This is a genomic window from Emcibacter sp., from assembly GCF_048269205.1.
In the GTDB taxonomy this organism is placed as follows: domain Bacteria; phylum Pseudomonadota; class Alphaproteobacteria; order Sphingomonadales; family Emcibacteraceae; genus Emcibacter.
In genome coordinates this window covers 1,085,046-1,197,667 of record NZ_JBLXJC010000001.1, presented here as the reverse complement: position 1 = coordinate 1,197,667, position 112,622 = coordinate 1,085,046, and the positions used below count along the sequence as shown (strand labels likewise).

General features: G+C 54.1%; 113 protein-coding genes and 6 tRNA genes (2 of these 119 cut by a window edge). 36 read left to right on the top strand and 83 right to left on the bottom strand.

The annotated features are described in order from the left end of the window. The 3 genes from ACN0YD_RS05620 to ACN0YD_RS05610 all read right to left on the bottom strand — a co-directional run. On the bottom strand, window positions 1-816 hold the 5' portion of the coding sequence (locus ACN0YD_RS05620) for a phosphotransferase (RefSeq protein WP_417317671.1). It extends 228 nt beyond the left edge of the window; only the first 816 of its 1,044 coding nucleotides appear in the window; its start codon is at window positions 814-816; its stop codon lies beyond the left edge, outside the window. Further along, window positions 816-2,033, bottom strand: a complete 1,218-nt coding sequence (locus ACN0YD_RS05615; RefSeq protein ID WP_417317669.1) for an acyl-CoA dehydrogenase family protein — start codon at window positions 2,031-2,033, stop codon at window positions 816-818. The genes ACN0YD_RS05620 and ACN0YD_RS05615 overlap by 1 nt, the downstream gene beginning before the upstream one ends. A gap of 176 nt (window positions 2,034-2,209) precedes the next feature. Beyond that, window positions 2,210-3,469 (bottom strand): hypothetical protein, encoded by a 1,260-nt coding sequence (locus ACN0YD_RS05610; RefSeq protein WP_417317667.1) that lies wholly within the window; start codon window positions 3,467-3,469, stop codon window positions 2,210-2,212. A 215-nt stretch (window positions 3,470-3,684) separates the two neighbouring features. On the opposite strand from ACN0YD_RS05610, the gene ACN0YD_RS05605 reads away from it, so the two are divergent. The 3 genes from ACN0YD_RS05605 (at window position 3,685) to ACN0YD_RS05595 (ending at window position 6,833) form a co-directional block, all read left to right on the top strand. Next, complete coding sequence (locus ACN0YD_RS05605; RefSeq protein ID WP_417317665.1) at window positions 3,685-4,062, top strand: hypothetical protein; 378 nt, start codon at window positions 3,685-3,687, stop codon at window positions 4,060-4,062. Between the two features lie 81 nt (window positions 4,063-4,143). Next, window positions 4,144-5,901, top strand: a complete 1,758-nt coding sequence (locus ACN0YD_RS05600) for an N-acyl-D-amino-acid deacylase family protein (RefSeq protein ID WP_417317663.1) — start codon at window positions 4,144-4,146, stop codon at window positions 5,899-5,901. Window positions 5,902-6,158: 257 nt separating this feature from the next. Further along, on the top strand, window positions 6,159-6,833 hold the full coding sequence (locus tag ACN0YD_RS05595) for a DNRLRE domain-containing protein (RefSeq protein ID WP_417317661.1): 675 nt from the start codon (window positions 6,159-6,161) through the stop codon (window positions 6,831-6,833). Between the two features lie 262 nt (window positions 6,834-7,095). Here ACN0YD_RS05595 and ACN0YD_RS05590 read toward each other — a convergent pair. From ACN0YD_RS05590 to ACN0YD_RS05560, 7 genes are all read right to left on the bottom strand, one after another. Then, window positions 7,096-7,172: transfer RNA gene (locus tag ACN0YD_RS05590), tRNA-Pro, on the bottom strand. Window positions 7,173-7,249: 77 nt separating this feature from the next. Further along, window positions 7,250-7,696: a MerR family transcriptional regulator gene (locus ACN0YD_RS05585; protein WP_417317660.1), complete on the bottom strand. Its 447-nt coding sequence runs from the start codon at window positions 7,694-7,696 to the stop codon at window positions 7,250-7,252. Between the two features lie 89 nt (window positions 7,697-7,785). Beyond that, on the bottom strand, window positions 7,786-8,088 hold the full coding sequence (locus ACN0YD_RS05580; RefSeq protein WP_417317658.1) for an integration host factor subunit alpha: 303 nt from the start codon (window positions 8,086-8,088) through the stop codon (window positions 7,786-7,788). A gap of 144 nt (window positions 8,089-8,232) precedes the next feature. Further along, entirely contained in the window at window positions 8,233-9,210 is a 978-nt protein-coding gene (locus ACN0YD_RS05575; RefSeq protein WP_417317657.1) for a beta-ketoacyl-ACP synthase III, read from the bottom strand. Next, window positions 9,207-10,268 carry a phosphate acyltransferase PlsX gene (gene plsX, locus ACN0YD_RS05570; protein WP_417317656.1) on the bottom strand — a complete coding sequence of 354 codons (1,062 nt, stop codon included), beginning with the start codon at window positions 10,266-10,268 and terminating at the stop codon, window positions 9,207-9,209. Before plsX ends, ACN0YD_RS05575 begins: the two co-directional genes overlap by 4 nt. 129 nt (window positions 10,269-10,397) lie before the next feature. After that, entirely contained in the window at window positions 10,398-10,976 is a 579-nt protein-coding gene (locus ACN0YD_RS05565) for a YceD family protein (protein WP_417317655.1), read from the bottom strand. Window positions 10,977-10,986: 10 nt separating this feature from the next. Further along, window positions 10,987-11,520, bottom strand: a complete 534-nt coding sequence (locus ACN0YD_RS05560; protein WP_417317654.1) for a ubiquinol-cytochrome C chaperone family protein — start codon at window positions 11,518-11,520, stop codon at window positions 10,987-10,989. Between the two features lie 182 nt (window positions 11,521-11,702). On the opposite strand from ACN0YD_RS05560, the gene ACN0YD_RS05555 reads away from it, so the two are divergent. Beyond that, the gene (locus tag ACN0YD_RS05555) at window positions 11,703-12,167 is read left to right on the top strand and encodes an outer membrane protein assembly factor BamE (protein WP_417317653.1); all 465 of its coding nucleotides are present in this window, start codon (window positions 11,703-11,705) and stop codon (window positions 12,165-12,167) included. A 16-nt stretch (window positions 12,168-12,183) separates the two neighbouring features. Here ACN0YD_RS05555 and ACN0YD_RS05550 read toward each other — a convergent pair whose 3' ends face one another. The 13 genes from ACN0YD_RS05550 to ACN0YD_RS05490 all read right to left on the bottom strand — a co-directional run bounded on the left by ACN0YD_RS05550 (window position 12,184) and on the right by ACN0YD_RS05490 (window position 22,210). Continuing rightward, complete coding sequence (locus ACN0YD_RS05550) at window positions 12,184-12,705, bottom strand: hypothetical protein (protein ID WP_417317652.1); 522 nt, start codon at window positions 12,703-12,705, stop codon at window positions 12,184-12,186. A 25-nt stretch (window positions 12,706-12,730) separates the two neighbouring features. Further along, entirely contained in the window at window positions 12,731-13,726 is a 996-nt protein-coding gene (thiL, locus tag ACN0YD_RS05545) for a thiamine-phosphate kinase (RefSeq protein WP_417317651.1), read from the bottom strand. Window positions 13,727-13,793: 67 nt separating this feature from the next. Then, window positions 13,794-14,252: a transcription antitermination factor NusB gene (gene nusB, locus ACN0YD_RS05540; RefSeq protein ID WP_417317650.1), complete on the bottom strand. Its 459-nt coding sequence runs from the start codon at window positions 14,250-14,252 to the stop codon at window positions 13,794-13,796. Next, window positions 14,252-14,692, bottom strand: a complete 441-nt coding sequence (gene ribH / locus ACN0YD_RS05535) for a 6,7-dimethyl-8-ribityllumazine synthase (protein ID WP_417317649.1) — start codon at window positions 14,690-14,692, stop codon at window positions 14,252-14,254. Before ribH ends, nusB begins: the two co-directional genes overlap by 1 nt. A 20-nt stretch (window positions 14,693-14,712) precedes the next feature. Continuing rightward, window positions 14,713-15,837 carry a 3,4-dihydroxy-2-butanone-4-phosphate synthase gene (gene ribB, locus ACN0YD_RS05530; RefSeq protein WP_417317648.1) on the bottom strand — a complete coding sequence of 375 codons (1,125 nt, stop codon included), beginning with the start codon at window positions 15,835-15,837 and terminating at the stop codon, window positions 14,713-14,715. A gap of 43 nt (window positions 15,838-15,880) precedes the next feature. Next, window positions 15,881-16,483, bottom strand: coding sequence for a riboflavin synthase (locus ACN0YD_RS05525; protein WP_417317647.1), 603 nt, complete (start codon window positions 16,481-16,483; stop codon window positions 15,881-15,883). 1 nt (window position 16,484) lies between these two features. Next, complete coding sequence (gene ribD, locus ACN0YD_RS05520) at window positions 16,485-17,597, bottom strand: bifunctional diaminohydroxyphosphoribosylaminopyrimidine deaminase/5-amino-6-(5-phosphoribosylamino)uracil reductase RibD (RefSeq protein WP_417317646.1); 1,113 nt, start codon at window positions 17,595-17,597, stop codon at window positions 16,485-16,487. Between the two features lie 20 nt (window positions 17,598-17,617). Next, window positions 17,618-18,079: a transcriptional regulator NrdR gene (gene nrdR, locus ACN0YD_RS05515; RefSeq protein ID WP_417317645.1), complete on the bottom strand. Its 462-nt coding sequence runs from the start codon at window positions 18,077-18,079 to the stop codon at window positions 17,618-17,620. Between the two features lie 40 nt (window positions 18,080-18,119). Continuing rightward, window positions 18,120-19,400 (bottom strand): serine hydroxymethyltransferase, encoded by a 1,281-nt coding sequence (glyA, locus tag ACN0YD_RS05510; protein ID WP_417317644.1) that lies wholly within the window; start codon window positions 19,398-19,400, stop codon window positions 18,120-18,122. Between the two features lie 44 nt (window positions 19,401-19,444). Continuing rightward, window positions 19,445-19,879: a ribose 5-phosphate isomerase B gene (gene rpiB / locus ACN0YD_RS05505; protein ID WP_417317643.1), complete on the bottom strand. Its 435-nt coding sequence runs from the start codon at window positions 19,877-19,879 to the stop codon at window positions 19,445-19,447. Between the two features lie 198 nt (window positions 19,880-20,077). Then, window positions 20,078-20,263 carry a DUF6898 family protein gene (locus tag ACN0YD_RS05500; RefSeq protein WP_417317642.1) on the bottom strand — a complete coding sequence of 62 codons (186 nt, stop codon included), beginning with the start codon at window positions 20,261-20,263 and terminating at the stop codon, window positions 20,078-20,080. Window positions 20,264-20,273: 10 nt separating this feature from the next. Then, window positions 20,274-21,494 (bottom strand): 5-aminolevulinate synthase, encoded by a 1,221-nt coding sequence (gene hemA, locus ACN0YD_RS05495; protein WP_417317641.1) that lies wholly within the window; start codon window positions 21,492-21,494, stop codon window positions 20,274-20,276. 200 nt (window positions 21,495-21,694) lie between these two features. Further along, the gene (locus ACN0YD_RS05490; RefSeq protein WP_417317640.1) at window positions 21,695-22,210 is read right to left on the bottom strand and encodes a MarR family winged helix-turn-helix transcriptional regulator; all 516 of its coding nucleotides are present in this window, start codon (window positions 22,208-22,210) and stop codon (window positions 21,695-21,697) included. Between the two features lie 204 nt (window positions 22,211-22,414). Between ACN0YD_RS05490 and hemB the strand changes: the two genes are divergently transcribed. Further along, window positions 22,415-23,428 (top strand): porphobilinogen synthase, encoded by a 1,014-nt coding sequence (gene hemB, locus ACN0YD_RS05485; protein WP_417317639.1) that lies wholly within the window; start codon window positions 22,415-22,417, stop codon window positions 23,426-23,428. A gap of 2 nt (window positions 23,429-23,430) precedes the next feature. On the opposite strand, the gene motA is transcribed toward hemB, so the two are convergent. The 3 genes from motA to ACN0YD_RS05470 all read right to left on the bottom strand — a co-directional run bounded on the left by motA (window position 23,431) and on the right by ACN0YD_RS05470 (window position 26,214). Continuing rightward, window positions 23,431-24,306 (bottom strand): flagellar motor stator protein MotA, encoded by an 876-nt coding sequence (motA, locus tag ACN0YD_RS05480; RefSeq protein WP_417317638.1) that lies wholly within the window; start codon window positions 24,304-24,306, stop codon window positions 23,431-23,433. A gap of 118 nt (window positions 24,307-24,424) precedes the next feature. Next, complete coding sequence (locus ACN0YD_RS05475) at window positions 24,425-25,027, bottom strand: hypothetical protein (RefSeq protein ID WP_417317637.1); 603 nt, start codon at window positions 25,025-25,027, stop codon at window positions 24,425-24,427. A gap of 203 nt (window positions 25,028-25,230) precedes the next feature. Continuing rightward, complete coding sequence (locus ACN0YD_RS05470; RefSeq protein WP_417317636.1) at window positions 25,231-26,214, bottom strand: lipid II:glycine glycyltransferase FemX; 984 nt, start codon at window positions 26,212-26,214, stop codon at window positions 25,231-25,233. A 77-nt stretch (window positions 26,215-26,291) separates the two neighbouring features. On the opposite strand from ACN0YD_RS05470, the gene ACN0YD_RS05465 reads away from it, so the two are divergent. From ACN0YD_RS05465 to ACN0YD_RS05425, 9 genes are all read left to right on the top strand, one after another. Then, window positions 26,292-26,492: a hypothetical protein gene (locus ACN0YD_RS05465; protein ID WP_417317635.1), complete on the top strand. Its 201-nt coding sequence runs from the start codon at window positions 26,292-26,294 to the stop codon at window positions 26,490-26,492. A gap of 144 nt (window positions 26,493-26,636) precedes the next feature. Continuing rightward, complete coding sequence (locus ACN0YD_RS05460) at window positions 26,637-27,881, top strand: threonine ammonia-lyase (RefSeq protein WP_417317634.1); 1,245 nt, start codon at window positions 26,637-26,639, stop codon at window positions 27,879-27,881. Between the two features lie 114 nt (window positions 27,882-27,995). After that, window positions 27,996-28,889, top strand: a complete 894-nt coding sequence (motB, locus tag ACN0YD_RS05455) for a flagellar motor protein MotB (protein WP_417317633.1) — start codon at window positions 27,996-27,998, stop codon at window positions 28,887-28,889. A gap of 208 nt (window positions 28,890-29,097) precedes the next feature. After that, window positions 29,098-30,957, top strand: a complete 1,860-nt coding sequence (locus tag ACN0YD_RS05450) for an SLC13 family permease (RefSeq protein WP_417317632.1) — start codon at window positions 29,098-29,100, stop codon at window positions 30,955-30,957. Window positions 30,958-31,026: 69 nt separating this feature from the next. Then, entirely contained in the window at window positions 31,027-31,767 is a 741-nt protein-coding gene (locus tag ACN0YD_RS05445; RefSeq protein WP_417317631.1) for an arginyltransferase, read from the top strand. A gap of 99 nt (window positions 31,768-31,866) precedes the next feature. Beyond that, the gene (locus ACN0YD_RS05440) at window positions 31,867-32,970 is read left to right on the top strand and encodes a TRAP transporter substrate-binding protein (protein WP_417317630.1); all 1,104 of its coding nucleotides are present in this window, start codon (window positions 31,867-31,869) and stop codon (window positions 32,968-32,970) included. 23 nt (window positions 32,971-32,993) lie between these two features. Then, window positions 32,994-33,524, top strand: a complete 531-nt coding sequence (locus ACN0YD_RS05435) for a TRAP transporter small permease subunit (RefSeq protein WP_417317629.1) — start codon at window positions 32,994-32,996, stop codon at window positions 33,522-33,524. Next, the gene (locus tag ACN0YD_RS05430; protein ID WP_417317628.1) at window positions 33,524-35,095 is read left to right on the top strand and encodes a TRAP transporter large permease; all 1,572 of its coding nucleotides are present in this window, start codon (window positions 33,524-33,526) and stop codon (window positions 35,093-35,095) included. Before ACN0YD_RS05435 ends, ACN0YD_RS05430 begins: the two co-directional genes overlap by 1 nt. Before the next feature lie 14 nt (window positions 35,096-35,109). Continuing rightward, complete coding sequence (locus tag ACN0YD_RS05425; RefSeq protein ID WP_417317627.1) at window positions 35,110-35,547, top strand: hypothetical protein; 438 nt, start codon at window positions 35,110-35,112, stop codon at window positions 35,545-35,547. Here ACN0YD_RS05425 and ACN0YD_RS05420 read toward each other — a convergent pair. The 3 genes from ACN0YD_RS05420 to recO all read right to left on the bottom strand — a co-directional run bounded on the left by ACN0YD_RS05420 (window position 35,544) and on the right by recO (window position 39,145). Beyond that, window positions 35,544-36,095, bottom strand: a complete 552-nt coding sequence (locus tag ACN0YD_RS05420; protein ID WP_417317626.1) for a GNAT family N-acetyltransferase — start codon at window positions 36,093-36,095, stop codon at window positions 35,544-35,546. The two genes, ACN0YD_RS05425 and ACN0YD_RS05420, sit on opposite strands and share 4 nt — an antisense overlap. Window positions 36,096-36,114: 19 nt before the next feature. Further along, window positions 36,115-38,346: a DNA topoisomerase IV subunit A gene (gene parC / locus ACN0YD_RS05415; protein WP_417317625.1), complete on the bottom strand. Its 2,232-nt coding sequence runs from the start codon at window positions 38,344-38,346 to the stop codon at window positions 36,115-36,117. Between the two features lie 70 nt (window positions 38,347-38,416). Further along, window positions 38,417-39,145, bottom strand: coding sequence for a DNA repair protein RecO (gene recO, locus ACN0YD_RS05410; RefSeq protein WP_417317624.1), 729 nt, complete (start codon window positions 39,143-39,145; stop codon window positions 38,417-38,419). Between the two features lie 106 nt (window positions 39,146-39,251). Between recO and ACN0YD_RS05405 the strand changes: the two genes are divergently transcribed. Then, window positions 39,252-40,616 carry an aminotransferase gene (locus tag ACN0YD_RS05405; RefSeq protein ID WP_417317623.1) on the top strand — a complete coding sequence of 455 codons (1,365 nt, stop codon included), beginning with the start codon at window positions 39,252-39,254 and terminating at the stop codon, window positions 40,614-40,616. Between the two features lie 2 nt (window positions 40,617-40,618). Here the strand turns inward: ACN0YD_RS05405 and ACN0YD_RS05400 are convergent, their stop codons facing one another. The 5 genes from ACN0YD_RS05400 to ACN0YD_RS05380 form a co-directional block, all read right to left on the bottom strand. After that, entirely contained in the window at window positions 40,619-41,380 is a 762-nt protein-coding gene (locus ACN0YD_RS05400; protein WP_417317622.1) for a hypothetical protein, read from the bottom strand. A 144-nt stretch (window positions 41,381-41,524) separates the two neighbouring features. Then, window positions 41,525-44,206, bottom strand: a complete 2,682-nt coding sequence (locus tag ACN0YD_RS05395) for a valine--tRNA ligase (protein WP_417317621.1) — start codon at window positions 44,204-44,206, stop codon at window positions 41,525-41,527. Between the two features lie 148 nt (window positions 44,207-44,354). Continuing rightward, a complete protein-coding gene (locus ACN0YD_RS05390) occupies window positions 44,355-44,975 on the bottom strand; it encodes a DUF2497 domain-containing protein (RefSeq protein WP_417317620.1) in 621 nt (206 codons plus the stop codon). A gap of 204 nt (window positions 44,976-45,179) precedes the next feature. After that, window positions 45,180-46,541, bottom strand: a complete 1,362-nt coding sequence (locus tag ACN0YD_RS05385) for a TolC family outer membrane protein (RefSeq protein ID WP_417317619.1) — start codon at window positions 46,539-46,541, stop codon at window positions 45,180-45,182. Window positions 46,542-46,663: 122 nt separating this feature from the next. After that, the gene (locus ACN0YD_RS05380) at window positions 46,664-47,317 is read right to left on the bottom strand and encodes a protein-L-isoaspartate O-methyltransferase family protein (protein ID WP_417317618.1); all 654 of its coding nucleotides are present in this window, start codon (window positions 47,315-47,317) and stop codon (window positions 46,664-46,666) included. 239 nt (window positions 47,318-47,556) lie between these two features. Between ACN0YD_RS05380 and ACN0YD_RS05375 the strand changes: the two genes are divergently transcribed. Beyond that, window positions 47,557-47,630, top strand: a tRNA-Cys gene (locus tag ACN0YD_RS05375). A 38-nt stretch (window positions 47,631-47,668) separates the two neighbouring features. On the opposite strand, the gene ACN0YD_RS05370 is transcribed toward ACN0YD_RS05375, so the two are convergent. Then, entirely contained in the window at window positions 47,669-48,091 is a 423-nt protein-coding gene (locus ACN0YD_RS05370) for a hypothetical protein (RefSeq protein WP_417317617.1), read from the bottom strand. Between the two features lie 415 nt (window positions 48,092-48,506). On the opposite strand from ACN0YD_RS05370, the gene ACN0YD_RS05365 reads away from it, so the two are divergent. Together ACN0YD_RS05365 and ACN0YD_RS05360 are read left to right on the top strand one after the other, a co-directional pair. After that, window positions 48,507-48,582: transfer RNA gene (locus ACN0YD_RS05365), tRNA-Asn, on the top strand. A 111-nt stretch (window positions 48,583-48,693) separates the two neighbouring features. Further along, window positions 48,694-48,879: a DUF4169 family protein gene (locus tag ACN0YD_RS05360; protein WP_417317616.1), complete on the top strand. Its 186-nt coding sequence runs from the start codon at window positions 48,694-48,696 to the stop codon at window positions 48,877-48,879. A gap of 3 nt (window positions 48,880-48,882) precedes the next feature. Here the strand turns inward: ACN0YD_RS05360 and ACN0YD_RS05355 are convergent, their stop codons facing one another. Further along, complete coding sequence (locus ACN0YD_RS05355) at window positions 48,883-49,449, bottom strand: DUF2889 domain-containing protein (RefSeq protein ID WP_417317615.1); 567 nt, start codon at window positions 49,447-49,449, stop codon at window positions 48,883-48,885. A 160-nt stretch (window positions 49,450-49,609) separates the two neighbouring features. On the opposite strand from ACN0YD_RS05355, the gene queC reads away from it, so the two are divergent. Continuing rightward, window positions 49,610-50,317, top strand: a complete 708-nt coding sequence (queC, locus tag ACN0YD_RS05350; RefSeq protein WP_417317614.1) for a 7-cyano-7-deazaguanine synthase QueC — start codon at window positions 49,610-49,612, stop codon at window positions 50,315-50,317. Between the two features lie 8 nt (window positions 50,318-50,325). After that, window positions 50,326-50,985, top strand: a complete 660-nt coding sequence (queE, locus tag ACN0YD_RS05345; protein WP_417317613.1) for a 7-carboxy-7-deazaguanine synthase — start codon at window positions 50,326-50,328, stop codon at window positions 50,983-50,985. 6 nt (window positions 50,986-50,991) lie between these two features. Here queE and ACN0YD_RS05340 read toward each other — a convergent pair whose 3' ends face one another. Next, window positions 50,992-51,453, bottom strand: coding sequence for a MarR family winged helix-turn-helix transcriptional regulator (locus tag ACN0YD_RS05340; RefSeq protein ID WP_417317612.1), 462 nt, complete (start codon window positions 51,451-51,453; stop codon window positions 50,992-50,994). A gap of 121 nt (window positions 51,454-51,574) precedes the next feature. Continuing rightward, entirely contained in the window at window positions 51,575-52,039 is a 465-nt protein-coding gene (gene queF / locus ACN0YD_RS05335; protein ID WP_417317611.1) for a preQ(1) synthase, read from the bottom strand. Between the two features lie 219 nt (window positions 52,040-52,258). Here queF and ACN0YD_RS05330 point away from each other — a divergent pair, with 219 nt between their 5' ends. The 4 genes from ACN0YD_RS05330 (at window position 52,259) to ACN0YD_RS05315 (ending at window position 55,690) form a co-directional block, all read left to right on the top strand. Next, complete coding sequence (locus ACN0YD_RS05330; protein ID WP_417317610.1) at window positions 52,259-52,552, top strand: hypothetical protein; 294 nt, start codon at window positions 52,259-52,261, stop codon at window positions 52,550-52,552. 65 nt (window positions 52,553-52,617) lie between these two features. After that, the gene (locus ACN0YD_RS05325) at window positions 52,618-53,616 is read left to right on the top strand and encodes a cysteine synthase A (RefSeq protein WP_417317609.1); all 999 of its coding nucleotides are present in this window, start codon (window positions 52,618-52,620) and stop codon (window positions 53,614-53,616) included. A gap of 37 nt (window positions 53,617-53,653) precedes the next feature. Further along, entirely contained in the window at window positions 53,654-54,502 is an 849-nt protein-coding gene (sseA, locus tag ACN0YD_RS05320; protein WP_417317608.1) for a 3-mercaptopyruvate sulfurtransferase, read from the top strand. Window positions 54,503-54,520: 18 nt separating this feature from the next. After that, entirely contained in the window at window positions 54,521-55,690 is a 1,170-nt protein-coding gene (locus ACN0YD_RS05315; protein ID WP_417317607.1) for a cystathionine beta-lyase, read from the top strand. Window positions 55,691-55,703: 13 nt separating this feature from the next. Here the strand turns inward: ACN0YD_RS05315 and ACN0YD_RS05310 are convergent, their stop codons facing one another. The 3 genes from ACN0YD_RS05310 to ACN0YD_RS05300 are packed head-to-tail and all read right to left on the bottom strand — an operon-like array spanning window position 55,704 to window position 57,729. Next, window positions 55,704-56,495, bottom strand: coding sequence for an iron chelate uptake ABC transporter family permease subunit (locus tag ACN0YD_RS05310; RefSeq protein ID WP_417317606.1), 792 nt, complete (start codon window positions 56,493-56,495; stop codon window positions 55,704-55,706). Beyond that, window positions 56,488-57,249 carry a zinc ABC transporter ATP-binding protein ZnuC gene (znuC, locus tag ACN0YD_RS05305; protein WP_417317605.1) on the bottom strand — a complete coding sequence of 254 codons (762 nt, stop codon included), beginning with the start codon at window positions 57,247-57,249 and terminating at the stop codon, window positions 56,488-56,490. Before znuC ends, ACN0YD_RS05310 begins: the two co-directional genes overlap by 8 nt. A 12-nt stretch (window positions 57,250-57,261) precedes the next feature. Continuing rightward, a complete protein-coding gene (locus ACN0YD_RS05300; protein ID WP_417317604.1) occupies window positions 57,262-57,729 on the bottom strand; it encodes a Fur family transcriptional regulator in 468 nt (155 codons plus the stop codon). A gap of 135 nt (window positions 57,730-57,864) precedes the next feature. On the opposite strand from ACN0YD_RS05300, the gene hisI reads away from it, so the two are divergent. After that, window positions 57,865-58,281, top strand: a complete 417-nt coding sequence (gene hisI, locus ACN0YD_RS05295) for a phosphoribosyl-AMP cyclohydrolase (protein ID WP_417317603.1) — start codon at window positions 57,865-57,867, stop codon at window positions 58,279-58,281. 6 nt (window positions 58,282-58,287) lie between these two features. On the opposite strand, the gene ACN0YD_RS05290 is transcribed toward hisI, so the two are convergent. The 8 genes from ACN0YD_RS05290 to nhaB all read right to left on the bottom strand — a co-directional run bounded on the left by ACN0YD_RS05290 (window position 58,288) and on the right by nhaB (window position 64,907). Beyond that, the gene (locus ACN0YD_RS05290) at window positions 58,288-60,543 is read right to left on the bottom strand and encodes a molybdopterin cofactor-binding domain-containing protein (RefSeq protein WP_417317602.1); all 2,256 of its coding nucleotides are present in this window, start codon (window positions 60,541-60,543) and stop codon (window positions 58,288-58,290) included. Beyond that, on the bottom strand, window positions 60,540-60,998 hold the full coding sequence (locus ACN0YD_RS05285; RefSeq protein ID WP_417317601.1) for a (2Fe-2S)-binding protein: 459 nt from the start codon (window positions 60,996-60,998) through the stop codon (window positions 60,540-60,542). Before ACN0YD_RS05285 ends, ACN0YD_RS05290 begins: the two co-directional genes overlap by 4 nt. A gap of 148 nt (window positions 60,999-61,146) precedes the next feature. After that, window positions 61,147-61,223, bottom strand: a tRNA-Arg gene (locus tag ACN0YD_RS05280). Between the two features lie 14 nt (window positions 61,224-61,237). Then, window positions 61,238-61,525, bottom strand: a complete 288-nt coding sequence (locus ACN0YD_RS05275; protein WP_417318851.1) for an ETC complex I subunit — start codon at window positions 61,523-61,525, stop codon at window positions 61,238-61,240. Between the two features lie 135 nt (window positions 61,526-61,660). Continuing rightward, window positions 61,661-61,737 (bottom strand) — tRNA-Pro (locus ACN0YD_RS05270). Between the two features lie 134 nt (window positions 61,738-61,871). Continuing rightward, entirely contained in the window at window positions 61,872-62,246 is a 375-nt protein-coding gene (locus tag ACN0YD_RS05265) for a DUF192 domain-containing protein (protein ID WP_417317600.1), read from the bottom strand. A 237-nt stretch (window positions 62,247-62,483) separates the two neighbouring features. Continuing rightward, window positions 62,484-63,098: a cold-shock protein gene (locus ACN0YD_RS05260; protein WP_417317599.1), complete on the bottom strand. Its 615-nt coding sequence runs from the start codon at window positions 63,096-63,098 to the stop codon at window positions 62,484-62,486. Between the two features lie 210 nt (window positions 63,099-63,308). Further along, window positions 63,309-64,907, bottom strand: coding sequence for a sodium/proton antiporter NhaB (gene nhaB / locus ACN0YD_RS05255; RefSeq protein ID WP_417317598.1), 1,599 nt, complete (start codon window positions 64,905-64,907; stop codon window positions 63,309-63,311). A 183-nt stretch (window positions 64,908-65,090) separates the two neighbouring features. Between nhaB and ACN0YD_RS05250 the strand changes: the two genes are divergently transcribed. Continuing rightward, complete coding sequence (locus ACN0YD_RS05250; RefSeq protein ID WP_417317597.1) at window positions 65,091-65,534, top strand: iron-sulfur cluster assembly scaffold protein; 444 nt, start codon at window positions 65,091-65,093, stop codon at window positions 65,532-65,534. On the opposite strand, the gene ACN0YD_RS05245 is transcribed toward ACN0YD_RS05250, so the two are convergent. The 7 genes from ACN0YD_RS05245 to ACN0YD_RS05215 form a co-directional block, all read right to left on the bottom strand. Continuing rightward, complete coding sequence (locus tag ACN0YD_RS05245; protein WP_417317596.1) at window positions 65,531-66,046, bottom strand: DoxX family protein; 516 nt, start codon at window positions 66,044-66,046, stop codon at window positions 65,531-65,533. The genes ACN0YD_RS05250 and ACN0YD_RS05245 overlap by 4 nt on opposite strands. Next, entirely contained in the window at window positions 66,046-66,825 is a 780-nt protein-coding gene (locus tag ACN0YD_RS05240) for a putative DNA-binding domain-containing protein (protein WP_417317595.1), read from the bottom strand. Before ACN0YD_RS05240 ends, ACN0YD_RS05245 begins: the two co-directional genes overlap by 1 nt. After that, the gene (locus ACN0YD_RS05235) at window positions 66,822-67,691 is read right to left on the bottom strand and encodes a DUF692 domain-containing protein (protein WP_417317594.1); all 870 of its coding nucleotides are present in this window, start codon (window positions 67,689-67,691) and stop codon (window positions 66,822-66,824) included. Before ACN0YD_RS05235 ends, ACN0YD_RS05240 begins: the two co-directional genes overlap by 4 nt. A 44-nt stretch (window positions 67,692-67,735) precedes the next feature. Next, a complete protein-coding gene (locus ACN0YD_RS05230) occupies window positions 67,736-68,029 on the bottom strand; it encodes a DUF2282 domain-containing protein (RefSeq protein WP_417317593.1) in 294 nt (97 codons plus the stop codon). Window positions 68,030-68,177: 148 nt separating this feature from the next. Continuing rightward, entirely contained in the window at window positions 68,178-68,978 is an 801-nt protein-coding gene (locus ACN0YD_RS05225) for a DNA-binding domain-containing protein (protein WP_417317592.1), read from the bottom strand. Then, the gene (locus tag ACN0YD_RS05220) at window positions 68,975-69,811 is read right to left on the bottom strand and encodes a DUF692 domain-containing protein (protein ID WP_417317591.1); all 837 of its coding nucleotides are present in this window, start codon (window positions 69,809-69,811) and stop codon (window positions 68,975-68,977) included. The genes ACN0YD_RS05225 and ACN0YD_RS05220 overlap by 4 nt, the downstream gene beginning before the upstream one ends. 66 nt (window positions 69,812-69,877) lie before the next feature. After that, window positions 69,878-70,135 (bottom strand): hypothetical protein, encoded by a 258-nt coding sequence (locus tag ACN0YD_RS05215; protein ID WP_417317590.1) that lies wholly within the window; start codon window positions 70,133-70,135, stop codon window positions 69,878-69,880. A 506-nt stretch (window positions 70,136-70,641) separates the two neighbouring features. On the opposite strand from ACN0YD_RS05215, the gene ACN0YD_RS05210 reads away from it, so the two are divergent. The 5 genes from ACN0YD_RS05210 (at window position 70,642) to ACN0YD_RS05190 (ending at window position 77,805) form a co-directional block, all read left to right on the top strand. Then, window positions 70,642-71,499 (top strand): mechanosensitive ion channel family protein, encoded by an 858-nt coding sequence (locus ACN0YD_RS05210; protein WP_417317589.1) that lies wholly within the window; start codon window positions 70,642-70,644, stop codon window positions 71,497-71,499. Window positions 71,500-71,643: 144 nt separating this feature from the next. Further along, complete coding sequence (locus tag ACN0YD_RS05205) at window positions 71,644-74,763, top strand: efflux RND transporter permease subunit (protein WP_417317588.1); 3,120 nt, start codon at window positions 71,644-71,646, stop codon at window positions 74,761-74,763. Beyond that, the gene (locus ACN0YD_RS05200) at window positions 74,760-75,860 is read left to right on the top strand and encodes an efflux RND transporter periplasmic adaptor subunit (protein ID WP_417317587.1); all 1,101 of its coding nucleotides are present in this window, start codon (window positions 74,760-74,762) and stop codon (window positions 75,858-75,860) included. The genes ACN0YD_RS05205 and ACN0YD_RS05200 overlap by 4 nt, the downstream gene beginning before the upstream one ends. Before the next feature lie 29 nt (window positions 75,861-75,889). Next, window positions 75,890-76,999: a sensor histidine kinase gene (locus tag ACN0YD_RS05195; protein ID WP_417317586.1), complete on the top strand. Its 1,110-nt coding sequence runs from the start codon at window positions 75,890-75,892 to the stop codon at window positions 76,997-76,999. After that, the gene (locus ACN0YD_RS05190) at window positions 76,996-77,805 is read left to right on the top strand and encodes a LytR/AlgR family response regulator transcription factor (RefSeq protein WP_417317585.1); all 810 of its coding nucleotides are present in this window, start codon (window positions 76,996-76,998) and stop codon (window positions 77,803-77,805) included. The genes ACN0YD_RS05195 and ACN0YD_RS05190 overlap by 4 nt, the downstream gene beginning before the upstream one ends. Before the next feature lie 5 nt (window positions 77,806-77,810). On the opposite strand, the gene ACN0YD_RS05185 is transcribed toward ACN0YD_RS05190, so the two are convergent. Genes ACN0YD_RS05185 through ACN0YD_RS05170 form a run of 4 tightly spaced genes read right to left on the bottom strand, consistent with a single transcriptional unit; the run spans window position 77,811 to window position 83,655 of the window. Further along, the gene (locus tag ACN0YD_RS05185; protein ID WP_417317584.1) at window positions 77,811-78,230 is read right to left on the bottom strand and encodes a hypothetical protein; all 420 of its coding nucleotides are present in this window, start codon (window positions 78,228-78,230) and stop codon (window positions 77,811-77,813) included. Window positions 78,231-78,249: 19 nt separating this feature from the next. After that, complete coding sequence (locus ACN0YD_RS05180) at window positions 78,250-80,736, bottom strand: penicillin acylase family protein (protein WP_417317583.1); 2,487 nt, start codon at window positions 80,734-80,736, stop codon at window positions 78,250-78,252. Between the two features lie 24 nt (window positions 80,737-80,760). After that, window positions 80,761-82,422, bottom strand: coding sequence for a Na/Pi cotransporter family protein (locus tag ACN0YD_RS05175; protein WP_417317582.1), 1,662 nt, complete (start codon window positions 82,420-82,422; stop codon window positions 80,761-80,763). A gap of 3 nt (window positions 82,423-82,425) precedes the next feature. Next, window positions 82,426-83,655 (bottom strand): mechanosensitive ion channel family protein, encoded by a 1,230-nt coding sequence (locus ACN0YD_RS05170; RefSeq protein WP_417317581.1) that lies wholly within the window; start codon window positions 83,653-83,655, stop codon window positions 82,426-82,428. Between the two features lie 149 nt (window positions 83,656-83,804). Between ACN0YD_RS05170 and ACN0YD_RS05165 the strand changes: the two genes are divergently transcribed. The 3 genes from ACN0YD_RS05165 to ACN0YD_RS05155 all read left to right on the top strand — a co-directional run bounded on the left by ACN0YD_RS05165 (window position 83,805) and on the right by ACN0YD_RS05155 (window position 87,934). Beyond that, window positions 83,805-86,513, top strand: coding sequence for a cation-transporting P-type ATPase (locus ACN0YD_RS05165; RefSeq protein WP_417317580.1), 2,709 nt, complete (start codon window positions 83,805-83,807; stop codon window positions 86,511-86,513). A gap of 149 nt (window positions 86,514-86,662) precedes the next feature. Next, complete coding sequence (locus tag ACN0YD_RS05160) at window positions 86,663-86,896, top strand: LapA family protein (protein WP_417317579.1); 234 nt, start codon at window positions 86,663-86,665, stop codon at window positions 86,894-86,896. A 6-nt stretch (window positions 86,897-86,902) separates the two neighbouring features. Further along, window positions 86,903-87,934, top strand: a complete 1,032-nt coding sequence (locus tag ACN0YD_RS05155) for a TIGR00341 family protein (protein WP_417317578.1) — start codon at window positions 86,903-86,905, stop codon at window positions 87,932-87,934. Window positions 87,935-87,955: 21 nt separating this feature from the next. On the opposite strand, the gene ACN0YD_RS05150 is transcribed toward ACN0YD_RS05155, so the two are convergent. The 16 genes from ACN0YD_RS05150 to ACN0YD_RS05075 form a co-directional block, all read right to left on the bottom strand. Further along, the gene (locus ACN0YD_RS05150) at window positions 87,956-88,462 is read right to left on the bottom strand and encodes a hypothetical protein (protein ID WP_417317577.1); all 507 of its coding nucleotides are present in this window, start codon (window positions 88,460-88,462) and stop codon (window positions 87,956-87,958) included. Next, window positions 88,459-89,190: a type II secretion system protein N gene (gene gspN, locus ACN0YD_RS05145; RefSeq protein WP_417317576.1), complete on the bottom strand. Its 732-nt coding sequence runs from the start codon at window positions 89,188-89,190 to the stop codon at window positions 88,459-88,461. The genes ACN0YD_RS05150 and gspN overlap by 4 nt, the downstream gene beginning before the upstream one ends. Then, entirely contained in the window at window positions 89,187-89,657 is a 471-nt protein-coding gene (gene gspM, locus ACN0YD_RS05140) for a type II secretion system protein GspM (protein WP_417317575.1), read from the bottom strand. The genes gspN and gspM overlap by 4 nt, the downstream gene beginning before the upstream one ends. 8 nt (window positions 89,658-89,665) lie before the next feature. Next, window positions 89,666-90,799: a type II secretion system protein GspL gene (gene gspL, locus ACN0YD_RS05135; RefSeq protein WP_417317574.1), complete on the bottom strand. Its 1,134-nt coding sequence runs from the start codon at window positions 90,797-90,799 to the stop codon at window positions 89,666-89,668. Next, window positions 90,796-91,797 carry a type II secretion system minor pseudopilin GspK gene (gene gspK / locus ACN0YD_RS05130; RefSeq protein ID WP_417317573.1) on the bottom strand — a complete coding sequence of 334 codons (1,002 nt, stop codon included), beginning with the start codon at window positions 91,795-91,797 and terminating at the stop codon, window positions 90,796-90,798. Before gspK ends, gspL begins: the two co-directional genes overlap by 4 nt. After that, window positions 91,794-92,411: a type II secretion system minor pseudopilin GspJ gene (gene gspJ / locus ACN0YD_RS05125; RefSeq protein ID WP_417317572.1), complete on the bottom strand. Its 618-nt coding sequence runs from the start codon at window positions 92,409-92,411 to the stop codon at window positions 91,794-91,796. The genes gspK and gspJ overlap by 4 nt, the downstream gene beginning before the upstream one ends. Then, window positions 92,408-92,803: a type II secretion system minor pseudopilin GspI gene (gene gspI, locus ACN0YD_RS05120; RefSeq protein ID WP_417317571.1), complete on the bottom strand. Its 396-nt coding sequence runs from the start codon at window positions 92,801-92,803 to the stop codon at window positions 92,408-92,410. Before gspI ends, gspJ begins: the two co-directional genes overlap by 4 nt. Further along, window positions 92,772-93,251, bottom strand: a complete 480-nt coding sequence (gspH, locus tag ACN0YD_RS05115) for a type II secretion system minor pseudopilin GspH (protein ID WP_417317570.1) — start codon at window positions 93,249-93,251, stop codon at window positions 92,772-92,774. The genes gspI and gspH overlap by 32 nt, the downstream gene beginning before the upstream one ends. A 1-nt stretch (window position 93,252) precedes the next feature. Beyond that, entirely contained in the window at window positions 93,253-93,711 is a 459-nt protein-coding gene (gene gspG / locus ACN0YD_RS05110) for a type II secretion system major pseudopilin GspG (RefSeq protein ID WP_417317569.1), read from the bottom strand. Between the two features lie 16 nt (window positions 93,712-93,727). Next, entirely contained in the window at window positions 93,728-94,948 is a 1,221-nt protein-coding gene (gene gspF, locus ACN0YD_RS05105) for a type II secretion system inner membrane protein GspF (protein ID WP_417317568.1), read from the bottom strand. Beyond that, a complete protein-coding gene (gene gspE, locus ACN0YD_RS05100; protein ID WP_417317567.1) occupies window positions 94,935-96,446 on the bottom strand; it encodes a type II secretion system ATPase GspE in 1,512 nt (503 codons plus the stop codon). The genes gspF and gspE overlap by 14 nt, the downstream gene beginning before the upstream one ends. Before the next feature lies 1 nt (window position 96,447). Further along, window positions 96,448-98,406, bottom strand: coding sequence for a type II secretion system secretin GspD (gspD, locus tag ACN0YD_RS05095; protein ID WP_417317566.1), 1,959 nt, complete (start codon window positions 98,404-98,406; stop codon window positions 96,448-96,450). A gap of 28 nt (window positions 98,407-98,434) precedes the next feature. Next, complete coding sequence (locus tag ACN0YD_RS05090; protein WP_417317565.1) at window positions 98,435-99,055, bottom strand: type II secretion system protein N; 621 nt, start codon at window positions 99,053-99,055, stop codon at window positions 98,435-98,437. Between the two features lie 133 nt (window positions 99,056-99,188). After that, window positions 99,189-101,768 carry a TonB-dependent receptor domain-containing protein gene (locus tag ACN0YD_RS05085; protein ID WP_417317564.1) on the bottom strand — a complete coding sequence of 860 codons (2,580 nt, stop codon included), beginning with the start codon at window positions 101,766-101,768 and terminating at the stop codon, window positions 99,189-99,191. A gap of 82 nt (window positions 101,769-101,850) precedes the next feature. Further along, entirely contained in the window at window positions 101,851-104,592 is a 2,742-nt protein-coding gene (locus ACN0YD_RS05080; RefSeq protein ID WP_417317563.1) for a hypothetical protein, read from the bottom strand. Window positions 104,593-104,930: 338 nt separating this feature from the next. After that, complete coding sequence (locus tag ACN0YD_RS05075) at window positions 104,931-105,437, bottom strand: prepilin peptidase (RefSeq protein ID WP_417317562.1); 507 nt, start codon at window positions 105,435-105,437, stop codon at window positions 104,931-104,933. A 285-nt stretch (window positions 105,438-105,722) separates the two neighbouring features. Here ACN0YD_RS05075 and ACN0YD_RS05070 point away from each other — a divergent pair, with 285 nt between their 5' ends. Beyond that, window positions 105,723-106,853, top strand: coding sequence for a tetratricopeptide repeat protein (locus tag ACN0YD_RS05070; RefSeq protein ID WP_417317561.1), 1,131 nt, complete (start codon window positions 105,723-105,725; stop codon window positions 106,851-106,853). 72 nt (window positions 106,854-106,925) lie between these two features. Here ACN0YD_RS05070 and ACN0YD_RS05065 read toward each other — a convergent pair. The 7 genes from ACN0YD_RS05065 to ACN0YD_RS05035 form a co-directional block, all read right to left on the bottom strand. Further along, window positions 106,926-107,015, bottom strand: a tRNA-Ser gene (locus ACN0YD_RS05065). Window positions 107,016-107,176: 161 nt separating this feature from the next. After that, on the bottom strand, window positions 107,177-107,449 hold the full coding sequence (locus ACN0YD_RS05060) for a hypothetical protein (RefSeq protein WP_417317560.1): 273 nt from the start codon (window positions 107,447-107,449) through the stop codon (window positions 107,177-107,179). 243 nt (window positions 107,450-107,692) lie between these two features. Beyond that, window positions 107,693-108,013, bottom strand: a complete 321-nt coding sequence (locus ACN0YD_RS05055) for a hypothetical protein (RefSeq protein WP_417317559.1) — start codon at window positions 108,011-108,013, stop codon at window positions 107,693-107,695. 152 nt (window positions 108,014-108,165) lie between these two features. Next, the gene (gene gatB / locus ACN0YD_RS05050; RefSeq protein WP_417317558.1) at window positions 108,166-109,650 is read right to left on the bottom strand and encodes an Asp-tRNA(Asn)/Glu-tRNA(Gln) amidotransferase subunit GatB; all 1,485 of its coding nucleotides are present in this window, start codon (window positions 109,648-109,650) and stop codon (window positions 108,166-108,168) included. Continuing rightward, window positions 109,647-111,131 carry an Asp-tRNA(Asn)/Glu-tRNA(Gln) amidotransferase subunit GatA gene (gene gatA / locus ACN0YD_RS05045; protein ID WP_417318849.1) on the bottom strand — a complete coding sequence of 495 codons (1,485 nt, stop codon included), beginning with the start codon at window positions 111,129-111,131 and terminating at the stop codon, window positions 109,647-109,649. Before gatA ends, gatB begins: the two co-directional genes overlap by 4 nt. An 11-nt stretch (window positions 111,132-111,142) precedes the next feature. Continuing rightward, entirely contained in the window at window positions 111,143-111,430 is a 288-nt protein-coding gene (gatC, locus tag ACN0YD_RS05040) for an Asp-tRNA(Asn)/Glu-tRNA(Gln) amidotransferase subunit GatC (protein WP_417317557.1), read from the bottom strand. A 138-nt stretch (window positions 111,431-111,568) separates the two neighbouring features. Then, window positions 111,569-112,036, bottom strand: coding sequence for an Lrp/AsnC family transcriptional regulator (locus ACN0YD_RS05035; RefSeq protein ID WP_417317556.1), 468 nt, complete (start codon window positions 112,034-112,036; stop codon window positions 111,569-111,571). 208 nt (window positions 112,037-112,244) lie between these two features. On the opposite strand from ACN0YD_RS05035, the gene rocF reads away from it, so the two are divergent. After that, window positions 112,245-112,622, top strand: the 5' portion of a protein-coding gene (gene rocF / locus ACN0YD_RS05030) for an arginase (protein WP_417317555.1). The gene runs 555 nt beyond the window's last position; only the first 378 of its 933 coding nucleotides appear in the window; the start codon lies at window positions 112,245-112,247; its stop codon lies beyond the right edge, outside the window.

The following is a 112,622-nucleotide window of genomic DNA, read 5'->3' as shown; positions in this document are numbered from 1 at the left end:
CGCCTCGGTGGGCAGGCCGATCTCGGCCCGCTTGAGCTCGCCCAGTCCGCGAATACCAGGGGATTCCCGGGGCAATCGCCACTGCATGCACTGATAGGACAGGTCTGCCAGCGGATGGCCGAGTGTCGACAGCTCCCAGTCGACCACGGCAATGATTTCCGGCTTGTCCTTGTGGAAAATCAGATTATCGAGCCGGTAATCGCCATGGATCAGGCTGATGCTGCCGTCGTCCGTGGGTATATTTTCCGGAAGCCAAGTCATCAGATGCTCCATGGCCTCGAACTTGTCAGTCCGACTCGCCTCATATTGCTTTGACCAGCGCCCGGTCTGACGCTCGAAATAATTGCCCGGCGCGCCATAGTCTGTGAGCCCGGTCTTTTCCAGGTCCACCTCGTGGATCGCCACCATAACCCGGTTCATTTCATCGAAATAGTCCCAACGATCCTCTTGTTTGATCTCCGGCAGGCTCGGGTCCCAGAAGATACGCCCGTCTTCAAAGCTCATGATATAGAACCAGCTGCCGATCACCTCATCATCCTGACACAGGTGATAGGGGGTCGCCACCGGCACATCGGTGCCCTGGAGGGCGGAAATGACCCGGAATTCCCGGTCCACCGCATGGGCCGATTTCAGCAACACGCCCGGCGGCTTGCGGCGCAGCACATATGTGCCGCTTTCAGCCTCGATTTTAAACGTGGGGTTGGACTGGCCATCGGAAAATTTGGAAGCCTTCAGCGGCCCCATGAAGCCGGGCATCTGCTGCTCCAGGTATCCAGCAAGCTTTTCCTCGTCCAGTTCACTGACCCCTCGGGACATCAGCCTTCTCCCCCGCGGTATTTACGCAACAACTGTTTGGACAGCGACATCATATGCACCTGGTCCGGCCCGTCAGCCAGACGCAAGGTGCGGGCATAGGCAAAAGCACGGGCGAGGAAGAAATCCTGGCTGACCCCGCCGCCGCCGTGAATCTGGATGGCCCGGTCAATCACCGTCTGGGCCATCTGCGGCGCCACCACCTTGATCATGGCGATCAGGTCGCGGGCTTCCTTGTTGCCGTAGCGGTCCATGCGGTCGGCAGCTTTCAGAGTCAGGAGCCTCGCCTGTTCGATCTCGCATTCGCTGCGGGCAATGTCCTCGCGCACAGACCCTTGCGCGCTCAGCGGCTTACCGAAGGCCACCCGGCTATCGGCCCGGTTGCACATCATTTCCAGCGCCCGCTGAGCCACACCGATCAGGCGCATGCAATGATGAATGCGGCCCGGGCCGAGCCTGCCCTGCGCGATTTCAAAGCCCCGTCCCTCACCCAGCAGCAGATTGCTGGCCGGCACCCGGACATTTTCAAACAGCATTTCCGCATGGCCGTGCGGCGCATCGTCATCGCCAAAGACTCTCAACGGGCGCACCCGGGTTACCCCCGGGGTATCCATCGGCACCAGGATCATGGACTGCTGATGATGAATATCCGCATTGGGATCGGTCTTGCCCATGACAATCAGGATCTTGCAGCGGGGATCCATGGCGCCGCTGGTCCACCATTTGCGGCCATTGATCACATAGTCGTCGCCATCGCGCTCAATCCGGCACTGAATATTGGTGGCGTCACTTGAGGCCACCTCCGGCTCGGTCATGGCAAAACCGGAACGGATGGTGCCGTCCAGCAAGGGCTCAAGCCATTGTTTCTGATGATCAGCGTTACCATAACGCACGATCACTTCCATATTGCCGGTATCGGGCGCCTGGCAGTTGAAGGCCTCGGGCCCGATCAGGCTCCGGCCCATAATTTCCGCCAGCGGCGCATATTCCAGGTTTGTAAGCCCGGCGCCGTAATCGCTCTCGGGCAGGAACAGATTCCACAGCCCTTCGGCTTTGGCCTTGTCCTTCAACTCCTCCATAATGGGTGGAATGGTCCAGCGGGTAGCCTCGGGCTCGATATGGGAAAAATAGGCCGCCTCCGCCGGATAGACATGGGCCTCCATGAAGGCAGTCAGTCTCTCGCGAAGTTCCTGCACCCTGGCGGAATATTCAAAATCCATGTCGGTTCCCTTTTCCCTATATAAGCTGCATAAAGAATATCACTCCGGCGGATTATTTTCAAACGATCGTTCGAAGTAATAATATCTATCAGATATATTGATCCTGCAAGAGAGAACGAATCAAAAAGGCGGGAACCTCCCGCCTTTTATCCACCGCCTCGATCTGCTGTTGTCGGTCAGTTACCAAACAGCGGTTTGCTTTGTTTGGCCTGCAGCGCCGCCATATAATCCTTCAGCGCGGCGACAAGCGGCATGCCCGCCGGTTTATTATAGCGCTCGATATTCCGGGCGCATCTCTGCAATTTCTGAATAAAACTCTGCCAGTTTGACTTAACCAGCCCGTTTTCAATATCCGTGCGCAGATTGTCCGTCTGGGTGGCCACACAAATTTCCCGGTTATAATTTATGCCGCTGTAACTTTCTTCAAGACCGGCCATCAATATCAGCGACTGCTGTGTCGCCTTGACCATATATTTTTTATAGGCCTCAATCTCGTCAGGTACAAACTGATAGGGCTGGCCCGGCAAAGCAGGCAGTTCATTCACATTGGCGGCCTGTACCTTTGCCTCATGTTCCATTAGTTTTTTGTAATAGTTCCGGGCGAGTTCGTTGATATCAGCATCATATTTGCGACCGGATACCTGCAAAAGTCCGTTTGCACATTGCCCAAGCCAGAGTGTAATCATCCTATAGAGCATGGAAGCGCTTCTCTCCGTCTGGACAATCTTCCGGCATTCTTCAAGCTTGTCGCTCTGGCGAGCCATCGGGTCATATTTCTGCATCATGCCTTTCACATGCGCTCGAATCTGCTCTATTTCGCTCCAGTTGAAGGACCAGGGTTCTTTTGGCAGAGGATAGGCCTGTTCGTCCAGCGATATCCTGACCGGTTTTTTCTCGCCAGTGTCCGCCGTTTTTGCCTTGCCATTTGTCAGATCGGCATACCGCTCATCAATACTGGCGTCTAGGGCCTCTTGCACAGTCTTCCGTTCTTCGCGGTCCGTGCCTGCGGGATACCGCAGAAGCGGCGTCATCCTCTGCTGCCAGAGCGACATGGTCGGATAGTCGGCATTGAAATAGGGGGCTATTTTGCCCGCCGCCATCCGGCAGTTCCGGCCGGCGATATTATAGGTCAGGACAGCAAGGGGCGTGTAAGTGGCCGCGTTGGTTGCCTCGGCAAAGGCTTTCATCTGGTCCTGGCAGGCGATCAGCGCCTTGACAGTCATCGCATTGCCCATTTTGAATTTGGTATAGGGGGTAATCTCCGGAAGAGCCTGCGCCTCCACGCGCGTTTCTTCCAGGCGTTCATCAATATAATCCGCGAGTCCGGCAACAAAACCGCGGATCCGTTCAAATTCTTCCGGGTTTTCGGTGATATATTTGCCCAGCGGCGACGCGCTAAAATCTTCCGCTGCCTGAGCGGGAAGAACGGATGACAAGACCAACGCCGAAGAGAGAACTAAAAAAAATGCAGAAATAAATCGTTGTAAATACATAAAATTTTCCCCTGAATTATTCGTATGACAATACATTTAAATTTAGAAATATGTCAAAATAAAGTACACAGTTCTGCGAAGGATAATCTTTAGCCCGGGACTTGAAACTTGTCCTGAACAGGGTAAAAGGAAGAGAACAACGCAAGGAACCATCCCCCATGTTCGGCCTGACCAAATCCCAGATGACCGTGATCGGTTTTATACTCTTCTTCCTCGCCGTCACTTTCGGCGGGGAGCTGTATAACAACTGGCTTTATGACAAGGAGCAGCATCTGCCCCGCCTGGTGATGCGGCTGGAGCAGGCCGACGGCGAGGAATATATCCTCAGTATTTCCCAGAAGGACTATAAGGCCGGCATGACCGAACTCACGGCGCTGGTCGAGGAGTTGTACCCGGACCGCGAGGGGCTGGTGATGTCGGAAACCATCGACTGCCTGGAATTCCGCACTCGCCTCAAGGAAACCATGTCGGTCGCTGGAAAAGAAGAGTTGCGGACAAGCTGGGAATATGAGGCCTGCTATCCGGAGCGGAAGTGAGGGGATAACTCTAATAATCTCACTAAACTCATGCTATCCTGTGCGCAATCATAAACCCGCAACCCAACCGGGAGGATAAACATGGCGCAGGGATATCGCCGCAGACCGCTTCGCACATTCTTTATTTTCATTACCGTCCTCACCCTCGCCGCCTGTGGCAAGGAAGAACCCGCGGCCCCGGACTATGACATCCTGATCACGGGCGGCATGATCTATGACGGCACCGGCGGCAAACCTTACGCCGGGGAAGTGGCGATCACAGGCGACCGCATCGCCTATGTGGGGCCGGATGCCCCCGGTACCGCCGTGGACGTGGTGAATGCGAAAGGCAAGGCGGTCTCCCCCGGCTTTATCAATATGCTGAGCTGGGCTGTGGACAGTCTTCTGATTGACGGGCGGGGATTAAGCGACCTCAAGCAGGGCGTGACCCTGGAGCTGTTTGGCGAGGGCCGCAGCATGGGCCCCCTCACCCCTGAGATGAAAGAAGCCATGATTCGCCGCCAGGGCGATCTCAAATTTCCGGTGGAATGGACCACGCTGGATGAGTATCTGTCCCATATGACCGGGCGCGGCGTGTCCCCCAATGTGGCCTCGCTGATCGGGGCGGCCAGCGTACGGGTGCATGAGCTCGGCGAAAATAATGTGGCGCCCACCCCGGAACAGCTCAAAAGAATGAAACAGGTTGTTGTCCGGGCCATGGAGGACGGCGCCATGGGCGTGGGCTCTTCCCTGATCTATGCGCCGGGCAATTTCGCCTCTACCCAGGAACTGATTGCCCTGGTCGGGGAAGCGGGCCGCTGCGGCGGCATCTATACCACCCATATGCGCAACGAGGGAGACCGGATTTTCGACGCGCTGGAGGAAACCTTCGACATTGCCCAGGCTACCGGCACCCCGACGGAAATCTACCACCTGAAACTTTCCGGCCGGCAGAACTGGCACAAAGTGGATGAGCTCATCAAGCGGATCGAGGACGCCCGGGCCGGCGGCCTTGAGATCAGCGCCGACATGTATACTTATCCGGCGAGCTCCACCGGTCTTGACGCCTATATGCCGCTCTGGGTGCAGGAAGGCGGTATCGAGAAATGGATCGCCCGCCTGAAAGCCCCCAAAACCCGCAAGAAACTGCTCAACGACATGCAGAACCCCAACGCCAGGGGGGAAAATATGGGACGGCGCACCCCGGCGGACAAGGTTCTGCTGGTCGGTTTTAAAAATGACGACATGAAACAATATACCGGCAAGACCCTGGCCGATATGGCAAAGCTGTGGAAGCTCACACCTGAGGAAGCGGCCATGGAGCTGGTGATCCGGGATGGCAGCCGGGTGCAGGTGATCTATTTCGTCATGTCGGAAGACAATGTGAAAAAACAGCTCGCCCAGCCCTGGGTCAGCCTCGGCTCGGACGGGGACGCCGAACCGGCGGAGGGTATCTTCCTCAAATCCATGACCCATCCCCGGAGCTACGGCAACTTTGCCCGGCTGTTCGCCAAATATGTGCGCGAGGATAAAATCATGTCCGTCGAGGAAGCGGTCCGGCGGGTGACCGGCCAGCCAGCGGCGCTATTGCAGCTTAAGGACAGGGGCCTGCTGCTGGAGGGCTACCATGCCGATGTGGTGATCTTTGATCCCGCCACCATCCGGGATAACGCCACCTTTGAAAAACCGCACCAATATGCCAGCGGTGTGGACCATGTCTTTGTCAACGGCGTGCACACGATCCGGGACGGCGAACATACCGGCGCGCTGGCGGGGCAAGTGGTCCGGGGGCGCGGCTGGAAAGGCTGGCCTGACGGCGGCTGCCGCAAAAAAAGCAGCGACTGGAAGGATTTACCCTGATCAATACAGGCTGAAAACAAAAAAAGACCCGGAATATTCCGGGTCTTTTCTTTTGGTCGGAATGGCCGGCATCAATTCAAGAGTCCCCTATCCCGTTGTTCCCAAAACTGTAAAGAACATCATAATATGTCAGCTTTCTTTACAGTATTAATTGCCACTCAATATTATTCATTGCTTACATTCAATGGTTTCCCACTATTTTTGCGATTTGGCGCGAATTTTGCTTATTCATTGATTTTAGGTCAAAGGGGATTCCCATGAGAAAACTGTTATTTTCAATATTCTTATTTATTGTTGGCTTTTCATTTCCAGCCTCAGCTTCGGTTATTATCCTTCAACCCAATTCAGTAGATGGAAAAGATGCCAATATTTCCAATGGAGATGCGGCCAATTTAAATCTTGGTGACAACGATAGCGTAGTTATTAACTGGGGATATGACACTCGGTCAATTGGGTTAATCGAGTTTGATCTTAGCGCCATCCCAGAAGGAGCCAATATCAATTCTGCAACATTAGAAATGTATCACGGAGCCAATTCTTGTTATGGCTGTGAGTATGAATTATATAGAGTTACTTCAGCTTGGTCTGAACAATCTGTTACATTTAATACTGCCCCCAGTTACGACCCTCTTGTCGAGGCAACACTATTAATTGAAGACACCATGTTTGGTGGTATATATCGTTCATGGGATATTACTTCATTGGTAACTGGATGGCACTCTAACAGTTATGATAATTATGGTATGTGGGTTGAAGGAAATTTTGATCTTCAAAATGCAGTTGCATATTTCAGGTCTTCTGATTCATCAGCTAGTTTCCGTCCAAAACTCACTATAAATTTCAGTACTAATAGTATACCTGAACCCGCTCCACTAGCGCTCGTCGGTCTTGGACTTATTGGCCTTGGTATTGTAAGAAAACGTCGCGGTTAAAAGTTTTAGCTGTTCTAGTAAATTGAATATTATAAAGACGGCTTCCAGTTTTGGAGGCCGTTTTTTACTTTAGTAATGCTTTAGACTCTCATTAACGATGAACTGATTAACTTCCCTTTCCTACAATGTCCTGAATGATTAAATTCCACCAAATAATTTTGCAGGTGCAGGCAGTGACAAACTTACCCAGCCTGTCCTGCACTGTATTACCCCCCAATCAGCACAAAAAAACCCGCCGTCCTTTCGGTCAGCGGGTTTCTTTTGGTCGGAATGGCCGGATTTGAACCGACGACCCCTTCACCCCCAGTGAAGTGCGCTACCAGGCTGCGCTACATTCCGATATAAAAATCTCTGGTAGAAATCCGGAAAATTCGAGGTGAATCACCCGGAAGTGGGCGCACTATAGCGCCGGTTTTTCAGGAGAGCAACTGGCCTTTGAGCTTTTTTCGTACATTTTCCAGACGTCCGCGGATTTCCGTCAGTCCCTCCAGCCGGGATGCCGTCTCTCCTGTCGGTTCGGTCTCAGCCTGCGCACTGACGACGGACGCCACCACCGGAGCACTGTCCGGCTCGTCACTGTCATTGGCATATTGCTGGACGATGGTTTTGACCCCCTGCTCGCGCAGGAGCTTCTGGGCGCCCTTGATGGTATAGCCGTCTTCATGAAGAAGCGCACGGATGGCCTGGATGATTTCCACATCCTCGGGCCGGTAGTAGCGGCGGCCGCCACCCCTTTTCATGGGCTTGATCTGGCTGAATTTTCCTTCCCAGAAGCGCAGTACATGCTGGGGAACATCCATGGCATCGGCGACCTCACTGATGGTCCGGTATGCGTTGGGTGATTTGGCCTGACGTTTCGCCATCGGCAAAAGTACCTTTCATTTCGGGAGGCGAAGGCTCCACCTGCCGGATAAGACTACCCGGCAGCCACTGTCCCCCCTGTCATCCGGGATTAACTTTTATTAAGTCCGCTCACGCGATCCTTGAGAACCTGGGACGGACGGAAAACCAGAACGCGCCGCGGTTCGATGGGAACCTCCTCGCCGGTTTTCGGATTGCGTCCAATCCGGCCGCCTTTGTCGCGCACTACAAAACTTCCGAATGAGGAAATTTTCACATTGTCGCCGGTGATAAGATTTTCAGCGATTTCGTCCAGTACAGTTTCTACCAGTTCTGCGGATTCGTTCCGTGAAAGGCCTACTTCCTGGTATACAGCCTCGCTCAGATCAGCTCGTGTAATTGTTTTACTGCTCATGTGTTTTAACCCTTGTTTTCAGCCCATAGCGTACTTTAGCCAAAATAGTCCGTCAATATCAAAGGGATGTCAGGCTTTCCTAAAGGACTGCATAATTTGATTTAACAGAGAGAATCTAGGGCAAAGCGGTTAAAAAAATGGTAATTACCACCGTAGAAGACAGGCTCCCCAAGTGAAACCACCCCCCATGGCCTCGAGAATCACGATATCACCCTTATCGATTCGCCCTGATTTCACTGCCTCGTCCAGCGCCAGCGGGATGGATGCCGCGGAGGTATTTGCATGTTTATGCACGGTCACGACAATCTTGTCCGGGTCAATACCCAGCTTTTTGGCCGTACCATCCAGAATGCGCTTATTGGCCTGATGCGGCACCACAAGATCCACATCCTCCGACTTGAGGCCCGTCGCCTCCAGGGACTCACCCACCACGTCGGCAAGGTTCTTGACGGCATGGCGGAAGACTTCCCGCCCCTTCATGCGCAGATAGCCTGTGGAACGGGTGGAGGACGGACCGCCGTCCACATAAAGAAGCTTGTTATAGCGACCGTCCGAATGCAGATGACTGGTCAATATTCCCCGGTCCGTATTCTCTCCTGTACCTTCTATGGCGGACAGAACCACGGCCCCGGCACCATCGCCAAACAGAACACAGGTCGTGCGGTCCTCCCAATCCAGAATGCGGGAGAAGGTCTCGGCCCCGATCACCAGAACATTTTTGGCCTGACCGGTGCGGATAAAATTGTCAGCTGTGGTCAGGGCATAAATAAAGCCGGAACAAACCGCCTGCACATCGAAGGCCGCGCCGTGGGTCATGCCCAGGGCCGCCTGAACCTTTGTGGCCGTGGCCGGAAAGGTCTGGTCCGGTGTTGCCGTGGCCAGAACAATCAGGTCAATATCCGCCGCCGTCATGCCGGCATCTTCCAGCGCCCGTTCGGCCGCTTTCAACGCCAGGTCAGAGGTCATCTCCCCTTCCGCCGCGATATGACGCTGGCGAATCCCGGTGCGCTCGATAATCCATTCATCGCTGGTATCGACTTTTTCCTGGAGTTCAAGGTTTGTGACAACCTTTTCGGGAAGATAGGAACCGCAGCCGGCGACTGCAGAACGGATAACACTCATGAAACTTTTTCCTCGGCGACGACGGCTTCTTCGACCTTGTTGTGCCCTTCGAAATTCTTAAGATCTTCAGTAATCTTGCCGGCCAGGTCGTTGGCCGCCATGTCCACAGCGACACCAATAGCGCTGGCAAAACCTGACGCTGATGCACTGCCGTGACTTTTGATCACCAAACCATTCAACCCCATAAATACGGCGCCATTGTGGTTGTTGGGATCAAGATGGTCCTTCAGCCCCTGAAGGGCGGAACGGGCAAACAGATAACCGATTTTTGAAAAGATGGAGTTTTTCAGGGCTGCAGACAGCAGGCCGGAGATCATCTTGGCGGTTCCCTCGGCCATTTTCAGAGCTACGTTCCCGGTAAAGCCGTCCGTGACGATCACGTCCACCTCCCCGTTGGCCAGCCCGTGACCCTCGGAAAAGCCGACATAGTTGATGGGCAGATCCGCTTCCCTGAGAATCTTGTCCGCATTCTTGATTACTTCGTTGCCCTTGAGCTCCTCCACACCCACATTAAGCAGGGCGACGGAAGGACGGTTCAATCCCAGCACCGTGCGGGCAAAGGCGGCCCCCATGATGGCGAACTGAACAAGGTTGTTCTCATCACATTCCACGTTGGCGCCGAGATCCAGCATGATGCTTTCCCCCCTGGACGTGGGCAACAGAGAGCCAAGCGCCGGCCGGTCGATCCCCGGCATGGTGCGCAGCATAAATTTGGCCATGGCCATAAGGGCGCCGGTGTTGCCGGCGGAAACCGCCGCACAGGACTCTCCCTGGCGGACGGATTCAATGGCAAGTCCCATGGTTGAATCACGGCCGCGGCGCAGGGCCTGGCTCGGTTTTTCCTCAGCGGAAACAACCTTTTCCGTATGACGGATTTCACAGTTATCCTTGAGCAAGGGGAATTTGGTCACCAGCGGCACGACTTCCGTCTCGTCACCAAAAAGGATAAATTTCACATTGGGATAACGTTCCCGGGCTATTGCAGCCCCTTCCACCACGATTTCCGGCGCATCGTCGCCGCCCATCGCGTCAAGAGATATGATCAGTTCCCGTTCCAATATAAACCTGTTTCCTGATTCTGCTTGCCGCCGGCATTGGTCATCCGGCAAAGTCCCATCGAATCAATTATGTCGCACATATGTTTTTTTATTACTAACGGCACGACAATAATGAAATATCCCTGATCTTCAAGACTTATGTTTAAGTGTTTTCAGTACTTCGAAAGGATTTTTCTTTTCTGCAACAAGAGTTTCGTCATCCTCCTGCAGAATTTCATACCCCAGTTCGTCACCCTTCGCTCCCTGCTTGCGGGGATAGGGGTTCATGGAAAGGGAAAGATGTTGGGCCAACTGCTCCCCCAAATCGATCACCTGGCCGATCAGGGGCTCGATATCCTCTTCATCATAGGCAAATTCAATTTCCTGCCGTTCCACCAGCTCATCAAAATCCTCGTCAACGAAATAAACAGTGAAGCTGCCGGCCACATCTTCCGGTACCGGCTCCAGGGTCACAGAACAGGCTTGCACAACACGGGCGCTGAAGGAAGCGTCCAGCTGGAAGCGAACCGCCTTCTGGCCGCGCACCGGCTTCAGGACACATTCCGACTTTAAGTTCTCGACGGCAATGACACCGAAGCGTTCAGCCAGGGCTGCTTCTTCCTCCGGCGTGGCTTCTATTTTAAATCCCCGGCCGCTTTGCGGCAGAGTAGCGATATCTATCGGTCTCGAGAATTCCGACTGAAGGGGCGATGTGGTTTCTTCGTTCATGAGCGTCTTTTCAAAGAGGATACCGGTTGAAAACCTGCTGTCCCGAATAAATATGGCTGATATCGTGCTTTTCAAGGGCAGAGACCTGATCGGTTACATACTGTACAATGGTTTTCAGCCGCTCTTCCTCTACCTCCTGGCCCCGGTAGATATTCCGGACCAGCGCTTCGCCAAACTCTCCCGGCTCTTCCAGAAATTGTTCATAGGCCTGCTGACGGCCATAATAGGCCTCGGCCATGGCCTTGACCTTTTTGCCGACGCTCAAGTCCCCTACCCCCATTTCCCTGAGCGACAGATCCATATTCTCAAACATGACTTCCTTCAGATAGCGTCGCAGCTGTCCGCTTTCATCCGTTTCCTCCTGCTGCAGCCTGTGCAGCAGAATGAACATATGCAGGCAGATCATGTCAAAGCGGCCATCCAGGCTGTCCTCTACGCCCAGCTTTTCATAAAAGACGGGCAGACGGGCCTGTTCCACCACCTGGCCAAACAGCGCATAGGCGGTATCTTTCAATTTCTTCTTTCGGGAAAAAAAGCCAAACATTATATGCTTTCCGACGACAACATTATTCAGCCACAGTCTTTGTCAATGATACATCTGCAAAACAATTGACTAGCAGGGCGACAAATGCCATTTTGATGCAAATTTGCGCATGAGGTATCATGCCGACAGAAAATGTGCAATTAAAACTGTAAATAGATTTGGACCGGGTCTGGCTGCTTATTATGAAGAATTCACTGAAAACTCTGATTGCCCTTGTTGCGACTGTCATTCTTGTCAGTGCCTGCTCTCCCAGAAAAGAAGTGCGGGGCTACATGGCGGATGAAAAGCTCATTTCGGCAATCCGTCCCAATGTGGATACCCGGAATTCGGTGAAGTCCATGCTAGGCAGTCCGACAACCGTCGCCACCTTCGATAACCTGAACTGGTATTATTACAGCAAGAAATCAGACCAGATCGCCTTTTTCAAGGAAGATATCACCGAGCTGGATATTCTCGCCATACGTTTCAATGAAGACGGTTACGTTACCGCTGTAGACAGATATAATCTTGCTGATTTCAAAGAAGTCAACCCTGTGGGCGACAAGACCAAGACCTATGGCCGGGAGCTAAGCTTCTTCCAGGAGCTGTTTGCCAACATCGGTCGCTTCGGCACCTCCGGCCCGCAGACACCGCAGGCCGGAAACTAGAGAAGCGAGGCCTGGATCAATAGCCCCGGGCCTCAATCACAAGCGTCTTTAGAATAAGCCTCTCCCCCATGATCTCGTTACCGATTTTGGTCACTCGCTTGGTGAAGCCTTCAAAATCAATCACATTGGGGTTGTTCGGGTTGGCTATGGTATGTTCTGAAACCTCTCGCAACAGGGCGTCACGAATGATTGGCAAGGCCTGCACCACCAAAAGCTTCTGGTCATTGCCCTCGACCTGCAGGTTCAAGTCCATAATCACATAACGAAGCACCCGCCCCTTGTACATCAGGGGAACCGTAAACTTTTCCATTCTGGCGAAAACAAGTTCCTTCTGCTTCGACAGCTCAGGTTCTTCCTCGACGACTTCCTCTTCCACAGGTTCTTCAGGTGCGGAGCCGAACATAAAAAACGCCCCGGCGCCGGCACCACCGCCGACAATAATTCCGGCTAAAAGACCAATGATCAGAAGTTTCTTGCCGCCACCTCCGGAACCGGACTCTTCCTGGGCGCCGTCTTCCTGCTTCTCTTCATCCGCCATAGTTCACTCCCTGTTATCCGACAAACTAGAAGTGGCGAAATCCTGTTTTCTCCCCAGCACCTGCGACTGCATGCCAGTTCTGATCCAGCAACCTGATATGACGGTCCTCATTAATCTGACCGATTTCAGTCAACGCAAGGCCACCTTCTTCCGACAGGCGGTTTACAGCGCCTACATGTTTTGCAGGCACGGTAAAGAGCAGTTCATAGTCATCGCCACCACTCCATATCCTGTTTTTATACGCGGGTAACCTTTCCAAAACCTTACCTGCAGCGCCCGAGACCGGCAGGTTGAAATCAAATACCTGCGCCCCGACGCCGGATGCCTCGCATAAATGAGCCAGGTCCGCCATCAGTCCGTCGGAAATATCAATGGCCGCACTGGCCAGGCCGATCAGTGCCCTTCCCAGTTTAAGGCGGGGCCGTGGCAGGTGATACCTGTCTGAAAGAAAACTCCTGACAGCCGCATTCTCCTCCTGCAGGGTGCCCTGCAGAATGGCAAGTCCCAGGGCCGCATCACCAAGGGAACCGGAAACAAAAATGTGGTCATCTGCCTTTGCGCCGAAACGATGAAGGGCCCTGCCCTTTTCCACCGCACCGATCGCCGTCAGGGAGACAGTAAGCGGGCCCGGTGTGGAGACCGTGTCCCCGCCGAAAAGGGAAATTGAAAATTCCTTCTGGTCCTCTTCCAGCCCGCGGGCGAAATTCCTGACCCAGCTTTCCCGATGTTCCGCATCAAAATGGGCGGGCAGAGCCAGCGCCAGAAGATATCCCACCGGCTCCGCGCCCATGGATGCCAGATCGGACAGATTGACCCTGAGGGCCTTTTTCGCCACCTGTTCCGGGGAATCACTTTCCAGAAAATGCACCGTGGCAACCAGTGCATCCTTGGTGAATACCAGATCCTGCCCGGAAGGCGGGTGCAGCACAGCCGCATCGTCCTGCAACCCGAAGGCGGGAGGCCCCTTGGACGCAAGGGGCGCAAAATACTTTTCAATCAGATCAAATTCGCCGACACTCAACTCTGCCTCCATTTTTTGGGGCAAGTGTATCAGGTGATCGGAAAATCAGCCACGGAATTCTATAAGATCAGCTACGCACCCTGCCGGCGAGCTTGTCGAGTATGCCATTGACAAAACCGGGTTTTGTATCTTCGAAAAAGGCCTTTGCCAGATCCACATATTCGTTGATGATCACCTTTGTCGGCACATCGGGACGCCCCAGAAGTTCATAAGTACCTGCCCTGAGGATCGCCCGGATCACGGATTCGATCCGGTCCAGGGTCCAGTCTTCGCTGAGCGCAGAGGACAACAGGGGATCAATCTCTTCCTGACGCTGCTCGACACCGCGCACAATATCCTGGAAAAAGTCATTGTCCGCTTCATTATACTGCTCGTCCTCAACGATGGAGCCGAGACGGTATTTCAGAAATTCGGGAATCACTTCCCCGGCAGTCTCGCCGTTCATTTCCATCTGATAGAGCGCCTGAATTGCCCCGAGACGAGAGGCGCTTCGCGCCCCGCCCTGTCTGGGTTTATCATCCTGCATTAGCGACCCAATCCAAATTTGTGTTTCAGTTCAACCATTCTGAGCGCCGCTTCAACGGCAGCAGCCCCCTTGTTACCGCGATCCCTGGCCGCACGCGCCCAGGCCTGATCACCATTTTCCACGGTCAGAATACCATTGCCCAGCGCCAGCCGGTCCTTGATCGCCAGTTCCTGGAGACCCCGGGCGCTTTCCCCGCAAACATAGTCGTAATGCGAGGTTTCCCCCCGGATCACCACACCAAGCCCGACATAACCATCATAATGGCCGCTGTCTGCAGCAAAACGAATTGCCGCAGGGATTTCAAGGGCGCCGGGAACACTGATCCGTTCATACTCAGCACCGGCCTTCTCGAGGGCCTCTATGGCACCTGTAGCCATTTCATCGGCCAGATCTTCATAGAAGCGGGCCTCGACAATCAGGATATTTACTTTTTCAGACATAGTTTGTTTCCCGGCAAGGCCTATTTACGGCCAACTTTGATGTCATCACTGAACTTGCGATGTTCAACAATATTCAATTCATATCCCTCAATACCGACCACATGCTGGTTGGAATTGCTCAGAAGGATGATGTCCCTCACGCCCAGATCAACCAGTATCTGTGCACCAATCCCGTAATATTTGAGACTCTGCTCCGGCGGCATTTCGCTACCCTTCTTGTACCGTATTGATTTCTGGGCAAAGGACTTGTCCGCTTCGGCCAGGGATACAATCACACCAGCGCCCTCTTCGGCAATCTCCAGCATCGCGCGCTGTAACTGACTCTGACGACTGCCGGTTTCACCGAACACATCCTCGAAAATATTGAAAGGATGCATCCGCACCAGCACCGGCTTGTCGGGGTGAATTTCCCCCTTGGTCAGAACAAGATGCTGAACATAGCTGTCCTTGACCAGATAGGAATGGACCGTGAATTTACCGCCGAAAGCAGAATCAATCTCCACACTTTCGGTACGTTCAACAAGATTATCATTGCGCCGGCGATAGGCGATCAGGTCGGCAATCGTCGCCACTTTCAGTTTATGCTTCTTGGCAAATTCCACCAGATCCGGCAGACGGGCCATGGTGCCATCGTCATTCATGATCTCGCAGATCACACCAGCCGGGATCAACCCCGCGAGACGGGCCACATCAACCGCAGCCTCTGTGTGGCCTGCGCGAACAAGTACACCACCCTCCCGGGCGACAATGGGAAAAACATGACCCGGCGAGACGATATCCTCGGATGTCTTGTTGGCATTAATGGCAACAGCAATTGTATGGGCGCGATCAGCGGCAGAAATACCGGTGGTGATGCCTTCCTTTGCCTCGATGGACACAGTAAAGGCGGTATTGTTCCGGGCCTGGTTATCCAGAGCCATCGGCGGCAGGCCAAGCTCATCGGCCCGTTCCCGGGTCAGGGTCAGACAAATCAGGCCACGGCCGTATTTGGCCATAAAGTTTACGGCTTCAGGTGTCGCCATCTGGGCCGGTATGACAAGGTCCCCCTCATTTTCGCGATCCTCGTCATCCACAAGAATAAACATGCGGCCGTTTTTGGCATCTTCGAGGACATCTTCAATGGGAGACAGGAAATTATGGGGCATAACCGGCGTGGACTTTCTTTATCTTCTGGCTCTAAATCAGGCTTTATTTCTGGAATTCATTCATTCTGGCTACATAACGCGCCAGAATATCAATTTCAAGGTTGACCCTGTCCCCAACGGTGATTTCACCAAATATTGTCTTTTCCTGCGTATGCGGAATGATGTTGACCCCGAAAAAATGCACACCATTGTCCTGTCCCACTTCATTGACCGTGAGAGACGTTCCATTGACGGTGACAGACCCCTTGGAGGCAACATAACGGGCAATAGATTCAGGCATGGAAAAACGAAGCCGGCGGCTGTCGCCTTCCTGTTCGCTGGCCAGCAATTCGCCGAGACCGTCCACATGGCCGGTCACAATATGCCCGCCCAGTTCTTCCCCCACTTTCAGAGCGCGTTCCAGATTGATCCGGGTCCCTTCCTTCCAGTCGCCGAGCGAGGTGCAGGACAGGGTTTCGCCAGAGACATCCACACTGAACCAGTCTTCCCCCTTGTCCACCACGGTCAGGCAAACCCCTGAACAGGCGATGGATGCCCCGATATCAATGGTCCCGGTATCATAAGCGGTTTCAATCTCCATCCGCGTGTCCCCGCGAACGTCAACCTTCCTGACCTTGCCTATATCGGTGATAATTCCAGTAAACATATCAGTGAGTTATCCTGTATTCTTCCCAGATGTCCTGACCTGCGCGACCGGCGAGAACCGGTGTCATTGCGGGCATCTGTTCAAGCTCTTCCAGTCCGAGAGCGCCAACGGAAGGAATACCTTCCTCGCCAATCACAAACGGGGCCCTGAACCACAAGAGACGGTCTACCAGACTTGACCTGAACAGGGAAGCATTAAGTTTTGCGCCGCCTTCACAGAGCAGCCGGGTAACGCCACGATCCCCGAGCACGGACATAACCTCGTCCAGTGACAACCTGCCGCCTTCATCAAGACCGATCCGGATAACCTCCACCCCGGCCTCTGTAAGGGCATTCATTTTCGTCGTTTCCGGCTCATGACAGAAAACCCGGACACTGGTTTCCATAGCCGTGCGTACCAGGATACTGTCGGACGGAATCTTCAGATCCCTGTCCAGAATGATACGGTCCGCAGATCGGTCATTCAACCCCGGCAGCCTGCAGGTCAGGGACGGATCGTCTGCCAAAACAGTTCCGATGCCGGTCAGGATCGCATCATGTGTCGCCCGGTAGACATGCCCGCGCGCCCGGGACAAGGGTCCTGTAATCCACTGGCTTTTACCGTTCCCAAGCGCAATTTTTCCGTCCAGCGTCGAGGCCGTCTTGACCGTTACCATCGGCCGTCCCCTGTGCACGCGGCTGAAAAATCCGGCATTCAGTTCATCGGCCTCGGCCTGACAGACCCCCACATCTACTGCAATCCCCGCATTGCGTAATATTTCCAGTCCCTTGCCGTTGACGCGGTTGTCCGGATCTGTGGTCGCCACCACAACACGCCTGACCCCCGCCGCAACAAGACTTTCGGCACAGGGCGGTGTCTGTCCATGATGGGCGCAGGGCTCCAGTGTGACATAGGCAGTGGCACCCCTGGCCGCTTTACCGGCCTGGTCAAGCGCAACCGTTTCAGCATGGGGACGTCCGCCCCGGCCGGTCCAGCCGCGGCCCACAACATGCCCGGCCTCATTGACAAGAACACAGCCAACAGCAGGATTTGGCGCCACATTGCCAAGCCCTCTCCCCGCAAGAGCGAGAGCCGCCTGCATCATGTGACGATCAAATATTTCCTGTTCGTGCAAATTTCATCCCTGCGCGATTACTACTTTTCGGGAAGTTCAGCCAGTGTGCCGACAAATTCCTCGAAGTCCTTGGCTTCCCGGAAGTTTTTATAGACGGAGGCAAAGCGAACATAAGCCACTTTATCCAGGTTCTGGAGCCCTTCCATAATCAGCTTGCCGATCTGGTCGGTCTGAACCTCGCTTTCACCCATGCTTTCAAGCTGGCGGACGATACCGTTGATCATCCGCTCAACCTTTTCCTCGTCCACCTGGCGCTTGCGCAGGGCAAGATTAACGGACCTCTCCAGCTTTTCCCGCTCGAAAGGCACCTTCTTGCCGTTTTTCTTCATGACCATCAGTTCACGAAGCTGCACCCGCTCAAACGTGGTGAAACGCGCCCCGCAGGCATTGCAGGAGCGGCGGCGGCGGATGGCAGAGTTATCCTCTGTCGGCCGGGAGTCTTTTACCTGGGTATCATCGTTACTGCAAAATGGGCAGCGCATACTCCACTCCTTCTGTCAAACGGCCTGTCCTCCAATCCGGTCAGTAGATCGGAAACTCCTCACACAGGGCAACTACTTTTTCCCGGACAGCAGCTTCAACAGCGCTGTTGTCATCGCGATTGGCCACCAGCCCGTCCAGTACCTCTACGATATAATCGCCGACCTTTTCGAATTCAGCCGCGCCGAACCCCCGGGTTGTTCCTGCCGGTGTTCCCAGCCTGATCCCGGACGTAACTGTCGGTGATTCAGGGTCAAAGGGTACACCATTTTTGTTGCAGGTCATATTGGACCGTCCGAGTGACGCATCCGCATCGCGTCCGGTCAGTCCTTTTGGCCTCAGGTCCACCAGCATCAGGTGAGTGTCGGTTCCGCCGGAGACGATGTCACAGCCCGCATCCTTCAGCTTGCCGGCCAGGACCTTGGCATTGGCCACCACATCAGCGGCATATTGTTTGAATTCAGGACGCAGCGCCTCGCCAAAGGCCACCGCCTTTGCCGCGATCACATGCATCAGCGGACCACCCTGAAGACCCGGGAATACAGCACTGTTAATTTTCTTGGCGATATCCGCATTATTGGTCAACACCATGCCACCGCGCGGTCCGCGCAGGGTCTTGTGAGTGGTGGTGGTCACTACATCGGCAATTCCCACAGGGTTCGGATGGGCGCCACCGGCCACCAGGCCGGCAAAATGAGCCATATCGACCATCAGATAGGCGCCGACTTCATCAGCGATAGCGCGGAAGCGCTCGAAATCCAGGGTCCGGGGATAGGCCGAACCACCAGCAATAATCAGGCGTGGCTTGTGTTCTTTCGCCAGACGCTCCACTTCTTCGAAGTCCACCTGATGATCGTCCCGGCGCACCCCGTATTGTACTGCATTGAACCATTTCCCGCTCTGGGCCGGCGGTGCGCCATGAGTCAGGTGTCCACCGGCAGCCAGTGACATACCGAGGATCGTATCGCCCGGCTTGACCAGCGCCATCATCACCGCGCCGTTGGCCTGGGCCCCTGAATGGGGCTGAACGTTCACAAAACCGGCATTGAACAGTTTTTTCGCCCGCTCGATCGCAAGATTTTCTGCAACATCCACCCATTCACAGCCGCCGTAATAGCGACGTCCCGGATAACCTTCCGCATATTTATTGGTCAGGACAGAGCCCTGGGCCTCGAGGACTGCCTGGCTGACAATATTCTCGGAAGCGATCAATTCAATATGGTGCTGCTGACGACCCATCTCGCCGTTAATGGCGTCCAGCAGGTCCTTGTCAGTTTCGGAAAGGGAGGCGTTGAAAAACTTGTTCAGATCTGTAGATGACATAAAAACTGTTTCCTCAGGGTTTGTTAATCGCCGACCCCGGAAGGTCAGGACATTTTGCCGATTCTCCGCTCATGGCGCCCGCCCTCAAAAGGCGTGTTCAAAAAAATCTTCAGGCAATCCTTTGCCACATCAACACCAGTTGTCCGTCCCCCCAGCACCATAACATTGGCATTATTATGCTGTCTGCACAGACGTGCTGTCAGACCGTCATGGACGAGTGCCGCACGGATATGGGAGTGTCTGTTGGCTGCCATGCTGATTCCGATCCCGGAACCACAGACAAGTACGCCACGCCTTGCCCGCGCGCCGGCGAGAACATCGGCCATGGCATCGGCATAATCCGGATAATCCACAGATTCCAGTCCGTGACATCCGAGGTCCAGGGCCTCATAACCCAGCCCGGACAGCATATCCTTGAGAGTTTCTTTTAGCTCGAAGCCGCCATGATCGCTGGCGAGAACGATTGTTTCCTTACTCATAATAGCGTCGAATCCCGTATCTTTCCGACCTCTGATTACCAAGTGTAGAATCACCCGGTCATCTTTCAGCCGCTTCATATCACAAGGAAAGGCTGTTGCCTACCACATCTATGGTGTTTTTCGGTTGTTTTCGGGTTTTTTGTACAGATATACCGGGACGCTTTGAGAAAAACGCTCCAAGCCGTTTGCATGACTGACTTAATCGCGGGACATGACGTACTTCAGCTTGTTTACTGCCACCCGGGTAAGCTCTTCCCGGGAAGCGCGGGGCGACCCGACAATGGAAACTTCCCGCCCGGTTTTGGCATCAATGGCAGAAACCTTGACCGCATTACCGACCTGAACGAATTCCACTATAACGTCGCCATTGTCTCCACCGCTCATTCCTGCCCCCTCAGGCTGCCTTGGAATATTTATCAATTTCCAGACGGTCCCAAACTGCACGCAAAGAGTTGACCAGATGCTCCATCATGCTGTCGTCATGCAGCGGGCTGGGGGTAAACCTGAGCCGTTCGGTGCCGCGCGGAACCGTCGGATAGTTAATCGGCTGCACATAGATGCCAAATTCTTCCAGAAGAATATCGGACGCCTGCTTGCAAACCACCGGGTCTCCCACCAGCACAGGAACAATGTGGCTTGTAGACGGCATGACAGGCAGCTTGGCCTCCCGCATCATCCTTTTCAGGGCTTCAGCCCTCTCCTGATGACTTTCCCGTTCGGCAGTGCTGTTTTTCAGATGACGGACACTGGCCAGGGCCCCTGCTGCCAGAACAGGTGACAAGGATGTCGTGAAAATGAAGCCAGGCGCAAAACTGCGTACCGCATCCACAACCGCCTTGCTGCCGGTAATATAACCGCCCATCAGACCGAAGGCCTTGCCGAGCGTGCCTTCAATGACCGTGACCCGGTCCATAAGGCCAAGCTTTTCCGCCACGCCACCGCCACGGGGACCATACATACCCACTGCATGCACTTCGTCCAGATAGGTCAGGGCGTCATATTTTTCCGCCAGGTCGCAGATTTCCGCAATAGGGCCGAAATCCCCGTCCATGGAATAGACGGATTCAAAAGCGATCAGCTTGGGCCGGGACGGATCAGCCTGCTTGAGAAGGCTTTCCAGATGCTCCACATCATTATGCCGGAAAACATGTTTTTCGCAGCGGCTGTTGATAATGCCGTTGATCATGGAGGCATGATTCAGTTCGTCGGAATAGATAATGCAGCCGGGCAGAAGCTTGCCCATGGTGCTCAGCGTGGCCTCATTGGATATATAGCCGGAGGTAAAAATCAGCCCGGCTTCCTTGCCATGCAGATCGGCAAGTTCCTGTTCCAGCAGGACATGATAATGATTGGTGCCGGAAATATTGCGGGTTCCCCCCGCGCCGGCGCCGACCCGGCCCAGTGCCTCCTCCATCGCGGAGATGACATCGGGGTTCTGCCCCATTCCCAGATAGTCGTTGCCGCACCAGACAACAATGTCCTTTGTGCCGCTGTCAGTGTGCCAGACCGCTCTCGGAAAATCGCCTTTCTGACGTTCAATATCCATAAAGACCCTGTAGCGGCCCTCGTCCTGAATATCTTTTAGCGCGTCTGAAAAAATACGATCGTAATCCATTTCCCATCCCTGAAATACCGATTCCACGCCCTTGGTAACCCATTGCGCGAAACAAGAAAAGCAAAAAACCCGAAACTTCCATCCAAACGGACTTCAGTCTACAAAATATGAAAGGCCCCTGATAGTATAATCTTTATCAGGGGCCCGTAATATTTTTATAGGATCGTTCACAATGGTGATCCATGATTTAGATCAATGGATCAGGACTGAAACCTCAGAATATCACTCCAGAAGCCTTCAAGATTCCTGAGGGCGTTTCGCAGTTCCGTGACATCATCGTCCTCAAAAATGTTGCGATCCTTGATCATATCCAGATTTTCATCAAACAGCTCCCCGACCAGGGTACAGACAGCCTTGCCCTTGTCGCTCAGCCAGATACGCAGGGCGCGGCGGTCATGCTCGGAACGTTCCTGCATGATATAACCGGTCTCGACCAGTTTTTTCAGGTTATAGGAGACGTTTGAACCCAGATAGTAACCCCGGTTTCTCAGATCCCCGGCAGTCATCTCGTGATCACCGATGTTGTAAATGAGGAGGGCCTGGACGCTATTGATATCATTCATGCCCACCGCATCAAGACGATGCTTGACGATATCTAGCATCCGCCGGTGCAGCCGTTCAATCAAACGGAGGCATTCCAGAAAATTGAGTTTCGTACGCGCTTCCGGGGTTTCGTGACCTCCGATTAAGCTGCTGCTCTGATATGCAATCGACATTCCGTAAAGTCCCTGTTTTTGCAGTCTTCGGATATATTTTTCTAAAAGTTACCTTAATTTATATATCCGGAACCCCTAACAAGCTGTTAACTGTTGATAAAATCGTTGGATAGCACCCCCTTTTTTAAGGCTCGTTCCCACTAACTGTTTGAATATCACCTCTTTTGAGGTATGTTTCCAGATCAATTCAGAATGAGGAAAAGCATGAGTCCCCAACCGCTTACCGGAAAATATCCTTTCAACAGACCGCGACGCACCCGTGCCAGCGGATGGTCCAGGGACCTGCATGGAGAGACCCGGTTGTCAGAGAAAGACCTGATCTGGCCTCTTTTCGTCAGGGAGGGAAGCGGAATCTCCGAAGCGATCCCCTCCATGCCCGGGGTAAGGCGCCATTCGCTGGACAAACTCCTCAAAGAAGCGGAAAAGGCCTGCAGCCTGGGAATTCCCGCCATTGCCCTGTTCCCGCAAGTCGAGAGCGACCTGAAGGATGACGAAGGAAGTGAGGGATACAATGAAGGCAATCTGGTCTGCCGCAGCGTCAGGCAGCTTAAAAAGGAATTTCCCGATCTTGGCGTCATCTGTGATGTTGCCCTTGATCCTTACACCAGCCACGGACAGGACGGCATCCTGATTGATGACTACGTCCATAACGACCAGACCGTTGAGGCCCTTGTCCGCCAGGCTGCTGTCCAGGTAGATGCCGGATGCGATATTCTGGCCCCATCAGACATGATGGACGGACGTATCGGACAGATCCGCAGCATGCTGGAAAACCTTGGCCATCACAACACGCAGATCATGGCCTATTCCGCCAAATATGCATCTGCCTTCTATGGTCCTTTCCGGGATGCTGTAGGGTCCGGCGGCAATCTGAAGGGCGGCAACAAGAAAACATATCAGATGGACCCGGCCAACAGTCTGGAAGCCCTGCGTGAGGTCGCCATGGACATCGAGGAAGGTGCAGATTCCGTTATTGTGAAGCCCGGCATGCCCTGCCTGGACATCATTCGCATGATCTCATCGGAGTTTTCCCATCCTGTCTTCGCCTATCAGGTCAGCGGTGAATACGCAATGCTGATGGCTGCCGCGGACAAGGGCTGGCTGGACAGGGATGCCGTCATGATGGAAAGCCTGCTTGCCTTCAAACGGGCGGGCGCGACGGGCATATGGACCTATTTCGCCCCTGCCGCCGCAAAAATTCTGAAAGATACCCTTTAAAATCAGGCAAAAAGGTCGTTGGGGAGTTCCTGAACAGCTTCGTCCAGCTCATAGAATGTCGGCACCATGTTTGTTGGCACGCTCTTACGCCCGATTTCAATTGAAATCTGTGGCGCATTGCCATGCAGATGGGCGATAATCACATCTTTGATCACATTAAAGAAATGTCCCTCCTCGTCTACAATCTGCTGCAGGCGTGTCGCAATGGGGCTGGCGATGGTATAGGACAACAAAATCCCCAGGAAGGTTCCCACCAGCGCCCCGCCGATCATGGCGCCGAGAACCTCAATGGGCTGGTCAATACTGGCCATGGTCTTGATCACACCCAGCACCGCCGCCACAATACCCAGCGCCGGAAAACTCTCCCCGAGGATTCCCAGGGCGTGTGCCCCTTCGCTTTCCTCGTGATGATGCTTTTCCAGATCCTTCATCAGAACGTCTTCGACCTGGTGGGGATCATCAAAGTTCATGGTCGTCATACGCAGGTAGTCACAGATAAAATCCACGACATGATGGTCAGCAGCAACTTTCGGGAAGTTGTTAAAGATCTTGCTGTCATGGGGGTTTTCCACATGAGGCTCAAGGGCGATCACCCCCTTGGTCTTGATCAGCTTGGTCAGGGCAAACATCAGGCATAACAAGTCCCTGTAGTCCTCCGCTTTCCATTTCGGTCCCTTGACGACCTTACCAAGGCCACTCATGGATTTCTTGATCACGGAGCCGCTGTTGGTCACCATAAAAGCACCAGCACCCGATCCGCCGATGATCATGAATTCGAGAGGAAGAGCCTTGAGAATAGGCGCCATTTTACCACCGGCCAGCACATAGCCGCCGAACGCCATCACCATGACTACAACGATACCTATAATAACAAACATTTATACTCGTCCCTAAATGTACCGGATTCGTCTTCCGGCCCGAAAGCTGTCTTTATTTGGGACATTTATAGTAAAAGGTCGTTAAGCAAGGTTTAATAAGCAAAATAAAAGATACGATTTATTGATAAAAGCTGTTCAGTAACAACCCGATAATCGTTTCCTGGGCGAGAAGATGCTGGTGAACGGCCTTTTCCTGCTCCTCCCCCTGCCAGGAAGAAAGCACCATTACCGCCCCCCTGCCCGGTCCGGTCAAAAAGTCTGGCAGACCATTCCGTCTAAATATCTTTTTGACCAATTGTTCGTCTCCCGAGCCAACAAAATAGCCGTGGTCCCTGACCCTGGACTGGGCGAACATGGCTTCGTCCGCCAGATTGCCTTTCTGGGCAATGACAAAACCGACCTGGTCCGGATCCACCCGATGAACTATCACCAGATCATATTTGCGCCGCTCCAGGACCCTGTGCAGCATCCTATTCCGGGCCCTGTCGGGAACAGAACGGTTGATCCCTCTTCCGGGAGCGACAAGCGGGAGAAGATCGACATGCGCGTCACCAAATACGGACTTGCCCGCCAGAAGCTGCCGGGCGCTTTCCAGGACCATTTCAGTGGCCCTGAAAGGCTTCGTACCCGGTGCGGCGAGAATGAGGATGCTTTTCCGTCCTTCGGAAACCGCTTGTCGGGACAGCAGATGGACAGGATAATTATTCCCGTCCTCAGACATTGTCCCCAAAATACTGACAGCCAGTTCCCCGGCCCCTTCGTCCGTAATTTTTTCAATGTTTGCGTAATAGTCTGCGAATCTGTCCGTGGTAACCGGAGAAAGTGGCCGACTACAGGACACCAAAACCAACGCGATCAGCATTACCGGAAAATACCGGCAACTGGCGCCCCGGAATTTTATTCTTTTTGCCTGAAAGCTCATGATTAAAGATATGTACCCGGCAAAGAGACCACTTCACCGCCAAGACCCAGCTTGAAGCGGGCCAGTTCAGGACTGTCAACCGTATTCAGTCCACCAAGGTCCAGTTGCCGGCATCCCTTGCCTTTGAGGTGTGTCATAGCTTTCCACAAGAGCAAATTCATGGCGTTCAGGGCGCGTCCCTCACTGCCGTTCCAGCCCATATGATAGGTTACCCCGGTGCCGTGTCGCAGAAATAATGCTGCCGCCAGCGGCTCTTCCTGATTGTTGTGATTCGCATTTTTATATACGAAGGCTGTCATTACAACGCCCTTGCCCAAGCTGTGCCGATGGTAAGCTTCAATCAATTGGACAGGAAGCGACCTGTAATTTTTGTCTTTCTGCTGCTTTTTCTCTTTTGTAAAAAGCCAGTCGGTTCGTTCATGGGTATGGTCACCAAATTCCACTGTCAGCTGTTCTTTTTCCGCCCGGCGCACCTGATTGCGCCACTTGCCGTACAAACTGGCCCACAGCTCCTCTTCGCTCTTGCCCATATCCACCAGGACAGTTGTATATCCGGTAATCACCTGCTTCAGTCCTGCCGCTTCCAGAAGCTCCCCTTCATCAGGGTCTCCGACCTCGGGACTCAAAAACAGAAATCTCATTTTCCTGCGGGGATAAAGACGACGCAGCTGCCTGTAGATTTCCTGCCTGGTTTCGGCAGAGACCTCTTCAAGCCAGACAGGGCCGCGCATGATATGGGCAAGTTTCACAATGCCGAACCAGGACCGCACAATGACCTGGGCCAAAGCCAGCGGTCGGTTTCCATCATAGGCCACAATGCGGCGCACCCGGACACCGCGTTCCTTGAGGGCTGCACCATAGCCCCACGACTGCTGCAGGGCGTTGCCTGTCACATTTTCCAGCATGCCATCCCAAGTCACCTGGTCCAGATTATTCCAGTCCAGAAGAATGTGACGGCCATTATTTACTTGCTCTGATACTGCCATTGCCTTGTATATTTTTTCGTTGCTGCCATACTAAGCTAATCACCGAAAAAACAAAGGAAAAATCAGCAGGGCAAACCATGATCGGCAAAAAAAGAAGTATACATAATGTGATGGGACATGAGATCGACCGTCCCCGGCTGACAAAATGGGGCTACCAGAGCCTGATTTACTACGTGGGTATCCCGTCTGTTCTGCTGCTTATGCTGCTTGATGTCGTCCTTTATTTCCTGTTTCGATACGCTTTTGACAGCTGCTACGGTATATTCTGCTACCTTTAGAATTAGATCGGCAGAATGGATACCCGCCTGCAAATCGGCTGAAAACCCCGACATTTGTAATTTTATTTTGGACTTTTCCCCCGTCTGGACATATATGAACAGACAGATTGCCACTTGATGTAAACATAACCAAAAGTATTTGTGATGAGCCAGACTGAGAAGACCGCCACACTTCCCATATCCTTTGAGGATGTGAAAAATGCGGAACAGGCCCTTAATGGGGCAGTGATCCGGACGCCAACCACCCGTTCACTGACCCTGTCTTCCATTACCGGCGCAAATATTTTCATCAAGTTTGAAAACCTTCAGTTTACCGCTTCCTTCAAGGAACGTGGGGCGCTCAACAAGCTGATGTCTCTGACAGACGAACAGAAGAAAGCAGGCGTCATTGCCGCATCCGCCGGCAACCATGCCCAGGGTGTGGCCTATCACGGGGCGCGCCTGGGCATTCCCACTACAATTGTGATGCCGGTCAACACGCCCTTTGTCAAAGTCAGCCAAACTCAGGAACACGGCGCCAACGTGGTACTTCACGGGGAACGTTTCGACGATACCGCCGTGCACGCCCGGGAACTTGCCAGGGAAAATGGCTATACTCTTGTGCACCCGTTCGACGATCCGGCGGTAATGGCCGGACAGGGCACTATCGGCCTGGAAATGCTGGCGGAAGTGCCCAATCTGGATGTGATTGTGGTGCCCGTAGGCGGTGGCGGCCTGATTTCAGGTGTCGCCACAGCAGCCAAGGCCATCAATCCAAAAATCGAGATCATCGGTGTTCAGGCCGAACGGTTCCCGTCACTCTACAGGGCCCTGCACCAGCAGGAGTACGAGCCGAAGGGCTCCACCCTCGCGGAAGGTATCGCCGTGAAAACCATTGGCGAACTGACCCTGAAAGTCTGCGAGGAGCTTGTGGACAAGACCTTGCTGGTCACGGAAGATTGCCTGGAGCGCGCGGTCAGCATGCTTATGACCATTGAGAAAACCGTCCCGGAAGGCGCCGGCGCTGCGCCGCTGGCCGCAGTTCTGTCCCACCCGGAATTTTTCAAGGGCAAGAACACGGGATTGATCCTCAGCGGCGGCAATATCGACCCGAGACTTCTGGCCTCCCTGCTGATGCGGGGACTGGTCAGGGAAGGCCGCATCACGCGCCTTCGCATCGAGCTTCTGGACGTGCCCGGCGCGCTGGCCCAGATTGCAGGAATCATCGGCAGCCTCGGCGGCAACATTATCGACGTTTCCCATCACCGCCTGTTTACGGAACTTCCGGCCAAGGAAACCTATTCAAATGTCACCCTGGAAACCCGGGACCGGCAGCACCTTCAGGATATTCTTGAAGCCCTGCGCGCCAAGGGGTTCGTGGTGCATATGAACAGGTCCCAGGATCTATAGCTTTATCCTAACTGTCGAAACCATAAAAGTTTCCGGGTTTGACTAACGTTATATTAACCAACCCTATCCATTATTGGCGGAAGTTAATGCAACAAGTCTGGCAGTGGTGAAAGAATGGCGGACGAAGAACGCCCGATAATAATCAAGCGAATTAAAAAGGTTTCCGGCGGGGCCCATGGTGGCGCCTGGAAGGTGGCCTATGCCGATTTTGTGACAGCCATGATGGCCTTCTTTCTTCTGTTGTGGCTGATGAATGCGACAACCGAGGAACAGCGATCTGGCCTTGCCGATTATTTCTCGCCCACTTCGGCCAGTACAAGCAGCTCTTCCGGTTCGGGAGACATCCTGGGTGGTGTGTCCCTTAATACGGATGGTGCCCAGTCAAGCGCAGTGACCGTTTCAATTCCCGACCAGTCCCAGACCCTGAACAAGAAGCAGGATGGTGAAGGCGGCGAAAGCGTGGCCCGGAACGAGGAGGAAAAAACCCTCGAGGAAATTATGGCCGAACGCGAACAGGAATTCTTCGAGCAAATGTCCGAAGATCTGCGCCAGAGCATGCAGGAAAGTCCGGAGCTTGCCGAACTTCAGGACCAGCTGCTGATCGACATCACCGAGGACGGTATGCGCATCCAGATTGTCGACAAGGACAATCGGGCCATGTTCAAACCCGGCACTCCTATTCTTTACGGCTATGCGGAAAAAATGATTGCCAAGGTTGCCGGTGTTATAGAGAAAATGCCCAACCGGATTTCCATTTCCGGCCACACGGATTCAGCCGGTTTTTCAAAAGGCTCCAATTACACCAACTGGGAGCTTAGCGCAGACCGGGCGAATGCCAGCCGCCGCGTTCTCCTGAGACGGGGTGTCCCTTCCGACCGCTTTGCCGAAGTCCAGGGCAAAGCAGACACCGAACCACTGCTTCCCGACCGTCCGCTGCGTTCGGAAAACCGCAGGATCACCATACTTTTGCTTCGTGAAGCCCCCACTCTTCCCCGCGGCTTCCTCTAGGCGAGAAACCACCCCTGAAATATTCGGCAGTTTTTCAGCGACAGCTAGAAACTGCCCTGTTATGATGTTGTTATTGCACGGATAACAGGATGCAAAATGAAGTTTCCAGGTAGAGAAAAGCACACTGCCGGCACCTGTCACCGTATTCATATTTTTTTGGCGCCAAAGGTTTTTGCGCTTTTTCCAGGTGGGACAAGCGGTACCATACATGACAGAACTAATCGATCCTTCACTGCAAATGTGGCTGACCTTCGCCATTATCGGCGGCGCCATTATATTCTATACCATGGACCATATTCCGCTTGAGATTACGTCTCTCGGGGTTATTTCCGTCCTGCTTTTGACGTTTCATTTCCTGCCCCTGCATGACAGTAGCGGGGCGCTTCTCCTGAATATGCGGACGCTTCTTTCAGGATTTGCCGATCCAGCTCTTGTTTCCATCCTGGGGCTCCTCGTTATCGGCCAGGGCATGGTCCAGACCGGCGCGCTTGAAGGCCCGGCCACAATTCTGATCAAACACGGCATCAATTATCCGCGCCGGGTGGTGCTGTTCTGCCTTCTCGTCGTAATGATTATCAGCGCTTTCCTGAACAATACGCCGGTGGTGGTGATTTTTATCCCCATCCTGATCATGTTGATGGACAAAATCGAAAAACCGGCGAGTCAGGTTCTTATACCCCTCAGCTTTGTGGCCATTCTTGGCGGGATGAGCACACTGATCGGCTCCAGCACCAACCTTCTGGCTGCAGGAGCCTACAAGGCTCAAACTGGCCTGGACATTGGTTTCTTTGATTTTTTTGTTCCTGGCCTTTTCCTGATGGGGATCGGCCTGGTTTATGTTCTGACAATCGCTCCCAGGCTTCTTCCCAAAACCCAGGCCGAAAACGGCACAGCCAAACAGATGAGCGGAAAACAGTTCATCGTCCAGATTGACCTGGTGGAAGGCAACAGCCTGATCGGCAAGAGTTCCATCGCCGGCATGTTCCCCGATCTCGCCGGCATGACAACCCGGTTGATTCAGCGGGACAGCACGGTCTTCCTGCCGCCGTTTGACGACATCACCCTGAGAGAAGGTGATTCCATCATCCTTGCCACGACCCGGCGCACACTGACGGAAAAGATCGCCAAAACCCCCAGTTTGATGAAGGGAGCAATGACCTCGCTCGGCGGCGACGAACCCGTCGACGACACCGCCCCCGAGGCCTCTAAACGACAGCATATTGCCGAAGTCATTGTGGCGCCGGCCTCACGTCTGGACGGACGCACACTGGAACAGGTCGGGTTCCATCTGCAGGGCGGCTGCAAGGTGATCGGCATTCAGCGGCGCTCCCGTATGATCCGAACTTCCATAGACGATATCAGGCTTGAAGCCGGAGACGTGCTGATGGTTGTGGGTACCGCAACCCAGGTAAGATCCCTGAGGACCAACCGCGATGTATTGTTGATGGAGTGGTCCACCAGCGAAGTACCGGTCAAGGCAGACAGCTGGAAGGCCCTGACCATTTTTGCCGGAGTTGTTACGGTCGCTTCAACCGGCCTGGTCCCTATTCCCATTACAGCCACGGCTGGGGCATTCCTCATGATTCTGACGGGTTGCCTGAACGTTCGCCAGGCAAGCCGTGCCGTGGACCGCCGCATCTTCCTGCTGATTGGTGCCGCGCTGGCCATGGGGGCCTCTCTTCAGGCCACCGGCGGAGCCTCCTTTCTGGCTCACCATATGATCGAGATACTTTCCGGAGCCAGCATTGCTGTAATCCTTTCCGCCTTTTTCCTGATGGTGGCGATCCTGACCAACGTACTCAGCAATAACGCCACTGCCGTGCTGTTTACGCCTATTGCCGTCAATCTTGCTACCGAACTTAACGTTGAACCCATGGTTTTTGTGACAGCGGTCATTTTTGCAGCCAACTGTTCCTTTGCCACCCCGATGGGGTACCAGACGAACCTGCTCGTCATGGGGCCGGGGAACTATAAATTCAGTGATTTTCTGAAAGTCGGCGTTCCCCTGATCATCGTCCTGTGGATCGGATATACGCTGTTTGCCCCCTGGTACTATGACTTGTATTGACTTTAGGTATTATTTACAGGTTTGAGCTATACTGTCAGAACTGATTCAAGAAATGCCGAAAGACCCCACATGACCGACCAGTCATCACAGTTTCCAAGGTTTTATGTAACTGCCGCTTCGCCTTGCCCGTACCTGCCGGACCTGATGGAGCGGAAGGTCTTCACTGAACTGAACGGTCAGAACCCTGACGGCCTGCATGATTCCCTGACCCAGGTGGGCTTCCGGCGCAGCCAGGATATTGTTTACCGTCCAACCTGCGAGACATGCAACCGCTGCATATCCGTCCGCATTCCGGTACAGAAGTTCACGGCCAACAGGACCCAGAAACGAATTCTGAAATACAACAATGACGTCAAGGTTTCGGTCATTCCGAACCGGGTAACAGACGAACAATATGATCTTTTACGCCTGTACCTGAAGGAACGGCATCCGGAAGGCGGGATGGCTGAAATGTCCCCCGACGAATACCGTGAAATGGTGGAAAGCAGCCCCGTCCACACTCATTTGGTGGAATATCGCCTGCCTGCCGAAGGTTCCGGGGAAAAGGGACGCCTGATCGGTGTCGCCCTTACCGACGAGCTCAAGGACGGACTGAGTATGGTCTACAGCTTCTTCGATACTGATGAGAGCATGTTGAAAAGAAGTCTCGGCACCTTCGCCATCATGAGCCACATTGCTCTGGCCCGGGAACATTTCCTTGGCTACATCTATCTGGGATACTGGGTGAAAAACAGCCCCAAGATGGCCTACAAACAGAATTTCAAGCCCCTTGAACTTCTCGGCCCCGGCGGCTGGACCCTGAAACGCTGAAATGAACAGTTTTCTGCCGCTGGCAACCTGCACTATTGTCTTTGCAGTCAGGGCATTTATACTGCAATGAAATGGCAAAACCAATAAAGGGGCAACTTCATGCAACGGCGCAAATTTCTCAAATCCTCAGCCATAGGGTCACTTGGTGTAGCCGCATCGGGCCTTGCCGCTCCGGCCTATGCCGCCGGCAGACGAAACCTGAAAATGGTCACAACCTGGCCCAAGAATTTCCCGGGCATTGGTACCCGCGCCGTACAGTTCGCCAGGGACGTGGAAGCGGCCACAGATGGCGACATCAGAATCAAGGTCTATGCTGCCGGCGAACTGGTTCCGGCCCTCGGCGCCTTTGATGCGGTCTCCGGCGGCAAGGCAGATGTCTATCACGGTGTGGATTATTACTGGCAGGGCAAGCACAAGGCCTTTTCCTTTTTCGGTGCCGTGCCCTTCGGCCTGACCCCGCAGGAAGTGGTTCAATGGCTGAACTATGGCGGCGGACAGGAGCTGTGGGACGAATTATCCGGCCAGTTCAATGTCAAACCCCTGCTCTGCGGCAATACCAGCATGCAGATGGGCGGCTGGTTCAAAAAGGAAATCAACAGCCTCGAGGATTTCAAGGGCCTGCGCATGCGCATTCCGGGCATGGGCGGGGAAATCCTGAAAAGGCTTGGCGCGACACCGGTGACCAAATCCGGCGGCGAGATTTTCCTCGCTCTCAGCCAGGGCAACATTGATGCCTCAGAATGGGTTGGCCCCTGGAATGACCTGGCCTTTGGCTTTTACAAGATTGCCCCCTATTACTATACATCCGTCTTTCATGAACCCGCCGCCGCCGTCGCCGCCGGTTTCAACAAGGAAGTCTGGGAAAGCCTGAACAAAAGCCAGCAGGCCATTATCACGGCTGTTGCCGGCGATAATCACCAGAAATCAGTGGCCGAATTTAACGCCCAGAACATTGTGGCGCTCAGAACTCTTGTGGATGAGCACGGCGTCAAACTCAGAACATTCTCCCCGGAAATCATGAAAAAACTTGCCGAAGTAGCGAGCGATGTGGTCCAGGAAGTCGGAGAAACGGACGAGCTGTCCCGGCGGATTTACAACAGCTATATGGAAACCCGGAAAAACTGCATGGACTGGGCCGAAATCGCCGACGAGCCCTATTCCGCCGCCCGGCGTCTGCCGGAAAATTACGGCACTAAAATTTAATCCCACTGCAGTGTTCCAAAATAATGTTGAAAATTACCGGGCTTATTGACCAGATTAACGAGAAGTTGGGGCGCTTTATTTCCTGGGCCACTCTGCTGCTGGTGCTGCTGCAGTTCGGCATTGTGATCAGCCATTACATCTTCCGGGACGGCAGTATCTTTCTGCAGGAAAGCCTTCTTTATCTTCACAGCCTGATTTTCCTGGGCGCCGCCGGATATACGCTGAAACACAACGGCCATGTGCGGGTGGATGTCTTTTACGGCAGCTTTTCCGAAAAGAAAAAAGCCTGGGTGAACCTTGTTGGGTCCCTCCTCTTCCTGTTTCCGGTCTCCCTCGTGATCGGCTGGTACAGCTGGCCTTTTGTCCTGGATAGCTGGGCCGCCATGGAAGGCAGCATCGAGGCCAGTGGCATCCAGGCCGTCTATCTTCTTAAAAGCCTGATACTTGTTTTTGTGGTCTTCATCCTGCTCCAGGGGCTCAGCCTTATTCTGCACAGCCTGCGTATCATTCTGGGCCAAGAACATCTGATGGAAGAAAAGCAGGAGGGTATGTGATGGAAGCTTCCGCCCTTCTCTGCCTGCTGATGTTCGTCACCGCCTGCGGTTTTCTGCTGGCCGGCTTTCCGGTAGCCTTTACCCTGGGCGGCACGGCACTTCTGTTTGCCGCCATCGGTATCGTCACCGGGGAGTTTGATCCGGACTTTATCGGCCTGATCCCGGAACGTATTTTCGGCACCATGAGCAACGATACCCTGCTGGCGGTGCCGCTGTTTGTTTTTATGGGCGTCATGCTGGAACGCAGCAAGATCGCCGAGGAACTTCTTGAAAGCATGGGTCAGATTATGGGACGGGTGCGCGGCGGCCTTGGCATTTCCGTGACCATCGTCGGGGCCCTGCTGGCCGCCAGCACCGGCATTGTCGGCGCCACGGTTGTGACCATGGGCCTGCTGAGCCTGCCGACCATGCTGAAAAAAGGATACAGTCCGTCTCTCGCCAGCGGCTCCATTGCCGCAGCCGGGACCCTGGGCCAGATCATCCCGCCCAGCATTGTGCTGGTGCTTCTGGGCGATCAGCTGTCTTCCGCCTGGCAGGCGGCCCAGCTGGAAATGGGCAACTGGTCACCGGAGCCCCTGTCCGTCGGCGACCTGTTCGCCGGAGCCCTGATCCCGGGACTGGGGCTGGTGCTGCTCTATATCGTCTATCAGTTCATCCTGTCCATTCTTCATCCGAATGCCGCACCGCCTGTCGAAGATATTTCAGACAGCCATAACAGGCTTTCCTTTGGCAGGCTGATGGCCGCTTTCCTGCCGCCGATCCTGCTGATCGTCGCCGTGCTGGGGTCCATCCTGGCGGGCATCGCCACTCCGACCGAGGCCGCCGCAGTGGGTGCCGTGGGCGCCATACTGATGGCGGGATACCGGGCCGACATTCAAAACGCCCGCCCCATTTATGCCGCCACCCTGGCCCTTGCGGCCCTGCTGGTGATCGCCCAGCTCTTCGACCTGCGTATGGGACGGGTAGAGACCTCTGCCGCGGACAGGATCGCCGTCATGCTGTCGGGGCTCCTGTGCGGGTTTGTGGTCTGGGGCATCATGGTCAGCCTGATGAGGGCCCACGGCCAAAAGATCCTGCAGGAAGTGATGCAGTCCACCACCCGTATCAGTTCCATGGTCTTTGTGATCCTGATCGGCGCCGCTCTCTTCTCCCTTGTCTTCAAAGGCTTTTACGGGGATGACTATATTCACGACTTCCTCACCGATCTGCCGGGAGGCAAGCTCGGGGCGTTGATCCTGGTCATGCTGGTGATGTTTGTGCTGGGTTTCTTTCTCGATTTTATCGAGATCACCTTTGTGGTGGTCCCCATCGTCGCGCCGGTGCTGCTGATGATGGATATCAACCCCATCTGGCTTGGCATCATGATGGCCATGAACCTGCAGACCAGTTTCCTGACCCCGCCGTTCGGTTTTGCGCTCTTTTACCTGCGCGGCGTTACCCCGCCGGAAGTGAAGACAACCGATATCTACAGGGGCGTGATCCCCTATGTGATGATCCAGATCCTGGCACTGGTAATCCTCTGGAACTGGCCGGAGCTCACCACCTGGTTGCCCGGGATCATTTTCGGCTAGTATCGGACAGAAATATGCCAACAATTGCAGATGATCATGAAATGAAGGCTATATTTTTCTACGGTCTATTTATGGACATTTCATTATTGCGGGAAAAAGGTTTTTCTCCCTCAGAACCCGTTATGGCCTATGTTGATGGTTTCGGCTTAAGAATCGGTGAGAGGGCAACGCTGGTGAAATCTAAAAATGAGCGTGCCTATGGCCTGGTTATGACATTGTCTGATGAGGATGTGACATCCCTTTACAATGAAACCAGTGTTGCCGATTACGTGCCGGAAAAGGTACACGCATTCGATACGAACAATAACGCAATGGAAGCAATCGTTTACAACTTACCAAAGGAATTGTTATCGGGTCGAAATATATCTTATGCACATTCACTCGCCGTTGTAGCGAAGAAAGCTGGCTTGCCGACGGCATATATCAACGAAATAGAAGGCTGGGCAAGTTAAAGAGCCCGGATTTCATGATCCAGGATCGCCCAGCGCTCATGATCGCGCCATTCACCGCCAATCTGCAGATATTCCGGTGAAAAGCCTTCTTTCCGAAACCCCAGCTTGCGCACCAGCCGCAGGGACGCCTCATTGCCGGGCTGGACATTGGCCTCGATGCGGTGCAGGCCGACTTTTTCGACCGCGAAATCCAGCACCAGCCTCAGCCCCTCTGACATATATCCCTTTCCGGCCCCTTCCCGGGAGCCGTAATATCCAAGAGAGGCGCTTCTCACCCCGCCCATAAGAATGTTATTGAGATTGACGACCCCGACCAGCTTCTCGTCTTCGTTACGGACAATAAAGAACCCCAGCACGCGCCCCTGTGCAATTCGCTTGAGATAATCGTCATAGGAGCGCGGATCATTGGCATGATAAATCCACGGCTGGTGATAGTCCCTGTTTTCCTCGATAAACTGCTGATAGGCCGGCCTGAGGTGCGGACCCGGCGGATAGAGATGCACCAGATCGCCTTTTTTAAGCGGACGGGGTGGAATAATCCTGATCATGACGCCACCCCAGCCCGTCTTATTTGAAGCGGTTGTTCTGCGGGAAACCGTGTGGCGGCATCCGCCCGACCTGCCCGCGCTTGCCGATCCAGGGGGTGAGGTCCGTTTCGGTCCGGGTTTTACCGCCCTTCATGGCCCAGCTCAGGCCGTCCTCAAGCCGGAAACAGATGATATCGCTAAGGGTTGCATCCTTGTATTTCTGGATAATCGCCCCCCGGCCCCGGTTCATTTCCGCCATGTCGGATAGCGGGAAAATCAGCAGTTTGCGGTTGCGGCCGATGACAGCCACCGTATCCTGGCCCTCTTCCAGTTGAACAACGCTATAGGGCTTGTTCTTGCCGTCCTCAACGTTAAGTATCTGCTTGCCGTTTTTGGTGCTGGCCACCACATTGTCTGCCTCGGTCATAAAACCGCGCCCGGCATGGGTGGCAAGAATAAGTTTGGTTCCCGACCTGTAAGGTAACAGGGAGACGATTTCCTGATCATTGCCGAGATCAATCATCAGCCGCACCGGTTCCCCGTGACCGCGCCCCCCGGGAAGCTTGTCCCCGCCCAGGGTATAGAAACGGCCATTGCTGGCGAACAGCAGGATTTTGTCGGTGGTATAGGCGTGGAAGCCGAATTTGGCTTTGTCGCCTTCCTTGTATTTGATCGTATCGTCCACCGCCACATGGCCCTTCATGGCCCGGATCCAGCCCTTTTCGGAACAAATCACGGTGATGGGTTCTTTCTCGATCATGGCCTCAATGGGAATGATCTCGGCCGTCGGCGCATCCGCGAAGACGCTGCGGCGCTGTCCCAGCTCGGTCTTGTTACCGAAACGGGCTTTGATGCCCTTCACGCCGTCGGAAATCACATTCCACTGTTTTTCCTCGCTGGCGAGAAGTTCTTCCAGCTCGTTCTTTTCCGCTTCCAGCTCCGCATATTCGCGGCGGATTTCCATTTCCTCAAGCTTGCGCAGGCTGCGCAGCCGCATATTGAGGATGGCTTCCGCCTGTACATCCGTGAGCTCGAAGGTTTTCATCAGTTCCTTCTTGGGCTCGTCTTCCTCGCGGATGATGCGGATCACTTCATCAAGGTTCAGATAGGCGACAAGATAGCCGCCAAGGATTTCCAGCCGGTGCTCGATCTTGCCGAGTCTGTGGCGGGAGCCACGCAACAAAACCTCGAGGCGATGATCCAGGAAGCACTGCAATACTTCACGCAGGTTCATCACCCGGGGTGATGTGCCCTTGTCGAGCACATTCATATTCAGCGGGAACCGGGTCTCCAGCTCGGTCAGCCGGAACAGGCTTTCCATCAGGACTTCCGCTTCCACCGTACGGCTTTTCGGTTCCAGCACAATGCGGATGTCATCGGAGCTTTCATCCCGCACATCGGCCAGGATCGGCAGTTTCTTTTCGTAAATCAGGTCAGCGATCTTTTCAATCAGTTTGGATTTCTGCACCTGATAGGGAATTTCCGTGACCACGATCTGATAGGCGCCGCGGCTGCCTTCTTCCACGTCCCATTTTGCCCGGAGACGAAAACCGCCGCGTCCCGTTTCATAGGCCTGGATGATATTTTCCACCGGCTCCACAATCACACCGCCGGTCGGGAAATCGGGCCCCGGGATATAGTCCACCAGTTTACGGATGGAAGCATTGGGAAACTTGATCAGATGCAGCAGCGCATCACAGACTTCAGAGACATTATGAGGCGGGATGCTGGTCGCCATACCCACGGCAATACCTGCCGCGCCATTGGCAAGTAGATTGGGAAAATTGGCCGGCATAACCACCGGTTCATTCTCTTCCCCGTCATAGGTTTCGCGAAAATCAACCGTGTCTTCGTCCAGTCCCTCCATCAGGGCCACGGCCACTTCGGTCAGGCGCGCTTCCGTATATCGCATGGCAGCCGCATTATCGCCGTCGATATTACCGAAGTTACCCTGTCCGTCGACCATGGGATAGCGCACGGCGAATTCCTGGGCCAGACGCACCATGGCGTCATAAACCGACTGGTCGCCGTGGGGATGGTATTTACCGATCACGTCGCCAACCACGCGGGCGCATTTCTTAAAGCCGGTTTCCGGGTTCAGTTTCAACAGCCGCATGGCATACAGAAGGCGGCGGTGAACCGGCTTCAGACCGTCCCGCACGTCCGGCAAAGACCGGGCCATAATGGTTGACAGGGCATAGGATAAATAACGGTCACCCAGGGTATCACCGAGCGGCGCGTCAAGAATTGTATCTTCGGGCAATATACTCATGAGACGACTATATCAATTATTTTTTCCGGTGCCACAAGATGTTGCAGGCGAGGATTATTTTTCCGGAAATTTACAGGATATGATCCATCAGCATGAGCCGGGCCTGGGGGATTTTGCGGCTGTGCGGGGTGAGCGTATGACGTTCGAGAAAGAACTCGGTCAGATGCAGGCCGTCGCGCACATCGTCCGCCGTCACTTCCCCGCCGTTACCGAGAAGAAACTGCGGCAGCGGCAGCATTTTGTCACTGTATGGCCGGCCGGCGACCCCGGAGACCGCTCTGCCCGACCTGGGGGACACATAGATCAGGTCCTCTGTCACGCCGGTGGCCGCACAATGACTGAGGTTAAGGCCGAATCCCAGTTCGCCCAGAAGTCCCAGTTCCCAGCGCACCAGCAACGGCCCCCATTCAGTAACATCGGCGCTTGATTCTTCCAGTACATCCAACAGGGCGATCAGGCCATCCAGCAAAGGCGCATGATCTTCCCGCTCCGGCAGACAGGCGCAAAGCACGGCCGTCACAGCGTTGAGAACGGCCAGTTTCTGCGGCAGATGCAGGAAAGCGGCGGAACGGGAACGGATCAGTTCCACCTGATAGGTACCGAGGTGGCTTTCCAGCCGGCCGCGCCAGTGCAGGTCCACTTCGTTGCCGGGCTGAAGATTACCCCGCTGACGGCGGCCCATGCCGCCCTTGACAAGCCCGCCGTGACGGCCATGCCCGCGGGTCAATACCTCTATGATGGCGTCAAATTCGCCATGCTTCCTGAGGGAGAGGATAATGCCTTCGTCGCGCCAGTCCATTTAGGGTCCCTGAATAGTTTCCTTATGCTTATCCTGTTGTCTTTCGCTTGCCAAGTCTCCCTTTCTCTGTGATATGATCCGGCAAATATAACCGGAGGCCTTATTCATGTCCCAGTATCCCAGAAACGACCACTATCCCATCGTCCCGCCGACCAGCAATTTCAAGCTGATGGAGGAAAACGGCCCCATGATCATGGCTCGGGGCAAGGGCATCTATCAGTGGGACGACAAGGGAAAGAAATATCTGGAGGGCATGGCCGGGCTATGGTGCGCCTCCCTCGGTTACGGCAGTGAAGAGATTGCCGACGTGGCGGCGGAAGCGATCCGCAATATGGGATTCGCGCATATGTTTTCCGGGCGCAGCCACGAAGCGGGAATCCAGCTTGCGGAAAAACTTCGGGACATGATTCCCATGGAAGACAGCCGCATCTTTTTCGGCTCCTCAGGCTCCGATGCCAATGACAGTCAGGTCAAGCTGATGCGTTATTATTTCAATGCCATCGGCAAACCGGAAAAAAAGAAGATTATCAGCCGCCAGCTTGCCTATCACGGGGTGACGCTCGCCAGCGGCAGCCTGACCGGCATTCCCGTCAACCATGCCCTTTTCGACCTGCCCCTGACCGGCTTCCTGCATACGGACTGCCCCTTCTATTACCGGGACGGCAGGGACGGTGAAAGCGAGGTGGAGTTTACCGACCGACTGCTCGGCAGTCTGGAAGAAATGATCCAGAGGGAAGGCCCCGACACCATCGCCGCCATGATTGCCGAACCGGTCATGGGCGCCGGTGGGGTGATCATGCCGCCGGAAGGGTATTTCCCGAAACTGCGCGCCATTCTGGACAAATATGACATCTTCCTGATCGATGACGAGGTGATCTGCGGCTTCGGGCGCACCGGCAAGGCCTTTGGCTGTGAAACCTTTAGCTTCCGCCCCGACACCATGAGCATGGCCAAGGCGCTGACCAGCGCCTATATGCCGCTCAGTGCCGTGGCAATTCCGGAACATATGTACCAGGCCATGATTGAGGCCAGCAACAAAAACGGCGCCTTCGGCCACGGCTTTACCTATAGCGGCCATCCGGTGAGTTCGGCCGTCGGACTGAAAGTTCTGGAGATTTATGAACGCGACAACGTCTTTGCACACGCCGCAAAGACTGCAGCATACCTGCAGCAAAAACTGCAGCATTTTTCCGATCACCCCCTGGTCGGTGATGTGCGCGGCACCGGCCTGATCTGGGCCCTGCATTTGGTCAAGGACAAGGAAACAAAGAGGTTTTTTGATCCCGTTGGCGCCGCAGGGGCAAAGGTCATTGCGGCCTGCCTGAACAACGGGCTGATCCTGCGCAACCTGGGCGATGTCATTGCCATCTGCCCGCCACTGATCATCACCGAGGCGGAAATCGACGAACTGATCGACAAACTTGGCAAGAGCCTGGACAGCGCTCAAACTCAGTTGGCCGCTCGGGAATAACTTTATTCAGATGCAACCGGCCCCTGCTCTCCCACACTGATCTCGTGCAGATAGAGCCGGGCCTTGCCGATGGACATCCTGAATTCGGAATAGACCGGGACCATCAGCGGAATCCCCTCAATCCGGCCGAACCACAGCTTCAGGGGATCAGGGTTTTTCTTTTTTTCCGCCCGGCGCTTTTCCCTTTTTTCGAGAAATGTTTTGCGTTTTTTCTCATCCACCGGCAACGAGTCTCCGGCCAGAAGCCTGGTGCGGAATTCACAATAAACCGCCTCACCAGCAAAGACTGACCGGGAAGATTTCTTTCTTTCTTCGGTCCCGGGACAATGATGCAGGTAATTCATCAGAAAAATACCGCCGAAAACGGCTTGCTGCCGCCAATCTTCATCTGCTTCTTCCGGCTTCAGCATGCTCTCGCTGTTGACCATAAGCCCGGCCAGATAGCTCAGAGGATCGGGGCTTGTCTTCTGCTCATCCGGCACAGGGAAATATTCAAAGTCATCGTCACCGCTCATTTCCTGGTGGTGGTGGGCGACAAGGCCGCTTTCCCCGTCATAGGTCATGCGGTTGAGATAAATCTCCTCATCCCAGTGTCCCCGGCTTTCATAGAGCCGGGGCGTGAGTCGCCCCTCGCCGTCGATGCGTCCGATGGTCAGGGACGTGTTCTCGGCACTGCTGAACAGTTTGGCGATACCTTTGGTATGGTAATAGCTTTTCACCCCGTAGGAGCCGTCTCCAATGCGAAGCTGGGTATCTATATCCATTAACACAAACCCGGCGTAATAGAGTTTGTATTTGCCCTTGATGATCACAGGACTGTCGGCGGCAGCCGGAAGACTGCCGCACAATAAACATAGAAAAAAGATCAGGAGTAGCCGCATTGTCACCTCGTCCAAGAGACGACAATATTAGTCCATGGAAGCGAGACGATCCAGTGCCGCCTGCATTTTCTCCGCCTGGACTTCACCATCGGCAAGCTGCTGCTTGGCCTCGGCAACCACATGCTCCGGCGCCTTGGCCAGGAAACCCTGATTGTTGAGACGTCCGCGAATACCGCCAAGTTCCTTGGTGAGCTTGTCCAGGTTCTTTTGCAGGCGCGCCTTCTCCGCAGCAATGTCGATGACAGCGGCCAGCGGCAGGAAGATGGTGGCTTCCCCGACCACAACCTGTACGGCGCCCTTGGGAGCAGCACCGTCATGTTCGGAAATATTCGCCAGACGGGCAAGACGGGCGATGACATCCCCATGCGCCGCAAGCGCCTTCAGGGAAGCTTCATTGGCGCCGCTGATCAGCATGTCGATCTTCGCACCGGCCGGGACATTCATCTCCGCCCGCGCCGTCCGAATATCGGAGATCAACCGGATCGCCCAATTCATTTCCTGACTTGCGGCCTCGTCAATCAGGCCCGCATCCAGTTCCGGCCACTCAGCCAGGATCAGCGATGTTTCCCGCTTGTCGCTCAGGGCCTGCCACAGCTCTTCAGTGATGAAGGGCTTGAAGGGATGCAGCAGCTTCAGGATCTGATCGATGATCCAGGCAGCACAGCGACGGCATTCGTCGGCTGCCTCCTGATCGTCACCCTGGAAGATCGGCTTAACCAGTTCGATGTACCAGTCGCAGAAGGTACCCCAGGTGAAATGATAGATCGCCGCTGTCGCATCGTTATAGCGGAAGGCTTCCAGAGATTTTGTGACCTGGTCCGCCGCCTTGACAGCTTCACCGACAATCCATTTATTGACGGTCTGTTTTGCAGAGGCCGGATCAAAATCACCTTTGCCGAAACACTCATTCATTTCACAGAAACGGGCCGCATTCCACAGCTTGGTGCCGAAATTACGATAGCCCTCGACGCGTTTGTCGGACAGCTTGATATCCCGGCCCTGGGCTTCCATGGCCGCCAGGGTAAAGCGCAGGGCATCGGCGCCATACTGGTCCACAATTTCAAGCGGATCGATGATGTTGCCCTTGGATTTGGACATTTTCGCACCATGCTCGTCCCGAACCAGGGCATGTACATAAACCGTATTGAACGGGACTTTCGGTTTGCCGTTCTCGTCCTTCATGAAATGCAGGCCGTCCATCATCATCCGGGCCACCCAGAAGAAAATAATATCAAAAGCCGTGATCAGAACGTCGGTCGTATAATGACGTTTCAGGAACGGATCTTCCTCGTCCGGCCAGCCAAGCGTGCCGAACGGCCAGAGTGCAGAGGAAAACCAGGTATCCAGAACATCCGAATCCCGTTTCAGCTCAACCTTCTTACCGTAATGCGCCTCAGCGGCGGCCTGGGCCTCTTCCTCGTCATGGGCGACAAAGATTTCATCGTCGGGACCGTACCATGCCGGGATCTGATGTCCCCACCAAAGCTGACGGGAAATACACCAGGGCTCGATATTGCGCATCCACTCGAAATAGGTTTTTTCCCAGTTTTTGGGCACAAATTTGGTGCGGCCGTCCTCAACCGCAGCAATGGGCTCCTTGGCCATTTCAGCCGCATTCACATACCACTGGTCGGTAAGCCAGGGTTCGATGACAACACCGCTGCGATCACCGTAAGGCACCATATGGACGGTATCCTCAACCTTATCCAGCAGGCCAAGCGCATCCATGTCTGCAACAATCATCTTGCGGGCTTCGAAACGGTCCAGGCCGCGGTATTTTTCCGGCGCATTGTCGTTGATCCGGGCGACATCGTCAAAGATGTTGATTTCTTCCAGATCATGGCGCTTGCCGACCGCATTATCGTCAAAGTCATGGGCCGGGGTGATCTTCACCGCGCCGGAACCCTTTTCCGGATCCGCATGCTCGTCGGCGACAACAATCAGCTTGCGGCCGACCAGCGGCAGGGTCAGTGTCTTGCCGATCAGATCCTGATAGCGTTCGTCTTCCGGATGAACGGCAACCGCCACGTCACCCAGCATGGTTTCCGGACGGGTGGTGGCAACCGTCAGGTAGCGCCCCTCTTCCCCGTCGACGGGATATTTGAAGTGCCAGTAGTGACCGTTGACTTCCTTCTGCTCCACTTCCAGATCGGAAATGGCCGTGCGAAGTTTCGGATCCCAGTTCACAAGGCGCTTGTCCTTGTAAATCAGGCCCGCTTTATAAAGTTCGACAAAAACCTTGAGGACCGCGTCATGGAAGCCTTCATCCATGGTGAAACGCTGGCGGCTCCAGTCGCAGGACTGACCGAGACGACGCATCTGGTTAAAGATAATGCCGCCTGACTCTTCCTTCCATTTCCAGACACGCTCGACAAATTTCTCACGCCCGAGATCATGACGGGAGATGCCTTCCGCATCCAGCTGGCGCTCGACAACCATCTGTGTGGCGATACCGGCATGGTCCATACCCGGCTGCCACAGGGCATCCTTGCCGCGCATACGTTCAAACCGGATCAGAATGTCCTGAAGCGTATGGTTCAGGGCATGACCGATATGCAGACTGCCGGTCACGTTCGGCGGCGGCAGCACAATGGTATAGGGCTTGGCATTTTTCCGCTCTGGCCGCCCGCCCTTGAAGGCGCCGCTCTCTTCCCAGGCGTCGTAAATTCTCTGTTCCGCTGTTGAAAAATCGAAGGTTTTTTCCAGCATATCGGTCTTCCGTAATCTCTGCAGTTTTTTGTATCTTGGTGCGGCGAAAAAAAAGAGAAGAGCCTCCCGGGCCCTTCTGCCTTTTCTGACCGCGGCTAAAATAGTCGGCCTTATTCTAAAAATCCACCCCAATCATGGGATCATTGCCTCAAGGTTTTTTGGTTCTGGCCAGTCGCGCGATTTCCTTGGCCACCATACGTTCGACAATCGGCGGGAGATTATCGTCAAGCCAGCTTCTCAGCATAGGTTTCAGCAGTTCCCTGACAAGGTCCTCAAGGGTATTGCCTGATCCCTGATATCCAGTGGTTAGAAGTGCGGACAACTGACTGAACTGTTCCATGGAAGCCATGGAGGGCTCTTCGGACATCAGGACTTCGTCACCGGCGGCCGGGTCCACATCATCAATATCCAGTCCCCCGGAAACCGGTTCAGGCTCGGGTTCGGGTTCTGGTTCTGGTTCAGGTTCAGGTTCCGGCTCATCCTCAATCTCAAGTTCAATATCCTCACCTTCCTCTTCCACAAGTTCGGTAAGTTCCAGAACCTCTTCCTCTTCCTCTACCTCGGGCTCAGCTTCAGGCTCGAATTCCGCTTCTGGTTCTGATTCCGGTTCCGGCTCGGGTTCAGGCTCCGGTTCAGATTCCTGCTCCGGTTCGGGAGCAGCAGCCTCTTCTGCCGGTTTTTCCTCCTCCTCGTCCTCCGAAATAATCCGGCGAATCGAAGCGAGGATCTCCTCCATACTTGGTTCTTCTTGGCCGTCCGTTTCGCTCATTTTATTATAGTCTCACTCGATTTCGGAGCTGTCCGATGCTCCCCGTTTTCCCGCATCAGGATGTTTATTTCCCTTGTAACTGTACACCTTTATTGAATTATGGCCAATTATCAAGGTTTTTTCACCCTTCTTTATACAAAAACTGCCGACAGGCGTGATGAACCTGCCGGCAGTCATCCGGTGATTTCCGGTCAGGCTGACAACCTAGTCGCTGTCAGCACCAAAACCGTAAAACTTGTCATCCACCCGATCAGTATTTTTACGGGAGTCATAATAGCTGGCTTCCAGTTGAAGATCACGCGCCGTCAATTTACCCATGGCCTGCAATAATCTGAAAGCGGTAATAATCTGGTCGCGACGGGAACGAACATGTTCCACCCTGGACGTCAGAAGTTCCTGTTCTGCATCCAGAACGTCAAGCGTAGTCCTGGACCCGACCTCCGCTTCCTGACGAACACCGTCGAGGGCGATTTCATTGGCTTCCACCTGGGACCGGGTTGATTCGATCCGGGCCGTCGCCTCGCGATAACCTTCCCAGGCGTTCTGCACATTTTCCCGAACCTGGCGCTCCGCTGCTATGACTTCGAGACGACGCTGGCTTTCCTGTTGCTTGGCCTGGCGTATCCGGGACGACTGCGCACCACTCTGATAAAGCGGCACCCTCACGCGGGCAACCACTTCCTTGGAGGTTACTTCGGAAGAAACCGTGCTGGCGTCCCATGATTTGCTGTAGCTGGCTTCGACAGAGACTGTAGGGCTCAATCCGCCATACTGGCTTTTCACATTATATCGCGCGGCCTCTTCCACATATTTGGCGGAGTTGAGGGTTGGCGAATAGCGGAGGGCCATCTCCAGTGCGGCTTCTTCTGATGCCGGAAGAGGCGGCAAATTCTCGATGTCTTCAAGTGTCGCAGGCGCATCGCCGACAATCCGCATAAATGCAGCACGGCTAGCGGCCAGATTGGCTTCCGCCTGAATACGTTCAGTTGTCGCGCCGGACAGGCGAGCCTTGGACTGGGCCACATCGGTGCGGGTGATCTCCCCGACCCGGAACCGGTCTTCACTGGCCTCGAGCTGACGCTGCAGCACCATGACATTATTCTTTGTCAGCGCCAGTACTGCTTCATCCCGCTTTACGTCGACATAGGCGGCTACCGCTTCCAGCAATACCGACTGCTCTGTATCAAGCAGAGTCTGGCGGGCAGCTTCGACCTCGTTGCGCGCCCGCTTCGTATTATTGACGGTCTGGAAACCAGTAAAGATATTCTGTTGCAGGGTAACGTTGGCAGCCTTCGGATAGATGGACCCACTGCGGCCAAAAAGACTGTCGGTCTGGGTATCCTGGTAACTGACACTGCCATTCGCCGTAATGCTCGGCAACCAGCCGGATCTGGCCTGGTTTATATTTTCGTCAGTCGCCCGTAGCGATGCTCTCTGGGCCTCAAGCACCGGATTGCCCATATAGGCCTGGGCCAGCACTTCCTCAAGAGTTTCCGCATTGACTGAAACAGACATACTCAGGCATGTCAGGGCAGATAAAGCAACTCCGCATAACGTTCGTTTCATTTTTTCTTTCCCTGGTGTGTGGGGATTTTTCCCCTGTCCCCATCAAGTAATGTTTGCCCCTCACTACCCGACAAATCTTGACAAATTATTGTGTCCCCTAAAAAAAACCTGGACACAAAACGTTAAAAGCTGAATGCGGCCTTTGAAGTAAAAGCCGCCAGCGGTGGGATCGCGGCATCAAACAGCGTGCGCACCCCCCGTACCTTGTCCTTATACGTAATCAGTGAAGCTTTTCCGACGCCGCCCACGTTAAGAACGCAAACAAGGCGCCCCTCCTCCGAAAGTTGTTCCAGAAGGGCTTCCGGCACCTCATCAACCATGCCGTTAATAAAAATAAGGTCATAAGGGCCCTGTTTTGCAAGTCCGGCAGTTATATCACCCTTTACCACGGCCACATTATCGCAGGCTTCCTCAGCAAGAGTGGCTGTCGCGGCACTTACAAGTTCTTCGTTTTCCTCAAGTGCTACAACGGCCTCCGCGAGGCGTCCCAGAACCGCAGAGGAATAACCGGTTCCACAAGCAATATCGAGAACCAGGTCTGTTGGCCGCACATGGGCTTCACTAAGCAGTCTGGCGAAAACCATCGGCTCCATCAGATAGCGACCATCCGCCACACGGATATCCTCGTCCACGTAGGCGACACCGGCAAAGGCCTTGGGTACAAATTTTTCCCGATTCACGGAAGAAATGGCCTCGATCACTCTCTCATCGTTAATATTGTTGGGGCGAAGCTGGCCCTCGATCATGCTGCTTCTGGCCTGGGCTGAATTGGTCATGTGAAACGTTCCTAATTATTCCGACCTGATGTTCTCTGGATAGATTTGATGTCTATATATAGTCTTGTGGCGCGATTGACAATATTCTCTCGACAAGAGAACTGATCTTGTCGACGAGTTTCATTATTTCACCGATGGTCCGTGAAAAACAGGAAAAAATCGGGCCGTCGGCAAAAAGGCGGGTATGTAAAAAGCTCTTGCTTTTGCAGATCAATGGAAATAAAAGTCGACACACCTTTGGTGCGGTGGCGGAGTGGCTACGCAGCGGATTGCAAATCCGTGTACACCGGTTCGATTCCGGTCCGCACCTCCATTCCCAATTTTACGGTTTTGTATGGTCAGCCAAGGACTTCAGGCTACAGAGAGCATAACCTGTTCGGCACCGGTGTATTCTTTCTGGCAATCTTGATCGGCCGCCATGTCATAGAATTTCTTGATCATCTTACAGCCGTCGACTCCGTTTTCCCGAATTTTGAGAAAAACATCATACCCAACTGACGGCCGCTCCCAGCGCAGTATATCCCAGTCGGTGTTTTCCCGGGCGAAACGGATGATTTGTTTCAGGGCTTTCATGGGAAACTCGAGGGCCCCTTTCAGCAAGGCATCTCCCTCTTCGGTGATTTGAACAACTGTGAAAAAGATGTATGGAATTCCTCCGGCGATCTGGGTTGCGGTTACCGGTGCATCATAAACCCGCATAATACCGATTTTCTGGTCGAGCCACTCAATCTGTACATACTCAGCGTCCTGTACATACTCAGCGTCCAATGACATTAAATCCATTCTCAAAAACCCTCACAATTGTTCCCTTACACCCGAGAACCCTCACTGGTATGTGATAAAAATGACCGAAATATGTTCGAAAATACTAATCCTCAAAAACTCCGGCGAGACTATTTAAGCCCAGGCATTTCAGTACACTACAGTCAACGTCTGCAAGCCATAAAACAGCAGGTTTTCGATATGCCCTTTAAATACAAAAGGTTATGGTTAACCTGCGTTAATCAATATATTAGAGATCAATAAACAATTAGTTAAAAAAAGCGGCAAATTCTTCGACTTTCCGGCATTCTGCCAGACGATTAGTGTCAGCGATTCTGATTGCATTTTTTTGAATTTTTCTGTTGGCAGAGCTTTTTTCTATATGTATAAGGTGCGCGTCGGCTCAATTGACCGACACTTTCGATGATCCCCGATAGCTCAGTTGGTAGAGCAGTAGACTGTTAATCTATTTGTCGCAGGTTCGAGTCCTGCTCGGGGAGCCAATATCAAAAGGGTCCGCCTGTTAAAGGCCGGGCCCTTTTTATTGTCCAAAGACATCTCTGGACCCTGCCCTTCATTATGATATAGTGCGCTCCTAAAAAAGGGGTCCTCCGATGGATAATGTGATCAGCTTCAGCAAGGCAAAGAAAAAACTCGCCCGGGCTATAAAAGAAAAACAGGCGGAAGAAAATCGCGCCAAATTCGGCCGCACAAAGGCGGAAAAGGATACTTCCCACAAGACCTCTGAGCTTGAAAACAAGCGACTGGATCAGAACCGGATTGGCGACGAAGAGGAATAACCGCTAGTCCTCCCCCTCGTAAAACTCCGGCAGAAACTCCTTCACCGCCGGTGAGGTCGTCGCCCAGGCATGGCAGGTGTTCAGAATAGGCGGACGGCGTTTTGGACGGCTCAGGTCCTCGCCCGCCTCTTCCGCCTTTTTCATCAACCCCGGTGTCATGGTCTGCATGGCGGCCGTGCCGAGGGGGTAAAGAAGTTCGGTAATATGGGTGCAGCCCTCCACACCTCCGACCCGCTCCCTGATCTGCTTGCGCCAGCCGGCCCCGATCCTGATCCCCACCAGTTTTTTATAGGATGAGACAATGGCAGGGCACATTTCAAACGGGCTGTTGTCAGTCACGGCTTCGATATCCTGAATGACAAAGTGATCATCAAGGGTCAGGCGCACCCACATTTCATGCACCGGCTCACCTGCCTTGATTTCCCCGCGCCATTTGTTGTCAAAGCCATAGGTTTTGCAGTCGGTCATATGTCCCTCAATATCCCAAAGGCCATCCTCCCGCTCGAAGCCGGTGTAGGTGATGGTTCTGGTATGCAGGTGTTTGCGCGGAGCTGGGCTGGAAAGTGGCATTGGTGGTCCTCTATACTGCTCTTTTTTATATTATCTCAGGTGTCATCCGGGTGGTCAAACAAAGGATTACCCTGAACCAGCATAGCCGTCATGCGGAATCTTTCTGGCCCTGAAGCGCGTTTTGGGTTATGTGAAGCCGGTTACAAGGAGAAACAAGCAGATGTCCGAGCCCAATTCAGAGTCAAAAAAAGCTGTCGTCCTGCTCAGCGGCGGGCTCGATTCCTCCACCTGTGTGGCCGTCGCCAAACAGGAAGGTTTCGATGTTTACGGCCTTAGCTTCAGCTATGGCCAACGGCATACCATCGAACTGGAGGCAGCCAAGCGGATTGCAGACAGGATGGGAATCAAAAACCATGTGATCGCCAATATAGATATCGGCGCCTTTGGCGGATCCGCCCTGACCGATAATATCCCGGTACCCAAGGACCGCAGTCATGAAGACATGAGTACGGATATTCCGGTAACCTATGTCCCGGCACGCAACACAATCTTCCTCTCCTATGCACTGGGCTGGGCCGAAGTGCTGGGCGCCAACGATATTTTCATCGGCGTCAACGCCCTGGATTACAGCGGCTACCCCGACTGTCGGCCTGAATTTATCAAGGCCTACGAGACCATGGCCAACCTGGCCACCAAAGCGGGTACGCAAGACCACAAGCATATGACCATCCATACACCGCTTATTGACCTGACCAAGGCACAGATCATCGAAACCGGCCAGTCGCTCGGGGTGGATTACAGCCTGACCATAAGCTGTTATGATCCGGACAGCGAGGGACGGTCGTGCGGACATTGTGATGCCTGCCAGCTGCGCCTCAAGGGTTTTGCCGAAGCCGGCGGGGTTGACCCCGTGGCTTATCAAGACTGAAACGCAACATGACTTATACCGTCAAGGAACTGTTTTATACCCTTCAGGGAGAAGGCGCCCAGGCCGGGCGAGCTGCCGTCTTTTGCCGCTTTGCGGGCTGCAATCTGTGGAGCGGGCGGGAACAGGACCGCGCCTCGGCGGAATGCACTTTCTGTGACACCGATTTTGTCGGCACCGGCGGTCCCGGCGGCGGAAAATTTTCCACACCGGAAAAACTGGCGCTTGCGGCCCGTACCGTATGGGACAATGAAAGCGACGGCTCGGGTATTCCATATATTGTCTGTACCGGCGGAGAACCGCTTCTGCAGCTGGACCAATCACTGATCGAGGCATTCCATAAGCAAGGCTTTGAAGTGGCGGTGGAAACCAACGGCACCCTGCCCGCCCCGGCTGAACTGGACTGGATCTGCGTCAGCCCGAAACGGCTGGACAAACTGGTGCAGACAAGCGGACATGAACTGAAACTGGTCTATCCCCAGCCTGACCTACCGCCCGGGGATGTATCCCATCTCGATTTCGAGTATTTCTTCCTGCAGCCCATGGACGGCATCGGTCCGGACGCGGAAAAAATCCGGCAGGAAAATACGAAAAAGGTTGTGGGCTACTGCAGACGCCACCCGAAATGGCGTATCAGCCTGCAAACTCACAAGATACTTGGGATTGCCTGAAACCTGTCAGGACTTGTCGGACATGGTCCGTGCGACACTCAGGAGGGCCTCACGGATATCTTTCCAGTTCTTGTCTCCAAGGGCTTGCATAAATTCCTCCTGCGCCTCCATCCAGTAAGGCACCACATTACGGATCGCCTCGAGACCTTCCGCCTCAAGCGTATAGGAAGCATATCTCTTTCCACCGGAATACTGGATGGAAATATAGCCTCTGTCGGCCATGGCTTTCACCATTCTGGACATGGACGACTTTTCCATAAACAGGGAATCTGCAAGCTGGCTCAAGGTCATGGTACCCTTGTCCGCCAGTTCAAGGAGGATAACAACCTGTGTCGATCGGAGAGAGCTTGGGTCAAGAATTGTGTCAAAACGCCTTGTAACCGCGCGGGATGCTTTTCGCAATCCAAGGCAGGCACAAGTTTCAAGGGCTTCTTTGATCAAAGCCTTTTCTTCGGTACTCGGATTCATACTACCAACCATCCTGTTGTCGACAGTGTTGTTAAAATTTTATTATTTATGACACTATCGGAAACCGGACCTTACCTTAACGTTAAGGAAACTTCAATCAATACCTGCATTTACGCCTATTTTAACCCCTTCCGCGATAGGTCGGCACGCCCTGGTCCGGAACCCACACACCTTTCGGTGGCTCACCAGTCTGAAAAAACACATCAATGGGGATGCCGCCGCGGGGATACCAGTATCCGCCAATGCGCAACCATACCGGTTTCAGTTCCTCCACAAGCCGTTCCGCAATTCCCACCGTACAGTCCTCGTGAAAGCCCGCATGATTGCGAAAGGAATGGAGAAACAGCTTGAGTGATTTGCTTTCCACCAGATATTCCGCCGGCACATAATCAATAACCAGATGCGCAAAATCGGGCTGGCCTGTCACCGGACAGAGGGAGGTAAACTCGGGGCAGGTAAACCTGACAAAATAGGCAGATCCCGGCCGCGGATTCTTCACCTTTTCCAGAACGGCATCCTCGGGGTTTTCCGGAAGTTTAGCGCTTCCACCAAGCTGGGACAGGCCCTGATAGACTTCTTTTGACATTTCAACCGTCCTTTATTCACAGGATCTTCGGGCGTTGGGCCCTTGCAAAGATTTATTGACTTAATACCCTCTTTTCCCTAAAGATCAAAGCCATGAAACATTTTTGCCTGAAACGAATGTGTATTTCACGAATTATGAGCCCGGTTTTCGCGTAAAACCGGGAAGAGCCCGTTCGGGCGCATCATTTTCAGAAACTCACTCGTTACAGGAGAACGCAACATGACGTCGCGTGTAAATTATTTATATCCCACTGTCCATTTTTCCCTGACTGCAGACAATCACCCCGGGACCCTTCCCCGGATCCTTGCCGTTTTTGAGCGGGCGGGGCTCTGTCCCAGCCTTCTGAAAGCCAGCCAGTTTGTCGACGGCCAGACTGCCGTGGACATCTATACCGAGGATCTTGACGACTGGCTCCAGGAACGCCTGTACGGCAAACTTTCCGCACTGGTGGGGATTTCACACCTTCGAACCGAGGTGATCCTGCGGGCAGAGCCGAGAAAACTTGCATCTTAACTCTTGCGGCAAGCGAAGCCGGGGCTTATCTATAGGACAATAAGATAAAGAATTAAGGTTCGACAATGGATATCCGAGACGGCTTCGTCGGGGTAATCGGCAATACCCCTATTATCAAACTGAAGAAGGCTTCCGAAGAAACCGGCTGCACCATTCTGGGCAAGGCTGAGTTTCTCAATCCGGGTGGCTCGATCAAGGACCGAGCTGCCCTTTACATCATCCGGGATGCAGAAAAAAAGGGCCTTCTGAAACCAGGCGGCACTATTGTTGAAGGAACAGCAGGCAATACAGGTATCGGCCTTGCCCTCGTCGGAAATGCTTTGGGTTATAAAACCGTCATCGTCATGCCGGAAACCCAGTCCCAGGAAAAAAAGGACATGCTGAAACTGTGCGGGTGCGATCTCAGGCTTGTACCGGCTGTTCCCTACAAGGACCCCAACAACTATGTAAAATATTCAGGCCGGCTGGCAGAGGAAATTGCCGCAGACTCCCCCAATGGCGCCATCTGGGCCAACCAGTTTGACAACACCGCCAACCGGGACGCCCATCTTTACGGCACCGGCCCGGAAATCTGGGACCAGACTGACGGCACCGTGGATGCCTTCACCTGTGCGGTCGGTAGCGGCGGTACACTCGGCGGTGTGTCCATGGCACTGAAAGAGCGTAACAAGGATGTGAAAATCGTCCTTGCCGACCCCATGGGCGCAGCGCTCTTCAACTATTACAAACATGGCGAACTGAAAGCGGAAGGCTCTTCCATTACCGAAGGAATCGGCCAGGGACGCATTACCGCCAATCTGGAGGGCGTCGATGTGGATGATGCCTATCAAATTCCCGATGCAGAGGCTCTGAAGGTCATCTTTGATCTTCTCAAGCACGAGGGCCTGTGCCTCGGCTCATCAAGCGGCGTCAATGTCGCTGCGGCAATCAGGCTGGCAAAGGAATTGGGGCCGGGGCATACCATTGCCACGGTACTGTGTGACAATGGCACACGCTATCAAAGCAAGCTGTTTAATCCCGCTTTTCTGAAGGAAAAAGGACTGCCCTGTCCCGACTGGCTCTGATCGCAGACGGAAGAGGCAACCAGACAAGGATAGATAAATGATCGACGAAAAAAACGCCCTGGTAAGTACCGACTGGCTTCTGCAGCATCTGGAAGCGCCGGATGTGCGGGTGGTGGACGCTTCGTGGCATCTGCCGTGGGCAAAGCGGAACGGCAAAACAGAGTATGAAGAAGCCCATATTCCAGGCGCGGTCTTTTTCGATCAGGAAGAAATCTGTGATACGGACAGCCCGCTGCCGCATATGCTGCCGAGCCCTGAAAAAATGTCGAGCCGCATGCGTGGCCTTGGCCTCGGCGACGGCATGCGGATTGTGGTCTATGACAACAGCGATATCCGCTCTGCTGCCAGGGTCTGGTTCATGCTGAAGGCCTTCGGTCACCGGGATGTTGCCGTATTGGACGGCGGTTTTCAGAAATGGCGCGCCGAGGGAAAACCTATTGAGGATATTCCCCCCGTGCCCGGTCCGCGTCACTTCACCGCCCGCTTTAACGCCACACTTGTGCGAGAACTGGACCAGATGATGAAAAACATCGACAGCAAACGGGAACAGGTGGTGGATGCCCGCAGTGCCGCACGCTTTAATGCGGAATCCGAAGAGCCGCGGCCCGGCATGAAATCGGGGCATATCCCCGGCAGTCTCAACCTGCCCTATGAGAAACTATTTAACGAGGATGGCACTTACCGCACCTCCGAGGAAATGGCGAAAGCTTTCAAAGACGCAGGTGTGGACCTGCAGAAGCCGATCGTGACCACCTGTGGGTCGGGCGGGACAGCCGCCGTACTGTGCCTGGCCCTGTCCATGATCGGCAATCATCAATATGCCCTGTATGACGGATCATGGAGCGAATGGGGCTCCCATCCAGACACCCCTGTGCATCCGGCCTGAACCAGAAAGCCAGAGACCATGAAAAAGGAAACCAGACTGGTTGAAGCGGGCCGCCGCAGGGAATGGACAGGCGGTGTCGTCAATCCGCCCGTCTATCATGCCTCCACCGTTATTTTCGATACCGTCGCCGACATGCAGAATGCCATCCGCAACCGGGCAAAGGGCAGCCTGTATTACGGTCGACGCGGCACGCCAACTCATTTTGCCCTGCAGGACGCCATGTGCGAACTGGAAGGCGGTGCCGGTTGTGCGCTTTATCCCAGTGGCCTGGCCGCTGTGACGGGAGCGATGCTGTCCTTTCTTGAAAGCGGCGATCATGTGCTGATGGTAGACGGCGCTTATGAACCGACCCGCACCTTCTGCGATACGATCCTGAAACGGATGGGGGTGGAAACCACCTATTACGATCCGTTGGTCGGGGCCGGCATCAGTGACCTGATCCGGGACACTACCAAAATTGTCTTTGTGGAAAGCCCCTGTTCCCTGACCATGGAGGTCCAGGACATCCCCGCCATTGCCAAAGCGGCCCACGCACGGGATGCCATTGTCATGCTGGACAATACCTGGGGCACACCGCTCTTTTTCAAACCTTTTGAGCACGGCGTAGACGTCTCAATCCAGGCCGCAACAAAATATATTGTCGGCCATTCCGACGCCATGCTGGGTACGGCGACAGCCAACGAAAAATGCTGGGTCCAGCTTCGGGAAATGAGCCTGCAGCTTGGCTATTGCGCCGGACCGGATGATGTCTATCTCGGCCTGCGCGGCCTTCGGACCATGGGGCTGCGCCTGAAACAGCACCAGGAGAATGCCCTTGAAGTTGCCAACTGGCTGAAGGACAGACCGGAAGTGGATCATGTGCGCCACCCGGCCCTGGAAAGCTGCCCCGGCCATGAATTCTGGAAAAGGGATTTCCTCGGCAGTTGCGGCCTGTTTTCCTTTGTCATGAAAGACGGTTACCGGGAAAGCGCCCTCACCCCCATGCTGGACAATATGGAGTTGTTCAAAATGGGCTTTAGCTGGGGCGGTTACGAGAGCCTGATCCTTCCCGCCCACGGCCTCGACAAGAACCGTACCGCGGTGAGCTGGCAGGCGCCGGGACCGCTCGTCCGGCTTCATGTGGGACTTGAAAACCCGAAGGACCTGATCACCGATCTTGAAAAAGGCTTTGCCCGGATCGGCAAATAGTCCCGAAGCGGCCTCAGGCCCGTTTCAGGTAGAGAATTCTGGTCAGAACAAATACCAGCGTCGCCGACAACACAATTGCCGGGCCTGTCGGCACATCCCAGTTGGAGGAAATGACCACACCGCTGGTCACTGACAGAACGCCGATCGCAACCGCCAGCGCCACCATAATTCCCGGTGTACGGGCCAGATTGCGCGCCCCGGCAGCCGGGATAATCATCAGCGCGGTCACCAGCAGCACCCCTGTCACTTTCAGGGACAGCGCAACCAGCGACGCGATCAGAAGCATGTAGATGACTTTGGTCCGCATCACAGGCACACCTTCCACCCGGGCAAGATCTTCATGCACCGTTGATGAAAGCAGGTCTCTCCAGATCAGGGCCATGATGACAAGAACCGCCAGACACATAGCCGAAAGCCGATAGATATCAACCGCATCAATAGCAAGAATGTCGCCGATCAGATAAAACATCATGTTCTGACGCACACTTTCCTGCAGGGCGATCATGATCAGTCCAATGGACAGCGCACTATGGGCCAGAATACCCAGAAGTGTATCCGAAGACAGGCTGCGGTCCCGCTGTAATACCAGCAGAAACAGGGCGACTGCCGCACAGACTATGATCATGACAACCGGGCTCGTGGTCCCGAAAGCAAATCCCAGCGCCACCCCCATCAGGGCGGAATGGGCCACCGTATCGCCAAAATAGGCCATGCGTCGCCAGACCAGAAAACAGCCCAGCGGCCCGGCAGCCACCGCCACCAATATTCCCGCCGCCAGAGCATAAAGGATAAAGCTGTCAATCATGATCGCAGCCCTCGTCGTGGGAGCCGGGGATGATATTGCCCTGAGCATCATGATGATGATCATGCTGGTGGGTATACATGGCGATATTTTCAGCGCCACCGGTAAACAGAGCATGATAGTCGGGATTGTCGCGCACAGACTCCGGCGCCCCCTGGCAGCAAATATGCTGATTGAGGCAGACCACCCGATCGGTGGACGACATGACCATATGAAGATCATGGGAAATCATCAGCACGCTGCAGCCCCTTTCCTCCCGGGTCTGCTTGATCAGGCGGTAAATTTCCTCCTGCCCGGTGATATCGATCCCCTGCACCGGCTCATCCAGCACCAGGAGTTTCGGGCTGCCGAGCAGCGCCCGGCCCATGAGCAGCCGCTGCATTTCGCCGCCAGACAGCATCTGCACCGGGCTTTTGCGGAAATGTGTAAGCCGCACCACCTCGAGAATTTCATCCACCTCGCGCGTACTCACCCCCGGGCGCAGCATCAGAAAATCCTCCACCTGCAACGGCAGGGTATCGTCGATGGAAAGTTTCTGAGGCATATAGCCGACAACCAGCCCCTTTTTGCGCAGCACGAGCCCCGCATCGGGTGCCGTCAGTCCCAGGGCGATCTTCATCAGGGTACTTTTGCCCGCCCCGTTCGGACCGATCAGGGTGACAATTTCCCGCTCCCCGACGCTGAGACTCACATTCTGCAGAACCAGCCGGTTGCCGAAGCTTTTGGTAATGTCTTTCAGTTCAAGAAGGACGTTCATAGGGGTTCCCGGTCAGCTGCAGCGGTCGCAGAGCCCCATGATTTCAAGCATGCTGTGTTCGCAGCTGTAGCCATTGTCGTCCGCCACTCTGGAAATCTTGGTATGGAGGCTTTTGTCGTTGACTTCCCGGACCGTACGGCATTCCCGGCAGATCAGGAAATGCCCCTGGTGCCGGTGGCTCGGGTCCGGGCAGCCGATAAAGGCATTGAGGGATTCAAGACGGTGCACAAGGCCTTCCTCAATCAGGAAATCGAGCGCCCGGTAGACGGTCGGCGGCGCCACCCTTTTCTTGCCTTCATTGCTCAACAGATCCAGAAGCTCATAAGCGGTCACCGGTTTATGGCCGCGCCAGACCAGTTCCAGCACATTGCGGCGCAGCGGCGTAAAGCGCGTTTCCCGCTGATCACAGATATCCCGCGCCGTCTGCAGGGCCTGCTCTATACATTTATCGTGGTCGTGCTTATGTGCTGCTTGAGTCATTTGTGGCCGTTCTTGTATTGTTATGGCATAACATTTAGGTAATAGTGGCCTGATACGCAACCAAATTCAAGCCCCGCAGCCTAATTGAACCTGGCAGAATTGAAATTTATTGACTTTAGAAACCGGTAACCGCCCATGACCTTTCCCCTCTCCGTCAACATTATCGAGAAGACCCTTACAGCCATCACCTTCAATGACGCCGGCCTTGTGCCCGCCATTGCCCAGCAGCATGACACGGGTGAAGTGCTGATGATGGCCTGGATGAACCGGGAGGCGGTCAGCGAGACCCTGAGCACAGGCCGGGTCTGCTATTATTCCCGTTCCCGGAAAGGATTGTGGCGTAAGGGGGAAAGCTCGGGCCAGGTGCAGACGCTCAAGAATTTCCGCATCGACTGTGATGGCGATACGCTGTTGCTGCTGGTCGACCAAAAGGGTGTGGCCTGCCATACCGGGCGACGGACCTGTTTCTATACAGAAGTCACTGAAGAGGGCCTTGAAGAAATTGCCGTGGTGGAAAAATCACCGGAGGAGCTCTACGGCTCCTCCGATTAATGCAATTTAGCTTTCCAGCTGCTCACCCAGCGGCAGCTTGCGGATGCGCTTGCCGGTGGCGGCGAAGATGGCGTTGCAGAGCGCGGCAGTTACCGGCGGCACACCAGGCTCACCCACCCCGCGCGGCTTGTCCTTGCTATCCACCAGATGCACAGTGACCTCCGGCGCCATATCCATGCGGGTAAGATGATAATCATGGAAGTTGCTCTGCTGTACTTCCCCGCCTTCCGTGGTGATTTCCGAATAAAGTGCATGGGACAGGGCAAAGATCACGGCCCCTTCCATTTGCGATTTCACCCGGTCCGGGTTGATATAGCGACCACAGTCGATGGCAATATCCACTTTGGGAACAGACAGTTTGCCGTCCTTGACCGAGGCTTCCACCACCACACCGATATGGGTCAGGAAGCTGTAATGGCAGGCAAGGCCCAAACCATGACCCTTGGGCATCTTGCGTCCCCAGCCGGCACCGTCAGCGGCGAGCTTGAGTACATTTTTCAGCCGGGCAGTTTCGAACGGATAATCCTTGCCGCTTTCCCCGTAATTGAATTTGGCGATGAAATCATCCACCGGAATGGTCCGGTCCGGGGACAGATAGTCCAGCAGAAATTCTTTCGGGTCCCGGCCAGCCGCATGAGCCACTTCATCAAGGAAGGAGGCAACAGCAAATCCGTGATGGATATTGGCCACGGAGCGGACCCAACCGATACGCAGATTGGTTTTTGCCTTGCCGCAGGTCATCCGGATATTCGGGAAATTATAGGGCAGGTCCACTTGCCCCATGCCCATTTCAAACGGTGACGGCTGGTCTGCCGCCGGATTGAAAATGGACAGGATCGACGGGAACACGGTGTTATGGTTCCAGGCCGTAACTTTTCCATCCTTGTCCAGACCCGCCTTCATATGTTGGGCACTGATGGCATGATAATAGTCATGGCGAATGTCATCTTCCCGGCTCCAGACCACTTTCACCGGTTTGCCGGTCTGACGCGACAGCCAGGCAGCCTCCGCACAGAAATCACCTTTTGATTTCCGGCCGAAGGCACCGCCGAGCAAAGTCACATGAACCGTGACTTTTGATTTATCCGGTGTTGGCTTTCCGTCCTTGTCGGTGGTCATGAAACCGAGTGTACCGGCGACAACCTGCTGAACGGACTGGGGATCCTGCACACAGGCCCAGACTTCCGCGCTCTTCTCGGAAACATTGGCCAGCGCCGCAGGGGGCTCCATGGGCGCATGGGCGTAATAAGGCATCTGGTAGTCGGCTTCAATGACCCGGTCTGCCGCCGCAAGCGCCTTGTCCACATCGCCGTCGTGACGGCCTGTGAAGCTGCCAGGCTGTTTCGCGGTTTCCAGCATTTCCTTCTGCAGGTCGGCACTGCTTATATGAGAAGCCCCGCCATTATCCCACTCGATTTCCAGCGCCTCGCGCCCCTTCATGGCCGCCCAGGTGCTGTTGGCCAGCACGGCGACACCACCGACCGGGTTGAACATGGTCGGCACCTGCACGCCAGGCATCTCGATCACTTTAACCACGCCCTTAACCTTGAGGGCGGCGGCGGCATTAAAGGACTTCACCTTTCCGCCCTGCACCGGCGGACGGGAAATCTGGGCATAAAGCATGCCGTCAATTTTCATATCCTGACCGTACATGGCCTTGCCGGTCACCATATCTTCCAGGTCGACAATCTTCACCGGCTTGCCGATATAGGTAAAATCCTTCTCCGACTTGAAGGTCAGCTCTTCCGCCGCGGGCACCGGATCATTGGCCGCAAGGCTTGCCGCTTCACCGAAATCCATCTTCTTCTTGCCATGGGTAAGGCTGTGCTTCGCCACCTTGACGGCGCTTGCCTCGACACCCCATTCCCGGGCCGCTGCGCGCTGCATCATCAGGCGGCCCATGGCGCCCATTTCCCGCATGCGGGTATAGTTCCAGCGTACGGAGCGGGAGCCGTCCGTATTCTGGTCGCCCAGCCTTTCGTCCCCGTCGGCCTGTATGATTTTCACCCGGGACCAGTCTGCGCCCAGTTCGTCGGCGACAATCTGCGGCAGGCCGGTTTTACTGCCCTGCCCCATTTCGGAGCGATGGGCGGTAATCAGCACTGTGCCGTCGGGTTCGATGACCACAAACAGATTGGGGGAAAGGTTTTTATCTTCCCCGGCGAAAACCTTCGTCATGCTGAAACCGCCAGTGGTGGCGGTCAGGACAAGGCTGCCGGCGGCAGCGCCCTTGAGGATGGAACGTCGCGTGATCTGGTTCATTTTGATGCTCCCCCCGCTACTGATTTGATGGCTTTGCGAATCCGCTGATAGGTGCCGCAACGGCAGAGGTTGCCGTTCATGCCTTCGATGATCTCGTCATCGCTGGGATTCGGATTTTCCCTGAGCAGGGCCGCAGCCTGCATGATCTGGCCGGACTGGCAGTAACCGCACTGGGGCACATTATGCTCATCCCAGGCTTTCTGGAGCGGATGATCGCCTTTTTCGGACAGGCCCTCAATGGTGGTGACGTTCTCGCCTTCCAGGTCTCCCATGAAAGTCAGACAGCTGCGCACGGCCTCGCCGCCGATATGCACCGTGCAGGCGCCGCACTGGCCCACACCACAGCTGAATTTTGTGCCGGTCAGCCCGGCTTCGTCCCTGAGATACCACAGAAGCGGCATTTCCCCGTCACCATCAAAGGTGCGGGATTCCCCGTTCAGTTTAAATTTTGTCATTTTGCCCATCCAGTTGAAATTATTCGTAACACATACGTTTTAGCATAGCCCCCGGTTTATTTGAACAGGAGAAAATATGAATTTTTCGGTTGATGAAAGCGGTTAGATGCAAAAAGCCCTCCCGGCGACAGGAGGGCTTTGATAAAGATGGCGACTCCGGCAGGATTCGAACCTGCGACCTACTGATTAGAAGTCAGTTGCTCTATCCAGCTGAGCTACGGAGCCTGTGTCTTTGCAGATCATCCCTTGTAGGCGAAAGCATCCGCATAGGACTTGATGCGCGGCTTGCGCACGTGGGGCTCGATCACCTGATAGTCAAGACCGTGCTTTTCAGCATAGGCCACCGCATGCTCGCGGCTGTCGAATTTCAGCCTGACCTGGCCGTGCATGTCACCGGAACCGGTCCAGCCCATCAGCGGGTCAAGGTGTTTGTGCTGCTCGGGGCTGAATTCCAGCACCCAATTACCGGTTCTTCTCATCCCGGACTGCATGGCGTTTTTAGCCGGTTTATAGATACGTACTGTCATCTGATCACCTGTCACCATTCGCTAAATCATTCACAGTTGTTTATCGCAAAGCCCCCGGAAGGAAAAGAAGAAAATCATCCGTAGCGGCTTTGGAGAGACTTCTCCCGCGATTTTGCAAAGATTTTGAGAAAAAGATGGTCGGGGAGACAGGATTCGAACCTGCGACCCTCTGGTCCCAAACCAGATGCGCTACCAGACTGCGCCACTCCCCGGGTCAAATGCAGCCCCGCGACCTGAAAAGCCCGGAAACTGCCTTGCGGGTTCATACTTGATCACCCCGGCAAGGGCAAGCTTTTTTCAGTAGTTTCCCGATTTTTAGATGAATGCACCCGGGTCGCCAGGGGCTTTACGGCATATTCGGCCCGGTAAAGGCGGCATGAACCAGCCTGTTGCCGGCCTCAATTCCCAGCTTTTCGGAGAGACCTCCCCTGATTTCAAGAACAGCCTTGACCGGGTAACGGGAGGAAATACGTGACAGCGACATTGGCGTGGTCGATTTCGCGATATGGACGATTTTGCCATTTTCATCCACAAACAACATATCCAGCGAGATGAAGGTATTCTTCATCCACATGGCCACCGGCTCCACCCGGTCAAACAGGAAAAGCATGCCGTGGGTTTCCGGGATTGATTCCCGATACATTAGCCCCTGGGCCCTGTGCGACGGTGTCGCCGCCACTTCCACCGTGAACTCGATGGCTTTCCCGGCGTCAGAAACCACAACCAGAGATTGTGCTTCCCGTATATTTCCAAAATCATATGCGGAAGCCGAAAAAGGCGGGCAGACCAGCAGAAAAAGCAAACACAACAGGTGCCAAGCCCGCCAGTTGCATGCAACTGGCGGCCAACGGCCTTTTTGTCTCTGTATGACAGGAAAAAATTTCTCACTCATCCGGCATCCCTTCTATTGTCAGGATGTCAGAAAATTCCGGCAATTAAAAGGCAAGACCAAGGAACCTCATGATGACTTTATCGCCTTGACCATGAGACCACGGTCGCCCTCGTCTATGGCAACCTGTACCGTCTGGCCCGGAACCAGGTGATCCATGCCAAAATGACGCAGAATCTCCATATGGATGAAGATATCCTGACCGCCATCACCACGGTTGACGAAGCCGTAGCCCCGCACACGGTTAAACCATTTGACCGTCACGTCAACAAACTCAAGCTTGCTGATGTCAATATTCTCGTCAATGCGGGAGGCCGGATTATCAGCCTTCTCCACGGCTGTGGACAGGTCGTATTCAAGGATTTTCACTGCCTGACGGCCTTTTGGCCGGTCTGCGGACAGACACTTGACCGTACAGCCCTCTGGCAGGGATCTACGCCCCAGCTCTTTCAAAATTGAAAAATGAATCAGAATATCGCCTTTGGTATCAGCCGCATCCAGGAAACCATAGCCCTTAACGGCATCAAACCATTTGACAGCCCCGTTCACCTCTTCAAAAGGTTCCGAATTATTCTGAATTTTCTGCGCTTTTTGTTCCTCGGATTGTTCCTCGGATTTTTCCCCGGCATAACCGTTGCTTTCTTCCAGTCCTACCTGCGCACCAACTGCAGCACTTGACTCCATCGCACCTACTTCCCGTGTATGCTTTCCCCAAATGGTAATTTGGACATTACTCTCAATTCAATAATTGTAATAATAGCACGTATTAATAGAAAGGCCAACCATAGGTTTAAAAATATTATAAACACCTAAAGAAAAGGCAGGATTACGGAAACCCTGCCTTTTACTTGTATTTTCAATTGTTTTTTGGACTTTTTACCGGCCCATTCGGGATCAGTGATCCTCCCCCTGTCCATTGATCTCTGCAACGCTATGATGTGTTATCATATGATTATCATACATATGGTTGGTTGCAGGCGTCAGGAGATACATAACCGCAAGCAACCCAACAATGGACATCACGATTGTATAGGGCAGCGCCATGATCACCATCCGCACGTAGGAGAGGCGGATCAGAGGCGCCAGCGCGGAGGTGAGCAGGAACAGGAATGCTGCCTGACCGTTAGGTGTAGCCACACTGGGAATATTGGTCCCGGTGTTGATAGCCACAGCCATCAGGTCAAAGGTATCCCGTTCAATCAGGCCGTTGACCAGGGCATCGCGCACTTCACCAATATAGACGGTTGCCACGAAGACGTTGTCACTGATGGCGGACAAAACCCCGTTGGCTATATAAAAGCCTGCTATCTGTTTCGTATCTTCAAGATGAAGCACAAAGTTGATAACCGGCTTAAACAGTCCCTGATCGTTAATCACAGACACAATGGCAAAGAAAACCACCAGAAGAGCAGTAAAGGGCAGTCCCTCTTCAAAGGATTTGCCGATCTGATGTTCCTCTGTCACACCATTCAGGGCCGTCAGCAGAACAATAACGGAAAGACCGATCAGGCCCACTGCAGCAAGATGCAACATCAGGCCAATGACCAGCCAGAGGGCAACTATGGCCTGGGCAATCAGTGCTGCCTTTTCGCTGTTGGTACGCTTTGCAGTCTGTTCGGCATCAAAATCCTGAAGAATATGAAGCACTTTTTCCGGCAGTTTGACACCGTATCCGAAAATACCCGTTTTCTCCAGCAGGACGCAGGTAATCAGTCCGCTGAAGAGTACGGGCACGGTTACCGGTGCCATGCGAATGGCGAATTCAATAAAGTCCCAGCCAGCTACACCGCCGATGATCAGATTTTGAGGTTCACCCACGATGGTACAAACCCCACCCAGTGCCGTACCCACGGCCGCGTGCATCATCAGGCTGCGCAGGAAGGCCCGGAACTGTTCCAGGTCAGACCGGTGCAACTCCTCCACCGTGTCGTCAGTGGAGTGGTCATGTTCATGATGGAAATGCTTTCCAGACGCCACCTTATGATAGATGGAATAGAAACCAACGGCCACAGTGATGATCACCGCCGTCACGGTCAGCGCATCCAGGAATGCCGAAAGAAATGCCGCAACAAAAGAGAACAGAAGGGACAGAACCACTTTGGAACGGACCTTCAGAAGTATCTTTGTAAAGGTGAAAAGCAGCAGGCTTTGCATGAAGTAGATGCCGGCCACCATGAAGACCAGAAGCAAAATCACCTCAAGGCCATGCTTCAGTTCGTAATACACCCCGCCCGGCGTGGTGAGCCCCATGAACAGGGCCTCCAGGGCCAGCAGCCCCCCCGGCAGAAGCGGATAGCATTTCAATGCCATCGCCAGCGTAAAAATAAACTCCAGCACCAGAATCCAGCCGACCGCATAGGGACCGATCTGATCACCGAGAACAAAATATAACAATGGATTAAGTATCAAAAAACCGATAATGGTCAGCTTGTACCATTCCGGGGAATGGCCGAGAAAATTCTTGACCATGCCTTGCGCGAGGGTTCTTACCATTTGACTTACTACACTTCCCATAGATTTATCCCAATTTTCCCTGATCAGGAAAGGCTCCGCTCTTACATACTTTTACAAGCCCCCCGAGATCAAGAGAAACCGGAAAAAATCGGTATTCATTTGTGAATTTCTGCGGTTTTAAAAATGCTGGACATCGGAATTGCGATCATTTAGGCAGACAGGATGATCGATCAGCTCTACCAGAAAGCTATCCTGCAACAGGCCGCCCGGGCATCCGGGCACGGCAGACCCGCTGAGTCGGAATCCAGTTACACCCTTCATAATCCCCTGTGCGGCGATAGAATCACTGTACATCTGAAAATGGAAGGTGAGAGACTGGCCTTGTTCGGTCATGAAACCAGGGCTTGCGTGCTGTGCCAGGCCAATGCCTCCCTGCTGGCGGAAAAAGCCCCGGGCGAGACGGCGGAAAGCCTGACGCATATCCAGGACCTTCTGGTACAGGGACTGGAAAGCGGGGCGCTGAAAGAGACGGACTGGCCTGTGGAAAAATGGCAGGAACTGTCGATTTTTGCCCCGGTGACCGAACATAAAAGCCGCCACAAGTGCGTCACCCTGCCTTTCGAGGCCCTGATCAGCGCCATGCGGGGCGAAACAGAGGGCAACTAGCGTCTCAGCATCCCGCCAACCAGGCGATCCAGCGACCAGGCCCCACCCCCCCGCGCCACCAGCAGTAAAAGCACTGCCGCCCACAAACTGTGGTCAGGCCAGAGATGGGGATAGACAAACAGCTGAATGACAAGGGTCATTCCCAGTATGGCCAGTGCGGAAAAGCGGGTCAAAACACCCAGAACAAGCAGAATCGGAAGAGTAAGCTCCGCCAATATGGCCAAATGGGCCGCAAGTTCAGGTGACAGAAACGGCAGGGCATAGTCATTTTCAAACAGAATATAAGTGAAGTCGGAAACCGACCAGTCCAGACTGATGACCGCGCCGAGTTGGGCGAAGGAGAAATGGGCCACATCACTTTCAAAAGTGATTTTGGTCATGCCCGAACGCCAGAAAATGCCGGCCATCCCCAGTCTGCCGAGCAGTAGATACAGGCTTTCAGGAATGTTCTGAAACATCCCGGCGGTCCGGTCATGGATGGTCCGCAATTGTTGCAGCTGCCCGGTTTTCATCACTTTTTCCTTTCCTTGAAAATATCTGTCACCAGCCGGTTGCTGAAAATCACTGCCAGCGCCTCCGGCAACTGGAAATTACCGAAAAGCGCTACTGTCGAGGATACCGCCCGCCCCAGGCTTTCCCCCTCCCTCAGCAAGCGAACCAGTTCAAACACCCAAGGCTCGACACTGAGGGCATGTACGCGCCATTCAGGCCGGCTCAGAATGATATGGTCCGGTCCCTCATCCAGACTGATTTCGTCGGCCTCGGCAACTGGATCCCGGTTCGCATTCCAGATGCGCAACAGGGGAAAGCGGCTGGTCACAAGCTCCAGAGAAGGCAGGAACCGGAAAAGCAGCTGATCCGGCTCGGCAAGGTCAACTTTCTCAAGATCCGCCGGTTCCTGTGGTTTTTCATCCCGGCCGTGCAAGGTCCGGTTCCAGGCGACCTCCAGTCGCGCCATATCCTGCAGATAGGCATGGCTTGCCAGTTCGCGGCGGCCGGCGATAAAGTCGGGAAGATATTGTCCATATTCCGCAAGAACCGGTGTTTGCGGTGGATGTTCCCGTATATAGCTCCGGGCCAGTTGCCGGAAAAAAGGGCGCCCGACAAGCCGGCATAACACCGGAAAGTTAGCCGCCAGGACCTCCTCCAGCGTGATCAGGCAGTTGTTGTGATGAATCATCAAACGTTCCTCCGCATGATGATCCCGGTTCCGGATGTGGCGTGTCAGCGGCGCGGCATCCCCTTCAAGCAGAAAACCCCTGAATTTGAGCTGGAGGCGAGCCAGTTTCATACCAGCGCCTCCTGTCCTGGTGAAAGGGCCTTGTCCGCCCGGCCCGCCTCCTGCAGCAGGGTCATCAGCGAGGGAATATTGCAGTCCCACTCAATGAGCGTCGGCCGGGCGCCGATCTGGTGAAGAGCAAAATCATAAAGCCGCCATACCTCGTCACATATATTGCTGCCGTGATCATCGATGCGAATGACCCGGTCACGCCATTTTTTTTCCGCATGGCCGGCAAGATGATATTCGCCCACATGGCCCGGAACAATCTGACGGATATAGTGTTCCGGATCGCCGCCATTGTTCCAGCAACTGACAAAAATATTGTTGACGTCCAGCAGAAGACCGCAACCGGTCCGCTGGCAGATTTCATTGAGAAATTCAGGCTCCGCTATTCTGCTGAGATTATATTCGAGATAAATGGACGGGTTTTCCACCAGCACAGGCCGGCCAAGCACATCCTGCAGATGCCCTATATTGCGGCAAATTACCTCCAGCGCCTCTTCGGTATAGGGAAGCGGCAAAAGATCATTGAGAAAACACCCCTCCACGGTGCTGAAAGACACATGTTCCGACACCAGGCCGGGTCTGTACCTCTCGACAGCCCGTCTGACACGCTCAAGATGATCCGGATCCAGCCCTTCTGAACTGCCAAGCGACAATCCAACACCATGCATGGACAGGGGGTATTGCTCCCTGACCCTGCCAAGGAAATGGTGCGGAAGTCCCCCTTCCCCCATGTAATTTTCCGTATGGACCTCGAACCAGCCGATATCCGGTCTGGTTTCCAGGATTTCCTCATAGTGACAGGCCTTGAGACCAATCCCGGTCGAATCCGGGACCGGCATCTCCACAATGTGAGGGGAAGCTATGGACATGGTGTTTTTCATCTCATCCACCGCCGGTTTTCTTACTGAAAAGACTATTTTTTGGGACTGACACTGCCACCGACAAGCTTGTCGCAGGTCCCTTTGGGCACATAGATCCAGGCATCACCCTGGCCATCTGCTTTCGAGGTGCCGGCGCAGGAACTTGTTGCCGTCTGACAGTCGTTTTTGCCAGCCTTGACGACGCCATAGCATTTTTCAACTTTCCCCTCTGCAGCCTGTGCTGGGGAAGTTGAAGCCGTCATGGCGATCGCCGCTGTCATGGCCGAAGCCAGGAGTGAAGATGTAGTTTTCACGGTGCGCTTGCTCATCATGTTTCCTTTGTTCATCGGATTTCATCTTGGTTGCCGGCAAAGACCCATCAGGCAATGACCCATCTGATCCCGTTGCCGGCACCTTCTGTTTCCCATGCCCCGATCAAAAAGGAAAATCACAGCTCATCACATTCGCGGTGAAATTTCGTGAGGTTACGTGATGTCAGGCAAAATTGGCGTGATCGAAACCACAGATGAGTCCTTCTGAGACCCAGGTCTTCAGATACTCCGCCGCTTTCAATGGCGCATTATCGCCATGATAATAATCAAGAATTTCACAAAGAACGGGGAAATCCGCCCCGTGCCGCGCCCGTTCCAGTGTTTCCGCCTCATCACGTTCCAGTGAGCGAAAGTAACTGACCATGTCATGCCGCCACTGCATCACCGGCACGGTTTCAGTGTTTTTTTGCGGCATGATCTGTTCTATATCCCCCCCGTCTTCCCGTTGTGTGACCGCCGACCAGACTGCGGGAACATTCCAGGCAAACTCGCCCAGCCGCAGAGAGGGATGAAAATCAAACCGGAGGGTGGTCCAGTGTTGCGGCGCCAGGGCGGCAACGTCCTCAACAGTGACGGGAAACCTGTCCGCAGAATCGAACACCTCCAGAAAAGCCCATTCAAATTGAGCCATTTCCCCCAGAAATGGCTGATCGCAAAAAGCATCCCCCCGCAAAAATTCCGCCATATGGCGGCCAAAAAAACGAAGCGATGGATGGTCCGACGGGAAGGCGGATATATAGGCGTCGCAGACCGCCCGGAACTGGTCATCGCCCAACATGGCATGGAGGGCGGGAAAATCCTTTTCAAGAGTCTCCCTGAGACGGGCGCCATAGGCATGGGCGTAAATTGCCAGTCGGCGCTCGGGGGTAATCCGCCCGCCTTCCGCGATATCAGGCAATATCCCGTCCGTACCCGCCAAGACGGAGGCTTGAAACAGCTGTTGCAGGTCTTTCAGGCTGCTCACGACAAGACCTCCTGCCCTATTCTGCGCGCGGTTTCCAGCTCTTCAAGCAATTCACCAAAGGGCGGAATATTGTCATCCCGCTCGATCATGGTGGCAACAGGGCCGAACATCTGCAAGGCCTGACGGTACAGCTGCCAGACATCACCGGGCACATCCTGGTCATGGGTATCGATAATATAGTCGCCGTTGTGCTGATGCCCGGCCAGATGGAACTGCCGAACCCGCTCCGCCGGCATGGCCTCCAGGTAATCAGACGGGTCGAAATTATGATTGAAAGCGCTAACGAATATATTGTTGATATCCAGCAGGATCAGACAGTCGGCGCGATTGGCCATCTCGGCGATGAAATCCCATTCCGTCATGTCGGATTTTTTATAGGTCAGGTAACTGGATACATTTTCCAGCAGGATCTGCCGCCCGAGATAATCCTGCACCCGGCAAACCCGCTCGACCACATGATCCAGCGCATCCGCGCTGTAGGGTAATGGCATCAGGTCATGAAGATTATGCCCACCCTGCCCGGTCCAGCATAAATGATCGGAAATCCAGCGGGGCTCAATCCGTTCGGCCAACGCCTTTAGCGCCGCCATATAGTCCATATCGAGGGGATCGGTAGAACCAATGGAAAGGGAAACACCGTGCATGACCAACGGATAACGTTCCGCAATCCTGTCCAGATAATGGAGAGGCTTGCCACCGGGAACCATGTAGTTTTCCGAAATAATTTCGAACCAGTCCACACCATGGGCGGCATTGCTGTCCATCGACAGAATGTCTTCATAGTGGTCCGGTCTCAGTCCCAGACCATATCCCAGAGAATGTTCTTTAGTCATTGTGTCCACGAAAATAGCGGCCTTTTGCAGCCGCTATTTTAACCGGTTTCGAAGAATGAAGCAGAATTATTTCTTTTCGGCCTTGCCGCCGATATTCTTGCAGGCTTCCTCGGACATCACAACAAAACCCTGCCCCTTGCAAGCGGCGTGTCCCTTGCAGGCATTACTTGCCGTTTTACAGTCATTGTGTCCCTTGCAGGCATTCACACCGTGACATTTAACCTTCGCTCCCTCGCCCGCCGTGGCAGTGGCAGGCGCGGCGGCAAAAAGCCCGGCCGCAGCAACGGCCATAGCAAGACCAGCTGTTTTCATTGATGTGCTCATATTTTATTCCTTTTTGAATGTTGATGCGCGTTATCGAATGGATAGCATTCAAGTCATAACAAATGCACCGAACGCCATACAGTCACAGCCGTTCACATGTTCGTGTGCACCTGGTCCTGAATAAAAATCGTTTTTAATAATAATTCTTATTTACATTATTAAAAAGGCCTGTATATTGAGACTCACCAACAGGAAATGGTGATACTTAATGGGGAGCAACATTGGTATTGCCAAAGCGGAAGGTCCTTTTTGGTCTTTTTAGGATCTTCCGCTTTTTCCTGTCTGGTATATATACCCTATAAATACCCTGACCTGGCATATGACCAATCCACCCATCCAAACCCAACATATGCCAGGTCCCTCCCCCCTTACAAAATCACAAAAATATAGTATATTTGCCCTAATCCATCCTTTTCTCTATTAGCTGTTGCTTTTGTTAGTATTTTTCTAATAATCATGTTCACACTTTCTTAACTATAAATCGGGAACACCCGAAAGGACTTATCATGGACGAAAATGTACAGGAAAAAGCCATGGAACATATGGATACCATCATGTTCTATGTTCAAACCTACGGAATGAATGTACTGTTTGCCTTGCTTACTCTGATCATCGGTTGGATGATCGCCAACTGGGCCAAGAATGCCACCAAGCGGATGCTCGGAAAAAGCGAAAAAGTGGATACAACACTGACGTCCTTTTTTGCCAGCCTGGTACGCTATATCATTTTGATTTTTACTGTAATCGCGGTACTGGGCCGATTTGGCGTTGAAACCGCAAGTCTGATCGCCATTGTCGGTGCTGCTTCCCTCGCAATCGGCCTGGCCCTGCAGGGCACACTCAGCAATGTTGCTTCCGGCGTCATGCTGCTGATTTTCCGTCCCTTCAAGGTAGGCGACTTCATTGAAGGCGCTGGACATGCCGGCGTGATCAAAAATCTGGGCCTGTTTGTCACGGAAATGGCAACTGGCGACAACGTACAGATCATTGTGCCAAACAGTGCTATCTGGGGATCCTCCATCAAGAACTACAGCCATCATGCGACACGTCGCGTCGACTTGCTGATTGGCATTGGTTACGGCGACAATATCGATGACGCCCTTAAAGCCATCGGAGAAGTCCTGGATGCGGACGACCGGGTATTGAAAGACCCTGAACCCGCCATGTTCGTGGGTGAACTGGCTGACAGTTCTGTGAACCTCGTCGTCAGGGCCTGGACTGCCAACAGCAATTACTGGCCGCTGAAAGCCGCCCTGACCAAAAACATCAAGCACAAACTGGATGACAAGGGTATCAACATTCCCTATCCGCAAATGGATATGCATGTGATTTCCATGCCGGAAAAGAGCGAAAAAACCGCCTGATTCCTGCCTTAGAGCCGTTCGACAGAGCCGTTCGTCGCCAATTTCGAACGGCTCATCGCAAAGCAGTTCTTATTGTATAAAATCCCCTGTACCCCTAATGGTGACGCTATCTAAAAGACACCTTTAAAGGGACAGGGGATTGCTATGAACTGGACAGAAAAAAGCCTGAAAAATCCGGCAGTCGTTGCCGTGGTAGTGGCTATTATCTTTCTTTTCGGGGCCTTCAGTATCAGCAAGCTGCCGATCCAGCTTTTCCCCAATATCGAATACCCGGAAGTATCCATCTTCACACCCTGGCGCGCCGCTTCGCCAATTGAGGTTGAATCTGAAATCACCGAACCCCTGGAGGATGTTCTCCAGGGTATCCCCGGTCTGGAAGAAATGAACATCTATTCCAACCAGGGTGGTGCCTGGACCAACCTCAGGTTTGGTATCTCCACCAATATGGACCGCACCCTTCTGGATGTCATCAGCCGGCTTAACAGGCTTCCTCCCCTGCCCGCAGATGCAGACCAGCCCATGCTGCACATGGGGGGCGGTGGTGCGGGAGGCGAGCGTCTGATCTTTTATTTCGTCCAGAAACTGCCCGACAACCCCAACAGTGTCGAAGACTATATGCAATTCGTCAATGACACGCTTATTCCCCGTATCGAGGCACTGGAAGGCGTTTCGCGTGTCGATAATGAAACCAACATGCCCGAAGAAGAGGTTCAGATTATTTTCGACCCCTTCAAGGCCGCCCAGTTGAATGTCCAGATCCCCCGCGTTGCCCAGCTTGCCGGTCAGTCCCGGGACGTATCGGGTGGCACCATCGAGGACGGCCGCCGTCGCTACACCCTGCGCTTCCAGGGGCGTTATACACCGGAATATCTGAGCAACATGATTCTGGAATGGCGGAACGGCACCCCGATCCGCCTTGGCGACATCGCCGAAATCAAGGTGCAGAGAGGGCTCCTGACCGATGTGGGCATTCAGAACGGCAATCCCGCCCTGTCCCTGAATATTTTCAAGGAAAATGGCGCGAATACACTTGCGACAATTGAACGGGTCAACGCCCTCGCGGACGAGCTGAATGCCACCATCCTCAAGGAAAAAGGACTGATCATGCAGAAGTCCTTTGACCCCTCGGTCTTTATCAAACGGGCGATTGGCCTGCTGAGCTCCAACCTGCTGATCGGGATCGCCTTCGCCGTGGGTATTCTCTGGTGGTTCCTGCGTCAGACCCGGGCAACATTTATTATCGCCACAACCATCCCGGTTTGCCTTCTTGCCACCTTCGTCGTCCTGCAGCTGACCGGCCGCAGCCTGAATGTGATTTCCCTGGCCGGGCTCGCTTTCGCTACCGGCATGGTACTTGATGCCGCCATCGTGGTGATGGAGAACATCTGCCGGCTCAGGGAAAAGGGGCTCAAGGATACCGACGCCTGCCAGGTCGGCGCCGGGCAGGTCTGGGGAGCGCTTCTGGCCTCTACCGCCACAACGGTGGCGATCTTTATCCCCGTCCTGTTCCTCGAGGATGTGGAAGGGCAGCTATTTGCAGACCTGGCGCTGACCATCGCCATCGCCGTAAGCTTTTCTCTCGTGGTGGCGGTGACAGTTCTTCCTGTGGCCAACAAACACTTCATGCGCGGGAAGATGCCCGAAGACCGCAACCTGGTCACCTGGAAACGCATGTCTGCCGGTATCATGAAAATCACCAACACGCCGAAAAAGCGTTACGGCTGGATTTTCGGCCTGATCGGTGTGTCACTACTCAGCAGCTATCTCATGTTCCCGAAAATGGACTATCTGCCGCCGGTGAAACGTGACGCTGTGGATATGTTCCTGCAGATCCCGCCCGGGACTTCATCCGACGTGTTGCGCAACGAAATTGCGGCAACCATTGTTGAGCGCCTTGATCCCTATATGAAAGGCGAAAAGCAACCTGCGCTCAGGAACTATTACCTTCTCACCTGGAACGGTGGTCAGGGCGCCACCATCGGCATCCGCGCCAAGGACCAGGGCATGATCAAGGAACTGGAACGGGTTGTGAAGGAAGAAATCACCGTTGGCCTGCCTGATGTCCAGGCCTTTGGCGGCCAAGGGAATCTGTTCGGCGGTTTTGGCGGCAACGGCAGCATTGAAATCAATCTCCAGTCCTCTGATGATATGGTGCTTGCAGAAGCCACAGAAAAAACCACACAGCTTCTTCGGGAGGTTATGCCCGAAGCCATGGTGCAGTCCCGGCAATCAGGAGAACAGACCCAGCCACAGCTCAATATCATCCCCAATGACAGGCGTATCCAGGAAGCCGGCTGGCATCGCAATGATGTCGCCCGGGTGGTACAAACCCTGGGTACCGGCCTCTATGTAGGCGAGTATTTCGACGGGGAAAAACGGATGAACATCATCCTGAAAACCTCTCCCAACAGTAACGGTGAAGCCCTGGCCGCCATTCCGCTGGCCACCACAAGCGGTGGCGTCATGCAGCTTGGAGAACTGGCGGATATTCAGGCCACCGTTGGTCCCCAGTTTATAAAAAGAACCAATGGCCGGCGCACCAGCTCCATCGAGGTGGTGCCGCCGAAAGGCATGGCACTCCAGGAAGCACTGGAGATTATCCAGGCAAAAGTTGAACCGGTTGCCCGGGAAGTGCTTGGTGACGAAGGCAGCGTCATTTACGGCGGCAGCGCCAACCAGTTGAAAAAAGCCATCGGCAGCCTGGGCACCAACTTCCTGCTCGCCTTTGGCTTGCTGTTCCTGATCCTGGCGGCCCTGTTTAAATCGCCACGGGATGCCGCGCTGGTGATTATCTCCATACCGCTGGCCACTGTCGGCGGAGTTGCCGCCATACGGCTCCTGAACCTGATCACTTTCCAGCCGCTGGACCTGTTGACAATGATCGGATTTATCATCCTGCTTGGCCTTGTGGTCAATAACGCCATCCTGCTAGTGGTCCAGACCCGCAAGGCCGAAAGTGAAGGCAGCGAGCGCAGTGAAGCTGTGCAAGCGGCTCTGGAGCTGCGCATGCGGCCGATCCTGATGAGCACCCTGACCAGCATCGTCGGCATGTTGCCGCTGCTGCTGTTTCCCGGGGAAGGTAGTGCCATTTACCGCGGCCTCGCCGCCAGTATTGTCGGCGGCATGACGGTAAGCACCATCTTTACCCTCTTGTTGATGCCCAGCCTTCTCCAGCTTGGCAGTACAACCCTGCGTCCGCGCGTTGTATTCAGCAAACAAAATGAAAAAGAAGAAGATAAAAAAATGATAGGAGTGGGAGAATGACCCTTTCAACTGCAATCACCAACCGGATGAGTGGACGCCTCTGCCTGATACTGGCGCTGTTTCTGGCGCTAATTCTGTCGCTGGCATTCATTGTCCCCGCCCAGGCGCAGGACCAGCCCAAGCCCCGGGTGGTGGTCGGCAACGTGGTCAATACGGAAATGTCCCCTACCCTGACGGTACCGGGCAGCGTCATCAGCATGCATGATTCCCGCCTTGCCGCAGAAACCTCCGCCACCGTCGACTGGGTGGCCGAAGTAGGCACCCAGGTAAAAAAAGGTGACCCCGTCGCCCGCCTGAACAGGCGCCTGCTGACCCTGGACCTGGCCAACCGGGAAGCGGAAATAAAAAGCACGGAAGCCCAGATCACCTATCGCCGGAAAGATGTTGTCCGGCTGGAAAAACTTCTGCAAAAGAACACGATTTCAGAAGCCCGCTATGACGAGGCTGTTTCCAACCTGGCCGTTCTCCAGCAGCAGCTGGAACAGGCAAGGGCGGAACGGGACCGTACGGCCTATCTGCTGGACCAGAGTGTAATCCGCGCCCCTGTCCCCGGCTGGGTCGTTGAGCGTTTCATTTCCGTCGGGGAATATGTGAGTGCCGGCAGTGAAGTGGTTCGGCTGGTGGATACCAAAGAGACGGAAATCACCGCTCAGGCCCCCCTCTCCCTCGTCAGCGGATTGAAAGCGGGCATGGAAATCGCCGTCTCCAACGGCAACGAAACCATTACCACCCCGATCCGGGCCATCATCCCGGTGGGTGACAATGTTAGCCGCATGGTGGAAATCCGGCTGGAAATACCTGAAAACTTGTGGATAATAGGGTCTGCCGTAAGGGTAAACCTGCCCAAGGACCTGCCGCGCAGAGTGACAGCCATCCCCAAGGATGCCCTGATCATTCGAACCGGTCGTCAGTTTGTCTTCAGGGTCAATAATGAGGGCAAATCGGAAACGATCGCCGTCAGAACCGGGGCAATCGCCGATGACCTGATCGAGGTGCAGAGCGGGCTGAAGGCAGGTGACAGGGTGATCATCCGCGGTGGAGAGACCCTGAAGGCAGGCCAGGACGTGGAGATCGTCGTAGCGAACGATCTGTCCTGACGCAACCAGTAACAGGGATACCAGATCGTTTGAAAGACAAACTCAGAAATATCATCCAGTATAAGGAAAGCATTTTCTGGCTGCTGCAGATCAGCGGCTGGATTGCTTTTTGCGCCATCCGCACACTCAATGGCTATGCCCATGGCCGCGACCCGGAATATTTCTATGCCACCCTGTTCGGCACCCTGGGCGGATTCATCATCACCCTGGGCCTGCGCTACATTTACCAGAAACTCAGGTCAGTATCCCCGCCCCCTGTCACCATGCTGCTGTCGGTGACCACCGCCGTGGTGATCGGTTCACTGATCTTTTCGACGGTGGAGGTCTGGACCTATGTGCAGACTTACGAACCGGACTGGAACCCCCGGGGCTGGGAGTTTCTCTCCAACGCGCTCTACGACGTGTTTGTATTGCTGACCTGGACCGGCCTCTATTTCATCATCAACAACCAGATCGAACTGCAGGAGCAACGGGAAAAATACCTGCATGCCATGGCCGAGGCCCATCAGGCCCAGCTTAAAATGCTGCGTTACCAGCTGAACCCCCATTTCCTGTTCAATACGCTGAACGCCATTTCCACACTGGTGCTGGACAAGCAGACCAAAGAAGCCAACAACATGCTGTCCAAGCTCTCGGCCTTCCTGCGCTTCAGCCTGGTCAGTCAGCCCATGCAGAAAATGACCGTGGATGAGGAACTTTACGCCCTGTGGCTCTATCTGGATATCGAAAGGGTGCGTTTCCAGGACCGGCTCGAGCTTGATTTCGAGGTCGAGGACGAGGCCCGTCAGGCGCTGCTCCCCAGCCTTTTGTTGCAGCCGCTTGTGGAGAACGCCATCAAATACGCCATCGCCCCGCTGGAAAACGGCGGCAGCATCATGCTCCGCGCGAAAGTTGAGGACAACCAGCTGGTGATCGTGCTTTCCGACAAAGGCCCCGGCCTGCAGGAACACCGGGACGACGGTTTTTCCTCCAGCGGTGTGGGCATCGCCAACACACGCAACCGGCTGGAACAGCTTTATCCCGAGGAACATGAATTTGACATCGGCCCCAATTCACCCACAGGGCTGAAAATCACCATCAAGATTCCCTACGAAGTCAAAGAAACAAATGAAGACAAACTGTCCGAGGTCGCAGAATGACAAAAAAAATAAGAACCCTGCTGGTAGATGACGAACCCCTGGCCCTGCGCGGCCTGCAGATCCGGCTCGAGGAATTCGACGATATCGAACTCACCGCTACCTGCGCCAACGGCCGGGAGGCCATCAAGGCAATCCGGACGGAAAAACCGGACCTGGTGTTCCTTGATATCCAGATGCCGGGCTTTGACGGCTTTGCCGTTGTCAAAAGCCTGATCCGGGAGGAACTGCCGCTGATCATCTTTGTCACCGCCTATGACAATTACGCCATTCAGGCCTTTGAGTCCCACGCGCTCGATTATCTTCTGAAGCCTGTGGAGGAAGAACGGCTCGCCCAGAGCATCCAGCGGGTGCGCGAACAGTTGTCCGACCGGATTGCCATCGAGCAGAACGCAAGACTTGTGGATCTGATGCGCTCCATGGTCGAACCGCCCGAAGAACTTTCGGAAATCATCAACAATTCGGAACTCTCCCCCCATTCGCCTTACGAGAGCCATCTCAGCATCAAGGATCGGGGCCAGATCACCCGGGTCGATGTCAGCACCATCGACTGGATCGACGCGGCCGGCGACTATATGTGCCTGCATGCGGAGGGTAAAACCCATATCCTGCGCGAAACCATGAAAAATATGGTGAAAAGGCTGAATCCGGAGATTTTCCAGCGCATCCACCGCTCCACCATCATCAACCTTACCAAAGTCAGGGAACTACGCCCGACCTCAGGCGGGAAATATGAAATCCTGCTCGACGGCGGCGCCGAGCTGCAGGTCAGCCGCAACTACCGGGATGTGATTGCACGGTTCTTGTGAGGGAGTTATTGCGGGGTTTTAAGAAGCCTGTTCATCCAGCCGTAGGTTAGGCCGCCAATCAATCCCACGATCGGGGCGAGATACAGAAACGTATTTGCAGTCACTGTTCCATTAAAAATATACAGTGCTGTTCCAACCGCCACAAACACGGCTAAAATTGGCTCCGTAAACTTCCGTTTTATTCCCCTACGCCATAATAACAATTCAAATACAGTGACAAAAGGCGCTGTTATGCAGGTCAATAACACAGTCCACTCCACTGAAGCTGAGAAATAGCCTAGCGGATTAAAGTTTGGTAATTCACCCTCAATAAGTATCCCCCCGTTAAGAACAGCAAGCCCCGCAACGAACGATGCTATGACCAAAGCCACACCAGACTTAAGCAGTATTTGCATAAATCTTATTCTCAAACTATCTGTAGCCATTCTTCCCCCACTATTCAGATCAATACTCCAGCACTATAGTCGATTTGGCGGCTTTTTTCACTTCCTTCTCGCTGAAGGGCAACGCCTTGTAACGGAAGCTTTCATAAAGCCCCATCTGGTCGTTGAAATGTTTGTGCTCCGTGCCATCGGGAGCGATAAAGCCGCTTTGGCCCGGGGCGACCACATCCTTTGACGTAATACCCTTGTCACTCATCACCACGACATTATTCTCCGAGCCGCGGTTCATGTTGATATAGGCGGCCTTGGCATGCTCCGGCGTGGTCTGGGGAATGCCATAAAAGTTATAGGCGCGGAAGATCTGCTTCGCCACCGGCAGCAACCAGCCAGCCATATCCCCGCCGAAGCGGTTGCTGAGCGCGATTCCGCTTTCCCGGAGCGCCTTGCGGATCAGGGCATTTTTGTCTTTGCCGTTGAAGAAATCATAAGTCTGGGGCACCCCGGCCTCTTCCCCTTGCAGGGCATTGAACAGTACCCGGGCGCCGGGCGAGACATTGACCGAGGCGGTCATCGGCTCGGTCGCATAGCCCGGTGAAGCATAGAAATAGAAAAATTTCTCCCCCACATCATCCTTCAGGGTCTTGGCCAGCATCAGGGTCAGCCATTGATGCATGATGGCGTTGGCCGGACTGTCGTAATAGCCATCCCGCTCCCGGTCGGTCCAGGCCTTATCCCAGTCGGCAATCAGCTTCACCATGCGTTTTTCCGGGGCCTCGTCGGGGAGTGATGCCACCGCCCGCTCAAGATGCGGCAGGAAGAAACGCACATTGACATCAGCGAAGGAGCCGGTCTCGTTGACCTTCTCGATCTCCTTCACGGTCAGGCGGTCTTTCGCCTCCAACTCCCTGACCAGAACATTGACCCGGTCGGCTTTGGTCCAGATGAAATACCAGGGATCCGCATTATCCCATTTGTCGGAGGGTTTGTTGTTCCAGTTGACGATATAGCCCGTGTCCGGGTTATAGACTTGGGCATTGCTGGAGAATGGCTTCAGACCCTCCCATTCCATTTCCCCGGTGCCATCCGCTGGCAGGCGCGGGTCCTGGTCTTCGGGACGGCGGGGATATTTACCGCTGATCGCATAGCCGATGTTGCCGGCCTGATCCAGGTAATACCAATTGACCGACACGGCTGAACGGGAGGCAGCCTCTTTGAAGCTGTCCCAATCAGTGGCAGTATTTTCATCGACAAAGGCCATCAGGGTTTCAAGCTCCCGTCCCTCCCAGGTGCGCTTACGGCTGTAGGCAACTCCTTTTGCCTCATCCACCTGCTCCACGCCACCATGCACGGTACTATAGACCTCGATGGTGACAGGTTCCGCGCCCTTGACCCTGATGGTCTCAATGCGCTTATCCATCGCCCGGTATTCGCCCTGATAGAGATATTCGTGCGGATTGTCGGGATTGAGCTTTTCTGCATAGATATCCACCGTGTCGCCCATACCGGCGGTGCTGCCCCAGCTGATTTTGTCATTGCGGCCAAAAAAGACCGCGGGCGAGGCAAAATAGGCGTTACCGACCAGATCATAACCTGCGCCATGCAGACCCACATTATAAACGTAAGACGGGGTGATCGATCCGAACTGCGGCCCGTTCAGGAGTACGCCATTGACCCCTTTGGCCTTGTTTTTACCGACAATCCAGATGTTGGATGCAGAGGGATATCCGGCAGGACCGCTGAGACCGGTAGCGGCCAGTTCCCGGGCCCGGTAGGTTTTAGCCTGCTCCTCGGTGCCGTGGAAATAGCTCCCGTCCCGATCAAGGATCAGTTTCTGTTGCGTGGAACCAGCAAGGCCCGCCAAATAGGTCGGCATCTCACGCACCGCTGCATATTTCCCGGCATTTTTACCCGGCACTGTGGTCGGTGCTGTAGGATCGTTGATCCAGTTGGTCTGGTTGAAGATCTGCCAGCCGGTCTCCTTGCCATGGCGTGCAACAAGGTCATTGAGATAGGCCAGGTTCTCCAGCTCCGTATTGAAATCGGAAAAGCGGTGGGCGATGGCGCCGACAAAGACCATGGCCACATCCACGGCGGTCCATTTTGAAGGTGTAAAATCAAAGTCACTATATTCCCGGGGCAGCCATTTCTCCGGGGCTTTTTCCACCTCTTTGATCCAGGCATTCATGCCCGCCGCATAGCCATCAAGGATATCCCGACGCTCTTTCGGCAGCGCTGCAACCTGAGCCTTGATGGAGCGCAGATCAAAGGAGGCGCGAATTTTCTTGTCAAAGGGGAGATAGTCCGGGCCCAGCACTTCCGCCACCGTGCCCATGGCGGAGCGGCGGATCATCTCGATCTGGAAAAGCCGGTCCTGGGCCACCGCATAACCGTAACCATAAAACAGCCCGAAAGTCTCGTCCGCATAGATATGCGGCACACCGTAACTATCCCGAACAATCTTCACCGTGCCGGCCTCCACGGCATTGGTCTGTTGCCCGGCAAATGTCACCAGTAAAAGGAATGCACCCGCCCGTATGACATTTTTCATCGCTTACTCCCTAAACCCTTCTCTTTAAAATGCGCCGGCTTCCCCATTTTCCGGCCCTGTTTCTTCCATTTTATTATTGCTTTTTTTCAGGTCAATCATGTGGTCCGCCTTGGCCAGTTGTTCCACCAGGCGACGTGTACGGCTGAGCTGATCCAGCAGTTCATCCACCTCATCAATGGTGAGTTGCCGTTCAGCCGCCGCCCTGAGCAGACTTGATTTGGTTTCCTGATAGCTGGACTGAAACGTCCCTACAGCCTCCAGCCTCACATCCTGGGGCCGTATTCCGTCCTCTTCACGGCTGAAGTCCACAACGAATTTTTCCGTTACAGCCAGAAACTTCTGCAACTGTTCCCTGACCGCCCCCTGTGCCAAAGCATGGACGGAAAGCACCAATGTGCACAGGTTTGGTGCCATCCGCGCCACTTCTTCCAGATACCGGGTGGTCCGGATGGAGGATGGCAGATCCTCTGCCTGTTCCCGCGCCATACTCTCCATCCGCAGATGCAGGACAAAGTCGCTGATGGTCTTGCCGAGGCTATAAATGGCTTCGGCTTGTTTTTCGACAAGTCTCTCGCTACCGTTCCTGCTCTTTATGGCCAGAAGAGCCAGATTGCAGGACAGGTCATAGAGCCGGTCCAGTTCCTTCCAGATGGCGGACATCGCCAAAACCGGTGTTGCAGCCACAGTCTGGTCGAGAAACTGCGGGCGGCTGAGGGTTTCTTCCTGGGTCCTGAACATTTTTTCCAACACCGTGGTCAGTCGCCCCACAAACGGCGTTAACAACAAAACACCGAGAATATTGAAGGCGGTATGGAAAAAGGCCAGAAACGGCACCGGCTGGTCGGAAATGCCGATCAGGTGACCGGCCTTGGCGACAAACCAGATCACCAGCGGCAGCATGACCAGTGCCAGCAAACCTGTCAGGACGTTGAAGGCCACATGTCCGGCCGCAACTCTTTTCGCGTTTGGTGTAGCGTTGAGGGCCGCCAGGACCGCGGTTGAGGTGGTCCCTACATTAGCACCGATGATGGCAGCGGCAGCAACGTTTACGCCAACCACCCCTTCGCTGGCGGCCGTAAGGATTATGGCAATAGCCGCACTGGACGACTGGGTTAACACTGTAATGACAAAGCCGATAAGGACAAATATCCAGGCCCCGCCCACATCCTGGGTGGTAAAAATATCATTGCCGAAAGAATCCGCCACCCCGGAAAAGGCCGCTTTCAGTATCGACAAACCAAGGAAAAACAGGGCAAGGCCAATCATTGATTGGCCCAGCCCCTGAATACGCTTTCCCCCGGCCACATAGCGTATGATAACCCCCAGCGCCAGCATGGGCATGGACAGGGCCTCGATCTTGAAGCCGAACCCGATGATACTGACCAGCCAGCCGGTGATGGTGGTGCCCACATTGGAGCCGAAAATAACGCCGATTGCCTGTCTTAGGGTAAGTATCCCCGCATTGACAAAACCGATGGTCGCCACTGTTACCGCACTTGAAGACTGGACAAACCCGGTAATCAGGGCCCCGGTCAAAACCGCCCGGGTGACACTCGACGTCCAGTTCTGGAGAATGTTTTTAAGCGCGCTTCCGGCAAAAACCTTGAGCCCGTCCGTCATCATGGCCATGGCCATCATGAACAGGGCCAATCCCCCGGCGGCATTGAAAAGAATTTCCAGTGTCATGACTTACTTCTTGTTGGAATCATTCAGGATTCCCCCTTTGGGTGGATAGTCGAGTGTATCATCCAGACGGCCAATCTCATCCTCCGGAATATCCGGCATGAAAAGCTGCCCCTCGTTTCGCCAGCCTTCGACTTTTTCTTCAGCCCGTTTGGTTTTCTCGGCACTCACCCCGCTGCCCCGTTCCATATAGAGCGTCTGGGACGGGAAGGCGAAACCGGTGCCGCTGTTATTCACAATCTCCAGAATGCGCAGATAGATATCCTCGCGCACCGCCACATATTCCGCCCAGTGCTGTGTCAGGGCATAGGCCATGATTTCTATATTCAGGCTGTAGGCGGCAAATTCACTGAAGCGTACCCGCAAAGGTTCCCTGTCCAGTTTTGGATGGGCATGCAGCATTTTTCTCAGCTCCACCAGCAGATAACGCATCTGATCCGGGGTGGTTTCATATCTGACGCCAATGGTCGTATAAAGCCTGATACGGTCTCGTTTACCGTAGTTCTCGATCTTCATCTGGGAGAAATCGGCATTAGGCATCGTGATGACTGTCCGGTCGAGTGTGCGGATGCGTGTCGAGCGCAGGCCGATATCCTCTACTGTTCCCACCAGATCAGTTCCCACCCGGCAGTAATCACCAACCTGGATCGGTTGATCAAGGACCAGTACGACGCCGCCAAAAAGATTTTCGATGGTCTTCTGGCCAGCCAGGGCGATCACCAGGCCGCCAATACCCAGACCAGCAAGCAGGGCGCCGATATCAATGCCGAAATTCTGCATAAAAAACAGCAGGATAATTGCAAAAAGAACAACTTTAACCGTACGCCTGAGCAGTGGAAGAACACTTGCTGCACTGCTTTTCCCCCCTTCACTCAATTGCCTGACCTTGCGTTCACTGACAACATCTATAATGCGGAAGATAAGCCACAGAAAAGCCAGGATATAGAGCGTTTTCTCCACCTGATAGAGAAATGACCTGACATCCTCATCCAATGGCAGATAGGGCATGGCAATGGTAATAAAAGAGATGGCCGCAATCAGTTCCAGGGGACGCAATATTCTGTCGATAACATCGTTATCAAATGTGGTGCTGGTACGGGCTGCAATGGATAGAAGAACGGGATGGAGAAACAACATGAAAATCCGGGAAAGCACCACAACCGCCAGCACCGCCAGGGGTATGACAACCCAGGCGGACTGGGGGATGCCGTTGAACCAGTCTTCCAGAGCTATCATTGTATTCGCCGTTTCCTGAGCCATGAGCTTTCAAACACACTTTTATCTAATCAAAATATATCTTTTTCTGGCCCGCACCAAACGGAACCATTAACATTCAAATTATAGTCACCGGCCAGCAGTTACCAGCACTATTTCAAGGGGGTAGCATGAGAATCGAAGCAAAGCAGGATTGGCATCACCTTGCAGGCGATAGTGCTATTGCCTTATTGGAAAGTAATCTCGAAAAAGGCCTGACCACAGAAGAGGCCCATATCCGCGTTGCCAAATATGGCCCGAACGCACTCGCCGCTAAAAAAGGGAAGTCTGCGCTGGTTCGCTTTCTCCTGCAGTTTCATCAGCCCCTGATTTATATTCTTCTGGTGGCTGTAGCTGTCACCGGATGGCTGGGGGAATGGGTTGATTCCGGTGTGATTTTTGCCGTTGTGTTTATTAATGCCGTTGTCGGATTTCTACAGGAATCACGGGCGTTGAAGGCGCTTGAAGCCCTGGCCCGGGCGATGCGGGCCGAAGCCCGGGTTATCCGGGGCGGCAAGACACGGGAAATGCCGGCCGGTGATCTTGTACCCGGCGATATTGTCCTTTTGCAGTCCGGTGAGAAAGTCCCGGCTGACCTGCTGATCCTCCGCTCACACGAACTCAGGATCGATGAATCCACCCTGACCGGCGAATCCGTTCCAGTTCATAAAAAAGAGAGCGTCCTGGCCCGTGAAATACCATTGGCTGATCGAACCAACATGGCGTTTGCTTCGACACTTGTTACCTATGGTCAATGCAAAGGACTGGTGGTGGAGACCGGAGAGCAAACGGAAATCGGCCATATTTCCAAACTTGTCTCGGAAGCCGCAGACCTTGAAACACCTCTGACCAGAAAAATCGGCCACTTCAGCCACATCCTGCTTTACATCATCCTGGTGCTTGCCGCCCTGACATTTGCGGTTGGCATCTATCAGGGTAATCCGGCAAGCGAAACATTCATGGCGGCTGTCGCTCTTGCCGTTGCCGCAATTCCGGAAGGTCTTCCCGCCGCCTTTACGATCATCCTGGCCATAGGTGTTTCCAGAATGGCCCGTAAGAACGCCATTATCCGAAAACTCCCGGCGGTGGAAACACTGGGCAGCACGACTGTTATCTGTTCGGATAAAACCGGCACCCTGACCGTCAACAAAATGACGGTACAGGAAATCGTCACGGGGAACAGGCATTATAGCATCACAGGAACAGGATATCAGCCCAAAGGGGATATACTGGACGCCGATACACAGGAAAAAATCGAACCGGGTGTGGCATTGAAGGAATGCCTCCTTGCCGGCCTGTTGTGCAATGATTCCCTTCTTGTCGAGGAAGAAGGAGAATGGACCATTGAGGGGGATCCGACAGAAGGCGCCCTGCTTGTCGCCGCACGTAAAATCGGCCTTACAGAAGAACATTATTGTGAGGCCCTGCCACGGATCAGCGCCATTCCCTTTGAGTCCGAATATCAATATATGGCGACCATGCATAATCAGGGAAATGACCTGCCTCGCCGGGTATATGTAAAAGGCGCCGTGGAAACCCTGCTGGCCAAATGCAAAGACAGGGTCACCTTTGAGGGTGACACCGCGCCGCTGGACCACAATCAGGTTTTTCAGGAAGTCGCCGAAATGGCAAAAAACGGCCTGCGAGTGCTGGCATTTGCAAAAAAGGAACTGCCTGCCGGAACGACTGAATTCGGTCACAAGGAAGTTGAAAACGGCCTGACCTTTCTTGGCATTCAGGGCATGATTGATCCGCCCAGGCAGGAAGCCATTGACGCCATAGCCGCCTGCCATACCGCAGGCATACGGGTTAAAATGATCACCGGCGACCATGCTGTGACCGCCTCGGCAATCGCCCGACAAATGAACCTGGACGGCAGCAACAGCCCGCAGCCCCCTGCCGTACTGACCGGGCGGGAAATGGCTTCCCTATCTGATGATGCACTGGCCCGGGCTGTATCTGAAATCCCGGTTTTTGCACGGGTCAGCCCGGATCAGAAACTCAGGCTTGTCTGTGCCCAGCAGGCCCAGGGACATGTCATTGCCATGACCGGTGACGGTGTCAACGACGCCCCGGCCCTGAAACAGGCCGATATCGGCATCGCTATGGGTCTTGGTGGCACAGAAGTGGCCAAAGAAGCCGCCGATATGGTCCTGACCGATGATAATTTTGCCACCATAAAGACCGCTATTGAGGAAGGCAGATGTGTCTTCGACAATCTGACAAAATTCATCGTCTGGACCCTGCCCACCAACCTTGGAGAAGCCCTTGTTGTGCTGAGCGCCATATTTGCCGGGCTCACCTTGCCGGTCCTGCCGATCCATATCCTCTGGATCAATATGGCGACAGCATTGTTTCTTGGCCTCATGCTGGCTTTCGAACGCAAGGAGACGGACATTATGGATCGCCCGCCACGTGATCCGGCGGCACCGATCCTGACTCTGACACTCGGTGCCAGGATCATTGTGGTATCCCTGCTCATGACGGCCGCCACCTTTACGCTCTTTCAATGGGAACAGGATCAGGGCAATAATATCGACGCCGCCCGCACAGTCGCCGTCAATGTCATTGTCTTTGTGGAAATATTTTACCTGCTGAATTGCCGATCCCTGAAAAGGTCGGTCTTTTCCATCGGCTTATTCAGCAACCGCTGGCTCATATACGGCATCGTCGGGATGATCCTGCTGCAACTTCTTTTCACCTATCTGCCTCTGGCCAACCGGATTTTCCATACAACGCCCATTTCCTGGGATGCCTGGTTGAGGATTATTGGCGCCGGGATCGTTGTCTTTTCAGTGGTTGGGCTGGAGAAATGGATACGTCAGAAAGTTCACAGGTAACAACGCGAAAAAGGCCAATCACAATGAATATAGTTGTGAATGAATCTTTTTGACTGAAATCATATAATAGATGGCACAATCGTCCTATAATCTGGCCATAATCCGGTGCATATGGATCCGGACGCGGGATAAATCCACGGAGAAAGCAAATGAAATCCAAACTGATCACAGGCCTCAGCCTTCTGGGACTGCTTTTTATTTTTATTCTGCAAAATGCCACCATAGTGGATATCAAATTCCTGTTTTGGACCTTTTCCATGTCCCGGGCATTGATGATCTTTCTGGTTCTGGCGGTCGGCGTTTTACTCGGAATGTTTCTTGCCTCCATGATTATTGATGCTGGAGACAAGGCGGCAGATGAGGACGACGACTTGGAAGAATGACGCGGCATGTCCTATAAAACGATCCAGCTTTACTGCCCGGAGGAAAAAACAAAAGAGTTGTTCTCCATTGAGGAACTCCCCGAAGTGCTGGAATTCCATGCAGAACCGCAACAGGACGGGACTACTTTTTTCTCTTTTCTGGTTCCGGCAAACCACGTGCAGCACGTCACAGACCGGCTTCAGCAGTCCCTGGGAAGCAATCCTGCCTACAGAACCATTGTCATGACCGTGGACGCGGTAATTCCGCAGCCAGAAATCACCCAAGAACTGGAAGAGGCAGAAGCCAGGGAAAAGGGAGAACATAAATTCCTGGGGGTCAGCCGCGAGGAACTTCTGGAAATTGTCTCCAAGGGTGTCGAACTGGACAGCCATTTCTTTTATCTGGTTATCTTCTCCACCATCGTGGCCGCTATCGGCCTTCTGGAAGATAATGTGGCTGTTGTCATCGGCGCCATGGTCATTGCGCCCCTGCTCGGCCCGAACCTGGCTCTGGCTTTTGCCTCGTCTCTTGGTGATCGGAAGATGATCCGCCAGGCCTTCACCACAAATATTGCCGGTTTTTCCACCTGCCTTGCCATATCGGTCCTGATCGGCCTTATATGGCCCTATTCGCTGGACAGCCGCGAACTCATGATGCGGACGGATGTGAATTTCGAGGGGGTCGTCCTGGCAATTGTTTCCGGTGCCGCCGCCGTCCTGTCACTGACGAGAGGAATATCCAGCGTCATGGTCGGCGTCATGGTGGCCGTTGCACTTTTGCCACCGGCAACCACATTCGGCATCATGCTGGGGGCACAACAGTTTTCCCTGGCCGCAGGGGCTCTTTTACTGTTGATGGTCAATATCGTCTGCGTAAATCTTGCGGCCAAAACCACCCTGCTCTGGAAAGGGGTTCGCCCCCGCACCTGGTATCAGCAAAAATCCGCCAAGGGAACCCAGCGCTGGTATTTGGCCTTCTGGATCATTGCCCTGCTGATCCTGCTTGCCATCATTTACCTTAAACGGGAAGAGTTCAGGTTTTCCGCTTTACCGTGGTGAAGTTGACAATTTCTGTCAAAGTTACTTGCGGCAACTTACCAGCCCGCCGACGGCCATCACATGTTCCCAACCGTCAGGCTTTTTCAGACGCAGGCTGCCCCGCGGGATGACCACGGAATCCGCCATGCCGTCACGAATTTCAGGTTCCAGCAGCAGCTGGACCTCATAGCCCTCACCTGCGAATATCTGACGGGTAAACTGACCGTAGAAACCCTCGCCTTCGGCTAAGGTCCGCTTCAGGAAACGCGCGGTCCCGTCTATGATCATGTCTCCGGCCATATCACTGCTTCTGGAAAAGAACACCAGTTCCCGCTGTGGCATCTTGGACCAGAGAAACAGGCCGCACTGACCCGCTTCCATGGTGCGGGGCGGCAGGGTGGCAATACCGGATTCAAAAACATAACTCTGAACCTCAACCGCTTCGTCGCGCCTGTCTTTGCCGGTCCCGGACGTGGAACAGGCGGCAAGCGCGGACAGGGCCAGCAAAGCCACAACGATGCCCTTCATTCCTGTGCCTGTAGTTCTCATGACCCAACCCTTTCCTGATGATGCCAGACCCAGCTGTTATTTCGTTTGCGAAAGCCCGCCCGGGTCAATGTCTCGCGCACGTCCTGCCGTCCGGTCCTGATTGAAATATCAGTATCCAGACGCATTTGCAACGGATCAAGGGCAAAGCTGACCTGGCGCTGCTCCTCCCCCTGCCCGTCGCTTATGGTCACAATTAGACGCCCTTTGTCGCAGGTCAGGTTGCCGGTATTTTCCGGATCGCCCCAGAGGCCCATACTGACAAGCGGCTTCATCAGGTCGGTGCGAAACCGCCCCTCGATCACATCGCAACCCTTGTCGGTGAGATCAAGCCTGTCGACGCTGAAGTAAATATTGCCCCGGAACCGAAGAAATCCCGCCTGCCTGTCGAGGTCGATATCAATCCCGCTATCGCTCAGTTGAACATGCCCACCCGGGGACAGGGTCAGTGTACCGGTACCGGAAACATCTTCTCCCGTCAGCCGAAAGTCGGTCACCGCCTTGCCGGTCAATAATCCCCCGGGCGAAAGCGAAACAGCAAGGGAACGGGCTTCCTGCCTGCCAATCCTCGGATAATGAAACATGCCATTCCATACCGTGCCTTCAACCCGCTGATAACCAAAAGCAGCAGGCTTTCCCATGACCATGGCCATACGCAGGGGAAACAGGCTGACAAGTGCCACAAGGAAAACAAGCAGCGCCGGCAGGACAAATTTCAGATAGTGGCTCATTTGCCGCTCCCGCCGGTCAGAGTAACCTGAGCCCGCACCGTACCCTGGCCTTCATTTTTGGTGACGGAGATATTCTTTACCCGGAAGCCATGACGCTGCCCAACCCGCGCAAGCCACTGGAACAGCAAGCCACCATCGGCATTGTCAAGCCACAGGGTCTGGCTATCGCCGTCGCCGGGCTGAAGGCGGGTGATCACAAGCCCCATACTGCGGGCCGCCTGCCCGGCGGCTGTCTGCAGGGAGACTTCCTTGCCTCCGGCCTGTTTTTCAGGCTGCAGGGTCTGTGCCGGCATATGTGCCAAAGTCTGGCGCACAAAATCAAAATCCCCGGCAGCACGGACATAATTCCGCTTTTCATCGGCATGGTAATCCGCCACCGGCCGCCAGATCAAAAGCCAGCCCAGCACCAGAAGACCGAGAACTCCCGCCGCAACCACAAGAAGCCGTTCCCGGCTGGATAAATGCATGAACCACATCATGGCGTCACCTCCAGGGCAAAATCGCCACTAACCCTGTTACCGTCCTGCCGCGCTCCCTGATCCGAAACCTTTAGCGATCCACCGGCAGAAAGCTGCCGCTTGAACATTTCCAGGCCATCAAAACTTCCCGCCGAAAGTGTCACATAAAGTCGGCTGTCCGTACTGCCGAAGCGCATCTTGTCCAGCTGTATCTCCGGGCTGCCCTCCAGCACTTCAAACAGACGGCTGCTGGCCTGCATGAAACCATCTTCGCCGCTTCCTTCGTTGAGGGAAAATCTGGATTTGAGCTGGGCGCGGATATTGACGATCCGGGACACGTCAGGGAAAGCGCCTTTAAACAGGACTTCCGCCTGTTGATCCAGAACATCCGCTGCCTGCCGCCAGGCATGGGCCTCAAGCCAGAGGTGACCAAGGTATAAACCAAAAACCACGAGCGCCAGAACCCCGATCCTGGCCAGCGGCTTGAAATATTCCATCAGCGAGGCCTGGCTGCCGTATGGCCCCTGCAGCAGGTTGAGAATGATATCCGTCCGGGCGAACCGGTCAAAAAGTCCGGCCATGTCGGTTAGGGACGGTATCGACAGCCCTTCGGTTTCAGCAAGACCGTTCTGTTCCAGCATCGCGACCGTTTGCCTGTCCAGAACAAAGCCATCCCCTTCCGCCTTCCGGCAATAGCGCCAGTCACCGGCCTCCAGACTAACAACCTCTCCCATAGGTGCCAGAAGCTGAACGTCCACCGCCACCTCGTCAGGCCGGATATCCATTTCTTTCAATTGCTCCAGCCAGGCTTCCATATCAACATGAGCCACTGCAAGAGCCAGCCGCTTGCCGTCTTCCAGCTTCTTGCTGACCAGATGGGTCCCGGCCACCGGCACCGCCAGATGGTCTTCCATCAGGAAGGTGACAGCGGCCCGGGCATTTTCCTCACTGGTATCCGGCATTTCCAGAATCCGGGCCGTCACCTTGTTGCCGGGCAAGACAAGTCTGACCGGCAAGCCGCGATCCTCATCAATGGCGGCACGGCAGGCCGCGCCATCAGCCAGCAATGCGGGCGTTCGCCCGGCCTCTCCGGCCCGTCGCCAGGTAATCTCCCCTGTCGGGGTGATATAGAGGATTACTCCGATACTCACAATTTTTCTCCGAATTGGCGGGAGACCAGACGCACATCGCCCGAGGATTTCAGCTCAAGCAGCGACGTCAGGGTCAGATAGCGTTCATGCCAGGACACCTCTGCTTCCAGTTCAAAGTAACGGGTGGTCAGCGCCACCTGCTCCTGTACATCAAGATTGGGGGGTGTCGTGGCCAGCAACCGATCCGCCCAGAAGGCTTGAAGCGTGTCATAGCCACCGTCCGGACGGTTCTCGATGATTTGTTCCGCCTTGTTAAGCAATAACCCGTCTCCCAGCATCATCACCAGAAGCGGGGCCTGTGCCTTTGTCAGGGTATTTACATTGACCGGGCTCAGTTCCGCCGTCGGCAGGGCACAGACATAATCCCGGATCAGATAGAGGATTTCCGGCGTATAGCCTTCGATCTGACGCAGCTCGCTGATATTGGCGAGCAATGTATTGGCAGTGCGGTAAGGATGTTCTTGCCCCATATAATGATAGTCTTCAGCCCCCCAGGTCATGGGTGCGCTGTCACTGTCAACCCAATCCACCAGCCGGTTGGCAAGGATCATGGCGTCCCCCCCGGCAATGCCAAGCGTCTTCAACAGAGTGACATATTGTTCCCGCCCGCTGTCGCGCAGGATCAGGCGATTGCCATCGCGATGCTCCACCACACTGTTCAGATTGAAGCAGTTGCCGCCGTCCCGCACTTGCCCGTGAATGAGGCCGCCATCGGTCGGCACATTGAATGCCGCCACTTTATCCAGTTCTCTGCGGGTGGTTTTGTTGGCGGAAAGTTTGTGCAGACTTTTCATCATGCCTGCGGCATATTCCTCCAGCCCGAGGGCGTACCATTCCGCCTGCTGTTGCTTTTCCATGGTTCCCGCATGACGCACATTAAAGCGCAACTGATCCAGCATGCCCACCACCAATGCCGAGATGATCGCCACCAGCAGAAGCACAGTCAGCAGGGCCGCCCCCCTGTCCCGGTCATATGTCAGTGCCTGCCGCCCGGTCATGAGCTTCGCCCCTGGGAAGTCATGAATATCTGCTTCAGGTGACGCCCGTCCCGGAATTCCACATCCAATGCGACAAGCTGGGGCAGGACCACTTTTTCACCTGCCCGGCTTTCCCAGACCTCGAACCACTGGTCATTGGTATAATATGAAGCTTCCAGCGACTTGATCCCGCTGAGCAGGACCCGTTCGGACACTTCACCATCGTCCTTCGCCGGGTCCACATAAGATGTGAACCGGCGGACGAGATCACCGTCCCGGAGAATATAGCTTACCCGTTGAAGTTCTCCCCGGCGCTGCATCTGTCCCGGATTGATCCAGCCGAGGCGGACAAAGCTCAGGAACACCTCCGGACCTTCGGGCTGATAGCCTGCAAAAACATTCTGCAGGGCGCCCCCGTAGGCATCCCGCGCCCGGCGACGTGAAAGCTGCATGAAGTCTGACTTTATCAGCGACCGGCTGACCTGTATCTGCCGCAGGCGGTCGGAGCCTTCCTCGACCACTTCCTGACCGGAAACAGCTGATGACAGAATGGCAATACCCATCACCGACAACAGCGCAAAAACGGTCAGAGAGACCATGACCTCAACCAGGGTGAAACCGCGATCGTTCGTCATTCGCGCCCCCTGTATCCGATAAGCCGGGCAAGCTCCTGACTATTTTCCCGGTCCAGCACGCGGACCCGGATTTCATATATTTTCGGATCGGGCGCAGGCCGGATCTGAAGCTGCCAGTCAAAGTCGATACCGTCCTGTTGCTCTGTCCCCTTGATCACCCCGGGCCGGATTTCGCCCTTGCGGGAAACAGCCAGGGCAAGCTGGTTCTCCGCCACAATACCGGCCAGGGTCCGCTGTTCTGTCAGGGCAAGATTGCGTATATTTTCACCGCCCATTTTGATGAGCGCGAGCGCGGCAATGCTGAAGACAAAAAGTGCCACCATGACTTCTGCGAGGGAAAAACCGGACTCCCTGTGCGTATCAGGGCATGTGGGTAACAGTGATACTGCCATCAACCTCTCCTGATACTTTAATTATTTCCTGTATTGCCTTGTATTCAATGTAAAATATTTCCTGATTTCCAACCGGATCAAACCACAGGGACGGCAGATCTTCTGGCTGGTCCTGTGTCAGGTCCACGGGCAGAACATCACGAACCAGCCGGACTGTTACACCATCCGGCCACTCCCCGCCCGGCAGGTCCAGCGGCACCCAGCGGCCGCGATGATAGGTCAGGAATTCATAGCCCCGGGACGTGATACGCACGCCCGTCACCTGTCCGGTCAAAATGCTTTCCTCGGCAGCAAGTCTCAGGCGGGCGGCAAGCCTCTCGCTCTCTTCCTCGAGCTCGGAAACCGGCGACGGCATGTTAAGCACCACAACAGCCGAGATCAGCCCGATGATGACAATGACCACCATCAGCTCGACCAGAGTGAAACCTGCCTGCCGGTCCGCTTTCATGTTATTTCCAGTTCCCGATATCCTTGTCGAGATCTTCCCCGCCAAGACGGCCGTCGGCACCAAGAGAATAAATATCATAGTCACCGTGTTCGCCGGGCATCAGATACTGATAGGGTGTGCCCCAGGGGTCCTCGGGCAGTTCACGAATATATCCGCCTTTCTGGTAGCGCTCCGGCTGGCGCAGGCCTGCCGGCTCATTGACCAGCGCCTCAAGCCCCTGTTCCGTAGTCGGGAAGCCGAGGTTATCCTTCTTGAACATTTCCAAAGCCATCTGCATGCGGCTGATATCGGTCCTGGCCTTTTCCACCATAGCCTTGTCCTGGCTTGGCAGAACGTTGATCACCACCACCGTGGCAAGAAGGCCGATGATGACAATCACCACCATCAATTCCACGAGGGTAAAGCCGGACTCGTTGCTCACTTCCGGCTGCGGTGCCTGTTGTTTGGGTTTTGCAGACATTTTCTCTCTCCCGTTTCTATCCAAGAGCCATCGTGTTCAGCTGCAGGATCGGCAGCAGGATGGACAATACAATCAGGGCTACAACAGCCCCCATAATGATAATGATGCCGGGCTCAAGCAGGCTGAGCGCTGTGGCAATGAAGGTTTCGAAATCCCCCTCCAGATAGTCGGCCGCCTTTTCCAGCATGTCCGGCAGCTGGCCGCTCTTCTCCCCCGCCCCGGCCATATAGATCACAATACCTGGAAATACGCCGGAATTCCTGAGCGCCCGGGACAGGCTGGTGCCCTCGCTGATCTGGGTGACCATTTTCTCCACCGCATCCCGCATCACCAGATTCTGCATGGTCTGTCCGGCGGACCGCAGTCCTTCCATGACAGGCGATCCGCTGGCGATCAGAGTGGACAGGGTCCGGGCCAGACGGGCGGCATATAATCCCCGGATTAATTTGCCCAGCAGTGGAAGCCTCAGGAGCCAGCCGTCGAAGCGACGGCGAAATTTTTCATTCTTCAACCTGTGCAGGAAAAGAAAGACGCCAAGTGCCAGAGCCAGCAGAATGAAAATTCCGTAGTCCCGCATCACGTCCGACAGAAAAATCATCGTTCTGGTGAGAAGCGGCAGGGTCTGACCCATGCTTTCAAACTGTCCCGCTACCTTGGGCACAATGAAGGTCATCAGGATGATCACCACCGTCACGGCGACAATCGCCAGCATGGCGGGATACAACGTCGCAGTCAGAATTTTGTTGCGCAGCTGCTGGGACTTTTCAAGATGGTCTGCCAGTCTTTCCAGCACCTGCCCCATGGCGCCGGAAACTTCACCTGCCGCCACAAGAGATCTATAGAACTGGCTGAAATCATTGGGATAAAGAGCCAATGCCTCGGAAAATCGACGCCCCTCCATGACCCGGGCCCGCACGGCCATCAGCTTTGTGGATACCGACGGGTTGTCCATCTGTTCCGCCGTCATAGACAGGGCTTCCTCAACAGGCGCTGCAGCATTGATCATTGTTGCAAGCTGGCGGGTCAGCATGGCAAGCTCCTTGTTGCCAATCCTGTCCCGGCCGAGCCATTTTGCAAATGGCGCGCCTTCCGTTTTCCGGTCCACCTTCTCCAGGCTGACCGGCATCAGCTGCCGGTCCTGCAGGTCCTTCCTCGCCTGACGGCTGCTGTCGGCGGACACCACGCCTTTCTTTTTCCGGCCCTTGTGATCGAGGGCTACATACTCATAGACCGCCATCACCATCCTCCTGATGACGACAGACCCGGAGTACCTCCTCCAGCGACGTCTGGCCTTCCCCGACGGCTTTCAGGCCGTTGACAAACAGGCTGCCGGCTGTCCTGAAAGCCTCCGCTTCCATTTCCTGCTCGCTGGCGGATTCATAAATCATGCGGCGCAGCGTTTCGTTTATGACCACGAGTTCATAAAGCCCGATCCGGCCCGCATAGCCGGTATGGTGACAGGTCTCGCAACCCGCCGCTTCATAGATCTTCGCTCCTTCCGCCAGTTGACCGGAGGAAAGCTGCCGCTCCGCACCGGTAACAGTCTTCTCCCTCTTGCAGGCAGGACAGAGGCGGCGCACCAGCCGCTGGGCCAAAATCCCCTTGATGGTGGAAGACAGCAGGAAGGGCTCCACCCCCATATCCCTGAGACGGGTGATGGCGCCGATGGCGCTGTTGGTATGTACTGTGGACAATACAAGGTGGCCGGTGAGTGAGGCCTGGACTGCTACTTCCACAGTTTCCGGATCACGGATTTCCCCGACCATCACCACATCAGGGTCCTGGCGCAAAATGGCGCGCAGCCCGGTGGCAAAGGTCATGCCCACCTTGGCATTGACCTGGGTCTGGCCAATGCCGTCCAGAGCATATTCCACCGGATCCTCCACCGTCAGAATGTTGCGGGTGGCGTTATTGAGGCGAGAGAGCGATGCATACAGCGTAGTGGTTTTCCCGGAACCGGTCGGGCCGGTCACCAGAACAATGCCGTTGGGTTGCTCCAGAAGGGCTTCCATTCTGGTCCGGGTGTCCGGTTCCATTCCCAGATCGCCAAGCCCAATCAGGGCCTGGGACTTGTCCAGGAGACGCATGACCACCCGCTCCCCGTGCTGGGACGGCAGGGTGGAGACACGAACGTCAAGGGTCCGCTCCCCCAGAGACAGGGAAATTCGGCCATCCTGGGGAACGCGCTTTTCCGCAATATCCAGCCGCGCCATCACCTTGATACGGGACACCAGAAGCGACGACAGGCGGGCATTGAGGCTGAGGATCTCCTGCATCACCCCGTCCACCCTTGTGCGCACCGACAGGCGGCTTTCAAAGGGCTCCAGATGAATGTCCGAAGCCTTGAGGCGCACTGCCTGGGCAATCAGACCATTGATCAGCCGGATGATGGGCGCATCGTCAGTGGTATCCAGAAGGTCCGCGGTTTTGGGCATGCCCTCGATAAAACTGTCGAGGCTGCTTTCCTCTTCCAGGCTGTCAGACAGATCCGAGGACGCCAGGTCACCCATGGCATAAATGTCCGACAGATATTTTTCGAATTCTGTCCGCTCCAGCTTCCGCAGGGACAGTGCCCCCGGCAACACCCTGCGGACTTCCAGAATGTCCTCCAGCGTCACATCATTGCGCAGGCCGAGAACAAGCCCCTCTTCTTCGGATAGAACCAGCACTCCTTTCTCCCGGGCGAAGCTGTAGGAGATCGGGACTTGGCTCTGATGTCCTTCCGTCCCGGCCATGCTATTCACCTTCCGGCTTTTCCGGTGTGGCGCCGATGACCCGGTTCATCACGCCGTCCAGCCCGATCCCGCCGTAGGCATCCTGCATCAGCGGATCATCCCTGAAAAAGTTGTATTTCTGATTGGTCACCCGACGCATCTGGTTTTTATCCCGGATAATGGTCATGCGCAGGAAAATCATCAAATTACGCTGTTCCCGGGACTTTCCTTCACTCTTGAAGGCATTGCCCAACAGTGGAATATCCATGAGCAACGGTATACCGCTGATGGAGATGGATTCATCCTGCTGGATCAGCCCACCCAGCACCATGATCTCTCCATCCTCCAGCATCACCGTGGTTTCCACTTCCCGCTTGTTGGTGATCAGGTCAGTGGATTCACTGCTGATGGTGCCGGCCACGCTGGAAACTTCCTGATGGATATGGGCGAGAATTCCGTTCTCTCCGTTGATCTGGGGCCGGACAGTGAGTTTCACGCCGATATCTTCCCGGTTTACGGTACGGAAGGGATTGGAGTTGTTGCTGCTGAGGGTTTCCCCCGTGGTAATGGGAATTTCCTGACCGCCCAATATACGGGCTTCCTCGTTATCAATGGTAATGACCGAGGGGGTGGACAGAATGTTGGAGGTTACATCTTCATCCAGCGCATTGAGGATAAAGCCGAAGGTGGTGCCATTGGATTTTCCGGCGAGACCACCGGCGAATCCGTTGATCCCCAGGATGGAGTCAATGGCCGTGCTCTGCAATGCCGCCAGTGCATCACTGTCCTCACCCAGTTCGTCGGCTGCCAGAAGCGCCCCGGCGGACGCCAGGATATTGGGGGTGCTGTTGGAATAATTGGTGGTGACAAAGGGCACGCCGGAAGTCTTGCTGCCGGACATGAAATACTGCAGCCCCAATTCCTTGGCCGTGGTGTCGGACACCTCGACGATAATACCCTCAACCATGACCTGGTCCCGGGGCACATCCAGCTGGCGGATCACATCGCCCAGTGCCTTCTGCATTTCCGGGTCTGCATTTATGACAAGAGAATTGGTGGAGGGATGCAGGGAAATACTTGTCTTCCCGTCACGCCCTCCGCCGGCACTTTCCCCCTTGTTCTTCGCCAGAGACTGGCTGACTTCCTGCAATACCGGAAGCAGTGTCTCGCCATCCGCATGGCTGAGCTTGACCACCCTGAGAGCGCCCTTGGACTTGCGCCTCTCGTCCAGTTGCTTGATCACCGGCAGAAGTTCAGTGATGACGGCCTCATCCCCCTTGATCATCAGGGTATCGCTGGCGTCCACCGGAATGGTTACAAACCCGCTGTAAAGAGCCGTATCATTACCAGCAGCCCCCTTAAGCTGATTGAGGATTTCCGCCATTTCACTGGGCGAGGTATTGGTAAGCGAAAGCATGCGCACCACGTCCCGGGACTTATCCACTTCGGCAAGAACGGTTTTCAGACGCACGATATTGGAGGCAAAATCCACCAGAATAAGTACGTTTCCCGGCCTGTAGGGCAGCACCCTTCCCGACTTCCCGACCATAGTCTTCAGCATGTTCGACGCAGACGTCACATCCAGATGGCGCAGCTTGATCACTTCCGTAATCATTTGGTCGCTGACTTTGTCCGACGCAGACATCATCTGCCCTTCGACAGCAGCCTGATCCTCGGGCACGATTTTATAAGCCCCGCCAGGTGTCGGCAAAACCGCAAGACCATGCACTTTCAGCGTGGACAGAAAGGTTTCCAGAACGGCTGAACGCTGGACCGGCTCATTTGAAATGATCGTCACCTTGCCGGAGACACGCGGATCGATAATGAAAGAGCGGCCGGTCAACAAGGAAATATCCTCGGTCACCGCCTTGATATCGGCCTGACGATAGTTCAGAAGCGCCGGTTCATCCGACTGTGCCACAGCCTGCAGCGGTGCCAATATCGCCAGAATAAACAAAAGTCTGCACAGATATTTACTCATTTCCCTGCCCGTTTTTCTTGTTTTGTTTTCATTGATTGTCATTCGGGCTCCCCTTGTCCGGGACCTGGGCATGAAACTGCCCGGTCCCCCGCTGGCCGGGGAACGTCAGGACCTCCATTTCACCAGAGCGGTCAATCACCACCCTGTCCCGCAAAATCCTGTTCAGGGTCACGCCATTGAAAAGTTCGTCCCCCTCGCGAAAGGCATCCTGCCGCTTGTCAGGAGTACGAATGATGGCTACCCCGTCACCATCCGGGCTGTAACGGATCCCGAAAAGCTCAAGATCAAGGTTGGTTTCCCGGGCCTCCGCGAGAACCGTGTCCTGAACCACTTCTGTTTTGTGGTCCCGATAAAAAGGATTAAAGGAGGCGAAAACTGTCCAGTCCACGACATCGGCTTGACGTGATCCGTTCGCAGAGACTGCGGGGTGAGTCTCCACCACCGGAAGCTTCGGGGAGACAATATCCCAGAACAGGAGGGCCAGCATGAAAACAAGAAGCAAGGCAAAGAAGACTTCTGCCGCCAGAATTAAGGCGTGCAGAGGCAGGGCTACGCGGAAACCGTGAAGTTTCCCGAAACCTGTTCCCTTGACACGGAACCTTCCCGGAAAGTTCTGCCTGTTGTTAAATACCCGTTTAAATATCGTCACACCACAAAGTTTTTTATCTGTAAAATTATCTTGTGGAACTTAAATGTTACAGGAATGTGTAAGTTTTACTACATAAAAATAAAGGGCACCCGCCACAGCGGATGCCCCTCAGATTATCTGATTGAAACAGCCGTCAGAAACGCTGTTTCACACCAACTGTGAAGGTTGTGCCAATGTCATAACGCTCCGCGATCTGGTCACCCTGATAAACCACATATTCGTCGTTCAGGATATTCTCGACCTTGAAGCTCAGCTCCATTTCACCGCCAGCCACCGCGATGTCATGCTTGTAAACAAAGTCAAGCAACAGCGGCGGTTCCTCGATACGGTTCGGAAGCTGGAAAAGTCCTACCTCGGAGATACGATCACCTGTGTAGTTGAGAAGAATAGTCATGCGATCATCCTCCCCATCCCAGCCGAGAATCAGGTTGCCAAGCCATTCAGACTGCCCCTGCATGGCACGGACAGAATCGGTCTGCTGCCCCTGCTGCTCTTCATTAAGTGATACTTCAGATTTGATGTAGGCGCCGTTGGCCTTCACATAGAAAAGACGGTTGGCAAAGAATTCACCTTCAAAAACCTCTTCCATGGGAATGTTGAGTTGAGCCTCTACTTCCACACCATAGGCTTCACCGGCTTCTGCATTTTCCCAAGACCGGACGATGCCTTCACCAAGAACCGTGAAGTTGGTCTCGATAGGCATTGAGAAGTCCTTATAGAAACCACCGATGGTGATATACTCATCCTCGCCGAAATACCATTCCCACCGAAGATCAATGTTATCAATCTTGGCGATCTGCAGGTTCTCGTTACCAGTTGACCGGCGACCATCTTCATCCAGGAAAGTCACAGGCGCCAATTCACGCAGATCCGGACGGGACAAAGTCTTGGAGTACCCAAGGCGAAGCTGCATGTTTTCCACAAATGTCCAGGTCAAAGTTGCGGCCGGAAGAAAATCGCTTTCATCCAGGTCAACATCAATTGGCTCTCCGGTAAAGCGCGTGAAGGCATTCACAATTTGCTGACTGTCTTCATACCTGAAACCGGCTGCCAGACGGAACTGTTCGGAAAGCTGCGCATCAATCGCAGCATAACCGGCAAAGAGTTCCTCGCTACCATCGTAGCTGTCAGACGGGTCAACGAAAGACGTCAGGACAAATCCATCTGGAGCAATATTGAACGACCCAATGGCAATTTCGGGAACCAGGCTGCGCAGTTCGGCGTTAAAGCCGGACGGGAAATCAAAACCATAGCGCAGGAAGTCTGATTCACGTTCCTTCTTGAAATACATGCCGCCCACCCGGATATCGGCAGCAATATCACCAAGTTCTACCGGTTGCTTGACATCAAAACCGAGTTCCGAGGTTTTATCGTTCAATTCGCCCCAGGAAATGCGATTACCGTCAGCACGGGTTGAAAGAAGGTATGATTCGAAACCAAGATCAAAGTCGTGGTAATATTCCTTCCGCATGGGAACATCACGGTCAGCCTTGGAACGAACGGCCCGCCATTTCACTTCGGTCTCACCGGTGTCCATCACATCGAAATAATGTTCACCGGACAACTGGTTTGTCCAGACCTGGCGTTCAATCCAGTCAATACGGGAATAAGACCTCAATTCACCTGGATCGGAAGCAAATTCACCTTGCTGGATACGGGCTTCACGGGTCGAAGTCCTGAGGATCATGGAAGTGAACTTCACATTGTTGTTGCCACCAAACTCATATCCAATACTGAGGATACCATTCAGATCGGCTTCAAACTTGGTGCTGCGAACCCCGCAGGTCTGGGGAGCTTCGGGATAAGCTTCACAAACTTCAGGGGATTGATTGTCGCGAGCTTCCAGGCCGCTGGAGGTATTGGTGAAGGATCGGCGTTCACCAAACTCATTACGGTATTCATTGTCATAGGAAACGGCCAGCAGAATACCCAGACTGCTGTCATCCATTTCAATCCGCTTGCCCAAATTTACATCGAAACCGAAATCAGGGAGGTTTTCCTGCAAATCTATAGACCAGATATTGGGAATGGCTTCCCCTGCTGCTTCCAGTTCCGCATCAGTCATACCTTCAAGGGTAGGATTGGCTGCAATGGCGTCAGGAAGGTCGCGGAGACCATCGTCAAAACCAAGCCAGTCAGTGTCCGAAAAATCGTAACTGAGGCCATCCTCAAATGTAGATTCCGTATTGTAAGAACCGGAAATCCCGATTTCAAAAAAATCCTCTTCCGGAACCGCCTTTGATCGCAGTTCAATCAAACCGCCCCCGAACTGACCGGGGTACTGCGGCGAATAGGTTTTCTGAACCAGAACACCTTCCAGGAAACTGGTCGGGAAAAGGTCCAGCGGGGTTACCCGGCGCAGCGGCATGGGACTTGGCAGGTGCGCACCATCCAGCAATGCACTGGAATAACGATCAGCCAGACCACGAACAATAACTACCCCGGTCGTATCGAGACTTAGGCCGGTCAGGCGTTTAAGTGAGGAAGCAATATCGCTGTCACCCAAACGAGAGAAATCAGCCCCATCAAGAATGTTGGAAATTTCAGAGGTAGCTCGTTTCTCGTCAGGAATATACTGACCCATGACGGTCACTTCTTCAATATCCTGACCAGGATCAGCCTGCTCTGCCTGCTGGGCGTAAACCACTGCCGGCATCAGCATTACTGTGCTGGCAAGCAGGGCTCCCTTTAAATTTTTGGAATTTGTTTTCATATCAAGCACCATGTGTGATTTTTTGAAAGAGAAAGGGCTGTGGCAGGATTTAATACATCCCGCCACAGCCAATCACTCAAGCCTAGTTGTGCAGCCAGACGGTCCAGCCTGCAGTCCAGTCAGAAGCCGCATTCTGAACGGCACCGACATAGCTTGTGGTGTCGAAGAATGCATCAACCGCATTTGCATCTGTCGGAGTGACCGCCGTTTCATTGGCGCCATTGATATAGGTGTATGTACCATCGGCAGGGAAAGCCAGGCTTGAAGCGCCGGTGCTATTGTTAGCCTGACCTTCGAACCAGGCCTGCAGGGTGGCATCATCACCGTCAGAGGCGTAGGTAGTTGTACAATCCAGCAGAGTGGATTCCATGTGCGTGTCACCAGCACCAAGGACGGTGTAGGTTTCAGCACCATCAACATCCAGGCAATTGTCGCCAAAGCCAGTTACAACAGTGTTGTAGATGCTTGCTGCTGTACCTTCACGGAGGAGGATACCAATGTCGGCAGAGGCAACGCCAACCAGGGTTACGTTGGACCATGTCGGGTTGGAACGCGGCAACAGCGTATTGTCAAGACCATTGTTATCCGCTTCAAATCCCTGGTCGGAAGCAGCCTGGTTCACATTCTGGACAGCGATTGCATACTGAACATCACCGCGCCAGCCGTAGGTCCAGTCAAAGCTGTCATCGTCGGAACCGGTCACAACAAGATGTTTGGCATCAACAGTACCGCCAAAGAACTCGATACCGTCATCCGCATTGTTGTGGACCTGGACATAATCGACTTCAGTGCCATCACCGACACCCTGGAAGGCGATCCCATTCAGCTCACTTGTCGGAGTAAACTGATAACCGGCAAATTTAATCACCAGGTAGCGCAGGCGGCCGCTGTCGTCATTGTCATCATTTCCGCCATAGAACTCATTGGTATATTCGTCCTGGGCTTCACAGAAGGCCGCGCAACCTGCGTTGATTGTGGCCCGTCCATTGAGGATCAATCCGCCCCACAAACCCGATGCGGTATCAATGTCATGGGACCCATCATTCAGTGCGGTCATTGTGACAGGCGCGTCTTCAGTGCCGTTCACAAAGATCTGGGATCCCCGGGAGATTGACAGTGCTGAAGTCTCGTCTTCACCATAAATGGTGACACCGGCATCAACGATCAACGTTCCCGGACTAGCAGCACCAATCGGGGCACCAACATCCGGGCCAAGGTCTTCACCGATCAGGACTGAACCGCGAAGGAAGTAATCAAGACCAGCCACAAGACGCATGGTGCCGGTATATGTACCTTCCAGCACACAACTGCCATTGCCTGTGTCGCTGGTGCCGGACGGACAAACAGCGGCATCATTCAGACCATAGGACCAGCCCAGTGTCCAGTTTTCAGGATCGTTCGGACCGTTGACAGCACCGATGTAGCTTGTTGTTTCAAAGAATGTATCAACAGCGTTTGCATCTGTGGCAGTCACACCCTGCTCTGTCAGACCGTTGACAAAAACGGACAGAGAGTTGGTTGCAACAGTGTTATTGGCCTGACCTTCGAACCAGGCCTGCAGGGTAGCATCGTCACCGTCAGAGGCGTAGGTAGTTGCACAATCCAGCAGAGTGGATTCGATGTGCGTGTCACCAGCACCGAGAACGGTGTAGGTTTCCGCACCATCCACATCCAGACATTTATCACCGAAACCGGTGACAACAGCATTATAGATGCTGGCAGCAGTACCTTCACGCAGGAGGATACCGATATCCGCAGTATCCGTACCCACCAGGGTCACGTTTGACCAGGTAGGGTTTGCCCGCGGCAGGGCGGTGTTGTCGTCGCCATTGTTGTCGGCTTCGAAACCCTGGTCTGAACCAGCCTGGTTCGGGTTCTGGATGGCAACGGCATATTGAACATCACCGCGCCAGCCATAGGTCCAGTCGAAACTGTCGTCATCTGAACCGGTAACAATCAGGTGTTTGGCATCAACAGTACCGCCAAAGAATTCGATACCATCGTCATCATTGTTATGTACCTGGACATAATCAACTTCTGTCCCGCTACCCACACCCTGGAAGGCGATGCCGTTCAGTTCGCTATCCGGTGTAAACTGGTAACCGGCATATTTTACCTGCACATATTTCAGGATACCGCTGTTGTCCGCATCGTTGGTGCCGCCATAGAGGTCATTGGTATATTCATCCTGACCTTCACACTGGCCGCCGCCACAGTTAACGTTCACAGTCGCAAGGCCGTTCAGGATCAGGCCACCCCATTCACCGCTCCATGTTTCCTCAAGCTGGGAACCGTTGAAGGCTGAACGAGCCGGCAGACCAAGTTCGTCATCAAAGCCGAGGTCATGTGCAGATGTGAAAATAATCGGGTTTGTGTTTGTCCCTTCCGCGATGATTTCTGAACCACGGGAAACTGACAGGACTGATGTCTCATCCTTACCGTATATACGGGTGCCGGCTTCAACTGAAAGGGTTACAGAAGCACCGCCACCGCCATTAAAGCCGGCATCCTCACCAACCCGGACAACACCGTTAAGGACATAGATATTTTCTGCAGTAAGATTGATATCCGCGATCAGGGTACCTGAAATTTCACAATGGGTTTCAGCACCTACAGTCAGAGCAGAAGTTCCAGCAGGACAGTTGCCGGCGCTGCCGCCACCGCCGCCGCCGCCGGTACCACCACCGCTACCACCGGTACCCGGGTTCGGCCCTGTGGTCCCCGGTGACGCAAGCTCGATTGAATCGTCGCCCTGGCAGCCTGCTAGCGCCATTGTGGCACAGGCCGCAAGCAATATACTTCTTAATTTTATGGATTTGATCATTTTCCGCCCCTAAACGAGAAAAAAATTTACAGTTGGAGTTCAATAGACAATCCGGGCGTCTCTCGCCCCGAACTAATCAGTTGGCGGTTTTAGGAGGGAAATATGACAGTTATGCTTCAGCTAATGTTACGGTTGGCTTAATGTTTTGTTACAGAAATAATTGTCTTCTAAAGAGTTTTATTTTCAGCGTGTTATGAGTTTTCTTCTTCTTCTTCCAGGGAAGAATTTCCACAAAAAAACCACCCGGCGACAGGCTCGTGACCTGCAAGAGATGTCACAAAACCTCAACACATGCGGGACGTTTTGCGAGTCCCTATTAATTAAGAAAATCTAATATTTTAGCCTGCCAGAACAAGCAGGGACGAAACCGCCGAAATCCAGGTCAACCAGATCCCCGCAGCCAGAAAAGGGCCAAATGGAATTGCGGTCTGCAGGCGGGCAGAGCCCCTGAATGTGACAAACACAACCAGCAGTCCTGCCACAGAGGCCAGCAACAGAATAAAGGGCAAAAACAGTATCCCCACCCAGGCCCCGCCTGCAGCAAGAAGTTTTGCATCGCCCATGCCGATACCTTCCCTCCCCCGCAGGCGCCGGTAGGCGGTGGCGACCAGAAAAATAAAAAGGTAACCGGACACAGCTCCGGCAAGGCTGTGCAGGATTGGGGGGAAACCGGCCAGTTCCAGATAGCTGGGCACAACTCCGGCAAGGATGAGCGGCAGGGTGAGATAATCCGGGAGACGATAGGTTTTCAGGTCGATGAGGCCGAGAAAGACCAGAGGAATAAATAAAACACCGCCCCATATATAAAGGGTGGGGGGTAGAAGCACGATACCCAAAAGCGCCATCAAAAGGACGCAACCCCAGAACACTAATGACTTTATTTCCATCCGGTCCCCGCCGTTTTCAGATAAATCGGACAAGACTAAGCAGGAAAACCGCCTTCCAGGCAAGATCTTTGGCGGAAAAATAGCATAATTCCGCAGGAAACCGTCCCTGCAACAAAAAGTTCACAAAGATTAATGGAGGAATGATGTAATATTTTTCTAATAATACAGCAGGATTGTTACATTAATTTTACAGCCTGCGACAAAAATATGGGAAGAGGTGCATATCACAGAACAGGAGACAGAATGACACGGGAACAGTGTGCCAGAATCTATGGTTTTATCGGCAGAATTCTGCTTGCCCTTCCCTTGTATCTTCTCCTGACGGGTTGCGTTACGACATCTTCTCCCAAAACCGATTATTCGGAAGTCTTTATCGGGCGGGGTGCACTGCTCAGCGGCTATGCCCTGTGGGGACCGGAAGCCGACAGGTTGCCCGAGCCGGAAGACAGCGTCCTTGATATGACGTCGAATATGCTGGCATTTACCAAAGAAAATATTCCGCGAAAAAATGCAGAAGCTGTAAAAGTCAAAGCTCTCGTCAAGGCTCTCATCTCTCCAGACGGCCTGAATATGACCTACACCCGCACAGCAACCTTCACCGCCGAGGAAGCCTTTCTCAAGGCGGAGGGAAACTGTCTGGGCTTCAGCTATCTGACTGTACTCATGGCTCGGCAACAGGGGCTGAATGCGGTCTTCCAGGAAGTCGACGTCCCTCCCCTGTGGTCGTCCTCAAGGGAGAAGCTCATCTATGCCACCCGCCACGTCAATGTCAGAATTCAGTCCCGGGCGGGAAGAGATTTTGTCCTGGATATCGATCAGGTCAATGTGGACCCCGCCTACCCAACACGAATCATGACCGACGCAGAGGCCGAAGCTCATTACTATAGCAACAGAGGAGCCGTTTTCCTGAATCAGGGAGATATGAAGAATGCCTTCCGCTATCTGGTCAAGGCCATCCGCCTATCCCCGGAAACTTCCTACTTCTGGTCAAATCTGGGGGTATTCTATCGCCAGAATAACCTGCTGGATCATGCGGAGATGGCCTATCACGCGGCACTGAAGTATGACCAGTCCAATCATTCGGCCTTGTCCAATCTCGCCATTCTCTATGACATCAAGGGCGACGAGGAAGAAGCGGAGTATTTTGCCGAAAAGGCCCGGGACTACCAGAAAAAGAATCCCTATTTTCACTTCTTCCGGGCCCAGGACGCCTATAACAACGGCGATTATGAAAGCGCTGTTGCCTCGCTGGAGAAAATCACCCGCGACAAGGTGCAGGTGCGCGACAAGCGCTTTTACAGCTTACTGGCGGAAAGCTATGAAATGATGGGAGAAAATGACAAGGCCAGCGCGATACTCGCCCACCTGCCATAACAGCGGGATTGAAAACCTGCTCGGTATGACGGTTCGTTATTGGAACTGCTGTCATTTGGGGAAAAAGTAAAATGGCAGAGAGGAAGGGATTCGAACCCTCGATACCCGTGAAGGTATACTCCCTTAGCAGGGGAGCGCTTTCGACCACTCAGCCACCTCTCTGTCACGCCGTATTTACCCAAGTCTAAATAGGGTGTCAACGCCTTTGTCCCGGTTTTTCATCCGGCAATCGACAGAGAGATTTTGGAAAGGGGTATAAAAAACCCTCTCGCCCGGCAGGAGGAGAAGGTTTTTAATCAAAACTGTGCATATGACACTTTCTCTTAATGAGTAGACAACCACTCCCGGGCCATTTTCTGCGCCATGGCAATTTCAGCCACAGACATATATTCAGCTACTTCCGCACGGTCAATCTGGGCGCTTTTCATGCCACGGATTGCGGCGAGATTGAAATATTTATGAGCTTCCACGTTATCCTGCTCGACACCCTGGCCGATGGAATAAATAAGCCCGAGATCATAAAGTGCTTCCGGTGTTCCCTCGTCAGCGGCGGAAATTCTTTCTTTAACATAGTCCTTATGGTTCAGTTGCCCCATTCTTCTTCTCCTGTAAACCCTATCCTGGTTATCGATGTATGCGTTGCAAATCAGCCGTTGTTCCCGGCCCGTGAGAAAAGAATGCCCGTGAAAGCTTAAACAATTGGTTAACCCTAAGAAAAACTTTACAACATATTGTTTTTAAATGATTTATATAACAAAAAAACGGACCCCAGAGTGGGGTCCGCTGTGTTTGTTAACTGTTTTTCGAACGGCTCATTAACCATTCGGCTGCCAGTCGGTTTATTGCGGCATGGCTTCTTTGGCTTTTTTCATGGCGTCTTCAGCAGCCTTTTCTGCATCTTCTGCAGCATCTTCCATGGCCTCGCCCGCGTCTTCCATGGCTTCACCAGCTGCTTCAGCAGCATCGTCGGCCATATCACCGGCTTCGTCCATGGCATCGCCAGCAGCATCCTTGGCATCATCCATCATGGATGAGCTTTCTTCAGCTGCTTTTTCTGCTTTTTCAGGTGCAGAAGATTTATCATCACCACAGGCAGTGAGCCCGAATGCCGCTACCGCAGCAATCGCAGAAGAAAGAAGTAATTTCTTGATATCCAACATGTTGTTCGTCCCCTACTAACTATATTCAAATAAAGATATGAATGTCATATCTGCTAGAACAGTACAGTATTATAGCTAATAAGGCAATTTTATGATGGGAAAGGCCGGAAATATAAAATTTCCGGCTTTTAATTCCCTTTCCGCTGAAATAATCAGCCGTTCAGCTTCTTCCGGAGCAATTCATTGACAACCTGCGGATTGGCCTTGCCCTGGGTTTTTTTCATCACCTGACCGACAAAGAAACCAAGCAGCTTATCCTTGCCGCCGCGATATTCCTCGACTTTGTCCGTGTTGGCCGCCATCACTTCGTCAATAAAGCCGTCGATGGCGCCGGTATCCGAAACCTGCTTCAGGCCTTTCTCTTCGACAATCTCTGACGGGCTCTGGTCACTGTCCAGCATAATTTCAAACACATCCTTGGCAATACGGCCGGATATGGTCCCGTCCATCTGCAGGCCGATCAGTTCAGCCCCATGCTCGGGCGGTATCGGGCTCTGGGTAATGGCACAGCCAAGTTTATTCAGGGCACCGAAAAGATCGCCGGTCACCCAATTGGACGCCAGGGTGGCGAATTCATGTTTGGCCTTGCCTGTCATTTTCTCAAGGTGGGAAAGCACCTCTTCAAAATAGTCGGCATTTTCCTTTTCCGCCACCAGGACGCCTGCATTATAGGCGCTGATCTTCAGGTCATCGACAAAGCGCTTCTTTTTGATATCCGGCAGTTCCGGAAGACTTTTCGCAATTTCGTCCACATATTCCTGTGTGAATTCCAGCGGCAGCAGATCCGGATCCGGGAAATAGCGATAGTCATGGGCTTCCTCCTTGGACCGCATGGACCGGGTGGTACCGGTCCCCGGATCAAACAGCCGCGTTTCCTGATCGATGCTTCCACCGTCTTCAAGAATGGCAATCTGGCGGTTGGCTTCATGCTCCACCACCTGCATGACGAAACGGATGGAGTTCACATTCTTGGTTTCTGTCCGGGTGCCGAAAGGCTCCCCCGGCCGACGAACGGACACATTGACGTCGGCGCGCATGCTGCCCTGCTCCATATTGCCGTCACAGGTGCCTGCATAACGGACAATGGAACGCAGCTTGCGGAAATAGGCGCCGGCCTCCTCTGCCGAACGCATATCCGGTTTGGAGACGATTTCCATCAGCGCCACACCGGACCGGTTCAGGTCTACATAAGTCATGCTGGGGTGCTGGTCGTGCATGCTCTTGCCTGCGTCCTGTTCCAGATGCAGACGCTCCACGCCGACTTCCTTGGTTGACCCGTCCTCCAGTTCAATAACGATTTCCCCCTCCCCCACAATGGGGTCCTTGAACTGGCTGATCTGATAGCCCTGCGGCAGGTCCGCATAAAAATAGTTTTTACGGTCAAAGATGGAGCGCAGATTAATCTTCGCCCCCATGGCAAGCCCGGTACGGATGGCCTGGCGGATACATTCCTCGTTGATCACCGGCAGCATGCCGGGCATGGCGCTATCCACAAAGCTTACCTGAGTATTGGGCTCGGACCCGAAGGCTGTCGAAGAACCGGAGAACAGTTTGGATTCTGAGATAACCTGGGCATGAACTTCCAGACCAATCACAACTTCCCAGTCACCGGTCGCCCCCTGAATTAACTTGCTCATGACTTGCCTCCCCACCATTTAACAGGTTTCGCCGTCATATTAGCCGCGCCTTCCAGAACATCTGCCGCTCTGAGCAGGGTTTCCTCGTCAAAGGGCCGTCCCAGAAGCTGCAGCCCTAAGGGCAGCCCCTCGCGATTAAGGCCCGCCGGTACGGAAATACCCGGCAGACCGGCCAGACTTGCCGGCACGGTGAAAACGTCATTGAGATACATGGACAGCGGATCGGATGTTTTCTCTCCCAATGCAAAGGCGGCACTGGGGGCCGTCGGTGTCAGGATCACATCCACTTTCTCATACGCCTCGCGGAAATCACGAGCAATAAGGCTGCGTACCTTTTGGGCTTTCAGATAGTAGGCATCGTAATAACCGGCTGACAGCACATAGGTGCCGATCAGGATACGTCGCTTGACCTCGTCGCCAAACCCTTCGGCCCGGGTATTGCTATACATATCTGCCAGATTTTCACCGTCAACACGCAGACCGTATTTCACCCCGTCATAGCGGGCCAGATTGGAGGATGCCTCCGCCGGCGCCACAATGTAATAAGTGGGCAGGGCATATTTGGTGTGCGGCAGGGAAATATCGACAACTTCCGCCCCCGCGCCCTTGAGCCAATCAATACCCTGCAGCCAGAGTTTTTCAATCTCTTCAGGCATACCGTCGACACGATATTCTTTTGGAATACCCACCTTCAGGCCGCGAATATCACCGGTCAGAGCAGCCTCGAAGTTCGGCACGTCGGTCGGAACCGACGTACTGTCCTTGGGGTCGTGACCGGCCATACTTTCCAGCATGATGGCCGCATCCCGCACAGTCTTGGTGATGGGACCCGCCTGGTCCAGGGAGGACGCAAAGGCAATAATACCCCAGCGGGAACAGCGACCGTATGTGGGCTTGAGACCCACGAGATTTGTGAAACTTGCCGGCTGGCGAATTGACCCGCCAGTGTCAGTACCGGTTGCAGCAATAGCGATATCAGCCGCCACGGCAGCAACAGAGCCGCCGGAGGAGCCGCCCGGCACCAGGTCATGCCCGTAACCTTCAGCCCGCCAGGGATTTTTCACCGGCCCGTAATAGCTGGTCTCATTGGAGGAGCCCATGGCGAACTCATCCATATTGAGTTTGCCCAGCATCACGGCCCCGTCGTCCCACATCTGTTGGGTCACGGTGCTTTCATAGCGGGGCTCAAATCCGTCCAGGATGTGGCTTGCGGAACAGCTGTGCACACCTTTGGTGCAGAACAGGTCCTTCACGCCGACCGGAATGCCGGTCATGCCTTTCTGGTCACCGGCTTTAATTCTGGTATCTGCCTTGTCCGCCATATCCAGCGCCTGTTCGGGCGTCTCGGCAATATAGGCATTCAGCTCACGCGCGGCTTCCATGGCAGCAAGATGAGCTTCAGTCACCTCGCGGGCTGTAAAATCACCTTTTTTGAAACCGTCTCTGGCTTCGGTAATGGTAAGTTCTGTCAGTTTGCTCATCATACCCTCCCCTATTCAATCACTTTGGGGACGGCAAAAAAGCCGTGTTCGGCTACCGGCGCATTGGCCAGGATATCCTCCCGATAGCCACCATCGGTGATTTTATCTTCCCGCATGGGAAGAGTAACATCGGCCACACTGGTCAGGGGGTCCACTCCGTCCGTATCCACCTCGGACAGCATTTCCACCCAATCCAGAATATTGTTCAGTTCTCCCACCAGCGGCTCGAGTTTTTCCTCGGGCACCTTGATGCGGGCGAGATGGGCTATTTTCGCCACAGTATCCTTATCAACAGACATAATATTCCTGACAGGTTGAGTTAGTTCCGAAAGGCGGAAACTAACACCGGGCTGTCTGTTCTGCAAGAGGGCGATTGGGGAATTTTGCAGCCTTTCCTCTCCCCGGGAACATCCATCGGTGATCCGGGCAAAAACATTCTACTCCACAAGCCTTTCCAGCGCATAGCCGCGGAAGGGTTTGGTATGGGCAAGCGCCACCTGGCTGGAGATATTGGCGACCCCTTCCATTTTACCGATCAGGTCGTCATTGAGCTTGAGATAACTGTTCATGTCAGGGCAGACCACCCGCAGGAAATAATCAAAATTGCCGCTCACCGTATAGCATTCCACAATCTCCGGGAACTGGGCCATGGCTTCTTCAAAGGCCTTGAAATTGGCATTGGTATGGTCATGCAGGCTGACGGTAACCAGTACCGTCACCGTACGACAGATTTTGTCCAGGTTGATATTGGCCATATAACTGTCGATATAGCCTTCATCTTCCAGCTTACGCACCCGCTGCAGGCAACTGCTTGGGGACAGATTCACCTTGTCGGACAAGAGGTGATTGGTGATGCGTGCATTTTCCTGAAGAATCGAAAGAATCTTCAGATCGATGCGATCCATAGACTTTTTCCGGGCCAATTGTTCTCTCCGTAGAATATATTTATCGTTATGACATAATTTTTTTCTTACATCTCAGAACAATGTAGCACATTCCACCAAAAACCCGAAGAATATTCGGCATTCTTATTAAAATAGATATTTCATTTTCGGATTTTCATGCAAAGCTAGCCATAATCAAGGGCATGAGATTTATTCTGATATTATAATTATGACAAAGAAAATTTCACTGATTGGCGTACCCAGCGACATTTCAGCTGGCGACCGCGGCGCTACCATGGGGCCGGAGGCCCTTCGTGTGGCCGGCATTTCCAACACACTCGAAAAACTGGGATATGACGTCGTTGATACGGGTAACCTGTATGGACCGAAAACTCCCAACCATCCGCCCGAAGATGGCCTGCGTCATCTCAAAGAGACCATGATCTGGTGTCAGAATGTGCAGGATGCGGTCTATACGGAGCTGATGGAAGGGCACCTCCCCATCATGATGGGCGGTGACCACGGAATGAGCATCGGGTCAATTGCCGCTGTCTCCCGCTATTGCACTCAGAAAAACATCCCCCTCTGCGTCCTCTGGATCGACGCC

What these genes read in the sequence shown, in the direction of transcription:
- ACN0YD_RS05615 (WP_417317669.1), bottom strand. Translation starts at nt 2,033, where the DNA reads ATGGATTTTGAATATTCCGCCAGGGTGCAGGAACTTCGCGAGAGACTG.
- ACN0YD_RS05605 (WP_417317665.1), top strand. Translation starts at nt 3,685, where the DNA reads ATGTTCGGCCTGACCAAATCCCAGATGACCGTGATCGGTTTTATACTC.
- ACN0YD_RS05600 (WP_417317663.1), top strand. Translation starts at nt 4,144, where the DNA reads ATGGCGCAGGGATATCGCCGCAGACCGCTTCGCACATTCTTTATTTTC.
- ACN0YD_RS05595 (WP_417317661.1), top strand. Translation starts at nt 6,159, where the DNA reads ATGAGAAAACTGTTATTTTCAATATTCTTATTTATTGTTGGCTTTTCA.
- ACN0YD_RS05585 (WP_417317660.1), bottom strand. Translation starts at nt 7,696, where the DNA reads ATGGCGAAACGTCAGGCCAAATCACCCAACGCATACCGGACCATCAGT.
- ACN0YD_RS05580 (WP_417317658.1), bottom strand. Translation starts at nt 8,088, where the DNA reads ATGAGCAGTAAAACAATTACACGAGCTGATCTGAGCGAGGCTGTATAC.
- ACN0YD_RS05575 (WP_417317657.1), bottom strand. Translation starts at nt 9,210, where the DNA reads ATGAGTGTTATCCGTTCTGCAGTCGCCGGCTGCGGTTCCTATCTTCCC.
- ACN0YD_RS05565 (WP_417317655.1), bottom strand. Translation starts at nt 10,976, where the DNA reads ATGAACGAAGAAACCACATCGCCCCTTCAGTCGGAATTCTCGAGACCG.
- ACN0YD_RS05560 (WP_417317654.1), bottom strand. Translation starts at nt 11,520, where the DNA reads ATGTTTGGCTTTTTTTCCCGAAAGAAGAAATTGAAAGATACCGCCTAT.
- ACN0YD_RS05555 (WP_417317653.1), top strand. Translation starts at nt 11,703, where the DNA reads ATGAAGAATTCACTGAAAACTCTGATTGCCCTTGTTGCGACTGTCATT.
- ACN0YD_RS05550 (WP_417317652.1), bottom strand. Translation starts at nt 12,705, where the DNA reads ATGGCGGATGAAGAGAAGCAGGAAGACGGCGCCCAGGAAGAGTCCGGT.
- nusB (WP_417317650.1), bottom strand. Translation starts at nt 14,252, where the DNA reads ATGCAGGATGATAAACCCAGACAGGGCGGGGCGCGAAGCGCCTCTCGT.
- ribH (WP_417317649.1), bottom strand. Translation starts at nt 14,692, where the DNA reads ATGTCTGAAAAAGTAAATATCCTGATTGTCGAGGCCCGCTTCTATGAA.
- ribB (WP_417317648.1), bottom strand. Translation starts at nt 15,837, where the DNA reads ATGCCCCATAATTTCCTGTCTCCCATTGAAGATGTCCTCGAAGATGCC.
- ACN0YD_RS05525 (WP_417317647.1), bottom strand. Translation starts at nt 16,483, where the DNA reads ATGTTTACTGGAATTATCACCGATATAGGCAAGGTCAGGAAGGTTGAC.
- nrdR (WP_417317645.1), bottom strand. Translation starts at nt 18,079, where the DNA reads ATGCGCTGCCCATTTTGCAGTAACGATGATACCCAGGTAAAAGACTCC.
- glyA (WP_417317644.1), bottom strand. Translation starts at nt 19,400, where the DNA reads ATGTCATCTACAGATCTGAACAAGTTTTTCAACGCCTCCCTTTCCGAA.
- rpiB (WP_417317643.1), bottom strand. Translation starts at nt 19,879, where the DNA reads ATGAGTAAGGAAACAATCGTTCTCGCCAGCGATCATGGCGGCTTCGAG.
- ACN0YD_RS05500 (WP_417317642.1), bottom strand. Translation starts at nt 20,263, where the DNA reads ATGAGCGGTGGAGACAATGGCGACGTTATAGTGGAATTCGTTCAGGTC.
- hemA (WP_417317641.1), bottom strand. Translation starts at nt 21,494, where the DNA reads ATGGATTACGATCGTATTTTTTCAGACGCGCTAAAAGATATTCAGGAC.
- ACN0YD_RS05490 (WP_417317640.1), bottom strand. Translation starts at nt 22,210, where the DNA reads ATGTCGATTGCATATCAGAGCAGCAGCTTAATCGGAGGTCACGAAACC.
- hemB (WP_417317639.1), top strand. Translation starts at nt 22,415, where the DNA reads ATGAGTCCCCAACCGCTTACCGGAAAATATCCTTTCAACAGACCGCGA.
- motA (WP_417317638.1), bottom strand. Translation starts at nt 24,306, where the DNA reads ATGTTTGTTATTATAGGTATCGTTGTAGTCATGGTGATGGCGTTCGGC.
- ACN0YD_RS05475 (WP_417317637.1), bottom strand. Translation starts at nt 25,027, where the DNA reads ATGTCTGAGGACGGGAATAATTATCCTGTCCATCTGCTGTCCCGACAA.
- ACN0YD_RS05470 (WP_417317636.1), bottom strand. Translation starts at nt 26,214, where the DNA reads ATGGCAGTATCAGAGCAAGTAAATAATGGCCGTCACATTCTTCTGGAC.
- ACN0YD_RS05465 (WP_417317635.1), top strand. Translation starts at nt 26,292, where the DNA reads ATGATCGGCAAAAAAAGAAGTATACATAATGTGATGGGACATGAGATC.
- ACN0YD_RS05460 (WP_417317634.1), top strand. Translation starts at nt 26,637, where the DNA reads ATGAGCCAGACTGAGAAGACCGCCACACTTCCCATATCCTTTGAGGAT.
- motB (WP_417317633.1), top strand. Translation starts at nt 27,996, where the DNA reads ATGGCGGACGAAGAACGCCCGATAATAATCAAGCGAATTAAAAAGGTT.
- ACN0YD_RS05450 (WP_417317632.1), top strand. Translation starts at nt 29,098, where the DNA reads ATGACAGAACTAATCGATCCTTCACTGCAAATGTGGCTGACCTTCGCC.
- ACN0YD_RS05445 (WP_417317631.1), top strand. Translation starts at nt 31,027, where the DNA reads ATGACCGACCAGTCATCACAGTTTCCAAGGTTTTATGTAACTGCCGCT.
- ACN0YD_RS05440 (WP_417317630.1), top strand. Translation starts at nt 31,867, where the DNA reads ATGCAACGGCGCAAATTTCTCAAATCCTCAGCCATAGGGTCACTTGGT.
- ACN0YD_RS05435 (WP_417317629.1), top strand. Translation starts at nt 32,994, where the DNA reads ATGTTGAAAATTACCGGGCTTATTGACCAGATTAACGAGAAGTTGGGG.
- ACN0YD_RS05430 (WP_417317628.1), top strand. Translation starts at nt 33,524, where the DNA reads ATGGAAGCTTCCGCCCTTCTCTGCCTGCTGATGTTCGTCACCGCCTGC.
- ACN0YD_RS05425 (WP_417317627.1), top strand. Translation starts at nt 35,110, where the DNA reads ATGCCAACAATTGCAGATGATCATGAAATGAAGGCTATATTTTTCTAC.
- ACN0YD_RS05420 (WP_417317626.1), bottom strand. Translation starts at nt 36,095, where the DNA reads ATGATCAGGATTATTCCACCCCGTCCGCTTAAAAAAGGCGATCTGGTG.
- parC (WP_417317625.1), bottom strand. Translation starts at nt 38,346, where the DNA reads ATGAGTATATTGCCCGAAGATACAATTCTTGACGCGCCGCTCGGTGAT.
- recO (WP_417317624.1), bottom strand. Translation starts at nt 39,145, where the DNA reads ATGGACTGGCGCGACGAAGGCATTATCCTCTCCCTCAGGAAGCATGGC.
- ACN0YD_RS05405 (WP_417317623.1), top strand. Translation starts at nt 39,252, where the DNA reads ATGTCCCAGTATCCCAGAAACGACCACTATCCCATCGTCCCGCCGACC.
- ACN0YD_RS05400 (WP_417317622.1), bottom strand. Translation starts at nt 41,380, where the DNA reads ATGGATATAGATACCCAGCTTCGCATTGGAGACGGCTCCTACGGGGTG.
- ACN0YD_RS05395 (WP_417317621.1), bottom strand. Translation starts at nt 44,206, where the DNA reads ATGCTGGAAAAAACCTTCGATTTTTCAACAGCGGAACAGAGAATTTAC.
- ACN0YD_RS05390 (WP_417317620.1), bottom strand. Translation starts at nt 44,975, where the DNA reads ATGAGCGAAACGGACGGCCAAGAAGAACCAAGTATGGAGGAGATCCTC.
- ACN0YD_RS05385 (WP_417317619.1), bottom strand. Translation starts at nt 46,541, where the DNA reads ATGAAACGAACGTTATGCGGAGTTGCTTTATCTGCCCTGACATGCCTG.
- ACN0YD_RS05380 (WP_417317618.1), bottom strand. Translation starts at nt 47,317, where the DNA reads ATGACCAATTCAGCCCAGGCCAGAAGCAGCATGATCGAGGGCCAGCTT.
- ACN0YD_RS05370 (WP_417317617.1), bottom strand. Translation starts at nt 48,091, where the DNA reads ATGTCATTGGACGCTGAGTATGTACAGGACGCTGAGTATGTACAGATT.
- ACN0YD_RS05360 (WP_417317616.1), top strand. Translation starts at nt 48,694, where the DNA reads ATGGATAATGTGATCAGCTTCAGCAAGGCAAAGAAAAAACTCGCCCGG.
- ACN0YD_RS05355 (WP_417317615.1), bottom strand. Translation starts at nt 49,449, where the DNA reads ATGCCACTTTCCAGCCCAGCTCCGCGCAAACACCTGCATACCAGAACC.
- queC (WP_417317614.1), top strand. Translation starts at nt 49,610, where the DNA reads ATGTCCGAGCCCAATTCAGAGTCAAAAAAAGCTGTCGTCCTGCTCAGC.
- queE (WP_417317613.1), top strand. Translation starts at nt 50,326, where the DNA reads ATGACTTATACCGTCAAGGAACTGTTTTATACCCTTCAGGGAGAAGGC.
- ACN0YD_RS05340 (WP_417317612.1), bottom strand. Translation starts at nt 51,453, where the DNA reads ATGAATCCGAGTACCGAAGAAAAGGCTTTGATCAAAGAAGCCCTTGAA.
- queF (WP_417317611.1), bottom strand. Translation starts at nt 52,039, where the DNA reads ATGTCAAAAGAAGTCTATCAGGGCCTGTCCCAGCTTGGTGGAAGCGCT.
- ACN0YD_RS05330 (WP_417317610.1), top strand. Translation starts at nt 52,259, where the DNA reads ATGACGTCGCGTGTAAATTATTTATATCCCACTGTCCATTTTTCCCTG.
- ACN0YD_RS05325 (WP_417317609.1), top strand. Translation starts at nt 52,618, where the DNA reads ATGGATATCCGAGACGGCTTCGTCGGGGTAATCGGCAATACCCCTATT.
- sseA (WP_417317608.1), top strand. Translation starts at nt 53,654, where the DNA reads ATGATCGACGAAAAAAACGCCCTGGTAAGTACCGACTGGCTTCTGCAG.
- ACN0YD_RS05315 (WP_417317607.1), top strand. Translation starts at nt 54,521, where the DNA reads ATGAAAAAGGAAACCAGACTGGTTGAAGCGGGCCGCCGCAGGGAATGG.
- ACN0YD_RS05310 (WP_417317606.1), bottom strand. Translation starts at nt 56,495, where the DNA reads ATGATTGACAGCTTTATCCTTTATGCTCTGGCGGCGGGAATATTGGTG.
- znuC (WP_417317605.1), bottom strand. Translation starts at nt 57,249, where the DNA reads ATGAACGTCCTTCTTGAACTGAAAGACATTACCAAAAGCTTCGGCAAC.
- ACN0YD_RS05300 (WP_417317604.1), bottom strand. Translation starts at nt 57,729, where the DNA reads ATGACTCAAGCAGCACATAAGCACGACCACGATAAATGTATAGAGCAG.
- hisI (WP_417317603.1), top strand. Translation starts at nt 57,865, where the DNA reads ATGACCTTTCCCCTCTCCGTCAACATTATCGAGAAGACCCTTACAGCC.
- ACN0YD_RS05290 (WP_417317602.1), bottom strand. Translation starts at nt 60,543, where the DNA reads ATGAACCAGATCACGCGACGTTCCATCCTCAAGGGCGCTGCCGCCGGC.
- ACN0YD_RS05285 (WP_417317601.1), bottom strand. Translation starts at nt 60,998, where the DNA reads ATGACAAAATTTAAACTGAACGGGGAATCCCGCACCTTTGATGGTGAC.
- ACN0YD_RS05275 (WP_417318851.1), bottom strand. Translation starts at nt 61,525, where the DNA reads ATGACAGTACGTATCTATAAACCGGCTAAAAACGCCATGCAGTCCGGG.
- ACN0YD_RS05260 (WP_417317599.1), bottom strand. Translation starts at nt 63,098, where the DNA reads ATGGAGTCAAGTGCTGCAGTTGGTGCGCAGGTAGGACTGGAAGAAAGC.
- nhaB (WP_417317598.1), bottom strand. Translation starts at nt 64,907, where the DNA reads ATGGTAAGAACCCTCGCGCAAGGCATGGTCAAGAATTTTCTCGGCCAT.
- ACN0YD_RS05250 (WP_417317597.1), top strand. Translation starts at nt 65,091, where the DNA reads ATGATCGATCAGCTCTACCAGAAAGCTATCCTGCAACAGGCCGCCCGG.
- ACN0YD_RS05245 (WP_417317596.1), bottom strand. Translation starts at nt 66,046, where the DNA reads ATGAAAACCGGGCAGCTGCAACAATTGCGGACCATCCATGACCGGACC.
- ACN0YD_RS05240 (WP_417317595.1), bottom strand. Translation starts at nt 66,825, where the DNA reads ATGAAACTGGCTCGCCTCCAGCTCAAATTCAGGGGTTTTCTGCTTGAA.
- ACN0YD_RS05235 (WP_417317594.1), bottom strand. Translation starts at nt 67,691, where the DNA reads ATGTCCATAGCTTCCCCTCACATTGTGGAGATGCCGGTCCCGGATTCG.
- ACN0YD_RS05230 (WP_417317593.1), bottom strand. Translation starts at nt 68,029, where the DNA reads ATGAACAAAGGAAACATGATGAGCAAGCGCACCGTGAAAACTACATCT.
- ACN0YD_RS05220 (WP_417317591.1), bottom strand. Translation starts at nt 69,811, where the DNA reads ATGACTAAAGAACATTCTCTGGGATATGGTCTGGGACTGAGACCGGAC.
- ACN0YD_RS05215 (WP_417317590.1), bottom strand. Translation starts at nt 70,135, where the DNA reads ATGAGCACATCAATGAAAACAGCTGGTCTTGCTATGGCCGTTGCTGCG.
- ACN0YD_RS05210 (WP_417317589.1), top strand. Translation starts at nt 70,642, where the DNA reads ATGGACGAAAATGTACAGGAAAAAGCCATGGAACATATGGATACCATC.
- ACN0YD_RS05205 (WP_417317588.1), top strand. Translation starts at nt 71,644, where the DNA reads ATGAACTGGACAGAAAAAAGCCTGAAAAATCCGGCAGTCGTTGCCGTG.
- ACN0YD_RS05200 (WP_417317587.1), top strand. Translation starts at nt 74,760, where the DNA reads ATGACCCTTTCAACTGCAATCACCAACCGGATGAGTGGACGCCTCTGC.
- ACN0YD_RS05190 (WP_417317585.1), top strand. Translation starts at nt 76,996, where the DNA reads ATGACAAAAAAAATAAGAACCCTGCTGGTAGATGACGAACCCCTGGCC.
- ACN0YD_RS05185 (WP_417317584.1), bottom strand. Translation starts at nt 78,230, where the DNA reads ATGGCTACAGATAGTTTGAGAATAAGATTTATGCAAATACTGCTTAAG.
- ACN0YD_RS05180 (WP_417317583.1), bottom strand. Translation starts at nt 80,736, where the DNA reads ATGAAAAATGTCATACGGGCGGGTGCATTCCTTTTACTGGTGACATTT.
- ACN0YD_RS05175 (WP_417317582.1), bottom strand. Translation starts at nt 82,422, where the DNA reads ATGACACTGGAAATTCTTTTCAATGCCGCCGGGGGATTGGCCCTGTTC.
- ACN0YD_RS05170 (WP_417317581.1), bottom strand. Translation starts at nt 83,655, where the DNA reads ATGATAGCTCTGGAAGACTGGTTCAACGGCATCCCCCAGTCCGCCTGG.
- ACN0YD_RS05165 (WP_417317580.1), top strand. Translation starts at nt 83,805, where the DNA reads ATGAGAATCGAAGCAAAGCAGGATTGGCATCACCTTGCAGGCGATAGT.
- ACN0YD_RS05160 (WP_417317579.1), top strand. Translation starts at nt 86,663, where the DNA reads ATGAAATCCAAACTGATCACAGGCCTCAGCCTTCTGGGACTGCTTTTT.
- ACN0YD_RS05155 (WP_417317578.1), top strand. Translation starts at nt 86,903, where the DNA reads ATGTCCTATAAAACGATCCAGCTTTACTGCCCGGAGGAAAAAACAAAA.
- ACN0YD_RS05150 (WP_417317577.1), bottom strand. Translation starts at nt 88,462, where the DNA reads ATGAGAACTACAGGCACAGGAATGAAGGGCATCGTTGTGGCTTTGCTG.
- gspN (WP_417317576.1), bottom strand. Translation starts at nt 89,190, where the DNA reads ATGAGCCACTATCTGAAATTTGTCCTGCCGGCGCTGCTTGTTTTCCTT.
- gspM (WP_417317575.1), bottom strand. Translation starts at nt 89,657, where the DNA reads ATGCATTTATCCAGCCGGGAACGGCTTCTTGTGGTTGCGGCGGGAGTT.
- gspK (WP_417317573.1), bottom strand. Translation starts at nt 91,797, where the DNA reads ATGACCGGGCGGCAGGCACTGACATATGACCGGGACAGGGGGGCGGCC.
- gspJ (WP_417317572.1), bottom strand. Translation starts at nt 92,411, where the DNA reads ATGACGAACGATCGCGGTTTCACCCTGGTTGAGGTCATGGTCTCTCTG.
- gspI (WP_417317571.1), bottom strand. Translation starts at nt 92,803, where the DNA reads ATGGCAGTATCACTGTTACCCACATGCCCTGATACGCACAGGGAGTCC.
- gspH (WP_417317570.1), bottom strand. Translation starts at nt 93,251, where the DNA reads ATGAAAGCGGACCGGCAGGCAGGTTTCACTCTGGTCGAGCTGATGGTG.
- gspG (WP_417317569.1), bottom strand. Translation starts at nt 93,711, where the DNA reads ATGTCTGCAAAACCCAAACAACAGGCACCGCAGCCGGAAGTGAGCAAC.
- gspF (WP_417317568.1), bottom strand. Translation starts at nt 94,948, where the DNA reads ATGGCGGTCTATGAGTATGTAGCCCTCGATCACAAGGGCCGGAAAAAG.
- gspE (WP_417317567.1), bottom strand. Translation starts at nt 96,446, where the DNA reads ATGGCCGGGACGGAAGGACATCAGAGCCAAGTCCCGATCTCCTACAGC.
- gspD (WP_417317566.1), bottom strand. Translation starts at nt 98,406, where the DNA reads ATGAGTAAATATCTGTGCAGACTTTTGTTTATTCTGGCGATATTGGCA.
- ACN0YD_RS05085 (WP_417317564.1), bottom strand. Translation starts at nt 101,768, where the DNA reads ATGAAAACAAATTCCAAAAATTTAAAGGGAGCCCTGCTTGCCAGCACA.
- ACN0YD_RS05080 (WP_417317563.1), bottom strand. Translation starts at nt 104,592, where the DNA reads ATGATCAAATCCATAAAATTAAGAAGTATATTGCTTGCGGCCTGTGCC.
- ACN0YD_RS05075 (WP_417317562.1), bottom strand. Translation starts at nt 105,437, where the DNA reads ATGGCGCTTTTGGGTATCGTGCTTCTACCCCCCACCCTTTATATATGG.
- ACN0YD_RS05070 (WP_417317561.1), top strand. Translation starts at nt 105,723, where the DNA reads ATGACACGGGAACAGTGTGCCAGAATCTATGGTTTTATCGGCAGAATT.
- ACN0YD_RS05060 (WP_417317560.1), bottom strand. Translation starts at nt 107,449, where the DNA reads ATGGGGCAACTGAACCATAAGGACTATGTTAAAGAAAGAATTTCCGCC.
- ACN0YD_RS05055 (WP_417317559.1), bottom strand. Translation starts at nt 108,013, where the DNA reads ATGTTGGATATCAAGAAATTACTTCTTTCTTCTGCGATTGCTGCGGTA.
- gatB (WP_417317558.1), bottom strand. Translation starts at nt 109,650, where the DNA reads ATGAGCAAGTTAATTCAGGGGGCGACCGGTGACTGGGAAGTTGTGATT.
- gatA (WP_417318849.1), bottom strand. Translation starts at nt 111,131, where the DNA reads ATGAGCAAACTGACAGAACTTACCATTACCGAAGCCAGAGACGGTTTC.
- gatC (WP_417317557.1), bottom strand. Translation starts at nt 111,430, where the DNA reads ATGTCTGTTGATAAGGATACTGTGGCGAAAATAGCCCATCTCGCCCGC.
- ACN0YD_RS05035 (WP_417317556.1), bottom strand. Translation starts at nt 112,036, where the DNA reads ATGGATCGCATCGATCTGAAGATTCTTTCGATTCTTCAGGAAAATGCA.